The organism is Vallitalea guaymasensis (genome assembly GCF_018141425.1).
GTDB lineage: Bacteria > Bacillota > Clostridia > Lachnospirales > Vallitaleaceae > Vallitalea > Vallitalea guaymasensis.
Genome location: NZ_CP058561.1, coordinates 3,863,990 through 3,979,332, shown reverse-complemented (window position 1 = coordinate 3,979,332; position 115,343 = coordinate 3,863,990). Strand labels below are relative to the sequence as shown.

Annotated in this window: 88 protein-coding genes and 1 riboswitch (2 of these 89 running past the window's edge); of the genes, 14 read left to right on the top strand and 74 right to left on the bottom strand. The window is 30.8% G+C overall.

The features are described 5' to 3' along the window. On the bottom strand, window positions 1-1,380 hold the 5' portion of the coding sequence (locus HYG85_RS17025; RefSeq protein WP_212690660.1) for a methyl-accepting chemotaxis protein. It extends 108 nt beyond the left edge of the window; the window shows 1,380 of its 1,488 coding nt (coding positions 1-1,380); the start codon lies at window positions 1,378-1,380; the stop codon falls past the left edge of the window. Between the two features lie 477 nt (window positions 1,381-1,857). Here HYG85_RS17025 and HYG85_RS17020 point away from each other — a divergent pair, with 477 nt between their 5' ends. Together HYG85_RS17020 and HYG85_RS17015 are read left to right on the top strand one after the other, a co-directional pair. After that, a complete protein-coding gene (locus tag HYG85_RS17020; RefSeq protein WP_212690659.1) occupies window positions 1,858-2,481 on the top strand; it encodes a DUF4230 domain-containing protein in 624 nt (207 codons plus the stop codon). Window positions 2,482-2,517: 36 nt separating this feature from the next. After that, window positions 2,518-3,087: a DUF4230 domain-containing protein gene (locus HYG85_RS17015; RefSeq protein WP_212690658.1), complete on the top strand. Its 570-nt coding sequence runs from the start codon at window positions 2,518-2,520 to the stop codon at window positions 3,085-3,087. Window positions 3,088-3,181: 94 nt separating this feature from the next. Here HYG85_RS17015 and HYG85_RS17010 read toward each other — a convergent pair whose 3' ends face one another. Further along, window positions 3,182-3,682, bottom strand: coding sequence for a response regulator (locus HYG85_RS17010; RefSeq protein ID WP_113674236.1), 501 nt, complete (start codon window positions 3,680-3,682; stop codon window positions 3,182-3,184). A gap of 168 nt (window positions 3,683-3,850) precedes the next feature. Continuing rightward, window positions 3,851-5,254 (bottom strand): MocR-like pyridoxine biosynthesis transcription factor PdxR, encoded by a 1,404-nt coding sequence (pdxR, locus tag HYG85_RS17005; RefSeq protein WP_212690657.1) that lies wholly within the window; start codon window positions 5,252-5,254, stop codon window positions 3,851-3,853. A 115-nt stretch (window positions 5,255-5,369) separates the two neighbouring features. On the opposite strand from pdxR, the gene HYG85_RS17000 reads away from it, so the two are divergent. Beyond that, entirely contained in the window at window positions 5,370-6,161 is a 792-nt protein-coding gene (locus tag HYG85_RS17000) for an ECF transporter S component (protein WP_212690656.1), read from the top strand. Window positions 6,162-6,261: 100 nt separating this feature from the next. Here HYG85_RS17000 and HYG85_RS16995 read toward each other — a convergent pair whose 3' ends face one another. From HYG85_RS16995 to HYG85_RS16945, 11 genes are all read right to left on the bottom strand, one after another. Then, the gene (locus tag HYG85_RS16995) at window positions 6,262-6,594 is read right to left on the bottom strand and encodes a DUF6142 family protein (protein WP_212690655.1); all 333 of its coding nucleotides are present in this window, start codon (window positions 6,592-6,594) and stop codon (window positions 6,262-6,264) included. A gap of 45 nt (window positions 6,595-6,639) precedes the next feature. Then, the gene (locus HYG85_RS16990) at window positions 6,640-7,116 is read right to left on the bottom strand and encodes a VanZ family protein (protein ID WP_212690654.1); all 477 of its coding nucleotides are present in this window, start codon (window positions 7,114-7,116) and stop codon (window positions 6,640-6,642) included. A 152-nt stretch (window positions 7,117-7,268) separates the two neighbouring features. Beyond that, a complete protein-coding gene (locus tag HYG85_RS16985; RefSeq protein WP_212690653.1) occupies window positions 7,269-8,357 on the bottom strand; it encodes a GerAB/ArcD/ProY family transporter in 1,089 nt (362 codons plus the stop codon). Between the two features lie 24 nt (window positions 8,358-8,381). Further along, window positions 8,382-9,473, bottom strand: coding sequence for a GerAB/ArcD/ProY family transporter (locus HYG85_RS16980; RefSeq protein ID WP_212690652.1), 1,092 nt, complete (start codon window positions 9,471-9,473; stop codon window positions 8,382-8,384). Window positions 9,474-9,526: 53 nt separating this feature from the next. After that, on the bottom strand, window positions 9,527-9,739 hold the full coding sequence (locus HYG85_RS16975; protein ID WP_113674229.1) for a hypothetical protein: 213 nt from the start codon (window positions 9,737-9,739) through the stop codon (window positions 9,527-9,529). Between the two features lie 17 nt (window positions 9,740-9,756). Then, window positions 9,757-11,235, bottom strand: coding sequence for a spore germination protein (locus tag HYG85_RS16970; RefSeq protein ID WP_212690651.1), 1,479 nt, complete (start codon window positions 11,233-11,235; stop codon window positions 9,757-9,759). A gap of 26 nt (window positions 11,236-11,261) precedes the next feature. Further along, complete coding sequence (locus HYG85_RS16965; RefSeq protein ID WP_212690650.1) at window positions 11,262-12,440, bottom strand: Ger(x)C family spore germination protein; 1,179 nt, start codon at window positions 12,438-12,440, stop codon at window positions 11,262-11,264. Window positions 12,441-12,700: 260 nt separating this feature from the next. Next, window positions 12,701-14,539, bottom strand: coding sequence for an ABC transporter ATP-binding protein (locus HYG85_RS16960; protein WP_212690649.1), 1,839 nt, complete (start codon window positions 14,537-14,539; stop codon window positions 12,701-12,703). Further along, complete coding sequence (locus tag HYG85_RS16955) at window positions 14,533-16,332, bottom strand: ABC transporter ATP-binding protein (protein WP_212690648.1); 1,800 nt, start codon at window positions 16,330-16,332, stop codon at window positions 14,533-14,535. The genes HYG85_RS16960 and HYG85_RS16955 overlap by 7 nt, the downstream gene beginning before the upstream one ends. A 449-nt stretch (window positions 16,333-16,781) precedes the next feature. Then, on the bottom strand, window positions 16,782-17,510 hold the full coding sequence (locus HYG85_RS16950; RefSeq protein ID WP_212690647.1) for an Ig-like domain-containing protein: 729 nt from the start codon (window positions 17,508-17,510) through the stop codon (window positions 16,782-16,784). A 77-nt stretch (window positions 17,511-17,587) separates the two neighbouring features. Beyond that, entirely contained in the window at window positions 17,588-17,749 is a 162-nt protein-coding gene (locus HYG85_RS16945; protein ID WP_193774317.1) for a hypothetical protein, read from the bottom strand. A 188-nt stretch (window positions 17,750-17,937) separates the two neighbouring features. Between HYG85_RS16945 and HYG85_RS16940 the strand changes: the two genes are divergently transcribed. Further along, entirely contained in the window at window positions 17,938-18,555 is a 618-nt protein-coding gene (locus tag HYG85_RS16940; RefSeq protein ID WP_113671151.1) for a DUF4397 domain-containing protein, read from the top strand. 29 nt (window positions 18,556-18,584) lie between these two features. On the opposite strand, the gene HYG85_RS16935 is transcribed toward HYG85_RS16940, so the two are convergent. From HYG85_RS16935 to HYG85_RS16920, 4 genes are all read right to left on the bottom strand, one after another. Continuing rightward, window positions 18,585-19,877: a glycoside hydrolase family 18 protein gene (locus HYG85_RS16935; RefSeq protein WP_212690646.1), complete on the bottom strand. Its 1,293-nt coding sequence runs from the start codon at window positions 19,875-19,877 to the stop codon at window positions 18,585-18,587. 62 nt (window positions 19,878-19,939) lie between these two features. Next, window positions 19,940-20,986, bottom strand: a complete 1,047-nt coding sequence (hydE, locus tag HYG85_RS16930; protein ID WP_212690645.1) for a [FeFe] hydrogenase H-cluster radical SAM maturase HydE — start codon at window positions 20,984-20,986, stop codon at window positions 19,940-19,942. 16 nt (window positions 20,987-21,002) lie between these two features. After that, window positions 21,003-21,740, bottom strand: a complete 738-nt coding sequence (locus HYG85_RS16925; RefSeq protein ID WP_212690644.1) for a tRNA threonylcarbamoyladenosine dehydratase — start codon at window positions 21,738-21,740, stop codon at window positions 21,003-21,005. Between the two features lie 92 nt (window positions 21,741-21,832). Next, a complete protein-coding gene (locus HYG85_RS16920) occupies window positions 21,833-22,285 on the bottom strand; it encodes a hypothetical protein (RefSeq protein ID WP_113671155.1) in 453 nt (150 codons plus the stop codon). A gap of 658 nt (window positions 22,286-22,943) precedes the next feature. Here HYG85_RS16920 and HYG85_RS16915 point away from each other — a divergent pair. The 4 genes from HYG85_RS16915 to HYG85_RS16900 all read left to right on the top strand — a co-directional run bounded on the left by HYG85_RS16915 (window position 22,944) and on the right by HYG85_RS16900 (window position 28,718). Next, window positions 22,944-23,663, top strand: coding sequence for an ABC transporter ATP-binding protein (locus HYG85_RS16915; RefSeq protein WP_113671156.1), 720 nt, complete (start codon window positions 22,944-22,946; stop codon window positions 23,661-23,663). Window positions 23,664-23,670: 7 nt separating this feature from the next. Next, complete coding sequence (locus HYG85_RS16910; protein WP_212690643.1) at window positions 23,671-26,097, top strand: COG1361 S-layer family protein; 2,427 nt, start codon at window positions 23,671-23,673, stop codon at window positions 26,095-26,097. After that, window positions 26,090-27,529: an ABC transporter permease gene (locus HYG85_RS16905; protein WP_212690642.1), complete on the top strand. Its 1,440-nt coding sequence runs from the start codon at window positions 26,090-26,092 to the stop codon at window positions 27,527-27,529. The genes HYG85_RS16910 and HYG85_RS16905 overlap by 8 nt, the downstream gene beginning before the upstream one ends. Window positions 27,530-27,701: 172 nt before the next feature. Next, window positions 27,702-28,718, top strand: a complete 1,017-nt coding sequence (locus HYG85_RS16900; RefSeq protein ID WP_212690641.1) for a nucleoid-associated protein — start codon at window positions 27,702-27,704, stop codon at window positions 28,716-28,718. A gap of 249 nt (window positions 28,719-28,967) precedes the next feature. Here HYG85_RS16900 and HYG85_RS16895 read toward each other — a convergent pair whose 3' ends face one another. The 8 genes from HYG85_RS16895 to HYG85_RS16860 all read right to left on the bottom strand — a co-directional run bounded on the left by HYG85_RS16895 (window position 28,968) and on the right by HYG85_RS16860 (window position 39,160). Beyond that, window positions 28,968-32,264 carry a S41 family peptidase gene (locus tag HYG85_RS16895; protein ID WP_212690640.1) on the bottom strand — a complete coding sequence of 1,099 codons (3,297 nt, stop codon included), beginning with the start codon at window positions 32,262-32,264 and terminating at the stop codon, window positions 28,968-28,970. Between the two features lie 67 nt (window positions 32,265-32,331). Next, window positions 32,332-33,783 (bottom strand): M20/M25/M40 family metallo-hydrolase, encoded by a 1,452-nt coding sequence (locus HYG85_RS16890; protein ID WP_212690639.1) that lies wholly within the window; start codon window positions 33,781-33,783, stop codon window positions 32,332-32,334. Window positions 33,784-33,807: 24 nt separating this feature from the next. After that, window positions 33,808-34,467: a hypothetical protein gene (locus HYG85_RS16885; protein ID WP_212690638.1), complete on the bottom strand. Its 660-nt coding sequence runs from the start codon at window positions 34,465-34,467 to the stop codon at window positions 33,808-33,810. Between the two features lie 12 nt (window positions 34,468-34,479). Continuing rightward, entirely contained in the window at window positions 34,480-35,193 is a 714-nt protein-coding gene (locus HYG85_RS16880) for a DUF5058 family protein (RefSeq protein WP_212690637.1), read from the bottom strand. A gap of 162 nt (window positions 35,194-35,355) precedes the next feature. Then, complete coding sequence (locus tag HYG85_RS16875; RefSeq protein WP_212690636.1) at window positions 35,356-35,988, bottom strand: carbohydrate-binding family 9-like protein; 633 nt, start codon at window positions 35,986-35,988, stop codon at window positions 35,356-35,358. Between the two features lie 11 nt (window positions 35,989-35,999). Next, window positions 36,000-36,740, bottom strand: coding sequence for a glucosamine-6-phosphate deaminase (nagB, locus tag HYG85_RS16870; RefSeq protein WP_212693783.1), 741 nt, complete (start codon window positions 36,738-36,740; stop codon window positions 36,000-36,002). 4 nt (window positions 36,741-36,744) lie between these two features. Next, complete coding sequence (nagA, locus tag HYG85_RS16865) at window positions 36,745-37,893, bottom strand: N-acetylglucosamine-6-phosphate deacetylase (RefSeq protein WP_212690635.1); 1,149 nt, start codon at window positions 37,891-37,893, stop codon at window positions 36,745-36,747. 94 nt (window positions 37,894-37,987) lie between these two features. Next, the gene (locus HYG85_RS16860) at window positions 37,988-39,160 is read right to left on the bottom strand and encodes an ROK family transcriptional regulator (protein ID WP_212690634.1); all 1,173 of its coding nucleotides are present in this window, start codon (window positions 39,158-39,160) and stop codon (window positions 37,988-37,990) included. Between the two features lie 258 nt (window positions 39,161-39,418). Here HYG85_RS16860 and HYG85_RS16855 point away from each other — a divergent pair, with 258 nt between their 5' ends. Next, window positions 39,419-40,882, top strand: coding sequence for a DUF4474 domain-containing protein (locus HYG85_RS16855; protein ID WP_212690633.1), 1,464 nt, complete (start codon window positions 39,419-39,421; stop codon window positions 40,880-40,882). Continuing rightward, window positions 40,875-41,414, top strand: a complete 540-nt coding sequence (locus HYG85_RS16850) for a DUF5104 domain-containing protein (RefSeq protein WP_244971217.1) — start codon at window positions 40,875-40,877, stop codon at window positions 41,412-41,414. The genes HYG85_RS16855 and HYG85_RS16850 overlap by 8 nt, the downstream gene beginning before the upstream one ends. 213 nt (window positions 41,415-41,627) lie before the next feature. Here the strand turns inward: HYG85_RS16850 and HYG85_RS16845 are convergent, their stop codons facing one another. The 32 genes from HYG85_RS16845 to HYG85_RS16690 form a co-directional block, all read right to left on the bottom strand. Beyond that, window positions 41,628-42,380 (bottom strand): thioesterase II family protein, encoded by a 753-nt coding sequence (locus HYG85_RS16845; RefSeq protein WP_113671175.1) that lies wholly within the window; start codon window positions 42,378-42,380, stop codon window positions 41,628-41,630. Window positions 42,381-42,386: 6 nt separating this feature from the next. Continuing rightward, window positions 42,387-42,785, bottom strand: coding sequence for a PaaI family thioesterase (locus HYG85_RS16840; protein WP_244971216.1), 399 nt, complete (start codon window positions 42,783-42,785; stop codon window positions 42,387-42,389). Window positions 42,786-42,788: 3 nt separating this feature from the next. Next, complete coding sequence (gene menC / locus HYG85_RS16835; RefSeq protein ID WP_212690632.1) at window positions 42,789-43,898, bottom strand: o-succinylbenzoate synthase; 1,110 nt, start codon at window positions 43,896-43,898, stop codon at window positions 42,789-42,791. Next, window positions 43,879-45,309 (bottom strand): o-succinylbenzoate--CoA ligase, encoded by a 1,431-nt coding sequence (menE, locus tag HYG85_RS16830; protein WP_212690631.1) that lies wholly within the window; start codon window positions 45,307-45,309, stop codon window positions 43,879-43,881. The genes menC and menE overlap by 20 nt, the downstream gene beginning before the upstream one ends. An 11-nt stretch (window positions 45,310-45,320) precedes the next feature. Continuing rightward, on the bottom strand, window positions 45,321-46,163 hold the full coding sequence (gene menB / locus HYG85_RS16825; RefSeq protein ID WP_113674059.1) for a 1,4-dihydroxy-2-naphthoyl-CoA synthase: 843 nt from the start codon (window positions 46,161-46,163) through the stop codon (window positions 45,321-45,323). Window positions 46,164-46,255: 92 nt separating this feature from the next. Beyond that, entirely contained in the window at window positions 46,256-47,062 is an 807-nt protein-coding gene (gene menH / locus HYG85_RS16820; protein ID WP_212690630.1) for a 2-succinyl-6-hydroxy-2,4-cyclohexadiene-1-carboxylate synthase, read from the bottom strand. A gap of 8 nt (window positions 47,063-47,070) precedes the next feature. Beyond that, on the bottom strand, window positions 47,071-48,732 hold the full coding sequence (gene menD / locus HYG85_RS16815; protein ID WP_212690629.1) for a 2-succinyl-5-enolpyruvyl-6-hydroxy-3-cyclohexene-1-carboxylic-acid synthase: 1,662 nt from the start codon (window positions 48,730-48,732) through the stop codon (window positions 47,071-47,073). Between the two features lie 11 nt (window positions 48,733-48,743). Further along, complete coding sequence (locus tag HYG85_RS16810) at window positions 48,744-49,883, bottom strand: isochorismate synthase (RefSeq protein ID WP_212690628.1); 1,140 nt, start codon at window positions 49,881-49,883, stop codon at window positions 48,744-48,746. A 25-nt stretch (window positions 49,884-49,908) separates the two neighbouring features. After that, entirely contained in the window at window positions 49,909-50,925 is a 1,017-nt protein-coding gene (gene aroF, locus HYG85_RS16805) for a 3-deoxy-7-phosphoheptulonate synthase (protein ID WP_212690627.1), read from the bottom strand. A 200-nt stretch (window positions 50,926-51,125) separates the two neighbouring features. Continuing rightward, complete coding sequence (locus HYG85_RS16800; RefSeq protein ID WP_212690626.1) at window positions 51,126-52,253, bottom strand: saccharopine dehydrogenase NADP-binding domain-containing protein; 1,128 nt, start codon at window positions 52,251-52,253, stop codon at window positions 51,126-51,128. Beyond that, complete coding sequence (locus HYG85_RS16795; RefSeq protein ID WP_212690625.1) at window positions 52,234-60,051, bottom strand: non-ribosomal peptide synthetase; 7,818 nt, start codon at window positions 60,049-60,051, stop codon at window positions 52,234-52,236. The genes HYG85_RS16800 and HYG85_RS16795 overlap by 20 nt, the downstream gene beginning before the upstream one ends. A 17-nt stretch (window positions 60,052-60,068) precedes the next feature. Then, a complete protein-coding gene (locus HYG85_RS16790; protein ID WP_212690624.1) occupies window positions 60,069-61,655 on the bottom strand; it encodes a (2,3-dihydroxybenzoyl)adenylate synthase in 1,587 nt (528 codons plus the stop codon). After that, complete coding sequence (locus tag HYG85_RS16785; protein WP_212690623.1) at window positions 61,652-62,683, bottom strand: methyltransferase; 1,032 nt, start codon at window positions 62,681-62,683, stop codon at window positions 61,652-61,654. The genes HYG85_RS16790 and HYG85_RS16785 overlap by 4 nt, the downstream gene beginning before the upstream one ends. A gap of 22 nt (window positions 62,684-62,705) precedes the next feature. Beyond that, on the bottom strand, window positions 62,706-67,013 hold the full coding sequence (locus tag HYG85_RS16780) for a non-ribosomal peptide synthetase (RefSeq protein WP_212690622.1): 4,308 nt from the start codon (window positions 67,011-67,013) through the stop codon (window positions 62,706-62,708). Window positions 67,014-67,027: 14 nt separating this feature from the next. Further along, entirely contained in the window at window positions 67,028-67,729 is a 702-nt protein-coding gene (locus HYG85_RS16775) for a VOC family protein (protein ID WP_212690621.1), read from the bottom strand. A 2-nt stretch (window positions 67,730-67,731) separates the two neighbouring features. Beyond that, window positions 67,732-69,900: a Gfo/Idh/MocA family oxidoreductase gene (locus tag HYG85_RS16770; protein ID WP_212690620.1), complete on the bottom strand. Its 2,169-nt coding sequence runs from the start codon at window positions 69,898-69,900 to the stop codon at window positions 67,732-67,734. A gap of 28 nt (window positions 69,901-69,928) precedes the next feature. Continuing rightward, window positions 69,929-70,531 carry an MptD family putative ECF transporter S component gene (locus HYG85_RS16765; RefSeq protein WP_212690619.1) on the bottom strand — a complete coding sequence of 201 codons (603 nt, stop codon included), beginning with the start codon at window positions 70,529-70,531 and terminating at the stop codon, window positions 69,929-69,931. After that, window positions 70,528-72,021, bottom strand: coding sequence for an ABC transporter ATP-binding protein (locus HYG85_RS16760; protein ID WP_212690618.1), 1,494 nt, complete (start codon window positions 72,019-72,021; stop codon window positions 70,528-70,530). Before HYG85_RS16760 ends, HYG85_RS16765 begins: the two co-directional genes overlap by 4 nt. Before the next feature lie 31 nt (window positions 72,022-72,052). Then, window positions 72,053-72,778 carry an energy-coupling factor transporter transmembrane component T gene (locus HYG85_RS16755; protein WP_212690617.1) on the bottom strand — a complete coding sequence of 242 codons (726 nt, stop codon included), beginning with the start codon at window positions 72,776-72,778 and terminating at the stop codon, window positions 72,053-72,055. A gap of 16 nt (window positions 72,779-72,794) precedes the next feature. Continuing rightward, window positions 72,795-74,543, bottom strand: coding sequence for an ABC transporter ATP-binding protein (locus HYG85_RS16750; RefSeq protein ID WP_212690616.1), 1,749 nt, complete (start codon window positions 74,541-74,543; stop codon window positions 72,795-72,797). Continuing rightward, window positions 74,536-76,338 (bottom strand): ABC transporter ATP-binding protein, encoded by a 1,803-nt coding sequence (locus HYG85_RS16745; RefSeq protein ID WP_212690615.1) that lies wholly within the window; start codon window positions 76,336-76,338, stop codon window positions 74,536-74,538. The genes HYG85_RS16750 and HYG85_RS16745 overlap by 8 nt, the downstream gene beginning before the upstream one ends. A 345-nt stretch (window positions 76,339-76,683) precedes the next feature. Further along, the gene (locus HYG85_RS16740) at window positions 76,684-78,813 is read right to left on the bottom strand and encodes a neutral/alkaline non-lysosomal ceramidase N-terminal domain-containing protein (RefSeq protein WP_212690614.1); all 2,130 of its coding nucleotides are present in this window, start codon (window positions 78,811-78,813) and stop codon (window positions 76,684-76,686) included. Window positions 78,814-79,083: 270 nt separating this feature from the next. After that, window positions 79,084-80,613 (bottom strand): xanthine/uracil/vitamin C permease, encoded by a 1,530-nt coding sequence (locus HYG85_RS16735; protein WP_212690613.1) that lies wholly within the window; start codon window positions 80,611-80,613, stop codon window positions 79,084-79,086. A 45-nt stretch (window positions 80,614-80,658) separates the two neighbouring features. Next, entirely contained in the window at window positions 80,659-82,026 is a 1,368-nt protein-coding gene (locus tag HYG85_RS16730) for a monomethylamine:corrinoid methyltransferase (RefSeq protein ID WP_212690612.1), read from the bottom strand. Between the two features lie 45 nt (window positions 82,027-82,071). Then, window positions 82,072-83,811 carry an adenine deaminase gene (gene ade, locus HYG85_RS16725; RefSeq protein ID WP_212690611.1) on the bottom strand — a complete coding sequence of 580 codons (1,740 nt, stop codon included), beginning with the start codon at window positions 83,809-83,811 and terminating at the stop codon, window positions 82,072-82,074. 268 nt (window positions 83,812-84,079) lie between these two features. Then, window positions 84,080-84,181: riboswitch (purine riboswitch) on the bottom strand. A gap of 216 nt (window positions 84,182-84,397) precedes the next feature. Next, window positions 84,398-84,928, bottom strand: coding sequence for a GNAT family N-acetyltransferase (locus HYG85_RS16720; protein WP_212690610.1), 531 nt, complete (start codon window positions 84,926-84,928; stop codon window positions 84,398-84,400). A gap of 156 nt (window positions 84,929-85,084) precedes the next feature. Then, entirely contained in the window at window positions 85,085-85,621 is a 537-nt protein-coding gene (locus HYG85_RS16715) for a 2-oxoacid:acceptor oxidoreductase family protein (protein WP_212690609.1), read from the bottom strand. A 2-nt stretch (window positions 85,622-85,623) separates the two neighbouring features. Next, window positions 85,624-86,361 (bottom strand): thiamine pyrophosphate-dependent enzyme, encoded by a 738-nt coding sequence (locus HYG85_RS16710; RefSeq protein ID WP_193774598.1) that lies wholly within the window; start codon window positions 86,359-86,361, stop codon window positions 85,624-85,626. Window positions 86,362-86,363: 2 nt separating this feature from the next. Beyond that, the gene (locus HYG85_RS16705; protein ID WP_244971215.1) at window positions 86,364-87,428 is read right to left on the bottom strand and encodes a 3-methyl-2-oxobutanoate dehydrogenase subunit VorB; all 1,065 of its coding nucleotides are present in this window, start codon (window positions 87,426-87,428) and stop codon (window positions 86,364-86,366) included. 26 nt (window positions 87,429-87,454) lie between these two features. Next, entirely contained in the window at window positions 87,455-87,661 is a 207-nt protein-coding gene (locus HYG85_RS16700) for a 4Fe-4S dicluster domain-containing protein (protein WP_212690608.1), read from the bottom strand. A 151-nt stretch (window positions 87,662-87,812) separates the two neighbouring features. Beyond that, window positions 87,813-88,481, bottom strand: coding sequence for a P-loop NTPase family protein (locus HYG85_RS16695; RefSeq protein WP_212690607.1), 669 nt, complete (start codon window positions 88,479-88,481; stop codon window positions 87,813-87,815). A gap of 532 nt (window positions 88,482-89,013) precedes the next feature. Then, window positions 89,014-90,081 (bottom strand): branched-chain amino acid aminotransferase, encoded by a 1,068-nt coding sequence (locus HYG85_RS16690; protein ID WP_212690606.1) that lies wholly within the window; start codon window positions 90,079-90,081, stop codon window positions 89,014-89,016. Between the two features lie 675 nt (window positions 90,082-90,756). Between HYG85_RS16690 and dinB the strand changes: the two genes are divergently transcribed. Then, window positions 90,757-91,944: a DNA polymerase IV gene (gene dinB, locus HYG85_RS16685; protein ID WP_212690605.1), complete on the top strand. Its 1,188-nt coding sequence runs from the start codon at window positions 90,757-90,759 to the stop codon at window positions 91,942-91,944. Window positions 91,945-92,172: 228 nt separating this feature from the next. Next, window positions 92,173-93,222, top strand: a complete 1,050-nt coding sequence (locus tag HYG85_RS16680) for a hypothetical protein (RefSeq protein WP_212690604.1) — start codon at window positions 92,173-92,175, stop codon at window positions 93,220-93,222. 17 nt (window positions 93,223-93,239) lie between these two features. On the opposite strand, the gene HYG85_RS16675 is transcribed toward HYG85_RS16680, so the two are convergent. From HYG85_RS16675 to HYG85_RS16640, 8 genes are all read right to left on the bottom strand, one after another. After that, window positions 93,240-94,724, bottom strand: coding sequence for a sensor histidine kinase (locus HYG85_RS16675; protein WP_212690603.1), 1,485 nt, complete (start codon window positions 94,722-94,724; stop codon window positions 93,240-93,242). Between the two features lie 18 nt (window positions 94,725-94,742). Then, complete coding sequence (locus tag HYG85_RS16670) at window positions 94,743-96,332, bottom strand: response regulator (RefSeq protein WP_212690602.1); 1,590 nt, start codon at window positions 96,330-96,332, stop codon at window positions 94,743-94,745. A gap of 3 nt (window positions 96,333-96,335) precedes the next feature. Continuing rightward, on the bottom strand, window positions 96,336-96,779 hold the full coding sequence (locus HYG85_RS16665; protein ID WP_212690601.1) for a histidine kinase: 444 nt from the start codon (window positions 96,777-96,779) through the stop codon (window positions 96,336-96,338). 204 nt (window positions 96,780-96,983) lie between these two features. Continuing rightward, window positions 96,984-98,150 carry a uroporphyrinogen decarboxylase family protein gene (locus HYG85_RS16660; protein ID WP_212690600.1) on the bottom strand — a complete coding sequence of 389 codons (1,167 nt, stop codon included), beginning with the start codon at window positions 98,148-98,150 and terminating at the stop codon, window positions 96,984-96,986. Window positions 98,151-98,168: 18 nt separating this feature from the next. Continuing rightward, the gene (locus HYG85_RS16655; RefSeq protein ID WP_212690599.1) at window positions 98,169-99,128 is read right to left on the bottom strand and encodes an ABC transporter permease; all 960 of its coding nucleotides are present in this window, start codon (window positions 99,126-99,128) and stop codon (window positions 98,169-98,171) included. 18 nt (window positions 99,129-99,146) lie between these two features. After that, window positions 99,147-100,589 (bottom strand): sugar ABC transporter ATP-binding protein, encoded by a 1,443-nt coding sequence (locus HYG85_RS16650; protein ID WP_212690598.1) that lies wholly within the window; start codon window positions 100,587-100,589, stop codon window positions 99,147-99,149. Between the two features lie 157 nt (window positions 100,590-100,746). Continuing rightward, window positions 100,747-101,751 (bottom strand): substrate-binding domain-containing protein, encoded by a 1,005-nt coding sequence (locus tag HYG85_RS16645; protein WP_212690597.1) that lies wholly within the window; start codon window positions 101,749-101,751, stop codon window positions 100,747-100,749. Between the two features lie 180 nt (window positions 101,752-101,931). Further along, window positions 101,932-102,804, bottom strand: a complete 873-nt coding sequence (locus tag HYG85_RS16640; RefSeq protein WP_212690596.1) for a helix-turn-helix transcriptional regulator — start codon at window positions 102,802-102,804, stop codon at window positions 101,932-101,934. Window positions 102,805-102,949: 145 nt separating this feature from the next. On the opposite strand from HYG85_RS16640, the gene HYG85_RS16635 reads away from it, so the two are divergent. Continuing rightward, window positions 102,950-104,350 (top strand): sulfatase, encoded by a 1,401-nt coding sequence (locus HYG85_RS16635; RefSeq protein ID WP_212690595.1) that lies wholly within the window; start codon window positions 102,950-102,952, stop codon window positions 104,348-104,350. Window positions 104,351-104,425: 75 nt separating this feature from the next. Here HYG85_RS16635 and HYG85_RS16630 read toward each other — a convergent pair whose 3' ends face one another. The 7 genes from HYG85_RS16630 to HYG85_RS16600 form a co-directional block, all read right to left on the bottom strand. Continuing rightward, window positions 104,426-104,959 carry a DUF2812 domain-containing protein gene (locus HYG85_RS16630; protein WP_212690594.1) on the bottom strand — a complete coding sequence of 178 codons (534 nt, stop codon included), beginning with the start codon at window positions 104,957-104,959 and terminating at the stop codon, window positions 104,426-104,428. Further along, window positions 104,952-105,287 (bottom strand): PadR family transcriptional regulator, encoded by a 336-nt coding sequence (locus tag HYG85_RS16625; RefSeq protein WP_244971214.1) that lies wholly within the window; start codon window positions 105,285-105,287, stop codon window positions 104,952-104,954. Before HYG85_RS16625 ends, HYG85_RS16630 begins: the two co-directional genes overlap by 8 nt. Before the next feature lie 89 nt (window positions 105,288-105,376). After that, window positions 105,377-107,089 (bottom strand): sensor histidine kinase, encoded by a 1,713-nt coding sequence (locus HYG85_RS16620; RefSeq protein WP_212690593.1) that lies wholly within the window; start codon window positions 107,087-107,089, stop codon window positions 105,377-105,379. After that, on the bottom strand, window positions 107,090-107,767 hold the full coding sequence (locus HYG85_RS16615) for a response regulator transcription factor (protein WP_212690592.1): 678 nt from the start codon (window positions 107,765-107,767) through the stop codon (window positions 107,090-107,092). It lies immediately after the preceding gene. A gap of 8 nt (window positions 107,768-107,775) precedes the next feature. Then, the gene (locus tag HYG85_RS16610) at window positions 107,776-109,584 is read right to left on the bottom strand and encodes a hypothetical protein (protein WP_212690591.1); all 1,809 of its coding nucleotides are present in this window, start codon (window positions 109,582-109,584) and stop codon (window positions 107,776-107,778) included. Window positions 109,585-109,623: 39 nt separating this feature from the next. Then, on the bottom strand, window positions 109,624-111,549 hold the full coding sequence (locus tag HYG85_RS16605) for an ABC transporter ATP-binding protein/permease (RefSeq protein WP_212690590.1): 1,926 nt from the start codon (window positions 111,547-111,549) through the stop codon (window positions 109,624-109,626). A 261-nt stretch (window positions 111,550-111,810) separates the two neighbouring features. Continuing rightward, the gene (locus tag HYG85_RS16600) at window positions 111,811-112,647 is read right to left on the bottom strand and encodes a MerR family transcriptional regulator (RefSeq protein WP_212690589.1); all 837 of its coding nucleotides are present in this window, start codon (window positions 112,645-112,647) and stop codon (window positions 111,811-111,813) included. 113 nt (window positions 112,648-112,760) lie between these two features. On the opposite strand from HYG85_RS16600, the gene HYG85_RS16595 reads away from it, so the two are divergent. Next, window positions 112,761-114,113 carry an MATE family efflux transporter gene (locus HYG85_RS16595; protein WP_212690588.1) on the top strand — a complete coding sequence of 451 codons (1,353 nt, stop codon included), beginning with the start codon at window positions 112,761-112,763 and terminating at the stop codon, window positions 114,111-114,113. A gap of 1,009 nt (window positions 114,114-115,122) precedes the next feature. Here HYG85_RS16595 and HYG85_RS16590 read toward each other — a convergent pair. After that, window positions 115,123-115,343, bottom strand: the 3' portion of a protein-coding gene (locus HYG85_RS16590; RefSeq protein WP_212690587.1) for a hypothetical protein. The gene runs 214 nt beyond the window's last position; only the last 221 of its 435 coding nucleotides appear in the window; its start codon lies beyond the right edge, outside the window; the stop codon is at window positions 115,123-115,125.

The window sequence follows — 115,343 nt, the reverse complement described above, 5'->3', positions numbered from 1 at the left end:
GCTGCTATAATTTTCTTGTGTGATAGCTGACAAGTTATTAGCTGAACCCACTATATTCCTGTTTTCCTCTACAATCGTAGATATTTTTGAGGACAGCAAATCAATTTTTTTCGTATTATCTATCATATTAGTTTTAATTTTACCAAAAACATTTTTTGTATCTTCAACAAGTTTGTTTTGTTCCTCACTTATTTTATTAAGCTTTTCATATGCACTCAGAGATTTATTGGTTTGCTCTTGTAATTCTGAAATGATTAATGTAATATCATTGACGGATTGCGAAGACTGTTCTGCCAAATGTCTTATCTCATCTGCAACGACTGCAAAACCTTTACCTGCTTCCCCAACTCTCGCAGCCTCTATTGCAGCGTTTAGAGCCAATAGATTAGTTTGGTCCTCAATACTCTTAATGGTCTCTATGATATCTACAATATTATCCGACTTTTCTTTCAGTTCTTGCATGATATCAAATGTTCTAGAATTATTTTCATTGGAAACATTATTATTATCATACAAAGTTTCAACTATCTCCATACCGTTTCCAATTACATTTTCTATTTCTTTTGATGTATGACTAATGGATAGGGATGTATCAGAAGCTTCATTTATCAACTCTTGAATATTATTAGTTGATTCTAGCTGTTTTTCTGTATATTCAGCACCTTCTCTAGCCCCTTCTTTTATCTGTTCTACTGATTGTTCTATATCTTTGGACATTATATTCATATCTTCCATAATAGTATTAAGTTCGTTAGAATGATTATAGATAACTTTGCTAGTATCTATTAATCTATTCATCATCTGGTCTTGCTCTTCTCTAGACTTTTCAAGATTACTGATCATCTTTCTATTTCTATTCATCATATTATGTAATATCTTGGCTCCCATATAGCAGGAAGCAGAAAATATCAACAGTACAAGAACCAAATAGATATAAACGGATTTATCAACATTTGATAAGTTATCATTATCTAATAATCCTACTATTTTAAAAATAGTTACACCTATATTGAAACTGCCAGTTATTACTATTGCCTTATAACGTCCTAGGAAAACCAGTAAAACTAAAACTGGAAACATACCAGAGAAAACAACTATACTTTCACTAGTACCAAATATAACAGACCAACATATAATCATTGGTATCAAGGTTATATAGATTGTGCTCCTAGTATTAATACTTTTTTTATTCAATATAAGGGTAATAACAACTGATGCAACAAGAAGAAAACTTAAAGAAATAACTAGAATTAATGAGCGATTCCCCATTTTAACACCTATGACCATTTGCAGTATCATCAGCAAGAACATAATACTTATCATTATGTTATAATATCTATATCTCTTTTGCTCATGACTTATTTTAATATTTCCCTCCATTTAATCCCACCTTCCCTTTCTTACGTACATTATATTACATAATTTGTCTTTTTACAATGTTTTATCCCTTTAATGTCACGGCAAACTCACCATAATTCATCTTAATCAAAGGAATAATTATACAAATTGTATATAATACCATTATTTTAATACATTATATATAATTGTACATTATTATAAAATAATATTTTATTTTTATTCTTTTATATGATATAATGTATTATAATGCAACACAATGCATTACATTACACCATATATATAATTCTATTTTATTTTTTTTCGTAGAATTAATGTTAGGAGGTGTTCAAATTGCTATTTATCTTACATATCTAGCTAAATCTCTCGTACTATTTTTCTTAAATCATAGCTATAATTAACCATTCTCTCAAGAAAACTATCATAATGCTATTCATAATTAACTCAGATAAAACTTAATAAAGTTAACAAGATCAATAAAATAATCAAGGGGGAAATTAAATGCCTACAAAAAGCACAAAAAAACAAGCTAAAAAAGCTAAAAACAAATTCTCTATTAAATATTTGTTAGCTGCAGTTATTCCAATATTGGTTATTGCAGGAATAATAATTCACTTAAATTATGACTATATAAAAATGAAAAATGATTTAGATAATGTTAACAAAGCAGTTAAGATTGGTGAACTAAGGACCAAAGAATATTACTATCAGGAACTACTCCGTATTGAAGATGTAAGAAACTATATATTTGGATTTAACTCAAAAGAAAAACTAGCAATAGTCTTTGAAGGTATTATAAAAGCAGGTTACAAGACTGATAATATTGAAATGAAAATCAAAAAAAATAAAAGTGATGTCATTGTTAAATTGGATGACCCACAAATATTATCAAATACTATAGTTTCAGAAAATGCCGTATTAGACGAAAAAGGCTTATTTGCAGATATCAGTAATGACATGATACAAGAAGAATATAAAGAAGTTAAGGAAGATACTGAGAAAAGAGTTAGAGAAGGATTGTTAAAAGATGCCAAAATAAATGGTGAAAAAATCTTAACAAAAATAGTAAAAGGAGCAAATCCAAATATTCAAAAAGTAGAGTTTGTATATAGTGAAGTTGATTAACAAAGCTATTAATAATCATTAAGGAAGGTGTAAAACATGAAATCCATTATAACTAAAATAGTGAGTGTTGTAATACTATGTATTTTGATTTTCATAGGCATAAAACATCTGCATTTCAATTTGTTCGATAAAATATTTAGTCATAAAACAATTATCTCCACAGAATTATTATCAGAAGAAATAAGAGATATCGCAGAGTTATGTTCAATGAAATATTATTATAAGGATCTAGTTGTTCATGGAAAGCCAAAACCTCATACAGGAGATTACTATATGGCAACAATAGAAGGAGAGCTAACTGCAGGGATTAATCTTGACAATCTTGATATTAAACGAAAAGATGATATAGTAACTATTAAATTGGAGCATGCTTATTTTATTGACGATAGTGATTACAAACGTAAGGTTCACGAAGAAGATAAAAGCGGTTGGGGAACCAAAATAGATTATAATAAGAAGAAAAAATGGGAAATTGATAGGATTAATAAAATCAAAAAAAGAATATCCAATACTTTCTTAGTGAAGGCAGATGAAAATATACAGGATATCATAAAAAATTTATTTATCAACTATGATCTATCTGAAATCAAATTTGAGTATTATTAATTAATTGTTGGATATAAGAATACCCAATATGTTATTATAACCAAACATTCAAATATCCCCAGGTTAGGGGATATTTGATTTAAAAATCATTAACTTATTTATTAGATGCTTTTTGTCTAATGATTTGACCGCAATATGGGCAAAAAGTAATACTTTGGTTAAAATCACTTAGGTTACTTGCACAATGAGGACAATATTTTATATGTGCAGATATTTCATCTTTTCCAACAAAATGTATAATATCTTCTTCTTCCCCAACTCTTTTAAGACTATCTTTTAAAGTAAACATGGATAATGGAGTGTGTAGAATTCCATCAACACTATCTTCGATTTTATCATGTCTGATTGAATTGCTGGATGATAACAAACATTTACTATCAGGTATAGTAGATTTAATATCTTTGATTAATTTATCTCCACGAGTTTTCCTCATAATATAATTAACAATAACAATATTAGGCTCAAACTGCTCTGCTTCGTATAATGCATCAAATTCATCTGCAAGTTCAACATCATAACCTAGATTGTTTAACATATCTTTCATTATTAAACTTTCAAATCTAGAATCATTTACAAGTAGTGCTCTTTTTCTCACATCAATCAGCTCCTGTTTGATTTAAAAATATAACAATAAAACTTATTTTATAAGCAAAAACTACTTATTATATTAATTCTATCATCAATACTCACATACTTATAGTATATCACATACAGCTTATTTTTATTATAAAAAAATGCCTTGGTCAATAAAAATTTATTTTCATTAGAAACAAATTTTACTAAGAGATTCAACAGCTTTTTCAATATTATCAATCTCTATTCCTTTATATGATAAAATCAATATGGGACTTTTTTGAATTTTTTTTACTATAGTATATTCTGAAATACCAGATATCAAAATTTCCCTATCCAATGCTTTTTCTATTATTTCCTGTTCAGATAATTTTGTATCAACATTTATCAGCATATGCAACCCTGAATCCATTCCGCCAATCTGAACTTTATCTCCCATATAGTTTTTTATTGCTTGAATCAATATTTGATTTTTTTTGGTATAATTTTTTTTAAGTCTCCTGATATGTTTCTCAAACATGCCTTCTTTCATAAAAAGTGCTAAAGCCAACTGTTCTGTCTTGGAAGTTGTCTGTGTATATCTGTTTTTACTCTCATTATATAGGTTGATTAACTTTCTTGGTAAAATCATGTAACTTATTCTTATAGAAGGAACCAGCACTGTAGAGAATGAACCCAAATATATGACATTTCCATCTTTATCAAAACTCTGCATTGAAGGTATGGGCTTTCCATAGTATCTTAACTCGCTGTTATAATCATCTTCAATTATATAACCATCATTCTCACTTGCCCACTTCAATAGTTTTATTCTCTGGTCAACAGACATGACCGTTCCAGTAGGAAATTGATGTGAAGGACTTACGTAGCATAATTTTGAATTAGAATTTTTTAGCACTTTCAGATCGATTCCATCGTCTTTTATAGGTATAGGTATTATATCAAAACTGTTATGCATAAATATATTTTTGGCTCTATTGAATCCAGGATCTTCAAAAGCACATTCATCAATATGAATTTTTTTCATTAATGTACTAAGTATGTTCAATAAGTATTGAACACCTCCACCTATGATAACTCTGCTGGCATCCGCTGTTACACCTCTTGATCTTCTAACATATTTTACAATCTCCTGCCTTAGTTCCATCTCACCTTGCACATCTGTAGATTTATATAGTTTTTGGTAATCATAATTAAGAATACGATTCATATATTTTCGCCATAAATTAAAATCAAAGTTCATTTCTTCAACATACTCGTTTTTAAGATCATATTTAACCATTTTTTTAACTTTTTGTTCTGCAACGTATTCTGTTTCATTTTTCTTACTGTTTACATAAGTTTTATCAAATGCACTTGCATAATATCCTTTTTGGGGCAAACTATACAAATACCCTTCCACAAGTAATTGCTGATAGGCATTTTCAATAGTTGTTTTACTTATATCAAGACTCCCTGATAGCTGTCTAATTGAGGGTAATTTTTCATTTTGAATAATGTTTTCTCCTATTATCTCGTTTCTTATGTATTCATATAATTGAACATATAATGGTTTATCTAAAGTCACATCCAGATTTGGTACCAAATCAATCATATTTTCACCCTTTCCAAAAACTGTCCCTTTCGTTTCAAGCAAAACTGTCACTTTTAAAATACACACTTATATTATATAGTATATATAAATTTTGAAAAAAGGCAAGGTGACACTGATGAAAAATACATATTTTGAATCTAGCGACATTAAAAAAATTACTTATACAGGATTAATGACTGCCCTTGTATTACTAGCAACTTTGGTTATAAAAGTTCCAGTTCCTTTTACAAATGGTTATATTCATCTTGGCGATAGTATGATTTTTATTGCAGCTATTCTACTAGGATGGAAATATGGTGCTTTCGCTGCTGGAGTAGGTTCTGCACTAGCAGATGTAATTGGAGGATATGCACATTGGGCTATTCCCACTTTGATTATAAAAGCTTTGATGGGAGCAATTGTAGGAATATGTGTAAGCGAAAAATTCAGAAAGAAAATGTACATTTATTTAAGTATTGTTTTCGCTGGTGGATTTGCCATATTCAATGTTATACTTAGAAATATTCTTTCTAGTAAAATATCTCTAGAAACCAATGCACTAAATAACAATCTACTAGATGAACTCGAATTGGATTCTGTTGAGGAATTGATAAGTCTAACCAATAGAGTTGAAACACAGCTTCTTATAATAACAATACTGATTCCGTTAATTATTTTAGGTCTATCTTTACTGGTAGCTAAATTGAATAATATAAAATTCAAGCCTGCATATACTTTTGGTTTTGTTATAGCTGGAACTTTTATGGTTTTTGGTTATTATATAGCTTCATATATAATGACTGGCAATTATATTGTTCCTATATTCTCATTACCTTGGAATATGGTACAGTTTATAATGGGTCTTATTATAGCTAATCTTATAGTTGCAGGATTAAATAAAAGCAAATTGTCAATCCCATTAAAATAGATAAAAAAGGACTGTCGGATAATATATTAAAGTTAAATATATTATTCTACAGCCCCTTTTTTATGTTATAGAAGTTTCATTTGTTATATGTAAGTAAAAATTATCCTCCAAAACCGTATATAATCACCAATACATGAAATATCATCATTACAAGATTTATACCTATGCCTATATGAGCAAAAGTTTTGAATGTATCTTTTGATAGTTCTCCAATCACTCCATATATAATTCCAACTATACATACAATAAATCCTATTATCTCAACAAGCCCTATAGTTAAAGTAATACTATCTGTACTTCTATCCCCAAAAGCAGATATTCCTACTGCACTTAGAAATAATATCAAAGATGTGATCCCTAATGCAAAAGAAGCTATTCCATGTCCAGACTGTTTTTTATTATTTAATCGTAATGTAATCTTCTTATCTTCCATATTCTCCCTATCCTTTATTTATTGAAACCCTTTTTCTCTAAATATTTAGTTTTTCTTATCTTTCAAATATTTTATGCCATAATATATATAATAACAGATCCTAAAAATCAAATACCCAATGAACCCACCAAGAGTATTGAGTATAATATCATCCACGTCAAAACTTCCAACTGCATAGTGATATTGCAGTACTTCTACTGCCAAACTTACAAATCCGCTAATTAATATCATTAATATAAAAAATCTTGTTCGTCTAAATAATATAGGCACAAAAAATCCTAAAGGCATAAATGCAAGTATATTACCAAAAATATTAGTCATGATGGCATTGGTTCCACTATATTTTAAATAGTTTTTGATTGTCCTGAATGGTTCTAAGTTATACCCTTTCAAGCCAGTAATCCTACCATATCTAGCATCTAAAAATAATACATTGATTAGTATTATTAAATATATAATAAAAAGAATAAAACTAATTATTCTAAACATTTTTCTGAATTCATTTGAATGAATAGTACTCATTATAACCCCCTGATTTACGTCAAATTGATTTGTCATTCAAATTTTATTATACCATATACATTATCTTTAAACTAGGTTATTTTACCTTTATTTAGCTACTTTTATAATATATCAATAAAAATCATAAATTATAATATTCAAAATGAAATTTATTATTTCTTTTCTATGAACCTACATTTAATTTCTACTGCTATAAGTGTGATAATTGGAATTATTATCTGCATAAGTATAGCCATATAGTTGTAATAATATATGTGAAAATTCAACTCCATAATATTTGATACCGTAGTAAGAGATACAACAAGGGTTATTATACTAAGAGGTGTAACAATAAACTTATAATCCTCAAGTTTCAATAAAACGGCAACTCCTTTACAACCAGCTAACAAATAAATAGCTATTTTAACAAAACCGCTCATTATAAAAATAATAGCTATTATAGCCTCAATCCTTTGCAATATATCACCAATATTGATCCTACTTACCGCTGAATAAATAGGAAAATAGCTACTAGAATAAGCGTACTTCCCTAAACACAGATAAGCACTAACGTGAGTACAAAATAAAACGAATCCTCCTAACAGCAATCCATAAATAAATACTTTATATATACTTTTTGATTTACTTATGCTTTTAGTACTAAATATAAGGATCAATGTAATTACTTCAGCAAATGGAAAAGTTATCATTTCCATAGCTCCCTTTGCTATTGGCTGAATACCATCAGCAAGGACTGGAGTCAAATTGAACGCTTCAACCATAGTCAACATTAAGGGGATAGTTAATAATATAATTGGATAGATAATTCTTACAGAAAATTCTGACCATCTACCCATTACTTCTAATCCATATTTTAAACCAATAATAACTAATAATATAACTCCAATAGCAATTATTGATTTTGGAGTATTAATCAGTCCTACTACATTTGTAAATAAAATGAACGTACTTAATACCAAGGCTCCCACATAAAAGCAATATAGAACATATAATATACTTATGACATTTCCTATAATCTTTCCAAAAACTGTAATAAGAATTTCATATAAGTTCTTACCAGGATATCTAACCAAAATTCTACAATATACTACTACAATAAGACATGTTATCCCTATAGCTATCAGTATTGATATCCATATATCTGAATTGGGGTCTGTAATAGGATTTATAACAAATGACTCTGATAACATTAATAAAATAATCATACTTATACCTTGACGGTTTGAAATTACTTCTTTCACAGGAAATCACCATTTCTATAATCATTATTTGCTTTTTGACAACCTTGATTTTATCTCAATAATAATAAATATTACTAAAGGTAATATAATCTGTACAATTAAAGCTACATATCTAAAATTCTTAAGCTCTGTTACCATATCCAGCATACTTTGATATGTTGTAAGTGAAATTACTAATAAAAGCAAACTTACTGGAGTCACAATGAACTTATAATCTTTTAATTTAAGTATATTAACTATGCCATTGCAACAAGCTAATAGACAAGCGCTGATTTTTATAAATCCACCAATCATGAAAGTAACAGCTATAATTATTTCAATCCTCTGCAAAACATCCCTAATATTAATTCTACTAACGGCTGAGTATATTGGAAAATAGCTGCTTTCATAAGCAAAAGGTCCAATAGCAAGATAAGCTCCTATTACAATAGCGCTAATAAGAAAGCCTCCTAATAGTAAACCATATATAAAAGTTTTATATATATTATTGCCACCTTTAAACATTTTACTATTAAAAATTAATACAAAAATGACTAGCTCCGCATATGGAAAAGTAATTATTGAGAATGTACCATCCAATACAGGTCCTATACCATCCCCTAGAATAGGTTTAAGATTATTGACATCTACCATATTAAGCATTAATAACGTTACGATTATAATAATTGGAAAAACTATTTTTGCAAAAAAAGCTGACCAACGTCCTAATACTTCTAAACCTTCTTTGACACCATAAATAATAATTATTATTACTGCAGAAGACACCACGCTTAGAGGTGTGAACTCTAATCCTACAACACCTATAAATAAGCTAAAATTTTTTAATACCAAAGCTCCCAGGTAAAATGAGTAAAGTGTAAAGATGAGATTTATTATGGAACCGATAATTCTCCCAAAAACACTAATATTTATTTCATATAAATTCTTATCCGGAAATTTAGATAGTACTCTACTATACATTGAAACGATTAAGACAGCTATAGCAAGACCTAATAATATCGCAATCCATATATCTCTTCTGGCTTCACTAGCTGAAGATAGTACCAACGAGCTACTAGACATAAATAAAATTATTAAACATATGCCTTGTTTATTAGACATCACCGTTTTATCCATAACCTCACCACTTTACCATTTCCCTTTATAAATGCAATGTAAACATTATAGAGTTATATAATTTTTTCAATTATTGTATTCAAGCCTTTTGATATTTTAGGTATTTCAACACCAATACTATATAAAAACATAAGCACAAAAGCTGCTGCAAAAAACAAAGTATATATTGTAAGTTCCTTTTTATCTTTATTTTTTTTTAGTGGCACTATCTCTGTAATTCCAATTACAGCGAAAATAACAACTACTATTAAACCTTTTAGATACATACCTTCACCTGTTTCTATTAATTTTTGGCTATATTTTTCTTCCTATTTCTTTTTTTAGAAATTAATTTGCCTCTCATATCCATATACCACCACGGCGCCCTAATATATGCATCTTTCATGTTTATTGCATCTTCCATTGAATCAACATTCAACATATATGGTATACCAAAGCTTCTAATAGAGAATAAATGAAGACTTAAGAATATTACTCCAAAAATATATCCATATAAACCTAATATTGAAGCTAAAAACAAGAAAATTATTCTAATGAAAATGGTTGAATTGGCCATCTTAGGCAACAAGAAATTAGCTATTCCCGTTATACCGATCACGATTATCATAGGCTGGCTGACCAATCTAGCTTGTACTGCTGCTTCACCAACTACAAGAGCACCTACGATACTTATAGCCGAACCACTATATTTAGATATCCTAATACCTGATTCCCTTATCAATTCAAATACAATAATCATTATAAAAGCTTCTAAAAACGACGGGAAAGGTATACCTTGCCTAGCTTCAAATATACTTAATATTAACGGGGTAGGTATTAATTCTTGGTGATAGTTAGTCAGTGCAATATAAATAGCTGGAACACTAGTAGTAAGAAAAAATGCTAAATATCGAAGCATTCTATTAAATGTAGCAAAATAATATTGCTGATAATAATCTTCATCCACTTGAAAGTATTCAATAAAAACAAATGGTGTAGTAATTACAGAAGGTGACCCATTACATATAATAGCTACTCTTCCTTCAAGTAATTTGCCACATACAGTATCAGGTTTCTCTGTTGAGAATAATGTCTTAAATAATGATATTGGTTCATCAGTTATGAATTCTTCAATATAACCAGTATCCAATATACCGTCTATATCAATCTTATCCAATCTTCTCTCTACTTCTTTCACAATCTCATCTTTAGCAATCTCCTCTATATAACAGATGCATACTTTTGTTTTAGTTATATTTCCAATCTCTCTAAATTTGACTTTTAAATGTTGAGATACAATTCTCCTTCTGATCAAAGAAATATTCGTATATATAACTTCATTAAAACCTTCCCTTGGTCCTTTGATTATAGTCTCTGATATTGGCTCATTAATAGACCTTGAAGACCAGTCAAGAGTGTTTAATATAGCACCTTTTGCAAAACCATCAATAAATAATATACTTTTTCCTATATATAGATTTTCAACAAGAGTTGTAAAATCACTTGATTTCTCTACTTCGTTGATACTTACTATCTTGTTAACAACATAATCCATAAATTCTGTACTATTTTCATGTCTTTTTATATCTGCACTCATTATAGGCTTAAATATATTATCAGACATTACTTCATCATTAACCATGCTCTTAACATAAATCAGGCAAAACTTTTTTTTACTTCCTTCATTCTGAAACAATCGATAAACGATGCTATCATCATCCTTGAATTCTTTCTTAAACAAATCAATATTATAAGTTAAACTTTTGTTAAATATTTTATTCATATATAAGGCTCCTTAGCTTTATAAGTCTAGTATTTATCAATTTCTATTGAGTGAGATGATAATGCTGACCTCTCAATTTGCACATTTATATCTGTGGTTATTTTTAAAGTCTGAAAAATATTATCCCAATCTTTTTCAACCTTTTTCCATGTTTTGTTTTTTTGTCTTTTAATTAAATCTCCAAATCCGAATATATCTGAATTATAATCTTTTTGAACGTGAGTAATTAATTCCGTTATACCTTCTTCAATATCTTTCTCAGCATTCATCTCTATATCACTTCTATCCTTTTCATCTAGAATATCTATTTGGTGACTCAACTCATTTATGGCTACTTTGCAATCAACTGCAATATTAACTCCAAGGGACTCTCCATTTACTACTGGAGTTACTTTTGTTTCATTAGACAATATTTCCAGTGAAATATGCCCTAGTTGATCTTCAAAGTAATATTCTATGGATAAGGGTTGATTCTTGATTTCATTGTCAATAAAAAGATAATACAATGTTTCATCTTCTGATAATTTTCCTACCATTTTTGATGCTTTAAAAACAGCAGTTCCACCTACAATGTGTATTAAATTCCCATCCACATGTTCCTTATCCATTCTAATTAAAGGAATAGCTGGTTCAAAACCTTTTTTGGTCATTTTATCTATTATATTCCATACTGTAGAAGATTCAAATGTACCTATTTTATTTTGATTTTTTAATGTATCGTTTAATCTCATACTAGCTACATCAGTAGCGTCATCTTTGAACATTTCTCCTGCATCACAATTATCTGTTATGAGTACATGTACATCTGGTCTATATTCTGCATCTCTCATTGTGTAGTCTAATATTTCAGTTATGCCTTCCCTTGCTAACTCTTCACTGATTATTAATATTTTTGTATGAGCTAGATATACTTGTTTACCATTCTTTTCAATTATTTTTCTGATGGCTCTATATAACGTATCTCCTTCATCCTTTAAAACCCTGCTTTTTAACTGACCTTGTTCACTTTCTATACCAACTATTTCATATGTAACAAGGAATTGAGTCTCAGATAATTTATCTACTTCCTCAGAAGGAGTGATATGGGAATCTACTCCAAGCCCTAACACTATCTCTACCTCATCTATTTCTCTATAATCCCAACAGCCAACTAATAGGATACATGTAATAAAATATACTGCCACAAAACAAATTTTTTTCCTCAAAATTATATCCTCCTATTGTTAAACTATAATACTTAGACTTAATAAATATTATCCCATAATATGTATTTATTATTCTGATAATGAAATTTAATCCATAATTCAATTATTGCTCTCCTTAACACCATAAGGTAACGAGCCTTAATAATTTCAATATGAATGAATAACTCATATAAAAAAAGCCCTTATATTATCACTGTTCATGATAAACAAAGGCTCAATATATGTTTTGTCAACTTTCAAAATATTAATATAAGATTTACTTACCTCTTATACCATTTTGCCTGTGTATTATATAATCTAGCATACTCACCATTTTTTTCTATTAATTCTTTGTGATTACCTACTTCTATAATCTTACCATCTTTAAAAACTAATATTCTCTCTGCTAATGCAGCTAAACTTATTCTATGAGTTACAATAAAAACAGTTTTATCCTCTGCCATTTTCATATATTTTTTAAATATTTCTGTTTCAGCAAGTGGATCTAAGTTACTTGTAGGTTCATCAAGTACAAGAAAATCTTTATCTTTAAAATATGCTTTAGCAATAGAAATTTTTTGCCATTCTCCTCCTGATAGCTCTCCCCCTCCTATATCCTTACCAAGAATATTATTATACTCTTTTGTAAAACCAGAAAACTTAATAGCTTCTATTGCTTTTTCGTCATCTGATATTCTAGTAGCATCTCCCATTTTAACGTTATCCAGTACAGTAAATGTATAATATTTGGCAGGTGTTTGAGATACTATTGAAGTTTCATTATAGTAGTTATTAATATTACATCCACTAAGTGGTTTACTATTTATATATATTTCGCCTTTTGATGGTGATAATATTCCTGTAAGTAATTTTACAAACGTTGATTTTCCAGCACCATTTTCTCCTACTAAAGCAATTGTTTCGCCCTTATTTATTTTAATATTCACATCTTTCAACACGTATCTTTTAGTATTCGGGTAACGATAAGATATATTGTCAATACTTATTTCGTGTATTTCTTCTATAGTTTCACCAATGGCTTTTTCTGATTCTATATCTATTAATTCAAAAAACTGTGAGCAGTCAAGTTTTTTAGTTAAAATAGTACCGATGTTATTAAATAATGAAGTTGTATCTACCAGCAATACATTTATTAAAGCCATAACACATCCAAACTCGCCTATTGAAATGTCGCCACGAGCAAGTAATGTTATTGCAAATATACTACCAAAGATGCCTACTAAACTATTTAGTGTAATATTAAATAAATTAATTAGCTGGTTTTTAAGTTGAATTGACATTTCTTTTTTAGAATATAATTCAACTGCGTCATGCCATTTATTGTATAGGAAATTTGTGATTCTAAGGGTTTTTACTTCTTTTACAGCGTTTTTTAATAATAAGTCTTGATAGTATTCTGCTTTTCTATAGTGGATTGTATTATCTCTATTAACTTTAAATATTCTTTCTGCAACCTTCATTTGTGTAAATATCAATGGTATTGGAACAAATAATATAATAAAACACAGCCAAGGACTAAAAACACAAAGTGTTATTGATATGATTACTATACTTATTATTTTAGCAATTACATTATAAAAAGGTAGTAATACACTCATTTGTAAATTGCTATTACCCCACCCCTTTGGTTTACCTACATAATTCAAGGTTCTATTAATCATATCATTAATAGCAGGAACTTCCATTAGTTCTATTGATAGATTAGATAATTTGGTATATATTTTTTTATTTAAATGGCATTGGAGCCAGTTAGATTGTACTACATCTAATCTTTCGGCTGTTTCACCTGTTACTTGAGTTGATCGTTTTAAAAAATCAGTTATATATATAATTAAATAATATCCAAGTAACGCTAAGACTATATTTATTATGCTGCTTTTGTTGATACTATAATTATCTATTAAATCTAAAAGTATTTTCCATAGATAAGCTGATAGTGGCGTTAAAAAGCTCACAAGTATTAAAAATGACATAAATAAATTACATGCAGCAAATGAAGATGAAAACATATATTTAAATAATCTGAAGATATCCTTATAACTTCCTTTTAGTACTTTATTATTTAACTGTTCTTCTATTTTATTAGTTTTATCTAACATATATTCTCCTCCTTATACCAGCTGCGTTGAGAATTAAACATGTCATAATATATACCCATATGAGTCATTAACTCATCATGGCTACCTTCTTCTTCTATTTTACCATCTTTTAGCACAAATATCTTATCAGTTATTTTAGTAGATGCTAATCTATGAGTAATAAAGATGGAGGTTTTATCTTTTATAATATTAGAAAATTCTTCATATAACTTAGCTTCAGCCATTGGATCAAGTTGGGACGTAGGTTCATCAAGAAGTATACATGGTTTGTTACCCATAAAAGCTCGAGCTAGTGCTATACGCTGCCACTGACCTCCTGATAAATCAACCCCCTCAGTAAAATCACGATTCAATTGTGAATCATAACTATTAGGAAGTTTATATAAAAATTGGGTTACCCCCGCACTTTCAGCAGCTTCACATATCATTTTATAATTATCAATATTATCAATACTTCCTACAGCAATGTTTTCTTTTAATGATAAAGAGTATTTATAAAAATCTTGGAATATCGGTGCAAATATATTACATCTAGCTTCTTCAGAATAATCATCAAGTAGTATATTATTAAGTAATATATGTCCACTAGTTGGTTCAAATAATCCTAGTAATAATTTTATTAGAGTTGTTTTACCTTCGCCGTTAGCACCAACTAAAGATATCTTTTTACCTTTTGGAATTTTAAATGATACACCATTTAATATGTATTTATCTGTTCCTGGATATTTAAAATATACATCACTAAATTCTATTTCTATCTCTTTTGGTACTATATTTATACTACCACTTTTAGTGTTCTCGAATTCATAGAACTTATAGTAAAAATTAATATATCTCATCTGCCTTACACTTGATAAAATAGGTACTATTAAGCCTGAATATAATCCTTTTAACCCAAGAATCTGCCCTGATAATGCAATAAATAATCCTATACTTGTGTTAGGATTATTAGTAAGTAGCATATACAGTTGAATTAATAGGTTTATAACAATAGTAATATCAATAATCAGATTATATATAAGATTGTCTTTCCAATATTTTTTATACTCTTTTTCAAACTCTTTATTCCTTTTTATTATTCTTTGTTCATAGATATCTATTAAATAATTAAAAGAGTTAAATATTCTCTGCTCTCTTATATAATTCCTGCTCTTTAAATATTCTGCAAGAATATCATTTATTCTATCTTTTTTCCAGTATTTTTCTATTACATTGTAAAAGTCATATCGTTTAATATATTGTAAAAACAGATATGGAAAGAATGGTAATAATAGCACTAATGGTACCCACCAAGCTTGTTTGGCTGTAAATACAATAAAACCAACTAAAGATATTGAACTTGTAAGAAAATATACAACATACATAGGAAATAGTAAGCGTACTGAATTATCAAAATCATTAAATGTCCTATCAATGATTTCCACTGTCTTTTCATCTTCAAAATACTCATATTTTATTTTGGATGCTTTTTCTAGTAATTCTCCTCTTACTTTTGTTCTAATGACTAGTTGAAATTTTTGACTGTAATATCCATAACTAAGATCAGATAAAAATTGTTTTAGTAGAGCTATTATAGCAAAAGCTATAAATAATGGTATAAGGCTTTTTATCTCGAAATTATTAAATTTTGCTGATAATAAGGCTCTATTTATAATTTCTTTATCAATATAAATTCCAACAGGTGCTAATAATCCTGCTATAATTGCCAATATAAACACTTTGTACAAGAGTAATTTGCAATACTTTTTTCCAAACCCAAATAAAAGCTTATACGCTTTAAATATTTCTCTCACTTAAATCCCCCCCTATATACTTGAATTTAATAAATATATGACTAGCAACATTTTTGTTACTGTTTTTAGAGTATATTCATGTAATTTTTTTATATTTTAACGTATTATATCATGCTTTTATATTTAATCAACATGGACTAAACCGTTTTTTTTTGTATCATTTAGATATTTTAATAAATAACAGTATTTTTTATGATGATTTTTATAATATCGTTGCTTATGAAATCTTTTATGATTTGTAGGAAAATAGAAATTTCCTACCAGACAAGAAAAGCTAAAAAATATTTTCAAAATATTTTTTAGCTTTTTGTAACACCGATGTAGACAAGTACATATACTAAATTAGGACAACATATATTAGACTTAATTGCTAATCAATTACTCAGGCAAGTAGAACTTGTCAGTAAAATCCTCCTCAGAATTATAAGTAAGGTACAGAAATCTGTACCTTACTTATTTATATACAATTCTATAGCACAATAATGATTTATGACATCATAATCCATTAATCTATAATTTTGATATTTAACCTCGTATTCTATAATAGAATCATCGTCTAATCTATAATCTCCCAAATCTATCTCTGTCCTGAACTTAGTCTCTCTCTCAACTTGAACTTCTTTTTCAGGTACAAATTCACTAGTTTCTTCTGCATCTTCGTCAAACCAAATAGTTGGTTTTTTTTCTACTGGTACGATACCCACATCATAGTTGACTAGATATTTTAGTGTACCTGCTATCCTTAATTTTGATGTTTTATTAAAATCATTTTTGATGAGTTTTTTATCATGTATAACTACATATAACATGATATTTTTTATTTCTACAATCTCATCCTCATAATTCTCTATTTTAAGTCTATCCTCAAACTGTAGAAATTTGGATATCTTAGTGCTGACCTCTTGTTCTTCTACATCTATCTTTATAGTTGAATATTTTTCTCCTACTCCACAAATATAAACTTTTATAACAAATTCTTCAGTTCCAACAAAACTACTATTAGGTATATAAGACCAATAACCATTGGTTGTCAATTCTATTTTTCCACTCTCGGGTTCTTTTTCTAATGTACAGCGTATATGATCTCTTGATAAATTTTTTCCAACAATTCTACCTTCAATTCTAGTACCTTGCCCCATCGATAAATTACAATTATATATTTTAACCTTTTTATCCAACCTATCACCTCTCCTAGCACTTTATATATTATATGCTTATGAAGAATATAAGTTGTTGATAAACTTACGTAATTTAACTAATCAATTAATTGATTTCTAACATTAAGTAGTATAGAACCAAAAATTATTGATATTATACCAATAGCAATCCCTGTAACTATTGAAATAATCCCTAGACATATACCAACTTTTCCTGCTCCACTTACTTTCTTGTATAATTTATCACTGTATTCAATCATCATAATTTCTCCTTTCGTTGGTTAATACTATTATTTGTAATTATAACACTTATATAATATATATTTCAACTTATTTAAATATATGGATTGATCCTATATTAAATAGGAATATTATTTTATTAATCCCTGTAACCCTTTGTCCTAAATACTCATATATTGTACTAAGTTAATTATTAGGTGGTGACTTTGTGCGCGATAAGAAAACATCATATATCAGACTTCTTCATGCGTCTCCAAAAGCTCCAGCAGTGGATGTTTATGCCAACGGTGACAATATTCTAGCAGACGACCTATCATATGGAGAATTTACTCCATATCTTCCAGTTATGCCTGGAACTTATACCATTGATATTTATCCTGCTGATAATTCAGATACGCCGATTCTTACTAAAGAATTAGTTTTACCTGAAAAGACAATAGCTACAATAGCTGCTATTGGAGAATTACCAGAACTAGAATTATTCATAGTAGAAGACCCAAAAGAACCTTTACAACCAAATACCAGCAAAATAAGATTTGTACATCTTTCCCCAGATGCTCCAGCTGTTGATGTTATAGAGCCGAATGGGTCAATACTATTTAAAGATGTAAGCTATAAAGATATAACTGATTATTTGAGTATAACCCCCGACACTTATACAGTAGAAATAGCACCTACTGGTACGGATAATTCAGTTTTGTTTGTACCTAATATTAGATTACTTCCAGATGCCTTTTACTCATTATACGCAATCGGTCTAGTTGAGGGAGATCCTTATTTACAATTATTGATACCATTAGATGGAAATTCTTATATCGAGACATAGAAAAAGTGTGCGTCATAGCACACTTTTTATTATATTACCTTATTAACAATAAAGTTATCTTCAACCAACTCCCAATTCTGTGGAGCTGCTCTAGCTAAAACCCAATAAAAGAAACCTCTTAAATCCAACTCTTTAACCAAATCAAATTTTGCTTGTAGACTTCTAGCATCTTCAAACCATACCTCGTGTTCTTTGCCTTCTTCATCTATATATCTAAAAAATGGTGACTGGGATTCTTCATCAAATTGAATCTGCCTGTTGTATTTCCTAGCTAACTCTACTCCATCTTTGAAACCAATAGATTTTGCGAACTTACCTCCTTCAACAAAAGGTAGTGTCCAATCATAGCCATATAAAGGTATTCCCATCATAATCTTTTCACTAGGAACATGGGACAAAGCGTATTCAACCACTCTTCTGACTTCATTTATTGGAGAAACTGCTCTAGGTGGTCCCCCTGACCATCCCCACTCGTATGTCATAATAAAAATAAAGTCAACTATTTTACCTATTTCTCTATAATCATGTCCTTCGTATAATATTCCTACCTGGTCATCACTAATCTTAGGTGCCAAAGCAACTGATAGAGTATATCTTTCATCTTCTTCCTTTAACCGTTTCTTGGCTTTCTTCAAGAAATCAATGTATGCTTTACGATTTTCTGCTCCAAGGTATTCAAAATCAAAATCAATTCCTAGATACCCTTTTTCTTTCATAATAGCTATAGCTTCATCTAATAATCTATCTTGTGCTTCCTCATCATTAAGCAGGGCTGTTGCATTTTCAATACTGAATCCACCCTCATCAATATTTGTTATTACCATGAGAGGTGCTACCCTTTTACTATAAGCAGCATTAATTACTGGTTCATCACCTATTGGTGGAGTTAAGGATCCATCAGCATTAGCTTTATAGCTAAATATATTAACATATGTTAAATTATCTCCTACCTCTTCTACATATGAAGCTGAATCTTCACCTGTTATATCTAGATCAACATAAGCTGCTACATCTACAATAGGTTTTGGTCCACTAGGTATAAATATTCTTGTACCAACTTGTAAATCCATTGGGTCCATATAATCATTGGCTCTTTGAATCAAATACACTGGTACATTAAATTTTTCACTAATAGAATATAAACTATCACCGGGTCTAACTGTATAGAATTTTCCCATTGTAGGGATTAATAATGTCTGCCCAACAACAAGATTAGCAGGATTTTCTAACTGATTTATTTCAATTATATCGCTAACAGGTATATTATATGTCCTTGCAATAGTAAAGAGTGATTCTCCAGGACTCACGACATGTATTTGCATATAATCTTTCCTTTTTTGCTCTTATTAAATTATATTCAATACAATTTCAAAAGTTAATCTTTTTATTTATTTTGTAAAGATATATGGTCACCTCTGGACATATCCACTTCATATCCTGCCATCTTGATTCTATTTTCAATACAGTTCCTACACTGTGCCGCTTCATCACCTGTACATATCTTACCATCATACAATGCATATTTATCTCTTACACTGGTTGGAGATAAATTAGGCATTACAACATTAGCACCTGCTTTTAACCCTTGTTCTCTTCCTTTATTATTGATGGAACCAAGTGCAGTTGTGGCTGGCAATAAAACCTCTGGCAGTAAAAGTCTTATTAATGAAAGAAGTATACATGTCTTTTCCACCGTCCCTGCCTTTTCATCTGCAAGTGGTGTATCTGATTGAGGTATAAATGGTCCTATACCTACCATATGTGGTTGTAATTTTTTCAAGAAAGTAAGGTCCTGAACAAAATCTTCGTTGGTCTGATTAGGTAATCCAATCATGAAACCTGCTCCAATTTGATATCCTATATCTTTTAGATCATGTAGACATTTAATTCTATTATCATAGCTCATATCAGGGTGTAAACTGTCATAGAGTTCTCTAGAATTAGTCTCATGTCTTAAAAGATATCTGTCCGCTCCTGCATCAAAATATTTTTTATAGGATTCATAGCTTTTTTCTCCAATTGATAATGTAACAGCAACATCCTCAAAAGATGCTTTTATAGAGGAAACTATATCTACAATTTTATCATCTGTATAATAAGCATCTTCTCCTCCTTGAAGAACATAAGTCCTATAACCTAATCTATATCCTTCCTTACAGCAATCAAGTATTTCTTCTTTACTTAATCTATACCTACTTGCATCTTTATTATCTCTTCTGATTCCACAATATCTGCAATTGTTTTTGCAGTAATTAGTGAATTCAATCAATCCTCGCATATATACTTTATCATTATAAATATGTAATCTTGTTTCATTAGCTTTCATATGTAAGTACTTCTTAGATTCTTCATCCATATTATTAAGTAATAGTAATAATTCATCAGAAGACAAATTATTACTATCATATAGTTTATCAATTAATCTTTTCATGGCAATCTCCTTTATGCTAGAAATTAAGTAAATCTTTCACTACCTCTGAAGCTATAATCAATCCCACAACCGAGGGAACAAATGCAACACTCCCTGGTGTCTGTCTTTTTATTTTTGCTGATTCATATTCTTCACTATCAGTTTTATCATCATCAACTAATATAGGTTTTAATGGCTTTTCTTTTGAATAAACCACCTTAAGACTGTCAATATCCCTGTTTCTCAACTCTTTCCTCATTACCTTAGCTAATGGACATACTGACGTTTCATATATATCTGCAACCTCAAACATGGCAGGGTTGAGTTTGTTACCTGCTCCCATGCTACTAATAATCGGTATATTTCTCTTCTTACATCGTTCTATCAAATCAAGTTTTGATGAAACCATATCTATAGCATCTACTACATAAGAATAATCATCTGATAATAATCTGTCTGCACTATGAGAATTATATAATTCTCTGTAGGTAATAACTTTTGCTTCATTATTAATATCTAAAATCCTATCCTTCATCACATCTACTTTAGCTTGTCCTACAGTCCTAGTGGTTGCATGTAATTGCCTATTTATATTAGAGACACATATATCATCGTCATCTATTAGAATCAATTCTCCTATTCCACTTCTTGCTAATCCCTCTATTACATATGTTCCTACTCCACCAACTCCAAAAACAGCTACTTTACTGTTTTTTAACTTTTGTAAACCATCTTTGCCAATCAACATTTCTGTTCTTGAAAATGCATGTGACATTTTAACACCTCTAGTCTAAGTAGTCTTATTCTATACATCTATCTTGTTATCGTAATTTTAACTTAAATATATATAAAAATCAATTAATATATTTATCCACTCTTCAGGTCATAACCTTTATCAATATAGATATAATCCATTATATCCCAATAGTTTTTCTCTGATAAATATAGTTCATCAAAATCATATTTACAATGTATACCCGTTTTTTCCAAGTCAATCACTATATCCTCATAAGAGAAATAAAAAGTTTTTTCACATACTTTATATTTGGCATAATCACTAATATCTATAGCGTAGTTATCACATAACCAATCAATAATCTTAAAGAAATAGCTTTTAACTAGGGTTTCTCTAGTTTTTATTAAACCATATATAATGTTGATATTATCATTCTTAAGCATATATTTTAGATACTTAGGTTTCAAATCACGGATATCTTCAGTTTTATAGAATAGTTTAATTTCAAATAATTCTGTCTCTAATAAAGCTACTATAGGTTTAGCGTCCAAATATTTATCAGTACATAAAGTTACCTTTCCCATTATTTCACCCTTCCTTAATATAATAAATCCCCTGTTCTTTTCTCCTAGAAACAATTGCTTGACTAGGCAATTATCTTACTTAAGTAATTGGCTGTATATATTAATTATATCATATATAATCATAAAAAAATTGAAATATAATGTTACTTTTTGATTCTCCTCAATAATTATTTTTAAGGTGTTAATTACCTTACCTCCATACGACATAAACCGTATATAAATTATTAATTTTTCATTAATTTATTTAAATGCCAAAAATGTGTCAAACGTCGAAATCCACATCATATAGTATACCGCATTACACTCAGCACCAATATATAGTGGTAAAAATTGTTAATTTTATTTAACATTTTGTTTTATTAATAAATAGTCTGTTTTTTTATGTATAGTAATATTATATAAAAAGTGCTATACTTTTTTATGATTAGTCTTAAGGGAAAATAAAGGGATAAATGGCTAAATTATACATATTATGTTATTTATCTTATTTATTATTTAGGTTCTTCTTTAGGCAGTAAAGATTACCATACCATTATTAAACTAATGACCTGCTTGTTTTTGAGTTAATTAAGTTTTTAAAAAATGTAAAGAAACTGATTAATAGGGTTATATAAGCTCAAAAACTACTAACAACATAATGTAAGAAAGGAGGAGTATAATGAGTGATCTAATTGAAATCAAAAACCTAAGAAAAGTATATCGAATGGGTAATGAACGTGTTGTCGCCCTTGACAATATCAGCCTGGGTATTAAGAAAGGCGAATGCTGTTGTATATTAGGAACTTCAGGTTCTGGAAAATCTACTCTGCTTAACATGATTGCTGGTCTTGAAAAACCTACTAAAGGACAAATCAAGATTAAAGGTAGTCGAATTGAAAAAATGAATGAAAAACAAGTTACAAAGTTCCGTCAAAAAAATGTAGGTTTTGTTTTTCAATCTTACAATTTATTACCTAACTTAACAGCCCTTGAAAATGTGGCTATGCCTATGATATTTGGTGGTGTACCTAAGAAAAAAAGGGAAAAAGAGGCTAAGCGAATGCTTACAGCCGTAGGTCTAGGTGATAGACTTCATCATAAACCTTCACAAATGAGTGGAGGTCAGCAACAGAGAGTAAGTATTGCAAGAGCTTTTGTAGGAACACCTGAGATAGTATTTGCCGATGAGCCTACAGGAAATCTAGATACCAAGACAACTATGGAAGTCATGGAACTGATTACGAATATTGCTAAGGAAAATAATCAAACACTTATAATCGTAACCCACGACGTAGAAACTTCCGTATATGCAAACCGTGTTATTCATGTACGTGATGGACTTATAGAATCGATAGATAGTATTGATAAAAATGAAATAGAAAGTAAACAGGAGGCTTAATGAAAAAATGAAGAAATTTTTAGTATATATGTGTGCGCTTGTGATTAGCTTGAATGTGATGGGGGTTGATGTATCTGCCGCTGATACACCGGTAATAAAAAATGACATCTTAGTACAATCATTTTCTACAGGTGGTAAAACAATTAGTGAAGGAACAGAATTTGACTTAAATGTTACTTTTTCTGGTAGTATTCCTGGAACAGCAACTGACAAAAAAATTCAAATTGACCCAGGTAGTTTTGTAGTTAGAAATCAAGGGTTAATAATAAATTACCAAAATAATATTAATATTCCTATGAAGTGCTCAGGAACTAACAATACAATTACTTTAACTTGTAGTTATACCGACAGTGGTACAACATATCAGTCAATTAATAAGATCACAGTTGACATGGTAAAATACAGCGACAGCGGTTCATCATCACCAACAGACACTAGCAAATACACTCCAGAATTAGTAATAGAAAATCAAGAAATACCTACTGCTAATGCTGGTTCAGATATTGATTTAGCTCTAAAATTAAAGAATGCTGGTACATACACAGCTAAAAATATTACAGTTGAACTTATACCACCAACTGATAAAGATTTTAGTTATGAAACAAATACAATTAGTTTAATTGATAAAATACAGCAATTAAAGAAAACTGAAACTGCTGAATTAAACTATTCTTTCTTAGTTAAAGATTCAACACCTGCTAAGACATATAGTTGTCAATTAAAGTATACATACTTCAACTTATATGGTGACAAAGTAGAAAAAACACAAGACATATATATAAAAGTAAGAAAAGGTTTCCCTTCTGTTGATTTAAGATTATCAGAAGTAACTAACGATCCTGAAATAATCAAAGCAGGACAAAAAGTTCAACTTAGCTTCTTAGTTAACAATAATTATGGTTTATCTACTGTTAGCGCACTAGATGTTACATTAGAAGGATTAGGTAAAGGATTTACAATCGTTGATGGTGTTAACGGTCGTAGAATCAGTAACTTACGTCCTGATGCAAAAGGAGAAACAGTAACTTTTGACCTTTTCGCATCATCAGATTTGAAAAAAGGAAGTTATCCAATAACAGTAAATCTTAAATATAAAGACAGTTCTAATGCTGAAAAAGAAGTTAAAAAAGAAATCTATTTAATGGTAGACAGTGGAAATACTGATATTGCTATTAGAAATATCAAAGCTCCAACAGGTCAAATAAATGCGAGTCAACCATTCAACGTATCTTTTGATATTGTTAATACTGGTGAAGTAAAAGCAGAAGACCTTATTGTTACAGTAAAAGGTGACGAAGAAATTGTACCAATGTCACAAAACATACAAGTAATCAATGAAATGGAAGTCGGAGCAACTAAACAACTAACATACAAATTCCAACCAACTGAAGAAGCAAAAACTAAAACTCATTTACTTAACATTGAAATAAAAGGTAAAGATGAAGATGCATTTACAACTATCAATCAATATGTAGGTGTTTATGTAAAAGCTAAGAAAGAAAATGCTGATGGAACTACAAGTAAGCCAATCATTATTGTAGATAACTTTACTATTGTTTCAGAGTCAACTCAATCTGAGATAACTAATGCAGGTGAGAATTTTGACCTTACACTATATTTCAAAAATACACATGACAGTAAAAAAGTACAAAACATAAAGGTATCTTTGGGTGCTGAAGAAAATTCAGATACAGATAAAGCAAAAGCAGGTAGCGTATTTACTCCAGTTGAATCAAGTAGTACTTTCTTTATTAAAGAAATTGCTCCTGGTCAATCAATTGAAAAGCAATTAAAAATATTTACAATACCATTTGCTGCATCAAAGGTACATAACCTAAAACTTGATATTTACTATGAATATGAAAGCGATGAAAAATTACTTACTGAAACAATTAAAGATGCTATTCCTGTAACTGTAATTCAACCGTCCAGTTTTATTACTAGTGACATTAAAATACCAGAAACAATGATTGTGGGTAATCAAACAGACCTAGAATTTGATATAAGTAATACTGGTAGAACTTCACTTGATAATTTTACTGTCAGAGTAGAAGGATTCAGTAGTACTAATAGCAGGAATTATATAGGTAATCTAGAGACTGGTAGAAGTACTTATTACAGTAATGAAATATGGGTTGATGAAGAAGGCGAAATTACTGGTGCTTTAATTTTCACTTATACAAAACCAGATGGTAAAGAAGAAGAAGTAAGAAAAGAGTTCAAGACAGTAGGTCAAGCAATGGATTTCGGTCCATCAGAAGGAGATATGGGCATGGACATGGGAGAATTTGATAAAATGCCTGGTCAAGAAAAGAAATCAAATAAGACATTAATTATTATTATATCTTCTGTAGCCGCTGTAGCAGTAATAGTAACTATTATTATAGTAAGAAGAAAAATTAAGAAAAAGAAGGAAATGAACTTCGATGAATAAAATAGATTTAATAAGAATGGGACTTAAGAATTTATTTAGAAGAAAACTTAGAACCTTTCTTACTACTCTAGGTATTATAATAGGTACTATATCCATTGTGTTGATGGTCTCCCTTGGTTTGGGGATGCAGAAAAATATGGAAAAACAGATGAGTCAGTGGGGAAGTATAGACATCGTAGAAGTATACCCTGCAGGTGGCGGTGGTAACGAATACTATGGCGGTGGTATGGTTGTAATGGACGCTTATCCATCAAATGATAGTAATGCTAAAAATAAAAAGCAAAAAATTGAAAATAGTGATCTTGCAATAATTGAACAAATTGATGGTGTAGAAGCTGTTACTCCTATTATAGAACATACTGTAGTCATGAAGTCAAAAAAATTAATAAATAATTATGTTGAGATTAAAGGTATGACTCTAGAATTTATGGATAAATATGGATTAGAGCTTGGTGAAGGGCGTATGCTAACTGCTGAAGATACTAAATCATTTATTATTGGATATGAGCTATTATATAGATTCTATAATCCAAATAATCGTGAAGATAGGTGGCAATCTATGTTTGATCCAGAAACTGGAGAAAGAAAACCTCCTACTTTCAAACCATTAGAAAGCAAAATAACTATGAGTTTTGACAGGAATTATGGACGTGATGACAGATATAGTCGTTATGGTAATGAAGAAGAACAAAAACCAGTAAGACCAATGACTGTTAAAGCCGTAGGACAGTTATCAGAACACGCGGGTTGGCAAAAAAACGAGTGTGCTTATATGGAAATAAACCAATTAACTGAATTAAAAGATAAATATGATAAGATGACTGGTTATCGTGATACTGATGGTAGAAGACCTAAAAAAGATGGATACGAAAAGGTGTTAGTATATGTACCAAAACGTAAAAATCTTGAAAAAGTTCAAGAAGAAATTCAAAAACTAGGCTTTACTGCTAGAAGTGACGCCAATGCATTCAAACAGCAAGAATCCATGAGTAATACTATCAAAATGGTTTTCGGAGCTATTGGAGGTATCTCATTATTAGTTGCAGCTATTGGTATCACTAATACAATGGTTATGGCAATATATGAGAGAAGAAAAGAAATTGGTGTAATGAAAGTTATTGGATCATCCATAAAAGATATTAAAAAATTATTCCTCTTTGAATCAGCTACTATAGGTTTATTAGGTGGGATACTAGGAATATCAATAAGCATTGGTATATCCATTCTACTCAATAATATGCAAAATACTGCATTGTTGAATTTCTTACATATTTATGAAACAGGTGAAGCTAATCCAGATATTTTTATAATGCCTTCTTGGCTAATTGTATCTGCTATGGCTTTCACATCATTGATTGGTCTTATATCAGGTTATCTACCTGCACGTAAGGCAATGAAACTTAGTGCACTTGAAGCTATTAAGACAGAATAAAAAATATATTAAAGTAAGAACTTATAAGTCAATGGATATTCATATATTCATTGACTTATTTTTATTATATATTATAATTAAATATCTAAGAATGTTCATTACTGCATGTGAAAATATTATACTTCATGTGTTTAAAATAGTACTTCTCAATAAGAAAAACAAAGGAGATATTATGTATAGTATAGAAGAAATTAATATATCAAATATGATTGTACATATACTTGATACTAATCTAAGCGTTCCAGTGATTTCTATGGATGAAATGGAAAGTAATTATGAAATAAAAGAATTTTTTGCAAATCATATAGTAAAAACTCTTAATGATGACAGTATAAAAAACTGTGAATTCAACACAGATTATAATATGGTATATACATATGTTAAAGAATTTGCATCAGCAGAAGATAAATTCATTGATATGTCAATTAATATAGCTAATCAGTTGTTCTCTATTATGTCTTCTAATCTTGATATACCTTCAGCAGATTTGGCTATAATCAATTTTTCATGTAGAAGTAATAGATATTTGGCATTATTAAAACTAAATTATACTAATTCATTTATTCATTATACAGAGGTAGAAAATGAGTCTAATATCAATAGTATCATAAGACATAGGACTACACTTCCTAATATGGGACAAAAGATTAACGAAGCAGTAATTATAGATTTATCCAATTTAGACTTAAAAGTACTTGAAAAGAAATATGAGATAGATGGAAACAAAGAATATTATTTATCCATGCATTTATTAAGATGTAAGACTACCCTATCTTCAAAAGAACAATATAACATTGTCAAAAAAGCAACTGATTCAATCAGCAAGAAGTATTTTGATGAAGATGTTGAAAAGAAAATGGAAATCAAACAAGAACTATATAATAATATTGAAGAAACAGGAGAAATCAATCTGGATAAATTTGCGGATGATGTATTTAAGAATAATATAGAAGTAAAAAAAGAGTTTATTGAGAATCTAGAGAAAAAAGGGCTTGAAGAACCAGTAGTTACCCTTTCTGAAAAAACTATTACTCGTTCATTTGAGAAGCAAAGGATTAAAACCGATAATGGTATTGAATTAAAGATTCCTATGGAATTATATAATGATCCTAATAATATTGAATTTGTGACTAATCCTGATGGAAAGATATCTATATTAATTAAGAATGTTAATAAAATTATTCAATAGTGATGGCGAATAGTGTAGCTCACAGTCGTTCCAATAGTATAGGGGAATATTACGTCAGCCAGTTAAACGTCCGTGTTTAAAAGGCTGAGTTCGCCGTCCATGGCTCACTGCTTCATATTCCCCTATACTATTTACACTCTTTATAAATACCGCAGATATTAATTCAATTAAAGTGACTGATTTAGTAAATAATGCTAAAGACTAAGGCTCTACTAGAATTCTAGTAGAGCCTTTATTTACTCATTAAATTTAGTTTTGTTCGGCTTTTATTACTTTTAGGAAGTCTTCTAACTCAGTTCCTTCAACAATTATATCTGGTGTAATTCCTACATCATTGATGTTTTCTTCTAGGATATTCCAGTAGAAGCTTACTAGGTATAGTACGAATTCGCCGTTATTGTCTACGTATATTTGCTGTCCTACACCTTTTCCGTAAGTTGTTTTTCCTAATATCTGTACATTGCCTAAGAACTTTTTAAGCCCTAGTGCTAGTAATTCAGATGCACTTGCGGAATCATTATCAACTAATATTTTGATTGATTTGAATGGAACTCTATAATAGTCGGATTCAATATTAGATGTTTTACCGTCTCTATCTACCAAATAGCATGGTGAACAATCTGGTAATAGAACATCTAGCATTTCAGTAGCAGCGGATATAAGTCCTCCACCATTACCTCTTAAATCGATTATTAGTGTCTTTTTATAAGGTTTTTCTATTCCTTCGATATAATTTATGAACTTGCTGCTGGTTTGGTTTAAAAAGCTGCTTACTTTGATATATTCTGTAGAATCATCAATTTGTTTGTAGGTTACTTCTTCTTCACTTTCTCCTTCTTCATTTTTCTCTACTTTATAGAAGAATGTGAATTTATCATCATCTTGTTTAATACTTTCAATATAGTCATTAATATCATCTAGTGTAGCATTATCGTTTTTCATGAACTCCTTAGTCAAACTTGTCACATCTGTATTATTTAGATATAAATAGTTATCAAGTACAAATTCACCAACCTTAACAGAAATAGGCTTCTCACTCTCTTCGATTGCCATATCAAGTATTAGTTTGTATATGTTATATTCTTTATCTATTTTGTTTGAATATATCCTAGCTACATTGTATTTACCTACTAAGGTATAATATAAGCCCATATCAAAATATAGAGCAGAATCTGCTATTATTTCTTCTTTACATCGTAATGCTTTTTTGTATGCTTTGATGGCTTCATCTCTGTTATCTAACATGAGATTGGATTTGCCTTTATAATAATAGATGTATCTTTGATCCTGTAAATCTTCATTCTCTAATTGCTCATTAGTATACTCCAATAATTCATCATATTTAGTCTCATTCAATAAGATAGCCATTTTATGAGATTTTGCTAGATTATTATTTTCATCAAGTAGTAGTGCTTCATTGACATATGATAACGCTTCTTCATTATCTTTTGAACCGATGAATGTTTTACTTGCTATGAGTAAATAATTAATATATCTATCTAAATCCTCTTCTGAGTCAAGTGTACTCCAGTCAATACGATATATACATTTTGATGCTGATTCGTAATCTGCTTGTTCATTATATATCTCAGCTAGTAGAAAATATACACCATTACTATCTTCATTCAAACGTTGCTCTAAAAACATTTCCAATTGTTCTAATGCTTCTTCTTGTTTGCCTTGCATATAATAAGCATATGCTTTTTGTCCGTAAGCATAGATAGCTTTACTGTGTAATTTTAATGCTATATCAGAATATTTGATCGCTTGTTCATATTTTTCTTCTTCCATAGCTTTTTTTGCCTTCTCTAAGTAAGTAGTGGCTTGTTGTAATTTTTTAAGAGACTCAAAAATGCTATTAGGTATTACAAGCTTATTAGTCAGATTGAACTTATTAACCATTTCTAATTTGAATTCTCTTGTTATTTCATTATCCACATCATACTCTTTATGCTCTATTACAACTTTTTCAATCTTGTAGTTTGATTTATTGATATATATGGAATAATCAAATGTATCCAAGTCATAAAAGTCACTAGTCCAAAAATGCAACCAGTAGTTATCTTCAAATTTATCAAACTGTCTACTGAAAGAACTTTTTCCTTGTAGTATGTATTGTTTACTATCTTCAGTAAGTTTTAGTTTACTGCTCAAGTCACAACCATTATCAATAAAATTATATATATCAAAAAGATCTTTTTCTGTAGCTTCTTCTAGTTCATCATGCTGCACAAATCTCCAAGGGCTATTATCTTCTGAAATATATATCAGTTTATCATCAGCCCATTCACTGTAATAATGATTAGTAGGCTTGTTGTCTTCGCTTTTTGATTTCAGATTATATTTCTCACTGATGATTTTGTTCACTAGGTCTATACTATAATCAAGATTATATGTATTAACTACCTCTTCATCTTTTCTATCATCTACTATTGATACTTTCATATCATATCTTTTCAGATTGTTCATGACTTTTGTAGTTTTTGTTAATATGTCTTTTATCTTATTGTAGTCTTTATCAAATCCTGGATAAATCATGTTTTCGTTAGAACCATCTAAATCAATTTTCCATAACTGATCATTGAATGTATCATCGATATTTTCATAAGTCAACAGGTAGATAGAATCTTCTAAGCATGATAGTTGAATCACTTCGTATGCTTGAAATATTTTTTCTTTTTCTTCTCCATTCAATGGTACTCTAACCACTTCATCATAACTATTTAGATATATTATATAGTCTTTTGTTACGTCAAATTCGTAGGCTTCTACTGTATCTTGGATAAGTTCTGCTTTATTCCCTTTATCTAGAGATATTTTATATATGCCTGCTTGCTTGTTATCATTATATCCATTAGCCATTATATAAATATAATCATCCATAATTGTGAATTTTGAATTATATTTGGTGTCCAACTTCTTAGATATATCTGTATATGCTATTTTATCTTCTGTAATAATCATTTTTTGTAATCCATCATTTGATAAAATATATACTTCATCTTTATAAACTGTAAATGATATAATCTGTTTGTCAGTAATACTTCTTGCATCACTGCCATCTACTTTGACACTCCAAAAACTTGTATCATTGTATTCATTGTCTTTCAAGAAATATATTATATCTTCTACAACCAATAGATTATAAATATCCTCTGTCTCGTATAAAAGAGTTGGTTTATTATCATTGTTGGTGTCAATTTTATATATTCCAGATTTGTTCTCCTCATCATCTGCATAATTTATGTACCCATATATAACTCCATCCAATATATTAAGACCATAGATATTATTATCTGTTATCTTCTTTGTTACTCCTGAATCTAGGGTATATTTATATAAAGCATAATTATTATCACGTTCTACACAAGTATAGATTGCTCCATTTTCATAAGCCAATCTACTATAATTAATTGCATTCATACTTGTATTACCAAGTCTCCCCACAGGTGAGACAGTAGTATTTTCTTCTGCGTTAATTGAAAAACCAAGTAAAAATATTAGTAAAATACTAGTAACTATTGATGTACACACTTTTTTCTTCATCTTTTTTCTAGTCCCCTTATAATTAATTTTATACGTTGATATTAGCAAATATTGGGAGTATTGTCAATTAAGACTCTTTTAATAGGTAATAGAAGAATTCCAAACATTTATTAACGTTATCCACTGATAAATTTTCATTAGTACCATGTATCTTACCTAACTCATCGTTATGTAGTTTATAAGGTGAGAATCTATAGATGTTGTTGCACACTGGTTCATATTTTCTGGCATCAGTTCCAGCTAGTACTATATAAGGTGCCACTATAACGTCTTTATACACTCTGTTAGTTATATTTTCAATCTTTTTGAACCCTTCTGTTTTGGAACTTGATATCATTGAAGGATCTTCCATTCTGAGAGGTTGTATTTTAATTGGTATATCCTTATTAACTTGTTCTATATGATTAACCAAATCCTCTCCTGTTTCTCCTGGAAGTACTCTAAAATTACAGGTTACAGATGCTTTTTGTGGTAAAACATTAGGCTCCATACTCCCTTCTGCCATAGTTACTGCTGTTGTAGTTCTTAATAATGCATTCCCTGATTGCATTTTAGAGAACACTCTCACGAATAGAGGTCTAAATAACCATAGGTTAGATAATATAATTCTATTTAGAAGTTTCATTTCAGGTCCTATTTTAAGAAGAAATTCTTCAACAGGTTTTGTAAGTTTTAATTTACATTGTTTTGTTTCTAGATTATTGATTACCTGTCCAATCAAACCTAATGAAGTATGTTTTGGAGGCATGGATGCATGACCACCGTTACCTTCAATCTCTATCTTAATATTGCAATATCCCTTTTCTCCAATTCCTATTAAAGCAATAGGTTTAGCAATTTCTTTTATTGCACCTTCTGTGACACAACCACCTTCATCAAGTACATAATCAAATTCGATGCCTTGTCCTTTTAGATATTCTACTATCTTAACAGCACCTTGTTTTCCTCCTACTTCTTCATCGTGTCCAAATCCAAAGTATACATCTCTATCAGGCACAAAACCTTCCTTTAATAATAGTTCAGCCGCTTCTAATACAGCTATCATATGAACTTTTGTATCAATAGTACCCCTCCCCCAGATAATGTCATCTACAATGGCTCCACTGAAAGGTTCCTGTTTCCAGTCTTTTTCTGTTCCCTCTTCAATAGGAACAACATCCATATGTGCAGTAATGATTATAGGCTTTTTATTATTTTTGTTCTTTCCGTTCCAATGGTAGAGCAAACTATATTCATTGATTATTTTTCTATCTATGTTTTTATGTACGAGAGGAAACATTTCTTCAATTAAACTATGATATCTTTTGAACTGTTCCCAGTCTGTTATTGAATAGTCACTGTTGGAAATTGTTTTTATTTGAACTGACTTGGCTAATTTATTGGCACAAGCCATTCTATCATATTTTACATTACTATCTTGTTCACTAACATGAATATCTACATTTTTAAATCTTATAGTACGAACTGTAATAATGATTAGTAATAAAATGATAATTGCCAAAACCAAATATAAATACACAGTCATTTCCTCCTTTTATGTTTTTTATACCTCTTTGACAAATTTTTTGTTGTACATAATTCTTGCAGATATAACTGAAATCACACCCATTACTGGTATCATAACACCTTCAGCACCTGCTGGAACATTGAATATGGCAAATACTAGAACAACTATGGCTAGAGGTGTAACAGCTAATTTCCATTGTTTTTGAATCCAATATGCTCCAAGAGCTCCGAACAATGCAGGTAAAATATTGTCAAAAGCAGGTTTTAGAACAGCTGAATTAAGCACTGGTTCTAGAGGTACTACTGCAAGCATCCCCACGAATACCACAATGACAGTTACTATGGCAGATACGGCTATTGAGATTCCTGCAATGACTTCTCCCTCTTCTGTCTGTGGTTTTACACCTACGTTTTCCATACACATAAGGGCACATGGTATTTTCAGGTTAGTTACATTCCCTGTAACAAAAGCCAAGTAAGACCCACTAGTACCTAACATAGGTGTATATGTAGCAAATTCAGCTGCACACATAGGTATATATATCATACAAACCATACCTATCCCTTTTAGTAGGTTTATGACTGGTGGGAATATATTATATTTCATGCATATAACAGTTGGTATCAAGATAATCATAATCAACACACTGATTCCTGTTATTCTTCCGATTCTATGTACTCTATCATTATAATTCATAACGTATCCTCCTTATAGAATTCCTGTATATACTACAGCTAATATCATACCGCATAACATACTTACAGCTAATGAGAAATTATTGATCCAATCCAGTTTGAATTTGTTGCCTATGAATGTTAATAAGGTCATTATGATACCACTGCTGAGTAATACTAATAATGCAACGCCTCCTTCAACTATTGGAGGTCCTATAAAGACAGATAGCATACCAAAAAATAATGCGTTTATTAATATAGCTAACCAATTAGAATCCTTTTTCTGTATATTCTTCATTTTATTTTGATACCACTTTAAACCGATAATACAAAATAATAATCCCCATATAATTCCTATACTCATTATCCACATGGAGTTACCAAAAACCAAAGAAGTATACCCTTCAGCTCCAAGCTTAGCAACTCCCATGCTCTTAGCTCCAATATCTGCAGATATGAGTTCATAAGGTGCAGAACCAACTATTGATAACCGCATCCACGAGAAAGGGATTCCTAGAACAGGTGCAATTGCAATTAATGAGATGATAATCGGAATTGACGGAACGATTGAAAAGATTGCACTTGATTTTACAGCACTCATCATCTTTTCCTTTGACATTCCTATAGCGATTCCACGCTTCCAAGATATGACTAAGAATACAACACATTGAATTAATACAAATAAGATAAGAACAGCTGCTAAAATGAATATTATGTTACTATTAGCAATTTCCATATAATCTTTCATTGTCTTCCCCCTAATGTAGTTTTTATGTATCTCTTTTAAAAATATAAAAAGGCGGATATTTATACCATATCCACCTTTTATTATACCATTAATTAACATTTTATACAATGAATCTGCAATTTTAGCACCTTTATATTATTTGCAAGTAAAAAGAGAACACAATTAACTAATAATCAATTTCCCAAACTGGTCAGGTACATGAAAATTAGGATATTCGAAATCTATGTTATTCCATGCAGCATACTGTGGCTCGGTTAAACCTCCACATCTATAGAAATTACCATACCAGCATCCCTTATCGTAACTAATCTCCTTACCGCTCATTTCTTCTAATACTTCTATTGGCAGTATTATTGATAGTTCCCATGCTTTATCATCACTTGATTCTTCTTTTGTTATAGTTTTGATTGAAGAAATTATAGTAATCCTATCTCGTTGTTCCTTGGTACAAAAGACTTTTTCGCCTTTTTCACTTTTGTAGCTTAGATGAAGTACACCACAGCAATTCATTTCCATATTGTAGTATCCTCCACCTAGATTATCTTCTGGAGTAACAAAAAATTCAAAACAACTGTCTAGGTAAACATCTCCATTTAATTTTGTTTCTTTACTGTAACTATGAATATCTTCGCATAAAGCTTTTATCTCAATACATCTATTATGTATGACAGTTTTAACATGTGTAGCTTGTTTCAGTCCACTTTCATACCATGGGTAATTATCAATAGTTAATTCATCTACCTTATCCCAATCAATGTCTTTATCATTAATAATCTTAACATTATATTGATTCATAGCTTCTCCTTTTAATTTACTTTATCTTCTATATATTTTGCTGCTTCTTTGTCAAGTATAACTATGACATGAGGATGCAATTGTAAAATCGAAGCAGGTACGTTAGGAGAAATTTCTCCAAATAACATTTTTTCTATGATCTTAGCTTTTGCTTCACCATTTGCTAGAAGGACTATTTTCTTAGACTGCATAATAGTTTTCATACCCATGCTAATAGCCTCTTTTGGTACTTCTTCAATTGAATCAAAGAATCTTGAATTGGCTTTTATTGTTTCATCATCAAGAGTCACTTTATGTGTACCTGACTCAAATGTTACATCAGGCTCATTGAAACCAATATGTCCATTTGTTCCAATACCTAATACTTGTAAATCAATTCCGCCAGAATTATAAATGTTTTTATCATACTCGTAACACTCTGTTTCTATATCTTTCGCTTTTCCATTAGGGATATTAATATTTTCTTCATCAATATTTACATGATTGAAAAGGTTGTCTTTCATATAATAATAATAGCTTTGGTCGTTAGTTTTATCTATAGGATAATATTCATCAAGATTGAAGGTCTTAACCCCGCTAAAATCAACTTCATCTTCTTGGTACATCTTGACTAACTCTCTATACATACCAACTGGAGTTCCTCCTGTTGCTAATCCCAATATGCTGTTTGGTTTTAGATTAACTTGAGAAGCTACTAGTGTTGCAGCTTTCTTGCTCATTTCTTCATATGTACCTGTAACAATTATTCTCATACCTCTAATTTGATTTTTCATATAATGTCTTCCCTTTCCCAATTGTATAGTATATATCTAGTTTGTCATTAACAATGGCAATATCAGCGTCTTTACCGATATCCAAAGTACCTTTTCTGTCTTCCACACCAATATATTTTGCTTGATTGATAGTTGCTGATTCTATAACTTTCTCCAATGAGTAATCTGAGTGTTTTGTAAAATTATAGATAGCTTTATTTAATTTTAATGAACTACCTGCAATGGTACCATCAGTTAACATGCATTTTCCCTTTTGTAAAAATACTTTTTGTCCCCCAAGGCTATATTCACCGTCGCTAAGTCCTGCTCCCATGATGGCATCTGTTATCAACAATACTTTGTCCATGCCTTTGACACGAGCTATCAGATTGAATAATGCTGGATTAACATGTATAGTATCTGCAATTATTTCACATCTTATGTCAGAATTCATAACCGCTCCAACTACACCTGGATTCCTGTGATGAAGACCTGTCATAGCATTGAAGAAGTGGGTACAAGAGCATACTCCTGCTTCTATTCCTGCCATTGCTGCATCATATGAAGCTGCTGAATGTCCCATGGAAAATCTAATACCATAGTCTTTTGTATATTTTTCTATAAATTCAAGAGAACCTTTTACTTCTGGAGCAATAGTAATTATTTTAATAATGTCTTCATAACCTTTTATTACTTCTCCATCCGGCTCTTTTATGAACTCTTCTGATTGAGCTCCCTTATATTTCTCACTGATGAAAGGTCCTTCTAGATGTGTACCTAATACTTCTGCACCATATGTCTTTTCTTCCATAAGATTCTTAATAGTACCAAGTGCTTTCCTTATAGTAGGAACGTCCATTGTCATAGTTGTTGGTAAAAATGATGTTACCCCATTTTCAGGTATACTCTTACTTATAGTCCTTAATGTATCAATATCACCGTCCATGGTATCATGTCCTTTATAGCCATGTATATGTACATCAATAAATCCTGGAACAATATAGTTGCCTTTTGCATCAATCTTATCATCAATGGTTTCATCATCTAATTGACTTTCATCAATAATCTTATTTATTGTATCATCAAATAAAATTACTTTATTACTTACAAACTTTCCATCAATCAATATTTTTCCATTATGGATACATTTCATGTAATCACCCTTTCTTGTATGTTATTATAGCTTTGCCCTTTGCTTTAATAAGTTAATTTTTATGTTGAATATAACATTAATGTCATATTGTTCTCTAATTCAAAATATCTTCTATAGTTTGTTCCATAGCTATTTTAACTGCTCCCACCAAACTGGAATCTTTTGCTTTTGCAATATCAACTGATGTATGGAAAGGAACTAAGTTAGATACCACTTCATTGATCCTAATTAAAATTGATTCATCCAAGTTAGGTATATCTCCACCAATAACAACATTTTCTATATCTAATAGAGATGTGATATTGGCTATGGTTATTCCTAAGTATTTAGATACTTTGTCCATAAGATTCTGGCAATATTCATCTTTTTGTTTCAGCGCTTGTGCAAATTTATTTATTGATATATTATCCATATTGCCATCGCATAATTTATATAATTTACTATCGGTTATATTTTTGAAATCTTTTTTTATAATTTTTATGATACCTGTTTTGGAAGCAACTTCCTCAATGTTAACGTACTTTCCATCCACATGTATATTAGGAACTGTGAATCCTATTTCACCTGCTCCGTTTCTATCTCCTTCGTATAGTCTCCCATTAATAATAAGTCCTGCACCAATCCCTACATCCACACTTATATATAAATGATTATTGATATCCATCAGCCCTGTGATGATTCTCTCTCCTATGATAGCCAGGTTGATGTCATTCTTAATTATTATTTTGGAGTCAAATACTTTATCTATGGCATTAGTTAATTTTTGTAGTTTTATTTGATTAACTTTTTCAGATAATATATTAGGAAATGCTCCATTGCTGATAATTCCTGGATAGGAAATCCCTATACAATATATATCTGATTTATCTATATTATTATTATGTATAAAATCCTCAATAAAAGTTATACAATCTATATCATCAGGGTGATTATATTCAATATCCAAGGTGTATTTTATATTACATAACAAATCACCTAGAGCAATCTTGAATCGTCTTTTTGATATATCTATACCTAGGACGTATTTATGGTCCTTATTGAAATTAACTAGAATAGACTTTTTACCTAATTCATTATCGCCTTTTCCTTCTTCAATAAGAATGCCATACTCGATTAATTCATTAGTATTTTTTGATATGGTTGGTTTACTTACTTCAAGTACCTTAGCTAAATCGGCTCTTGAAGCAGCTCCATTCTCCATTAAATACTTAACTATCGCCTTCTGATTATTCTTTTTCACCATAGATTGATTGCCTGCTCTAGTCATAAATAATCTCCTTGTTATATATAGTTAGTAAAGTTTATTTACTTATTATTATAATACTAATTTATGCCCAATTTGTCAATATGATAATTGATCATTAACTATAATTACCACAAAAATTACTCCATTCATCACTAACTACATACCTATAATATGTTATTAATTATGCATTCTATCCTTTAAATCATGTCGTTCGTCAGGATTTGTTGAAATTTTTTTAATTATGTGTATATAATGTTTTAAAAATGAAAGGAGCTAATTATGGGAAACACAAAATATAATTTAAAGGATTTATCCAAAAAAGAAGATGACATAATAAAAATAGCTGAAAGAGCAGACTATATATTTAATAAATTCAAAATAATTAGCAATTCTATTGACACCGACATTGTTAGAAGAGATAATATAAATAATGAGCTTAATTCTTTACTGAATGAATTTCAAAATCTTATTGAACATACTTACAACACAAGTAAGATTATTAATGAAGCAATAACTGAATATAGTCATGGTGAGAAGCAAATACAAAATCTTCTGAATGGATTATTAGAAATAAACACTGACTCAGTTGGTACAGGAACAAAACACTCCAAGGAAGATGCTATATCTGGTTTCAGTATTTTACATAAATGGTTTAAAGATATTTGCAATCAATTAACAAGCAGCATAAAACATTTAAAAGATTTCTTTGATAATAACGGTATTCGTATTATCAATCAACCTACTTTTAAATGGCTTGGCCATAGCATAGACGATTATGAATCATACTTTGTAGATAGAATTAAACAAATACAACAATATATTAGCGAAAAAGGAATAAACATTGATGTAACAGGTATAGTGGATAAAGCTACTTTTCAAGCTCTACGTATGATTGGGTTTGATGACCTAAAAGATAATGGTCTAATTACGAATTCTATTGATGCTCTAAGCCTCAATATATACGACTACTTTAATGATCTTCCAGCTTTCTTTGATGATTATACCGTCAAACCTCCAGATTGGATATTGACTAAGGTAGAGAATGCAGTTAGTGTATTAGACCATATTCCTGATGTTACTAGGGAAACAGTATATTTTTTCAAAGATACTTATCCATATTCAATACCTTATCAAGCTTTTACTTACGCTACACAGAATGGGTGGTTTCCAGAAGCCTTTGATTTAGCAGGGTTTGAAAGAAAAGATGGGATATACCATGCTAAACAGGATGCATTATTACAAAGTCAAAAATATGTAGGATATAATGCTATCTATGACTATGTTTTTGATTGTGCTACAAGTATGGATACAAAAATTTTTGATTTCACCTGTGATAATAATAATGAAAAATATAGATTATGGTTTTGGAAAGGTGATTATCTTAACCTTGGTGCAGGTGCTGAAGTAGGAATATATTATGGTGGTGGACCTCATTGGTTAATAGATAAAGATTTGGCCCTACCTATGACTTTGTCACTAGAAGATAGTGATAATAATGAAATTTTTGATTGGGACCCTGAAGAAAATAACTGGTGGATAACTGGATTCAATCCTGATATTCAAAATATAAAAGCTAATGATCTTACGGTTAAAGCAACAATAAATTTTTCAGATAATCCAGAGATGTGGAAAAGTTTTTATGATATATATCAAGATAATTCTATGTGGACATTTTATGAAGACTCTATGCGAGCAGAATGTAAATGGGAAGCAAAACCATTAGAAAGGAGAAAAAATGATTAATAAAAATAAATTACTGTTATTTACAATAATCACACTACTTACTTTAGCCTTATCCTCCTGTAGTCTTTTTTATAAAACATACTCCAGAGATGATGCTAAAATATCCGAGACACGTTTTGATGAAATTATAGAAGCCTTAAATAATAAAGATTCAGAGACATTAAAAGCTATGTTCTCTTCAAATGCATTAAAAGAAGCTGATAATATTGATGAGGATATAGAATATTTGATGGATTTTTATAAAGGTGAAATAATATCAATAGAAAGTGCTAGAGAAGGTTCTGATTCCAAAGATGGAGACGATAGAGAAATTGACCTAAAAACCCTCAACTTTGTCAGCACTGATGAGGATGAATATATAGTGTTTTACATTGACAATTTAACTGATACCAAGGACCCTGACAATGTTGGACTGGATATGCTACAAATAATTAAACAATCCGATCGAAAAACTCAGTTTGATTGGGGAGGAGATAAAACATACTGTAAAGGAATTTATCGCCCACCTACTACAGAAACTACCACTGATTAGACATTAAAATCAATAAGATAAGAAAGAGACTGTATCATTCACGATTACAGCCTCTTTCCTAATATTAGTTTGCCATTATTTCCAACTCAACAAAATGGTGGATAAAACTTAAAAATATATTGAAAATCAAGGTAATCATTTTTATTCCAAGTGATTACCTTGATTTTATATGTTAGATTTATTGCACTTTCTAGTTCCCTTCTTTATAAATATTCATATTAGCAATACATTATTAACCACTTCATCATAATACTCTTTTCCCAAATCATGCAAAAAGAAATGACTTCCTTGGAATTCTTTTATTACAAACATATCAGTTGTAACCAGTCCCCATCTTTCCATTAGTTTCTTATTAGCATCAAAATCCTCTCTTCCTGCATGAGCTATAATAGGAATGTCAACTACTTCATCTTTGTAAGCTAAGGATTCATTTAACTTATAATCATTTTTTATGGCAGGTATTATAACTTTCAGTATTTCCTCATTTTCCAAAATCTCTGAAGGTGTTCCGTTGTTTCTTTTCAATTCCTTTACTAATTCATCATCTTCCATGTAGGTCTGATACCTGTCTTTTATATCATCTACAGGTGCATGTCTACCCGCAACAATCAAGGAAGAAGGCTTATTATTATACTTATTCTGTAATATGTAGGCAGTTTTAAAAGCTATCATTGCTCCCATACTATGCCCATATAGTGTATAATCTTGTCCGCAGGATACTTCATTTATGGCCTTAGCTACTTCTGGAATCAAATCTTCGTAGTTGGAGATATAATCTTCAGTCATTCTTGTTGCCTTACCTGGTAATTCAATAGATAATATATCTATATCAGTATCATACATCATCCAAGGTCTATACGTAGAAGCACTTCCTCCTGCATGATGAAAACAAAATACTTTGTGTTTTTTCTTATCTTTCAAGGATTCCATATCTTTGAATGGAAACCATTTCTTATACCTTTCCATAATTACCTATTTCTCCCCTTTCTCCAGTTTGATACTATATAACTCCATTATAGCATTAGTCACATTTACTATGGATATCAATTTATTTTTTTCATCTTTTATTTCAATAGTCCATAGATGGGTTCGTTTACCTCTATGAATCAGTCTTCCTATCCCCTGTAAAAAGCCACCTATTTTTTTAGGTCTAAGATGATTAGCAGTTATGTTTTGACCTACAGCCATGTAGTCTTCATCAAGAATATTCTTTGAGCCCAACCCAGCCAATGTCTCAGCAAAAGTAATTGTCAATCCCCCATGAACTATACCATAACTCTGATCATAAAAATCAGTAATATCTATTCTTGCTTCAATATAATCATCTTTCAGCACTACATTCTTCATATCCATGACCTGTAAAATATTCAAAAGCTATACCTCCTTCTTATTGTAATACGTAGTATATTTCTTAAGTCTATCCATACTCACTTCATAACCGAAACTAATACTGCTGCTTAAATCATAATAACTCTTGTGAAATTCAAGTGGTGGAGATATCAGATCTTCACTAAAATATCTAGATGTTGAAGATATATCACCTTCCATACAATTATCCTGCAAAAAAGCAAGATTAACTTGTATCATCTTTCCTATGCTGCTTTCAACCATGCTTCCCATCCAGAAGTGTATGCCCTTAGCTCTGCATATCTTGATTGCTTCTTTTGTATAATATATCCCCCCTAATCTTGAACATTTTATATTGAGCATTTTAATTGCCTTTAGTGAAATAGCTTTTTTTAGACCTTTTGTATTCATAATGCTTTCATCTAGACATATGGGAGTTATCAACTGTTTTTGTAACCAAGCAAGTTCTTTCATTTTTTTGTACCCAATTGGTTCTTCTATACAAATAAAGTTCATGGAATCATAAATCTTAAGTTCTTTTATATCATCTATAGTAAAACTTCTATTGGCATCTAATAGAAATCTTAGCTCAGGAAAATCATGTACAATTTTAATTATCTTAGGAAGACTGGTTTTCGGTTTTATCTTTAGTTTGAATCTCTCATATCCTTCATTAGAGTATTTTTTGATATTATAATATAATGCTTTATATTCCATGTCACCAAGTGCTATGCCACCTTTTATCTTTTCCTTCAAGACCTCTCTATCAAATAGATAATCCATTGCCTTTATATTATTTGTTCTGCAAAATAAGTCTATTAATGCAGCTTCTATAGCTGCTATAGTCATAGGATACTTATTATCAATGATTTCGTGAATTTCCAAAGGGTCATCTATTTGGAGGTTCAATAATCTATCTATGTAATCATTTTCTAGGATATGTAATGAACTATCGATGGTTTCATCTGTATAAAAGGGTTTATTAAAAGCCACAACCTCTCCATATCCATGATTTCCATTGTAATCCGTTATTTTTATTACAATAGTTTCCCTTTTATTAAGACTTGATTTGGATGAAGTGAATATAAACTTTATATCAAGATGGATTTTAAAAAGCTCAACTCTCTTTATCTTCATATTCACAACTCCTCAAAGCTTTTTTCATTATTTTCCCTGTGGAATTTTTAGGTAGACTCTCTCTAAAAATTATCTCTTTTGGGATTTTATAATTGGCTAACTGTGATTTCAGGTATTCTATTATATTATCCTCGGATAATACTGTGACAATATAGAGTACTGGTACATAACCCCATTTGGAATCTCTTTTTGATATGACAGCGCACTCATTTACATGAGGATTATTATATAAGATATTTTCTATTTCTTTGGGATATATGTTTTCACCTCCAGAAATAATTAAGTTGGATCTTCTATCAAGTATATATAAAAATCCATCATCATCAAAATAGCCAATATCTCCAGTACAAAAATATCCTGATAATCCATCCTTATTTAAATATCCTTTCATAAGCATAGATGATTTTATGGTTATTTCTCCTGCTGGGTAACCATCTTTTGTATGTTCCAAAAATTTATCAGTATTTATCTTAATATCTACATGTTCCATTGGTTTTCCTACTGATTTTAATTTATCTAAGTTATCCAGTACATTAAAATTAACTACTTGACTAGTGGTCTCAGTCATACCATAACTTTTGTAGATAGAAACATTCAATTTTACAGATTTGTTGATTAAATCATCTTCTATGAATTCTCCTCCTAAAAGCATGACTCTAAGATTATGTTTTTCTATCCTATCTATTATCCTTCTTAACATAGTGGGTACCATAGATACCATATTAACCTTATTATTGTTTATTAGATATATGACCTTATCTTCGTCGAATTTTTCTAAAATGGTTATAGCTGTACCATTATACAGACTTCTAAGTAATACCATCAATCCTCCCACATGAAACATAGGAAGAACTAAGAGCCAATTATCATCTGGACAGTATCCTAATGATTTTTTTGAAGCTTGTACATGACTTGTTATCTGATTTATTGTTATGGGAACGGACTTGAACCTGCCAGTTGTAGCACTGGTATTCATTATAAATAGTACTTTGTCACTCTCATAATTTTCATCTTTATACTTGTTCATATTACCATCAATATGAACATTGGTAATATCTGATTCATAAGGCTCAGTAATCTGTGTACCGAATACCTCTTTGAATGAAATGTATCTATTGTCACTTGAAAAGATCACTGATATATCCAGCTCATCAATTTGTTCCTTTATCTCCTTGTTTTTTAACATAGAATTTAGAAGTAGGGTCTCTACTTCTAAATTCATCAAGGCTAATAACATCATTGCAAATTCCACTGAATTGTTAGATATGATTGCAACTCTATTATTATCTCCTATATATTTTTTTAATTTTATGGTTAGCTTATTTGTCTCTGTATACACTTGTCTATAGGTAAGTGAATTAATGAATTTTTTGTCTGGCATAGTTTGACTATGCTTATATAGCTGGTTCATAATTATCACCATCAAGGGAATTTATAAAATTTATCGAACTCTGGTTCTCTCTTTTCTTTGAAAGCATCCCTGCCTTCTTTACCTTCTTCACTAGTATAGAACAATAGTGTTGCATCGCCTGCTAATTGCTGTAACCCTGCTATACCATCAGTATCAGCATTAAATGAAGATTTTAAGAACCTTAAGGCAGTAGGTGAGTGCTGCAATATTTCTTTTGCCCATTTTACAGTTTCATCTTCTAATTGATCAAATGGTACCACTGTATTTACAAGACCCATTTCCAAAGCTTCCTTAGCAGTGTATTGTCTGCACAGATACCATATCTCTCTTGCTTTCTTATGACCAACTATTCTAGCAAGATAACCTGCACCATATCCTCCATCAAAGGAGCCGACTTTTGGTCCTGTTTGTCCAAATTTAGCATTCTCTGAAGCTATGGTCAAATCGCAAACTATATGAAGAACATGTCCTCCTCCAATAGCAAAACCATTTACCATTGCGATTACTGGCTTTGGTATAATCCTTATTAGATGTTGCAAGTCTAGAACATTCAATCTTGGAATTTGGTCATCTCCCACGTAACCTCCGTTACCTCTAACCTTCTGGTCACCACCTGAACAAAATGCTTCTTTTTCTTCACCTTCACCATGATTAGCTCCAGTTAGCACAATAACTCCAATGCTGCTGTCTTCTCTAGCTATTGTAAATGCATCTATTAATTCCATTACAGTTTTGGGTCTAAACGCATTTCTCACGTGAGGTCTATTTATTGTAATCTTAGCAATCCCCTCATGAGTTTCGTATATGACATCTTCATAATTTCTTGTTCCTTTTATCCAATTAATCTTATCCATGTAATACCTCCGTTATTTATATTTATATATTTAATATGATTGATGATTCCTTATAAAATTCTAAATAATATGTTAAATACCATTATGAATTTTCATTCACTATGAGATAGTCTAATCTCATTTAATAACTTATTGATTGACTGAGTTTTTTCCATATGAACATTATGTCCGCTGGACTTAACTCTAACATGTTTTATATTTCTTATCAGCTTAGTAAGTTCCTCTCCTATAGATGTATATTTTTTATCTATTTCACCACTTATATATGTTACACCTATATTCAGTTTATATAATTCATTTCTAAGGCAGTTAACTCTACCTTGACTAAAACCTATAAGTGAGTTGGATAACCCAATTATATTATTGCTGAGTCTAATCTTCTTTATAGTATTTCTTGCATCTTCACCTAACATCTTTTGAGTTTTGAATATCAATATATTACTCCAATAGGATTCAAACCACTCTATTCCATTATGTCTTATCTCTTCAGCTAACCTACAATCATTATAATAACGTTTATCACGTATTGATTGGTCTTCTATACCATAAGAAGATGATTCTAAGATAAGATGGCTTAACTCTTCTTGATATTCAAGAGCATATGCTAAAGCCATTCTTCCTCCCATTGAATAACCATAAAATATATACTTTGTATCAGTTATAGACTTAACTATATAGTTAATTGCCTTTATTAAATATTTCACATTATAGTATTTCATATCCTTAGGCGACTGGGTTTTCCCATGTCCTATGAGATCTATAAAAATTCTTTTATATCCTGTACAATCCAAATACCTGAAAGTACTCATATTTTCTGAGTAACCATGTAAAAACACTATAGGTATTCCATCACCTTCAACTTCTACATTGTAATTAATATCTTTATATTTTATCTTCATAGCTTTACCTAACATTTTTCCGTAATCATTTTATGTATTCTTTTACTCTCTTGTGAATCTATCATGACTTCTAATAAGTTGACACCTTTTGATTCAATAGCTTTCTTGAAGCTTATCTCAAAATCTTCATAATCATTAATCAATCTGTAATTGATATTATATAAGGTAGCAAGTCCACTGAAATCAATACCATGTTTAGTTAAAAACAAGTATTCAAAATTCCTTTCCTGACTCTGTGGAAGATATCTAAATATTCCACCGCCCCCGTTATTGATTAATACAATAACAATATCAGCACCTTCCATCTGAGAAACTAACAAACCATTCAAATCGTGATAGAAGGACAAATCACCTATAAGCAAAACTGTATTATCAGCAACCTGTGCAACACCTAATGCAGATGAAACTATGCCGTCAATTCCATTAGCTCCTCTATTACAAAGTATCTTTATATTTTTCTTGTACTTATCTCTGAAATAGCTGTCTACATTGCGAATTGACATACTATTGGCAACAAAGAATCTAGTATCTTCCTTCATGGATTTTTCCATCGTCTTTATTATGTTACCTTCAACTATAGCTTCTTCTTTAACAACATCATCTATGTTCTTGGTGTATTTTGATTGAAGGTTAATCCATTTATCAAGATAACCACAATCCTTTAGCTCATAATTGATTGAGTTACAAAAACTTTGTTCCCCAGCTACAATATAATCTGTAATAGAAAGAGTTGAACTGACATAGTTAAAATCTGGTGCAACCTTGATATATCTAACATTATCATTATATCTAATGAATTTATTCAAGGGTTTTGATACAAAAATGTCCCCAAAATGAATTATATAATCTACTTGTAATTCTGAATATATCTCTTCATTCTTTAATATTGAATCATATGTATATATTATATTTTTGCTTAACCTACTTCTAAAATTGGAAATAGGGTCAGCTAATATTGGAACCTTAAGTTTTTCTGATAAAGCTATTACTTCATCAAAATAATTTTGATTGATATCAACACCACATATGATGATACCTGATTGGTACTTAGAAAAATCTACGTCCAAGTTATAATCATTACCATTATATGATTCAAAAAAATTATAAGTATGCTTTCTTCTGCCTAGAGTAAAATCAAGTTTATCAAATTCTGGAACTAAAGGATCTCGCAATGGTACATTGATATGTACTACTCCCTTAGGTAGAGCCATAGCCATACTGTAACTTCTGTCTATCACTGTCCTTGCATATCTGTAATATAGTTCATCATCTTTTGGTAATGCCAGTTCTTCATAATGTTTAACAAAATTATTATATATATTGTTTTGATTTATTGATTGAGGTGCACCAACATTCCTTAGTTCATGGGGTCTATCTGACGTAAGTACTATAAGCGGTATCTTGGAAGCTGTTGCTTCTGTAACAGCTGGCAAATAATTACAAGCAGCAGTACCGGAAGTACACACTAATATTACTGGTTCACCTAGTTCTTTTGCTATTCCTAGAGCGAAGAATCCAGCTGAACGTTCATCAATATTGATATATGTCTTAAAATCCCCTTCCATGAAAATCATGGATAAGGGTGTTGACCTAGACCCTGGACTAATTACTACATGTTTTATTCCTAATAAATATAATTCATCAATTAATGCTCCTATATAGTTAGTCATAATTTATCTCCTTACAAACACTCTAAAATAGTTTTAAGTTTACCTTCCGTTTCTATATATTCTTTTTCACAATCTGAATTCTTGACTATACCACAACCTGCATATCCATAGAGCTTATCATCTTCAATCATTCCTGACCTTATTCCAACCACGAATACGCCATTACCAGATTCATCTATCAAACCTATAGGCGAAGCATACATACCCCTTTCATGGGTTTCGTGTTTTCTTATTATTTCAAGAGCAATATCTCTTGGAGTGCCTCCTAATGCAGGAGTTGGATGTAATCTGTCTCTCCATGTGATAATATCATCAGTGCTATCTGTCAAAAGTTCAGTATGTAGATGATAAAGATTTTTTGCTTCCAGAAGTTTTCTTTTGGAAACATATGTATTGTTACCGTATTTCTCTAAGGTCTTTTTGATTGTTGATACTACCAAATCATGTTCATGGGAATTCTTTTCATCTTTTAAAAATTCTTCTCTGTTCTTAGAATCATTTTTCTTATCCTTAAGGAGAGTTCCTGCTACAGCATGACTGATTATTTTGTTTTTCTTTTTTTCTAGCAATATTTCTGGTGTAGCTCCTAGAAAGCACTTGTTTCCCTTGGAATAAGCAAAAATAAAGTTCCCTGAATTATTATCAATCAATCTTTTAATTATGCATTCTTCTCTTGGTCTCTTGGATAAATCAACGATAACCTCTCTTGATAGAACCACCTTGTTAATTTTCTTTGTCAGTATTTTATCGTAGCTAATGTTAAATAGCTCTTTCCAGTCATCATAATCTGTATTAGTAAGAGTATAATTATAATACTCTTCGTCCATTGTATTATCACAAAACTTCCTATCTATACCTTGATAATATAGTGTCTGTTTATTATCCTTTATCTTCAAATAATAGGAAAAAGCAATATTTTCGGACTTGAAGTCATTCCATATACTGTCTTTCACATTATCAAAAAATGTTTTTGTAGAAAAAATATATTTGTATCCATCAAAGCTTTCGTTGTGTTTGAAAGTCTTCAACCTCTTGGCACCCATTATTATTTCTTTTTCGTTTGGGTTATAAAACAAGAATTTTTCTTCATCTTGGAAATCATTCCAAAAAGAGAATATATTATTAAGATTCAACGATTTCTCTTTATACATACAATAACCTCTCTTATACAATTAATTAAGCAATATCTCTTCCTACAGCTTTTGCTAATACTCTTAGTTCCTTAACTAGTTTTTTATAACAAAATGGTGTCAATGTCTGTTGTCCATCTGATACTGCATTCTCTGGATCTTCGCAAACTTCTATTATTAGTCCATCCGCTCCTACAGCTATTGCTGCTTTTGAAAGAGATGATACCATCCAGTCTCTTCCACAAGCGTGACTTGGGTCAACAATTATTGGCAGATGACTTAATCTTTTAATAGCTACCACAGCACTTAGATCCAAAGTATTTCTAGTGTAAGTTTCAAATGTTCTTATTCCTCTTTCGCATAGGATTACTTTATCATTACCATTTGCCATTATATATTCAGCAGATAATAGAAATTCTTCTATGGTAGCAGACAAACCTCTCTTAAGCAAAATTGGTTTATTGATTTTACCTAATTCTTTTAGAAGGGCATAGTTCTGCATATTTCTTGCACCTACCTGTATAATATCTGCATATTCAACAAACTGATCCATATAATCCGCTGACATTATTTCTGTAACTATTGGTAATCCTGTTTTCCTACTAGCTTCTTTTAGATATTCTAAGCCAGCAGTTCCTAATCCTTGAAAAGTATATGGAGATGTCCTTGGTTTAAAAGCTCCCCCACGTAAAAACGAAGCCCCATCCCTTTTAACTTTTTTCGCTATATCTTCTATCTGTTGTTGGCTCTCTACAGAACAAGGTCCTGCAATCAATGCTATATTTTTTCCTCCTATAGTTTTTCCTTTGATATTATAGACAGAATCCTCTGAATGAAATAATCTATTTGCTTTTTTATAAGGATCTTTGATCTCTATATACTTATTGACTATATCTATTGATTCAATACTATATGGGTCAATTTTATGAGTATCGCCACTTAATATGAGAACCTTAGAATCTAGTCCATTAACTTTATGTGCTTGTACATTCTTATTGTCCAGTATTTCTAATAATCTATTAATATCTTTATCTTCCGATTGAGATTTTAGTACTATTATCATAATCCCTCCTATTCTCTTTTCTCATTTATTTTATTTGTGATTATTTTTGTTTTTAATTATTTATTTCTATATTGTCTTAATAATATTACAAATTACTACATTAAATTATATAATACTATATTATTTTTATTTTCAATCTTATTTTATTATAATTGATAATGATTGTCAATATCTTTTACCAAATAAAAAAATATAATACATTATATAATTTCTCCTTCTTCATATTCTTTTATTGTTTCATAGAACATAATTCCTTTGTTATTCATTTTGTCTATAAAACTGTCCACAGAGATGATATCTGTAACATAATAAATACCATGCTCATTTGGTTCAGTATCCATTATTATTTCAATTACATTAGCACCTACAATGCCTGATATATCATTTCCAGCTCCTTGGTATAGCATTTTCCCCTCTATTTCTATTTCACTATTATCTTTTATCCCTTCACAGGTCATATAAATCATGGTAAAGTCCCTTAGACTACTATCTCCTACAAACTGCCCTGTCATATTTTTTGCTAATACATCTTTACCTAGTCTTTTGCTGTCTTTTATTATTAACATAGCATTCTCAATGTCCTCTTTGTTATAGAAAGTATTATAAAAATATGCTTCATCTATATTATTGTTCTGGCACATTTTCTCGAATTCTACATTAATAATAGGATAACAATATCTGCTCCCTGCTGGTTCTGGGAGGCTGCACTCTTGTATTTTATTGTTGTCCACACTAGTAATGCATCCTCTATCTATATATTTCATCCCTTTACCAACTTTATTCAGGATTCCGCATATGTAATCATATGCGGAACTGAAAGATAGTTTCCCTTGAGTAGTAAAATAGAATTTCAGGCTATTTACAAGGTCAAAATATTTTTTGATGATATACTTAGGATATATCTCTGTTAATCCTGGGTAGACTCCACAAGCTATAATGAATAATAACTTCTTGGATCTTATTATGTCCTCTTTAGTTTTTAATAACTCATAGAGCTTCTCTCCACCTGAAACATCTACATAATGTACCCCTCGTTCAATACATGCTAATGCAACTTTTTCTAATATAATTTCACTAGGACCTGAGCAATTCAAAACCATACTGCATCTACTGCAAAATTCTTCAAGCTGTACTTTGTTATTAATATCAACTTGTACATATTCTTTTATGGAATCAGAAACGTCAAACATCGTTTCTAATTTGTTCTTGTCTCTAGACCCTAGAAGTAATTTATAATCTGTATGTTCCATAAGCGTCTTAGCTGCTTTTTTTCCTACACTGCCTGTTGCTCCTAAAATACCTATAGTATTATATTTCTCCTTCTTCATACTCTTCATCATCCTTGCTTAATTCCTCATCAATAAAATCTCCTAATGATTTTATTGTAGGATTATCAAAAATATCTTTTAAAGCTATATTGATTTTTTTCTCTTTAAAAACATTTATTACTTGAATGGCTAATAATGAATCTCCTCCTAGTTCAAAGAAATTATCATCTATGCCTATCTCATCATATTTTAGAATATTACACCATATAAGAGCGATTTCTTTTTCTGTATCATTCGTAGGATATCTCTTTTCACCTATCAAAGTCATATTAGATTTTTCGTTCATCTCTTTTATCTTAGCCCTATCTATTTTTCCATTATTGGATAAGGGGAATCTATCTAGTACAACAAATTTCTTAGGCATCATATAATCAGTAAGCTTATGACTTAATAATTCTTTTATCCTTTCTTGGTTAAAAGAATAATAAGTGTCTTTGGCTTCTGCTATGAAGAAATTATCCATATTGTACACTCTCTTATAACTGCTGTCTTTTAATAATTCTATCCATCTGGATGCTGATAAAAATGGTAGTTTGCTCTCTTTACGTTCATCCGTAAGGCCTTCATATCCATCTTCAAAGAAAGCTGTTGTATTAAGAATCAATTTATTATTTTCCGTTGGCTCAACAAATAATAGATATCCTCCCGGTTCTATCATATCGTTAAGGTATTCTACTGTCTTTCCTATATTATCTGATCTATGAAGGCAATTGTCTGCAATTATGATATGGTATCTTTCATCTTCATAACCTTGCTCCATAGCTGATTTATTCATATTGAATAATTTGTATTCTATGCTTATATCTCCTAGACTCTCTTTTTTCTTGTTCAAGAAAAAGTTTGATTCATCTGAATAAGTATATTCTACATTGGTTCCTAAGCCTTCTACCAAGTCTTTTGTGATATTAGAAGCTCTGCTTCCAATTTCCAGTACTTTGACTTTCTTATCTTCTGAATGTATTTTTAACAACTTATCAAATACATGCAACATAAGCTTTTTATTATACTCTGTGGTTAGATTATATTTATTAAGATATTCTGGTGTTAGAAATACCTCTTTTTCCTCTAACAATAACTCTAAAGGTTCTATCTTACCTCTTAATATCAAATTATAAGTCTTAATATCTCGTCTGATTTTATTGATTATGTCCAATGCTTTTGCATATACATCTTCGTGTGACTTTATGTATCCAGCATTAGGCTTTATAGGAATTTTAACTAATATCATGCTATCACAATAATATCTATTATCTTTTATTTTGATAATGTTTTCATCTATTAACATGTCCAGCCAACTGTTAATAAGTGTTCTGTATCTAGCTATATAACCTGCTTTTTCCATTATTTCATCTATGGTATATTCCTTGAAAGCTTCATCAAATATACCTGCCTCAAAAAAAGCTCTGCATATACCATAAATGCTGGCATAATCAGTAAACTTACGAAATTCATCTAATATCTTATGATAATCTGGTGTCTTAATATTACTGTCTATAGTAGTTATATACTCACTTAACTCATTCCAATGATATAGAGTATCTACAGATTCCACTTTCACTTCATCATATATCTTCTTTTCATCTTCTATGATTATATTAGCTATCAAGTATCCTACACCTAAGTCTTTAGTATCCATAAGAGTTACAACACTATCTGCAATACCATCTATACTACTAATTGCTGATTCAACCTCTCCTAATTCAACACGATAACCATTTATCTTGACCTGCAAGTCTTCTCTTCCAAGAAACTCTATATTTCCATCAGGGAAGTATCTTGCCATATCACCTGTATAATATAACCGTTCACCTTTTTCAGAATGATATATGAATCTTTCTCTTGTTTTATCTTCGTCATTCCAGTATCCTCTTGCAAGACCTTCTCCAGCAATATATAATCTACCTTCGACCCAGTTAGGACAATCCTCCATCAGTTCATTCAAGATATGGTATCTCTGATTGGTAAGGGGCTTCCCATAAGGTATGCTTTTCCACTTATCATTGATATCTTCCACTATAAATATATTTGACCAGATAGAGGCTTCTGTCGCTCCTCCTAGACCTGCTACGACAGCATTTTCAAATGCAGCTTTTATTTTATCTGGCAGATTAAGAGGTATCCAGTCTCCACTTAACAATACTAACCTTAGATCAGTATTATCTATAAGCTTATTATCATAGTCATATTCAATAAGCATCTGCATGAATGCAGGAACAGTATTCCATACGGTTATATTCTTTTCATCTAATAGGTCAATCCAATAATCAGGTTCTTTTGCTTTTGTACTTTCAGGTATGACAATGGCTCCTCCACAGGATAACATTCCAAATATATCATATACCGATAAATCAAAATTAAGGTTTGACAATGCTATTGTTCTATCATTATGATCTATATTAAAACGCTTATTGATATCTAAAATGGTGTTAACTGCACCTTTATGATCTATGACAACTCCTTTTGGTACTCCAGTTGAACCAGATGTATATATTACATAAGCTGAATCATCAGGTTTTGTCCCATCTACATAATCATCTATGGTTTTATCAGATATCAAAACTTCGTCAACAGACAGCTTAATTGCTCCTTCTATATCTAACTCATTATATAGAACAGATTGGGTCAAAATAATATTTGTATCAGCTTCTTTTAATATCACTCTCATTCTGTCTACTGAATTACTGGAATCTATAGGTAGATAAGCAGCTTTTGCCATCATTACACCTAGAACCGCTGGAATTTGTTCCCAACCCTTGTTCATGACTACAGCAATCAGGCTCTTATCATCAATGTTTTTTACTTCGATATATTTTTTTATTTCATATGCATACAAAAATACTTCCTTATATGTTAGTGTTCTATCATTATTGATGACAGCTATATAATCAGGATTTTCCTTGACTTGCTTTAAAAACAAGCTTATCAATGTTTCAGAAGCCATAGGAGCTTTTGTATTATTTGCTTCTATTCTTGACTGGTCTAAAATACTAATCAGGTTCCAAGTATTATTTGTCCACATATCTTTATTGACTGCCAAATCAGTTAATAATTTTTCATAGGCTGACATTATTTCATTAACCAATCCATCAGGAAAAATCTTATCAATTACATCCCAGAAAAGATATAGATTACCATCCTTTTCTGCTACTTGATGATCCAACCATACCTGTGGTGTCTCTGACATGTTATATTTTATCTTTGGGAAATCATTACTTGCCTGATCCCCATCCAGACTTATCCCTAGACCACTTGTAAATACTATTGGCATAATAGGTGACGAATTATCCTTGGACCCAAGCTTACTGTATTCTCTCTGAACTTCAACTCCACAAAAATATGGGTGGTCAAGATTTTGCCATAATTTCTTTTGTACATTTTTACATCTTTCCAAGAATGTTGCTCCATTTTTTCTGTCTACCGACAACATAACAAGAGAAGTAAAGTCCCCGATTATATCATTTATCCTATCATGAACAGGTAATCTATTAAATCTGGTCAAGTTTATTGTAAAATCTTGTGTCTTGCTGAACCTTCCTATCACTTCTGAAAATGCAGTCAATAAAATGGCTGAAGGTGTAATATTTTCTTTTTTCCCTATAGATTTAAGTCTATTCCACCTATCACTGACTAATATGGATTCATAATGATTGAATCTAGCTGTTTGAAGAGAATCCGGACTATTTTCAATAGGTAATTCTGGTGCAGGAGGCATACTCTTAATTTCATTCAACCAATAATTTTTATCATTCTCATATAAGGATGTTTCTTTTATTTTCTGTAGAGCCAATACATAATCTCTAAAGGAAAGGTGTATTTCTGGCAGTTTATAATCTATATCTGAATATAAATTTTTCATTTGTTCCATGAATAATGAAATACTCCATCCATCAAATATAATATTATCAAAGTTCATATGTAATCTTATCTTATCATCGTAATAAGTTGCCCTAATGTCAAACAAAGGCCATTTATCTATTGATAGAGTAGTGTGAGAAATCTCTTCTCTTATCTCATCCAACTTTCCCTTTATATTAGAAATACCTCTTAAATCTGTAGTTTTGATATGATAATCAGGTACTTTTTCAAGTATTACCTGTTTATGTTCTTCTGGCAGGATAACAGCTCTTAACATATCATGGTAACCTATTAATACATTCAAGGCATTCTCTAATTTTTGTATATCAATTGTACTTCCTTCTAATTCATAATAATAATGAGTAGATACATCTCCCAGAGTATACAGACCACTACGTCCTATCAGATAAGCCTGTTGTATTTCTGTTAATGGGAATGGTTCATATTTCATCTTATCATTTATTTCAATGTATTTTGCCAATTCTTTATTTTCTTGGTAAGCTTCTTCTATATCATTATTAGCTAAAACCTTTTCTATATGGAGTATTTGTTTTTCAAAAACTGGCTTTGTAAATATTTCTTCTAATGATAATCTTACATTCAGTTTCTCAGAAACTAATGCACTTAATCTAGTTGCGAGAAGTGAATCTCCTCCTAAAGCAAAATAGTTGTCCAAGGTACTTATCCTATCTACTTGCAGTATTTCACTCCATATCTTGGCTAAAGAAATCTCTAATGGTGTTTTTGGTGATATACACTCCTTAACGTCTTCTTCTATATTCATCTCGGTCAAACTCTTGATATCAACTTTTCCATTAGATGTTATAGGCATTTCTTGGATAATGTTGAATGAAGTAGGTACCATATAGTGTGGTAGTTTATTTTCCAAGTAATCTGATAGTTTCTTAGTATCTAATGTCAAATCCTTATTTTCTAATACTAAGAAAGATACCAGATATTTACCATTTAAGTTGTTTACAGGTATTACAACACTATCTTTTATGTTATGAAATCTATTTATAGCTATTTCAATCTCTGTTAATTCAATACGGTGACCTCTTATCTTAACTTGAAAATCTTCTCTTCCAAGAAATTCTATATTACCATCTGATAGATAACGTCCTAAGTCACCTGTCTTGTACCAACGTTCACCCTCCCACATAACAAAACTGTTTTTTGTCAACTGTTGCTCATTAACATACCCTCTTGCTACTCCATCTCCACCAATCCATAATTCTCCAGGCACATAGTCTGGACAATCTCTTCCTTGTTTGTCAGCAACTCTGAATTTCTGATTGGTCAATGGCTTACCATAAGGTATGGACTTCCACTCATCAGGTATAGGTAAAGTTACTTCATAATGATTAGACCATATGGAAGCTTCTGTAGCACCACCTAGACCAACCATAGATGAATTAGAAGCAATCTCTTTTAATTTCTTGGGTAAATGAAGACCAATCCAATCTCCTGAAAGTAAAGCTAATCTAAGAGTTGGCATACTGATGTGTTTACTCTCTGCCATCACTAACAGCATATCTAACAGTGCTGGAACAGAATTCCAAAGAGTTATATTATACTTGTTTATTAATCTAACCCATTCATCAGCATCTCTATAGGATTCTTCTCTAATCAATACTACAGTTCCACCAACATTTAGTAAGCCGAATATATCAAATACAGATAAATCAAATGCCACTGAAGAAACACTTAATATTTTATCGTTTTCTTCTATGTGATACCTGTTTATAATATCTGTTATAGTATTTAAAGCATTGAAATGAGTTATCTCAATACCTTTTGGCTCGCCAGTTGAACCAGAAGTAAATATTATATATGCCAGATTACTACCATCTATTTCATTAATCTGGGAAATTGGCAGTCTTTCTTCTTTTTTTCCTTCTTCTATATTTAATATCTTGATTGATGAATCTAGATACTTGCTTTCCTCTAACTTCTTATTAATCATCAGATATTTTACGTTCGCTTTTTTATACATTACATTTTGTCTAACTATAGGCTGGTCGGCAGCAACTGGAACATAGTGTGCTCCAATAGATACAATTGCCATTATAGCAATAATCTGGTCTACTCCCCGCTCCATTGTCATTCCTACTGCCATCTTTTCTTTTACGCCTTGCTTCCTAAGATAATTAGCGACTTTCAACGTATCATCAAGTAATTCTCCATATGTATATTGTTTACCATTTGTATCTATTACTCCTATTTTATCTGGCTTCATTGAAGCATACTTAAAGAATGAAGTATGCAGGTTATTTTCTAATTGTAAAGCATTCTTTTTATTTATTTCTTCTCTTATCTTAATCTGTTTTTCAGGAACTAAGTGGGGTATGCCATTCCATATATCATCATCAGCCCCTAATTGTTCCAGCAGTAAAGTGAACCTGTTAAACATATCATCCAGCATACCCTTAGGGAACAGTTCTTCCACAGAATCCCATATAAGTAAAACACCATCTTCATAATTAAAAATCTGTAGATCAATCCACACTTGGGGAGTTTGAGATATCATATATGTTATTTCACCAAAAACATCTCTGAACTCATTATTTATAAGTGGCTCACCTAAGTTACAGGAAAATACTACTGGTGCAAAATTTTTCTGCTCTTTATGTAATTTCGCTAAATCACGTTGAATTTCAACTCCTGAGTAAGCAGAATATTTCATGTTATTATGGAATTGTTCTTGTATCTTTTTAGCTGATGAAACAAAGGATTCTTCATTAGTAAAATCCATTTGCATAAGTAGCAGATTCGTGAAGTCCGCTACTACATTCTCTAATTCTTTATCTAAACAATCTCTATTAAAAAGAGGAATATTCATCAAGAACTGTTCATTACTGCTCCATCTTTTAATTATCTTTGAATAAGCTGTTAAAAATATCATTGCAGGGGTTAATCCATATCCTGCAGACTTTCTCCTTATCCCTTCCCAATGAGATTTATTCAAAAAGTATTCGTGCCTTTTGAATTTGACATCTTCTATCTCTTCTGTTTTTTTCGCTAAAGGTAGAGAAGGTGGTCCCTGTAATGTATCTAATATACTATCCCAATATTTTTTTGCTTCGTTCTTCATTACTAATTGATTTTTTTCAAACTTCTTTAGATATCTACCGAAACTCCAGTTTTTTGGAGCTTTTGGCATCTGGTTTCTATTGTAGATGGCTACTAGGTCTCTTAATATTATCTGGAAGCTCTGAACATCTGCAACAAGTAAATCAATATCAAAATGAATTCTTGTATTATAATCTGGCAATATGCTTATTTCCATACCTGTTACTTTACCATTTTCAATATCCAAAAGTCTGTGTGCCATTCTTTTTCGTATCTTTTCGAGTTCAAGTGATATAATATCTTCTGTCATATCTTTTAGATCATGTATTACTATTTCTCTTTTTTCTGGATTACTTATTATTTTTTGTTTACCATTACTAGTATATTTAACTCTAAGCATAGGATGATGTGATATCAATGTATTCCATGCATCTTCTAATTTCTCTGGTATCACATTTTTTCCATCTATCTCAAGATATCCATGACAACCTACACCACCTAATATCTGATGTTTTTCCCTTCCTATCCAATAAGCGTATTGTACATCTGTAAGAGAAAATTCTTCCTCGTCATCTATATATTGTATAGTCTCAATTTTTTCTTTCGTTTCATTTAATTGATTCTTACTATCTATACTAATTTTATTCTTATTAATTGATTCATACCATTTATCCAGATAGGGCTTTGATATAAGATCCACAAATGTTATTCTTATACCTTTTCTACGCCATACATTGGCTAATCTCATTATTTGCAATGAACTTAGTCCCAGCTCCAATAAATTTTGAGAAGCAGAGAAATCTATAGGTTCACCTAACATCTTATTAATATCTTCTTTTATATTTTCATAACTATATATAATATCATTCATAACTTACCTCCTTAATATTATTCCAGCATCTTCTTTAGTGTTACTTTATCCACTTTACCAACATTAGTTCGAGGTAAAAAATCAATTACTTTTATCTTATCGGGCATTCTATATGCAGCTACTCCTTCATTCCTCAAGAATTCATTTATATCTGTAAAGTTTATATCATAATCATCTGTAGTTATAAAGGCACAAATAGCTTGTCCTAGGTTTTTATCAGGCATAGGAACTACTGCCACATCTTTGATGTCTTTATATTTCCTTAGATGGTCCTCAAGCTCTGCCGGAACAATCTTCTCTCCTGCTCTATTGATAATCTCTATAATACGTCCTCCCAGCTGTATGTTGCCTTCTTCAGTGAATCTTGCTCTATCACCTGTACGGAAAAAGCCATCATCCGTAAATGCCTTTTCATTCAATTCTGGCGAATTATAGTATCCAGTAAATGTATATGGTCCTTTTTCAAGTAATTCCCCATACTCACCATCTTCTACTTCTTCTCCATTCTCATCAACTATTTTCACCTCATCACCCTGTGAAATGGGGCTTCCTTGGCAAGTAAATGCAATTTCTACAGGGTCATCAAGAGAAGTAAAGCAGGTTAAGCCTTCACCTAATCCATATCCCTGCTGAATCTTGCACCCCATCGTCTCTGATAATCTTTCTGCGGTATCATATTCTATTTTGGTGGCACCTACTATTACTAACTTGATACTTGAAAAATCTGCGCTCTCTCCCCACATGACAGCATCTAACCATACTTCTCCTATGGCTGGTACTAATGCCATTACTGTTACCTGCTCCCTTTCTATCATAGGAAATACTTCATCTGGGCTTGAGGTTTTACAAAGTACTACTTTTCCTCCTGATAATAGAGTACCTAATACCCCTGGACTGCAAAATGGAAAATCATGTGCTATTGGTAAAAAAGCAAGATAAACACTTGTCTCATCTAATCCACATCTAACAGCACTGGCTTTAGCATTATACATATATGCTGAATGAATCTTGGGTATTAGTTTGGGCTTTCCTGTTGTTGTTCCTCCTGATAATAAGAATAGTGCAGTTTTTTTATAGGAAGGTTCATCTTCAATATCAGAAGGTTCTATGAACAAATCATTAAGGTTGATGTAATCTCCTGCTTGTCCGTCTGTTATAATCAATTTTAAACAAGGATATTTCTTACTCATTTTTTCTGCCATAACTGAATAATCAAATCCTAAGAAATCAGTAGGTATGATATAAGCTACAGGCTTAGCAATATTAAAGACTCCATTAAGTTCTGATTCCCTATGGGCTGGCAATGAAAAAACAGGTCTTGCACCTATACGAAATAGTGCGAAGCATGTTATAACGAAAGCAATTGAATTAGGTAGTTGAACCACAACATTATCCCCTTTTCCTATTCCTGTTTTATAGAATCCTGCTGCTAATTCATAGACTTTCTGATTCAATTCCCTATAGGTTATTCTTTTGTCTTCTTCAACTAATGCTATCTTATCACCATATTTTTCTGTCCAGTTTTCAAGATGCTCTCCCATTGTAAAAGGTTCATAATACCCCTGTTTTTCATATGTATCATAAATATCATTAAAATTCATCATAATACCCCTTCCTCATAACAATCTTTCTGGAATTCCAAAATGTATTCAAAATCGGCTAATCCATATATCTTATTGAGTACTAATCCACTCTCTTGGCAGATATCAACCAACTCATTTTCAGTTCTCTCTTTTCCTCCACACATTGACCATATATGCAGGTCACTCATATACAAATATAGATTCTTCTTCTCAATCTTTTCTGGAATTATCTTTTCAATTATAAGTAGTCTTGAATGTTCATCCATATTGTTTTTTACATTTTTCAATATATTAATGGCATCTTCGTCTTCCCAATCATGAATGATTCTAGATAGAATGAATATATCTCCTTGTATATTTAATTCTACAAAGAAGTCACCAGAAACAAATCTGCATCTATTGGAAAGACTATGGCTACCAACGTTTTCTTCAGCTTCTTTTCTTACATGCTCCAGGTCAATTATTGTCCCTGAACTATTATGATAAGATAATAAAAATTTACTTATGATATCTCCTGCTCCTCCTCCAATATCAACAATCTTCAATTTATCATCTTTATTATATTGTTGTTCCAAGTATGGACTTAGATTCATGTTCCTACTTGAACTTCTCATCATCAAATTAAAATTATCAAATTTACCATCATCTAAAGCTTGGGCATCAAAAAATTCATTTTTACTCACTAATTTGAATGGGTATATATTTTTTGATAATGCCTCATACATATATGACCAACATGTCATACACTCTCTACCGTTGAATAAAACAAATCCTTTTAATGATTTTTCGTCATATTCGGATAACTTTTGACCTAATCTAGAAAGACTTAATAATTCATCTTCTTCATTAATAAAACTATTAGCTACTAGAGGTCTAATCAACCTATATGTCTTATCTCTTGATATGTTTATTTTCTCACTCAAATCATTAATACTCATATCTTCATTATATAAATAATCAAATATATTAAGTTCACATGAAATATACATCAAATAAGCAGTGTAATAGCCTTGTATCTTAGATATAATGATATTTTCTTCTAATTCCATAATAGTCTCCTTTTTAGTTTGTTTATGACAAAGGTTCTGTAACTAACTTAGCTAAATGAGGTACGTTCTTCTCATCTTCTATACAACTAATATGATCTCCATCTATTTTAGTGACTTCAAATTCTCCTAAACAGAATTGTTTCCAAAAATCCAAAGACCTCTCACTAGAATTAGCTAGATACTGGAAATCTTCACGAGCTAATAAAAATCTTACATCACCCATATAGATTGAAGGTTCAAATTGTGCTGCTTTGAAGCTTTGACAATAAATATTAAACATACCCATTGCCATATTCACAGGTACATTCTCCCCTGTTATCTTATGCATTGCCTCTACATAATCCCTGAATCTTTCTTCTTTTGTCAATGTACTTAGCTTTCTAAATAAATTACTGACTTTCGTGATTTTGTCATCCCCATCCAAATTACACAAAGCATTTTTTGGAATATTATCCCTATGCTTTTCAAATAATCTTTTGAATGTATAATCCAGTTCATCTATAGTAATCTCATCATAGACCTGTGGCAGGGTAATATAAAAATTAGTTATGAATATTGATTCTAAAAACAGTTCGTCTTTTATATCAGCTTGTACTGGATGACTGTCAATTAAGACCAAATCAACAATATTTACATTATTTTCAGCCAAGCGTTTAGCCACTTCCACCGCTATTAAACCACCTAGGCAATATCCAATAATCTGTACATCATTATTGTCATATTCCATAATTCTTTCAACATAATCATCAGCAATATTTTCTATGAGTTCCTCTGGGTTTATTGAAGAATATTTATCTGCATCTTTAACTGCGATTCCTATAACAGTACCTATATCTTCCTTCACAAGATGCTTTATAAGATATCTGAAACAGTTCATAGTTCCAAGTCCAGCATGTAAAATAATTCTAAGAGGTCCATTTTCATTTTTGCTATACTCAATGATTGAAGCATTACTAGAATCATTGGATGAATCATCTATTTGTTCTTCACCAGTTCCTTGTTGTCTAACGAATTTGGCAAGGGAATCAATACTTGGATAATTCAACAATTGACGTAGTAGAGCATCATAAGGTATATCTTTGTTAATGGCTAATAGTTCTTCGTGTAAAATACCAGCAGCTTGTGCCATTATGAGAGAATCGGCTCCATAGTCATAAAAATCATCTTCCTTACCTATCTCCACTACTTCTAAGACACTTTCCATAATTGTTTTTAGTTTTAATTCCAATTGGTCAAATACTTCTTCCTTATTCTCTTTATCATCATGAGATACATTTTGCATTTTGATACTAAGCAGTTTTTTACGGTCAACCTTCCCATTTTGAGTTAAAGGGAAAATAGATAATATTGAAATAGAAGTTGGTATCATATACTCAGGTATATATGAAGCTAAGTATTCTTTTAACTCATCTTCTGTGACTTTCGGTGATTTTTGATTATCGTCCAGCATGACAAATCCATATAATTGATTTTTGTTCTCTGTACCAACTATTACAACCGCTGATTTAACCTTCTCATGTCTATTCAAAGCCGATTCAATTTCTCCTAATTCAATTCTATGTCCTCTAATCTTGACTTGAGCATCTTTTCGTCCTAAGAATTCAATTTCTCCGCCAGGAAGGTATCTACCATAATCGCCAGTACGATATATTTTATCTTTTTCATGTATTATGAAACTATTGGCAGTTATCTCTTTCTGCCCTAGGTATCCTTTTGATAAACCTTGTCCCATGATTCCTAGTTCTCCTTCAACTAATACAGGACAATCTCTTAGCATAGAATCAAAAACTTTAAATTGTTGGTTAGCTAGAGGTCTGCCATATGGTATACTTTTATAAGATTTATCACTATCGTCATATACGTGGTATATTGACCATATGGAAGCTTCTGTAGCACCACCCATACATATGATATCTGCATTAGGCATTTTATTTTTAATTCTATCTGGTAGATTTACACCGATCCAATCTCCAGATAAAAATATTTTTTCCATAGAATCGAGGCTATAATTAGATACTTCCAAGTAATTAACCAGCATCTCCATAATCGCAGGAACAGTATTCCACATAGTTATATTATTTTCTGATATTAATGAGTACCAATAAGAAGGATCATTTAATTTACTATCCATAGGATATATTATCTTTCCTCCAACACTTAATAACCCGAAAATATCATAAACAGATAAATCAAAGCTAAGTTTTGATATTCCTATAATAGAATCATCGCTGGTAACCTTGAATCTATCATTTATATCATTTATAGTATTCAGGGCAGCTTTATGACTGATAGTAACACCTTTTGGCACACCTGTAGAGCCAGAAGTAAATATAATGTATGCTGTGTTATTTGAATCACCTGTAAATCTATTAAACTCTTCATTCCTAGGTTCTAATTTATCAACTTCAATAACTTTATAGTTATCATCTATTTTTATACTTGACGATGACGTCATAAGTACAATGTCAGAAGATGATTGTTCAATTATTGATTCAATCCTTGATACAGGTTGTTTATTGGATATTGGTACATAGATACCTCCAATATTCAATATCCCTAGGACACTTGCTACTTGATAAATGGATTTTTCCATTACTATAGCTATCTTGTCCTGTGGTTTACAACCTGCGTCTAATAGATAAGCTGATATAGTATCGCTTAATCTTATTAACTCTCTATAGGTTATTGAATTATTTCCATCTTTGACAGCTATATTATCCGGTGTTAATTCTGCTTGTTCAAATATTTGCTGGTGCAGTAATTTATCTGGCAAAATCTTGGATGTATCATTAACAATTTTTCTTTCGTTTTGCTGCCATAATGGAAGTTTCACAATATCTTTTTCATTCCAGGTTTCTTTCATTTCTATTAATCTATTCAATAATTCTTCAAAAGAATTAAACATATCCTTAATCATGTTTTGGGGGAATATCTTATCCCTCACATCCCAATTTATTCTAAGCCCATTCTCATCATCCATAGCTTGACAATCAATGAATACCTGTGGCGTTTGTGAAATACCATTTTCATTAACCTCTATTTTGGATGAAGCTACATTAGTGGATTCACTTCCTATGGCACTAGTAAAAATGATGGGCATCAGTTCTTTATTGCTATGTCTCCTTGCTAATTCTCTAATTACTTCTACTCCTGAAAATAATTTGTGGTCTAAGTCATCGAATAAACGTTTTTGAATGTCCTTTGCGTATTCTATAAATGTCTTGATGTCATTAAGGTTAATTTCCAATAAGTTGATAGTTGTAAAATCACCAACAATATCATTGACTTGTGGGTGTATAGGCATTCTATTCAACAATGTAAGATTAAGACAGAATCTACTTTCCGTACTCCATCTTTCTATTATGAGTGCAAATGCAGTTAAAACAGTTGCTGTAGGTGTCAATCCTTTTTTCTTTACAAAGTCTTTTAATATATTCCATTTATCTTGTTTTATATGTAAAGTATGTCTCTCGAACTTTACTTTTTCATTTTTCTCATTAACCAATATTGGTAATTTAGGTGCTGAAGGTAGAGTATCTACTCTTTGCATCCAATAATTTTTATCTTCAATATACTGTTTTGATTTTTTTAGCTTGTCGGCAGCTAATATATAATCTCTGAATGTGAGCTCTAATTTAGGAAGTTCTTCATCTATATTCCTATTCAATATATCAAATTCATTCAACAACAATCTAATGCTTGTCCAATCTGCTATTATGAATTCAATAGAGAAATGCATTATGTATTTATTGTTAGTCTTAGTAAGTTGTATATCGAATAATGGCCATTTCTCAATATCGTATACCCTATTACCCATGTTTTGCCGTATTTCATTCATTTTTTCTGTAAGCACACTTTCATCTTGTCCACTATAATCGTTATAGATTATTTCAAAATCATCTACTTCTTTCTGAATGTATTGATTACCACTTTTATCAAATTTCACACGTAACATATCATGCCGTTCAATCAATCTATTCCATATTTCTTCTGTCTTCTTCGGTTCTAATTGATCATATTCCAATTCCAGATATATATGGCATGCCACTCCACCATATTCAAAACTATCACTACGTCCTAACAGATATGCAGATTGTATATCAGTACAAGGAAAGGGCTCATACCTTGACTTTATGTCAGGAACTATTTTTATGGTCTCATTTTCTGTTAGTATATCTATTATCTTTTCCTTATTCTCTTTTAACATATTTAATTCATCTTTGCTGATACTGCCCTTTGGAGCTTTGAAGTGTAATTTATCATCTTCCATCCAAAGAGAAATACCTTTTACATATAAATCTTCTAAAAACTTTTCTATACTTATTTCCATATATATTCCTCCTGTTAATCTAACGAAACTATTTTTGCTCCATGCAATCTATTACCATCCAATTTATTCTTAATCCCTTTAATTCCTATTTCAATTATGTTCGTATGTTCAGAAGGCACTAATATTATTTTCTTATCATCACCAGTCAACAATTCTAATTTATCTCTGTTTTTATCATTAACTCCAACTTTGACCCATTCAATTTCTTTTGCACCATTTTTGTGCTTAACTTTTTTAATGGTATTCTTTATGTGATAATCGGAAGTTATAAAAGGTAATTCAACTGGGTCTGTAACAAAATATCCGAATTTTAATTTTTGTCCGTCTGGCTGTGTTCTATGACCTTTAATAACTCTTGATACTGAAATATTCTTATTTTTTACGTGATTTCTAATATTACCTATATTTTCTAAGGATGCTGCTTCATTATCACTTTTCAAGTTAAAATCGCACCAGCCTTCATTTGATCTACACCAATATTTCCAGCGTCTTTTTGCACTGCTTCCATAAAAAACACCAAAAACTGATGCAGCGTAATAAGCTATATCAGGCATTAAAAAAAGTTCAATGACAGGTCCATTCTCAAAATATATGAATGCATTACTTGCCCGCTCTGGATCAGCTCCCCAGCAAACAGTAAATCCTAATTCTTTAAAGTCATTTACAGCTTTTTGTAAATCTGTGACTTTGCATTGTAATTGATTAATTTTTAACATATTTACTCCTTTTTAACTATAAATAGATTTTGACCAAAATGTTTTAGAACATTATCATCATTCGGCAAAACATCTTCAATCAGAAAATTATTTTCCTCTAAGATGCTTCTCCACTGTTTAACAGTCAAGAATGTTGTTTTCGTATTATTTCTATCATCATTTGGTGATTCCATCATGAATACTTGTGATATGAGCATTTCAACAAATTCTTTTGTTGGTTCTATTATCAATAAGTAACCGCCTTTTCTCATGGTTCTTTGGAAGTTATTAAGTGTGTATTTCATATTACGAACATTGTTGAGAACACCATTGGCTATTATAATATCCTTACTTCCAATATTGATTCCTTGTTCTTTTAAATCAGTATCTATATCAATAACTTGATAATCCATATTGCAATAACTGCTGAAATATTTTTTTGCATTAGAAATAAAATAATTAGATATATCAGTGAATTGATAGAAGAAACTATTATTATTCCTTTTACTCATTTCCTCAAGTACTACCTTGGAAGTTGCTCCCGTTCCTGCTCCTACTTCCAAAATATTAATAGTATCTTTCTTACCATCCATAATTTCCATTACTTTTTTTGCTATTTTCCCATTTAGATATTTGGCTATTATTGTTTCACTATATAATGCATCAGCATAATCCATACGGCCTTTGGGAAATAATAAAAAAGTCGGATTCATCTCATCATTCAGAAACTGGGCAAGATTATTTGCATTGCTTTCAAAATAATCTACAACCAGTTTAGGGCATATTTTATTACTTGATATATAATTAACATTTTTCCAATAATTTTCCATATCATTCTTGGTTATTCTATTATTCCTATAGATGAATTCATTGTTAATTACATCAACATATTTTTTATCATGCAATACTCTTAACCATCTTTTTATCACCTTATTATATTTTGGTGACATCTTGATCAGAGTTAGTATATCTTCTTCTGTATAATGAACATTGGGCAATAAAGCGTTGTATGACTGTAATGTATACAACATAGATATTATAGATGCTTCATCCAAGCTGTCTATGTAATTGATAATATCCTTTTCTGTGACTCTATTCGTAGATTCACTATCCGTATTTTCAAATATGTATGGGTCAACCCATTCATTGCTACTTTGGTGGTTTAACTCTGGATACCCTAATTCTTTTGTTAACTGCTGCCATTGTTTTGCATATAGAATCATTTGCTGCATATTACACAAATCATATTTCTTTTCTGATTCACCCAAAATCATGCTTCTCATTTCCTGTATATCTTCTGCTATGGCTTTTGGCCATAACTCAGATAGTATCACATCATATGAAGGAGTTTTTTCATCTCCAATAATATGAGTGCTTTCATTCAAAAGCTCCCTAGGATATTTTGTAAACCTATCCTTTGGTTCTATATCCAGAGTAGGCAATTTCAGAATGGGCTGCCATATAACAGGACCATGAGTATCAGTAAGTGTTAATCTCCCACCTTGAACGTCTATGGAGAATCTATGGAATTCTCTTATGTAGCTATCTGGCTCATTTACATTAAGTTCATTATTTGCCTTTAATAGAAAAGGTATTTTACCTATGGTTCCTGATATTATCTGATATATACCTAATCCTTTGGTGCAACAAACAACTTTTATAGGACTTATGCTTGGTAATAGTTTAGATAGGATATGTACCATTGGAAAAAGAACTCTTGTGGAGCATTGTATCTCTATATACTGGGGTTTCTGTATTTTAAAGAGTTCTTTTGTACAATCCATGTATTTTTTCACAGAAGGAAGATTTGCATACAAATCTCCAACTTTGAAAAATACATTATGTTCTTTAGCAGTTTTCATGCACTTTGCTATATTCTTATGGCAAACAGGGTGTTCAAGAATTACATTTATTTTTCTCTGTAGAAATTCTATTGCTAAATCAACACCTTGACCACCCATGATTTCAGATTTTACAACAATACATGCTAAGTCAATATCACTAGGAATCTCTTTTATATCTGTATATAAATCAACTCCATAATACTTGGCACATTCTTTTGATTTCTCACTACCATTAGATAAAATACCAATCAACTTTACTTCATCTTTTATAAGTTGTAATGCTTCCAAATAAAATTGTCCGAATCCTACTCCACACACTATTGTTTTTATTACTTTTGTCTGGTGCATATTGACTCCTTCCTATTTTAGATAATTGTTATGCAATACCTGCTTTTAGAAAATGCTTATGTAACATCTTTCTTCCCCATAGACAACCTAATACAGATGTGATTATTGTTAAGATACTTAATATTATCATTAATTCTGGGGTCATTATCTCTATGCATTTTTGTGCGACTGGTAAAGATTGACTGCCTTTTTTAGCATATAACTCAATATATTCTTCCTGCATATATATGAAAGGATAATATTCACCAAGTGCCAATCCTAACATATAAGATGCATATCCTAAGGCAATAGATATGAATTTTTTTCTACCTAGAACGTTATAGATTATCTCTCCAATTATTCCGCCTGCCAATGTAGTTATAAACATACTGCCGCCAGGTGCCATATTAAAAAGCACAAGTCCTAATAGTGCACTGCTAATTATAAATATCCCTCTCATAGGTGCTTTCGTTATCATCAACATAAAAATCAATCCACCAATTGTTGATAGGATCAATGGCAATACAATCAATATAGGTGGGAAAAATCCTATTGTACAAGCTATAGCTCCAAACACTACTATGAGTAGAGCATTAAATATCCCTATTGTTATTAGATCTTTTACTTTACTGTTCTTTTGGGTATTATTCATGCTAAATTCTCCTTTTTATAATTATTTTTTTCTTTATTTATATTAAAATAATTGATTGTTTTATCATCATTGAATTTTAATACCGTATTGAATGTAAGATTAGCAAATTCTTCATCATGGGTAATCACAAAGATACATCTATTATTATTCGATATTTTCCTTATTGCACTACTGACTTGTTTCATGTTAGCAGCATCTAATCCACTTGTAGGTTCATCAAAAAATAGTAACCTAGAATCTTTCATACAAGCCATGGCTATAGCTAATCTTTGTTTTTGACCGCCAGAAAGAGAGGCTGGATGTCTTTCAATATATTTTTCCAGATTAAAATAACTAAGATATTCTTTTGCTTTGTCCCTTATCTCTTTAGAATCTGGCAATCCAATAATCATTTCCTCCAGGACACTAGGAGCAAACAGTTGGTAATCTACGTCCTGCATGACATAAGTTGAATTCTTGATTCGTACACGTTTTGATGCTTTCTTTGCATCTATATATATTTCACCTTTATTAGGTTTTTCAAGTCCCATCAATACTTTTAATAAAGTACTTTTACCAACTCCATTTTTCCCAAGTATACCTATTACGTCTCCACCATATGAATCAAATGAAACATTGTCAAAGATATACTTTCCTCCTCTATATCTAAAAGATAAATTATCAACTTTCAATAGAGGATTAGCTCTGATTGATTTGGAGTTTCTATCGTATTTTATTAACTCTATAGGACTTATATATAATTGTCTCAGATCTTTTTTATCAAGCCAAAGGGAGGATTTTTTTACAAAATCTTTTCCATCTATTATTTCTTTTATACCCCCATTTTCCATATACACAACTCTATCCGCCAGGTCTTTTAGATAATTGAGTCTATGCTCTGATATTATGATTGTGTGACCCTTTTCTTTTAATTTTCTTAGTACTTCACCTAGTTGTTTTGTTCCCTCAGAATCCAGATTAGAGGACGGTTCATCCAACACATATATCAACGCTCCAAGAGTATATACAGAAGCAACAGCAATCTTTTGTTTTTCTCCGCTGGATAAGTTTAAAAGCTGTTTATCTATTAGTTTATTAAGCTTAAGGTCTTCAACAGATTTTATTATATTCTCTTGAATGATTTCAGAATCAATTCCATAATTCTCACTTGAAAATGGAATTTCAGTCTTTACATGTAGAGTAAAAAATTGTGAACGGGGGTCTTGAAAGACAGACCCTACCTCACGTGAAATCTCTCTTATTCCATCTTTGCTTAAATCATAGTTCTTGACCTTAGCTTTCCCCCTAAATTCTCCATTATAGAAATTAGGAATTAATCCATTGACACATCTTGTTAAAGTAGTTTTTCCACACCCGCTTTTTCCTGTAAGTACAATAAATTCTCCTTTTTTTATAGAAAGATTAATATCTGATAATGCTTGTTCATCGCTTCCTTCGTATTTAAAATATAAATGTCTGTAGTCAATAACTGTCTGGTTCTTTTCCAACATAATATACTCCTTAATAATTCATTATTATCAATCACAATAATATATAATTCTTGTCAATAAAAATAATTAAAACCGCTATACATATAAAAGCAATACAATAACACCCGTCAACAAGTTGAAATCTCACTTTTGTGGTGCAAGTTCTATTATTATCAAGGTCTAATCCCTTGCAAAGTGTAGCCGCTGACAACTCGTCAGCTATTTTTGCACTTCTTATTAATAAAGGCATCATAAAATTTTCAATCATTTTCATTGGGTGCATTATAAATCCTATAAAAGAAGTATTTAACCCTCTCATTTTAAGACTGATCCTGACCAGACTTATTTCTTCTGTAATTGTAGGTGCATATCTATACACCACAGCTAGTGGAATAATAAATGTCTTAGGTATTTTCATATGTTCTAGAGCAGTTATCATCTCATTCATATAGTTCTTATTGAACATGATGAAACAAACTATATATATAGGTATTACATGCAGCAGCAAAATAATTATCATTGATATAACCATACTTATAGAATAGGTTGGTATAAGGGTTAAAGCTCTTCTAGCAATAATTAATATATTATAAGCCACAAAAAAATGGATGGCTTTTTTCTTCATCTTCTGACTAAACATCAATATGTCTAAAATAAGAAACAATACATATACCATAGCCAGTTGAAAAAGCATACAACTTAATACAGATACCACTATAACCAAAAATATTAATACACGAGGATCGGGTTTTGATGTTTTAAAGTCCATTCTATTCATTGTATCTATCCTTCATCTATACTATACTCCATCCTTCAGCTTTCTCACGTATGGATAAGAAATTCTTATAGATACCTTCCTCATCCAATAACTTGTCATGACTTCCTTTTTGTACTATTTCGCCATTATCTACAACTAATATCTGATCTGCATTTTGGATAGTAGCTAGTCTGTGTGCTATTGTTATCATGGTTTTCCCTTCTACAAGTGAACTTATCGCCCTCTGAATCTCATATTCATTTTCAGGATCGACACTTGCAGTAGCTTCATCTAAGATTACTATAGGAGCATCTTTCAATATGGCCCTAGCAATAGAAATCCTTTGTTTCTCTCCACCTGATAATGTTGAACCGGCATCCCCTATAATTGTGTCATATTTATCTGGTAGACTCATGATAAAATCATGGCATCTAGCTTTTTTAGCTGCTTTTATGATATCTTTTTTACCTGCACTAGGATTACCGAACTTAATATTGTTATAGATTGTATCGTGGAACAAATATACATTTTGAAACACCATACTGATGTTTTTCAATAGACTTTCACACTTCATATCCTTGATATTTTGTCCACCTATGGTTATTATCCCCTTGTTTACATCATAGAATCTAGCTATCAAATTACATATTGTTGTTTTACCGCTGCCAGAAGCTCCTATAATTGCTGTAGTGGATTTTTGAGGGATATGAAAAGATACATTCTTCAATATCTCATTCTTGTCATATGCAAAGATCACATTGTCAAACTCTATATCATATGAGGATAATTCTTTGTTTACACCGTCTTCATCAATATACTCGGCATGATTTATTTTATCCAATTTATCCATTGTCTCATCTATTATTTCCAATACGTGTGTGGCATTATTGATACCTTCAACATTACCAAAAATAACAAAGGAGAACATTACCATCATAAGCATTGTTGGCATATCCATTGTTCCATTATTAGCCATTAATGCAGCCACACAAACTATAGCTATAGATGCTATTTTAAGAGATATTACATGAAAACTATTATATACAGTGAATTCCTTTTCTATCTTTATATTGATATCTTTACTCTTTTTATAAGCATCTTCTATCCCTTTTCTTGATACACCTTCTTGTTTGAAAGCTTTTACAATGGGAATTCCTCTTATATACTCAATTGTAGCTGCAATCATTGATTCTTGAGCAAATTGGTGTTCTGGTGCATTTTTATCACTTTTATTGCCTAACAATTTTAAGAAAAAAGCTGATAACAAAACTCCAGCAAGACATATCAAACCAATCTCGATCTTGTAAAATAACATGCACAATATCATTGTAAAAACACAAATATATCCATTAACCACAGTATCTATCATTTTCATTCCATACATCTCTACAAATGAAAGATCGGTTGTAACTGATGCTGCTATTTCTCCAGCATTATGGGTATCAAAGAATCCTAATGATACTCTTTTCAATATATTACCTATCTCGATTCTTTGATCTGCAGTAACTTCATAACCAACACTTTCCTGAGATTTTGCTTTTAGATAAGAAAACAAGAACCTACCTAATAAAGCAATAATCATGAAACCTAGTAGATACAGAACATAATCAGTAGTTAGTTTTTTTGTCCCATTCATATCTTCAATAACAAGATTTAATCCAATGGCAGTTCCCATGATAGGCATTGCAATGAATAATGAATTGAAGAAAGAATATACAAATCCTCTATATATACGTTTTTTTCTATTTCCTGTCCATCTAATTATTCTTTTTATTGATCTAAACACTTAATTGCACCTCACTATCATTTGATTTACTACTGCTTGCAGCCCAATGTTTACTTCCAATATGGGCATCCCACATATTTTTGTACATACTTGATTTATGCAATAGGTCTTCATGGGTACCTATTTCTTTGATTTTACCATTATCAAGAATAACAATATTATCTGCATTCTTAATGGTTGATAGTCTATGAGCAATAACCAAAAGTGTTTTACCTTTTGTTAGTTCCGCTATTGATTTTTGTATTTTGTCTTCATTTTCTGGATCAGTGAAAGCTGTAGCTTCATCAAGAATAATAATTGGGGAATTTTTAAGTATTGCTCTAGCTATAGCTATTCTCTGTTTTTCACCACCTGAAAGTTTTCCTCCTGCTTCTCCAGCAGTAGTATCATATTTGTTATCAAGTTTTTCAATGAATTCATGACAACAAGCTGCTTTTGATGCTCGAATTACCTCTTCATCAGATGCACTAATGTTTCCTAATCTAATATTTTCCATTAAAGAGCAGTTGAACAGGAAATTATCCTGTGTCACATAGCTTATTGAATCCATCAACTGATCTATTGGGATATCTTTAATATCAACTCCGCCTATTTTTATTTCTCCTTTGGTTACATCCCAGAATCTTACAAGCATTCTTGCTATTGTGGATTTCCCACTTCCAGAAGCTCCTACAAAAGCTGTAAATTGACCCTCTCGTAGATTAAGATTAATATCTGTCAATGCACTTTTGTTCTCAACATCAGCTTTTTCATCATCATTATAAGAAAAAGATACATTATTGAACTCAATATTATAGGAATTCAATTTTATTTCTTTTGAAGCATTTGGTAATTCATCTATACCCACATATTCATAGGTGTCTCTCAAAGCAAATTGTATAGCTTTCAAATCATTTACAAGTATAGTAAAGTTAGTAAGTGCGCCAACTATTCCAAGTGACAGTAATAAGCACATTGTCAATTCAGCTGGACCTAGCGAACCTTTTATATATAAATACAAACCAATAGGTAATGTTCCAAGTAGAGATGTTGGTAATGCAGAACTGGCGAAATTAATTAACTTCCAAGTACTTCGAAACCAATCCAATGTATAATCTTTGAATTCTTTTACTGCTGATTCAAATTTTTCATATGATTTTGCTGATTGATTGAAGGCTTTTATTACTTGAATTCCTTCTATATACTCTACAATTACACCATTGACATAATTACTTGATTCCATGTAATCATCGTATTTTTCATTATATGTTTTCATGACTATTCCATAAGCGATACCTCCAATGAAAACAGAAATCAATGATGCCAATGCCATTCTCCAATCAATGATTATGAGATATATTAATACACATATGGATAATACAAGATTGGAAAGGCTCTCTGGAATCATATGTGCCAATGGAAGTTCTATAGTTTCAACTCTATCAACGATAGTATTTTTTATTTTTCCTGCTGATTCATTGAGAACTACTCCTAATGGTACTTTCATTAACTTATCACATATAGATAGCCTGATACTCTCCAATATCCTATAAGCAGATATGTGTGATAAAACTGTAGAGAATCCATGAAATGCAACCTTTACTACATATCCTGCTAATCCAATTCCCGACCAGAATATTATGTTATCCACTGTTTGAGCTCCATCAAAGAATAATATGAAAATACGATAAACTGCCATATAAGGAACTATTCCTCCAAATACACTTATGATGGCAAATAATACCGAAACTACTAATTTTACTTTGCATTCTTTTGCATAAAATGAAACGATACTTAACCAATTTTTTTTCTTCATTCATATCCCTCTATCTTTTATTTGTTTAGATAACTTGTGTCTAATCTATAGATTGTAAACAAAGGTGTAATAGTTTTTATAATATATCTAATTGAATCTTTACGTAAATACCTCCTTAATTTGTGAATATTATTTTTCGAAAATGAAAATTTTGATATAGCAGTTATTTGTTTAATTAATTAGAATATATCATAACCAGTATAATCCAATTGATAATGATAGTCAATATTAATTTTAAGAATTGAATTAAATTTTCATTAAATTAACAAAAAGCCTTTATTAATGAATTAAATATATTACATAAAAAAAAGATGTTGAAATATCAACATCTTATATATTCTATTATTAATTTATTTGAAATTCACTTGATAATCCATCAAAATGTATGATATCACCTGTCCATCCATTTTTATATGCACCATGGTGAAGAATTCTGTATGTTCCTGGCAAAGTATCGTTAGGTATTGTCCATTCTACTTTTGCTAGAGAACTACCCCATACTGGATCTTTTCTTATCCATCTGTATTTAGTCTCCCAATCCCAATCATTAGCGATTGTTACCCATTGATTATCAACTCGTTTTTGTACTTCTAGATAAGTTGATTGAGTTTTTAGATCATTCTTGGGATGACCAGTCCAGAAGGAAACAGATACATCATCACCAATGTTGTAAGAAGAGTTTACGTCTTCTTCAACTTCTCCAAAATCCTTACCTATAGGAACATTATCCAGTACAACTCCTGTTTGAAAACACATTTGTTCGTCTTTCAAATCTCTAGGTGTAGGACCTGGTTCAGTTGCTACATTATTCTTCATGTCATTAGTTATTTTGTGGAATTCTTGTAAATAGCTTGGTAATGTCCATTTTCCAAAATGAGTGGACGCTCCTTCGTAATGCTGTACATCATATTCTTCCTGGGTAGCTACGTAACCACTATAGGCATTGGAGAGTCCTGCTAAAACAACGGTATGGTCTATATTAGAATCTTTGTCCATAGTCTGCTTGACTATTCTTTTTAGCCTTCTACCAGACATAGAGGTGAATTCAGCTGGAACTGCCACTAAGATTAATTGACCTATTTTCATAATCTGTATAGGCAATATTTCTGGAGTCCAAGGATAAGGTTCTCCTTTTCCAGTGGCAAAAAGTATTGGTTTTGGATAGTGCTGTTCCCATAGTTCTGGATATTTCAATCCATTGACAGTATTGATTTCCGGAATTATATTCAAAAAATGTTGAGCAGTCTTTACTAGGTTGCATCCCTCATCTATTGGATAATCATCTGCAGTCATTCCCTCATGGAACATATCTATATTACTAGGACCATCCTCTGCTCCACAAGCAAATGAATATCCTATAGCAGCATCATAGGTCAACTTATGGTCTGATTCTGTTATTTCATTTGGCAGTTCGCTATTGCACTTATAACTAGTATACTCTGGAGCTACACTTATGTTGGAAAAATCTATGTATTTATGTCTATAATCAATGTTACCACTTACAATAGTATTTGCAGAATTACTTAGTTCAAGTCCCTTCAAGTATTGCTGTTCTCCTGCAAATTTCGTACTTTCAAAATCATTATCTCCATATCCTAGTTCTCCGCCATGAATATTCGGAGATACATCACCACAATCACTTTGGGCAAATGCAGCTACAAATGTTTTATCTGCCATATAATCAGTACCCATAGTTTTTTCATATAGATATGATGCATATCCTTTATTATCACTGGATATATAATGATTTGTATTACCCATAGATGTTGGATGTATTGGGAACCAATTTATTATTCCCAATAAGTCTCCATTACTGTTTTTGAAATTAAGCATTACCATGTCCCTATCAATATCATCTGTAAAAATATTTCTCTCATCTTCATCATTGTTATTATAGGCTACAATAGACCTATTGATACTTGTCCCATTAAGAGTAGAAGAATTAATCTCAATATAACCTGTTTCAAGGTTATTATGAGCTCTTACTATAGAATTATATACACCATCTACTATACAGTCATAATTTTCTTCAATGTAACCATATGCTGAAATATTATATAAAGCATAATGAGAATGACCTGCTGGACCACAATGAGTATGAGTAGCACTTAACATAACGTTTTCATCTCTATATAAATCACCATATGTCTCCTGCAATTTCCTCATTACGCCCTGTTTGACTCCCTGAAAAAGTTGTCCCAAATCTGCACTAACAAACACAGTTCTCTTATTATCGGTGTTATCAGCAACTATAAATGCCCTTGACCGAAGTCTAAGATGAATCCCTTCTGTTATTTGTTCATTGCTGGCATAACCCATCATTACTACTTCTGCGGCTGGTCCTGTGATATCGTAAATACCTGTCCCAACATAAAAGTTTGCATTGTCTTGTGCATATGTAACATTACGTGTAGGTATTGCAAGCAAGGATATAGCGCATAATAGGCATAAAAACTTTCTGAATCCTCTTAACATATAAATCTCCTCCTTGTCCTAGTAATATAATATATTCATATATATTGTTCTTTATGAATATACCTTATATTCAAGGAGTTAATAAAATATGACTTATTTCAGTTTATAATTCCATAAATATATCTATCAATTCCACTTACCTTAAAAAGCAAATGTATCCTAGTGATTTATTACATAATAAAAAGACTTGGAGATTTTATTCCCAAGTCTTCTTATGTTAATCATAGTCATTTATGTGATTGTTGTAATCCTTTATGTAATTGTTGATTATTAAATATAGTCATAGTCATCAGGCACAGTGAAACTACCTTTAAATAGATTGAGTACAATACATATGATACCCATTATTAGGTAACCGTAGAAATAAGGGTTCAAGCTTATTCCCAAGGATGGTGAATGAATAAAACCAACGAGAGCCAATGCAGCTGCCACCAATCCAACATAACCCGCTTTATCCAAGCGTTTATCAATTATAAAAGCAGTGATAGCCGCCCATAACATACCAGTCAAAATAGCTCCATATTTTAGTTCTGTTACTCCTGCCCACATTACCCCTTCATTAGTCAGAGCCGAAGCAATCTCTGGTGTAACCTCATAAATACCTTGGGAGGATAACGCTAATGTTACCTCAGTATATATGTAATCAGCAATATGTGGTATGAATGCAACAACAACTGCTGCACCATGTCTGAATGGTCTAGCTTCTCTAAATGCCTGTACGATAATAGTTATTGAACACCAAACAAATGTGATTGCTGCAATTACAGGAGGCATTATAGAATTAATGAATGCATAAGCTCCAAAGATACCAGCAGCTCCTAATATCAGTCCAGATATCCAAGAATATCCAGAACCTGCTTTACCTTTTTTTAGTCCAGGATGACCAAGCCATACAGTGTTAGGAACAACGCCACCAAAAATAGCTGATAACATAGTCATTGAACCATCAGCAATCTGAGCTTCACGGACATTATATTTATCACCTGCGGCTATTGCAGATTCAACATTATCCATTGTCTCTATGAAGTTATATATTTGAATAGGTATAATAACTGCAAGGTATGGTCCTATAAGCTTCATACCATTTATAACCGCCTTTACTCCATCTACAGGATTAGTAAGCGTAAATCCAAAACCACTTACATCCGGTTTTACACGACCTAATACAATAGCATAGAGTATACCTCCGACAACAGCTACAAGTAACGCAGGTATCTTTTTAGGAAATACATATCCACCAATTAATCCAATGATGGCAATTATCAATACAGGCATTCCAAGGATTGGATCAGCATATACATCATAGAATCCTTTGTTGATCATCCATACTAGCGCAATACCACCAACTGTTCCAAGTAAAGCCGCACGTGGCAAGAACTTTCTTAGCCATGGTCCAACAAAACTACCTAAAGCTTCAATTACTCCTCCTAAAAATGTTGCCGCAACTGCTACCATCCATACTTTTTCTGGATCACCGATAGCATAGTTAAGGGGTGCGATAACTCCCCATAAGTAAACAAACATTGCTGGAGTAGATACTCCTGAAGGAAGTGCTGTTACATCTGATCGTCCTTCATTTTTTGCCAGTCTGTTAGCCATCCATGCATAATAGAAACCTGAACCCATAAGTCCAATGGACATACCTGGAATGACTCTTCCAAATACTAGATACTCAGGCCATTCAAATACGTATAGCAACACACCGATTACAATGATGTAGTTAACTATATTGCCAGCTAAAGTATAGGCAATACCACCAATGTCACCACTTCTAAATAAAGGTAATTTTCTCTCTTTCACTTTGTAGTCTCCTTTTCATGTTATTGTAATGACTTTATAGAAAAATTAAATATTAAATCCCATTTCATTTAATTCTTTCTTGACTTCTTCATACATGTTGACCCATTCTTCTACTGGTTCAATTTTTTCCATATCATATGCTTCGTTAAATGGTTTACCTGGATTTCCACCTTCTAAACTAAATACATGCTCATATTTATCTAATAATTTTAATACTATTTCATTGGCTGTTTCACGAGTTAATCTATTATCTACAACAGCACGTCCTACTTCACCCATCAATCGCACTTCTAAACCAGTACCATGAGGAACTAATCCATCAGCAGCACCAACACCTTCTAGATGACCTCCAGAAACAGTTGCTGTAATAGCATTAGCTGCTACCTCATATAATAATTCTTTTGTTAAGGCTCCACTTTTTGGATATATGTCACAGAATATAATATTTGGTGCATGATTTGCATAAGCTTGACAAGCCATACTATGTACATACATACTTCCACGAGTTGAAGTTGCAACATGTCTTAAGTCAATTGGATGGCAAAGATGGTAATCAGCTCTACATAAGATATTAGCTGCCATAATAGATGCAATCATCAAGAGAGCTGAACCTGCTGCATCTCCACCTAATCCACCAACCATTGTACAAGTAAGTCCTGCATTTCTCATACCATAATCTATACTGCTTGCAGTACGAACCATATTATCTCTATCAATAACCAATTCATTAAGCATAACTGTCAAGTGACTATCACATGGTCTTAAACGGTCAGAACCTACAGCCGCCAAATCACCTATTTCTGAAACTGCACTTTCTGCTGCTAACATACCCATTCCTGGACGACCAACTTCTCTTGTAGCGCTACGTAATAAATCTAATTCTCTTCTAACTGCCAAGAGTTCGGAAGCTTCGTGTTTTCTTACAGGATAACCATCTACTGTAGTTAATGAACCACATGTGATAAGATCAACAACCTCTTCCTTCGCCCAGCTTTTTACTGTTGGCTTGAAAATATCTTCTGGAGTTGGACATCCTGGATTTCCAGCCCAAACTAGTGGATATCTTGTATCTTCTGGTTTTCTTGCATATAATGTTACAGCATCTTTTCCTTCTCCCATTAGAATCTCTTGTTTAGCATTTTTCAATGCTTCATCTATTTCTTCTTCAGTAAGATATATTCGTCTACCTTCTGACAAGTAATATACACCAATTTCTGAAATCAGTTCTTTCGCTGCTTTAAATGTATTTTCAATAAGAGTATCATCTGTTGGAATAATCGTATTACTATCAAATTTTAAATCATATTTTGAAACTAACTCCATTGTCTTGATTACTATGTACTCTACATCCCATTGTTCTTTTTCAATCTTTTCACCATTGTGTGCTCTCTCTAATAGTTCTAAATAATGCATATCATTACTCCTTTTTATTTAGTTATAGTTTTTATGTATAAAATATTATTCTTCCACGTAAATATCGATAAAATCGAAGGTTGAAAAATCAAATAAACCTTTTTCACAAACTTTGATTTCAGGTATTACTACAAGTGACATGAAGGAAAGTGTCAATAATGGATTAATATCAACTTTTGGTGCAATTATCTTTATCATCTTATTAAGCTTTCCCAAATCTTTTATTACTGTTTCAGAGTCCCTAGTAGTGATTAATCCACAGATTTCAAGATTCAACTTAGCCAGTACTTCATTATCATTTACAACAACGATACCACCCTGCATCTCTTCTATAGCTTCAATCGCCTTCATTATATCCTTGTCGTTAGTTCCAACAACAATTAGATTATGAGAGTCGTGAGAAATAGTAGTTGCTATTGCTCCTGATTCCAGCTTTAGACCTTTTAGTATACCTTTGCCTATGTTGCCAGTTTTCCTGTGTCTTTCAATTACTAGAATTTTTTGCTGATCTTTTTCTATATCTGGTTGAAAGTGTCCTTGAGCATTGGTTGTGACCTTTTCAATAGATTTCTTAGTTACTACTCCATTGTTGATTACTTCTATGACATTAGCTTTCTGATGATCTTTCATATCAATAATCAAATCTTCTTTTTTTATTTCAGGTATATTTATGGAAGCTATCAGTTTCTCTGGTTTTTTACATATATTTGTTGAAACTTCATCTATCAGCTTTTTATCTTTTACTACTAATTTTCCATTTTTATATACATCAATAATGTTAAGGCCCTGAATATTATCTACTATTGAAAAATCTGCAATATACCCTGGAGCTATTGCTCCTTTTTCATGGAGTTTATAACATTGGCAAGTATTATAAGTTGCCATTGATATAGCTATAATTGGATCAAGACCTGACTTGATTGCTAGTTTTACATTATAATTGACTCCACCAATAGTCACTAGCTCGTCAAGATGTTTATCATCTGTTGCAAAACATAATAACCTATGGTTTCTCTCATTGACACTTGGTATAATATTAGGTAGATCTTTACATACTGAACCATATCTAACCAAAGTGTGGATTCCTCTTCTGTTTCTTTCTATTAAATCTTCAGCTGTCGTGGATTCATGGTCAGTTTTAATTCCTGCTGTTGCATAAGCATTCAACTTATTGATATCAAATCCTGCACAGTGACCGTCGATAATACGATTTTTGTTTTTAGCGTCTTCCAATTTTTCTATCATGTCCTCATTGCAAGATACTACCGCTGGAAAATCCATAACTTCTGCAAGCCCTAGAACACTCTCTTCTTCATATAGTGGTTTTAGGTCTTTAGCCTTTAGAATTGCACCACCCCTCTCAACACTAGTGGCTGGGACACATGAAGGAAGCATTATATTGACATCTAATGGCACATGTTTAGCCATATCCATCATGTATTTTATTCCATCAACTCCACTTACGTTAGCTATTTCATGAGGATCAGCAATAATAGTCGTTACTCCAAAAGGCAATATTGCATTAGAGTATTGAATTGGCGTAACCATAGAGGATTCTATGTGCAAGTGTCCATCTACAAAGCCTGGAATGATGGTTTTACCAATTCCATCGACTTCTAATTCACCTTTCCCTTTGTATTCACCTATTCCAACAAAATATCCATCTTTGATTGCTATATCTGATATATATGTATCTAGATTAAATACATCTACGATATTGACATTATTAATTACTAAATCCGCTTTTACTTCTTTTGTTGCTGCTTTTATTCTATCTACAAGCATTACACAAGACTCCTTATGACGATTATATATAATTTTATTTGGTTTTTTGAAGTTTCATATTAAGTAGTCTGGTATGTATTTTAAAATAGAAAGTAAGGATTTTTCCTTGAACATATAAAAAAAGACTTTCTATTAGAAAGTCTCTTGATTCATAGTAGATATGCATTGCATAAATTTCAGTAAGACCAAAAAAACATCAGTTGGTTTATGAGTAACTGATTCCTTTAATCTATAAAGCACCTATTTATAAATAATAAATTGGCACTAACTAATTATACTATAAAATCGTAGTCCTGTATTTTACGGTTACAGGGTAGAGACTTTCTCACCATATTAGAGAATTTATACGAAACAATTAATTTTTATTATAAAATATACTCAAGCCAGTTAAGATAACTAGTTTGAGTTTTCATTTGATTGTTGAATAATTTATCTATGATATAGATTGTAGAATATTGTATCACAATATTATATTTTGTCAAGATAGTAATAATCCACAAGAATAATTTTTCAGTTGGGTCGTGTAATTTTATCAGCTGTCAACTACATAATAATCATGTTCAGCATTCCCGTTGGTTTTTTATATTTATTTTACAAATTCTTCTTTCAGTAATCCCATTACTATGATATCATGATAATTTCCTTCTCTATAAAGTTCTTTACGTAAAACTCCTTCTGTTATGAATCCACATTTTTCATAACATCTCATTGCTCTTTTGTTGAATGAATATACATTTAATTTTATTTTGTTAATATTCATCTCGTTGAAGATAAATCTTATAAGTACATTCATTGCATCAGTTCCGTATCCTTTATTCCAATACTCTTTGTTTCCAATGAATATGCCTATTTCCACGTTACTGTTTTTCCAATCAACTTGATTTATTCCACAACCGCCAATATATATATTATCTTCAAGAGTTTCAATAGCAAAATTATATGTGTCTTTCAATGCAGTATTACTTTCAAACCACTTTTCTTCATCTTGCAACGTATAGGGAAATGGTATTCCTGGATTAAGGTTCTTTTTAACTTCCTTGTCATTAATATAGTTTTGTGCTGCTTCCACATCCGATTTTTTATATTCTCTTAACCTGATTTTTTTTCCTTCATACATTATTATTACCCCTCTCTTTTTTGAATTCAGCTTATTTATGAAGTATTTATCTCCATATTGCTATATATAAATTATATACATGTACTAGAATAATGTCAATTTGCAGTTAACTATTGTATTGAAAAAAGGAGCTTTTTCAAGCTCCTTTATAATTTATTACTTAACACATTCAGCTCCACGTTCCATGGCTTTTATATTAATTGGAATAAGATGTTCTTTTGATTTTCCTAATACTTTCTTGAGTGCTTCAATAACTGAATCTATACTTACAACTTTGGTTAGTTCCAAATAAGCACCAAGCATTACCATATTAGCTATTCTTGTGTTACCAAGTTCAACTGCAATCTCATTAGCTTTGATATAATATACATTTATATCATCTCTAGTTGCTTTTATATCTATCAGAGAACTATTAATTAATAGATTACCGCCTTCCTTGACACTATTTTCAAATTTTATCAATGATGGTTTGTTTAACATCAATCCTGCTGTAGCTTTGGTTACTATAGGTGATGCAACTGGTTTGTCTGATACAATTACATTACAGTTTGCTGTTCCGCCACGCATTTCTGGTCCATAGGATGGTAACCATGACACTTCTTTTTTTTCAGTCATTCCTGCATATGTTAGTATTTGACCAATAGACATAACACCTTGACCACCAAATCCAGCAATAATTAGTTGCTCAGTCATTGTTACTCCCCCTCCTTTTTAACACCCAAAGGATATACTGGAACCATGCTATCTTTAACCCATTCAAGTGCTTCAGAAGGTGACATTCCCCAATTGGTAGGGCAAGTTGATAACACCTCAATTAATGAAAATCCTTTGTTATTAACTTGATTCTCGAAAGCTTTCTTAATAGCTTTTTTAGCTTGTTTTATATGTTTCACGTCATGAACTGATACTCTTTCTATGTAATATGCTCCATCCAAAGTAGCCAACATTTCTGATACTTTTATAGGTAATCCTGCAAGTTTTGGATCTCTTCCATAAGGAGATGTAGTTGTTACTTGACCAACTAATGTTGTTGGTGCCATTTGTCCACCTGTCATTCCATATATTGCATTATTAACAAAAATTACAGTAATATTTTCATTTCTTGCTGCTGCATGAACAATCTCAGCTGCTCCGATGGATGCTAAATCTCCGTCACCTTGATATGTAAAAACTATGTTATCTGGTAAAACCCTTTTAATACCTGTTGCAACTGCAGGAGCACGACCATGAGCTGCTTCATGCATATCACAGCCAAAATATTTGTATGCAAAAACAGAACATCCTACAGGTGCTACACCTATAGCTTTATCTTGTATATTAAGGTCATCTATTGCTTCAGCAACTAAACGATGTATTATTCCATGAGTACAACCAGGGCAATAATGAAAAGGAGTTTCAGTTAGGGCCTTTGGTTTATCAAATACTACTTTCATTATTATACCTCCTTCACTATTTTTCTAATCTCTGCCATAATATCATCAGGAGTTGGTACCATACCACCTGTTCTGCCATAAAAATATACGTCTTTTTTTCCGTTCACTCCAAGTCTTATATCTTCTATCATTTGACCTTTACTCATTTCAACACTCATGAATGCTTTCACATGATCTTTGTCAGCGTATTCTCTAACAGGTTCATAAGGGAATGGCCATAATGTTATAGGTCTTATTAATCCTACATTGATTCCTTCTTCTTTTGCCATTTCTATTACACTTTTTACTATTCTTGCTGTTGTTCCATATGCAGTTATGATTATTTCTGCATCATCACAATTGTATTTTTCATATCTTACTTCTTTTTCCTCTATGAGTTTATATTTTTTATATGTCTTATCTACTTCTTTTTCAAGTTCAGCTGGGTCTATATATAATGAATTAATAATATTAGGTTTTCTAGTTCCATCGCAGCCTGTTGTAGCCCAATCTTTCGCAGGTAAATCTCTAGCAGGTGGTTTAACGAATTCAACTGGTTCCATCATTTGTCCAAGCATTCCGTCTCCAAGAATCATTACTGGATTCCTGTACATATCAGCTATATCAAATGCTTCCATTGTAAGACTAACCATCTCTTGTAAAGTTGATGGAGCATAAACGATTAGATTATAATCTCCATGTCCTCCACCTTTGACAGCTTGGAAGTAATCTGACTGAGCTGGTTGGATTCCTCCAAGACCTGGGCCCCCTCTTACTATGTTAACTATAACACATGGTAACCCTGCTCCTGCTATATATGAAATGCCCTCTTGTTTTAGACTTATTCCAGGACTTGATGATGATGTCATAACTCTTGCTCCTGCTCCTGCTGCTCCGTATACCATATTTATGGCTGAAACCTCGGATTCTGCTTGTAAAAAAACACCTCCGATTTTAGGTAATTTTTTAGCCATATATGCTGGAATTTCATTTTGTGGTGTTATAGGATAACCAAAAAAATATTTGCATCCAGCTTGTATTGCAGCTTCTGCTATGGCTTCATTACCCTTCATTAAAACCTTTTCCATTATTACTCCTCCATTCTATACTCTAATTATTTCTCTACTTTAATGACGACATCAGGACAAATGGTAGCACAAAATGCACAACCAATACATTGATCCATGTCTGTAACAGTGGCAGGATGATATCCTTTTGAATTAATCTTATCTTTTGATAAAACCACTATCTTTTTAGGACATACTGTGGTACATAACCCACATCCCTTACATAACTCCTCATTAAAAGTTACCTTTGCCATATGTAATCTCCTTTCACCTAAGGAAACACTTAAATATTAGTTCATCTTTTGTAAGTTTGGATAAAGTTATATTTAAATGCTCCTATAATTATTAATACTTCATAATCTAGCAAAATACTTTAGGAAGGTGATTAAGAATAATCACTCTATCCTAAAATTTGGGTTGCATAAATAAATCCATATAAAATAATTTGCCTTTATGTTTTTCTGGTAATTCTATAGATATATCTTTCTTTGCATTTATATAAGTTATGGGTATGCCTGTCATATCCGATACGTTGTCAATAATTTTCTGACCTTGTAATATAATATCTTCTGTTGTTTCGTAGGACAGATTAGTATTGTTTACTAGATCCGTTATCTTTAATCTTGATCTTAATTCCACTTGTTTCATAAGCCCTATGATATCTTCTTCATTATTAGTAAAAGGTCTTCTTGTGTTAATTACAAAATACATTTTATAATCACAAGAATCAAAATAACTTTTGAATTGACCAAGGCTGGTTGCCCCGTCTTCGTCGCCTCCTACATCAAAGAAAACATTAGTATTTTCCATACTAAAAACACTATAGATAGATGCCGGTAAAGATGGTATATCCAGATTCGTTGTTGCAAAATTAGGGGTTATCACCTTAATATTTTTCTCTTCCAATAAAGGTTTAACTTCTGCAGAACGAAAAAAAGGATTAACCACATCAACATCTACAAGTACCGTTTTCTTTCCTTGTTCAGCAGATCTTAGAGCTGAATTGATTGCCATTTCAGTCTTACCGCTGCCAAAATTCCCTGTAAAAATAGAAATATTTAATCCCTTTACCATATTACGCTCCTTTGCTATAGTTTATTTCATTATGTCCTTGTCAGAAACACATTTAGATATTAAGTATAACTATAGGTTTTCAATAAATAGTTTGTTATTTATACCATTTATACTTATATAATAACATATCAAAACTAATTTTCCAATAAAAAATGAGAATTAAGTCGTAAATACGCAACAATTTTTCATTATCATTTTTGTGCACTTTTACCAATTAGCAAATATGTTGTATCAGTCCACCACTCAAATACATTAATGTGGTAAATCGAAAAATATTCCCTATATTGATACTACTTTAATTAATAATAACATTAATAAATATAACAAACAAGATTTCTAGCAAACTTATTCCATGAATTTAGTTAATAAAGAAAATTATCAAAAGATAATCATTATATAAATCCATCATATGTAATTGATTAATAATATTTAATCTTAATATTATTATTTTGACAGTAATTGACAACCATAAAAAAAGAAGGTTATATTAAAACCCTCTTTTTTATAGTTAATTCTTATCTTATTATACTAATTATTTTATTTCTTTTGCCCATCCATAAGTATCTTCTACATGACCTGTTTGGATGCCAGTGATTGTATCATAAATCTTTTGGGATACTTCACCTATTTTTCCATCATTTATACTGATTACTCTACCATCGTAGTTAAGTTCTCCAATTGGTGAGATAACTGCAGCTGTTCCAGTTCCGAAAGCTTCTTCAAGTTTTCCTTCTTCAGCAGCAGCATAAATCTCTTCTATTGAGAGTTTTCTTTCTGAAACAGGTATATTCCAAGATTTTAATAATTCAATAACAGAATCTCTAGTAACACCTGCTAATATACTACCTTCAAGGGATGGTGTAATAACTTCTCCATCAATTTTGAAGAATACGTTCATAGTTCCTACTTCTTCAACATATTTTCTTTCTACTCCATCAAGCCATAATACTTGAGAATATCCTCTTTCTTTAGCTTTCATTTGAGCTTTGATACTAGCTGCATAGTTTCCGCCTGTCTTAGCGAAACCAATACCACCTTTTACTGCACGAACATACTCAGTTTCAACCCATATTTTTACAGGATTAATTCCTTCTTTGTAATAAGCACCAACTGGACATAGTATAACCATGAACATATAAGAATTGGATGCTCTTACACCTAAGAAAGGATCAGTAGCTATGATAAAAGGTCTAATATATAGAGATGTTCCTTTTGGAGTTGGAATCCAGTCTTTTTCTACTTTTATTAGATCGTTGATAGCTTGAAACATATCGTCTTCGTCTATCTGTGGAATACATAGTCTTTCATTAGTTACATTAGTTCTGTGAATGTTTTTTTCAGGTCTGAATAAAAGCACTCTGTCATCTTCAGTTTTGTATGCTTTCATTCCTTCAAACATTTCTTGTCCATAATGAAAAACCATAGCGGAAGGATCTAGGGAGATTGGTTGATATGGTACGATTCTTGGGTCATGCCATCCTTTTCCTTCAGTATAATCCATGATAAACATATGATCAGTAAATTTTGTTCCGAATCCAAGATTATTGAAATCTGGTTTTTGCTTTAGGTCTTTGGTCAATTCATATTTAATATTTAGCATTTGAATGCCCCCTTCTTAATATAAGGAAAATTTTTTCCTATAATTTCATACTTAAGTTTTAATAACTTGAATATATTCTGTCTTATTTTTAATAATATCATAAAACTATAAAAAATGTCTTGTTACTAATGTATTTTTAATTTATAAATGTGTTTAATTCGAAACACTTAACATAAGTAAGTTAAAGCTTAAGTAAATTCATATTTTGCAAATTATTTAAAGTATATTATATACTCATTGATAGGCAAATGCAATATAATATCAATTATAGATTTTATTTATACAGGTAGGTCAGAAAAAAGTGTTTTGTTCGGACGTGGTGTTTGCAAAATAGTATATGTATATGTTTCGCCAGCTACTTGCTCGTCCTGAGCAAAAAGCTGGGTTCGGCGTCCTGCCTCACTACTTCACATATACATATACTATTTTGCTTGAAGTAACCTTCAATAGGATTACAAAAAACTTTTTCTTCTACTGTGAACTACTTTTGGCTATTTCAAAGTTAATATTTGAATGTAATAGAAGAAAAAAAGATTTCTAGTTCCGATAATTTATATCCACAAATACAAAAATATATTCATTCCAATCCATTTTTATGGTATCATTATAAAAGAACACACATTCGGGTTTGTAATCAATTTACAATTATATACCCATATAGTAAGAGGGATAATTATGAGAACAATACTTCATATTGATATGAATTCTTTTTTTGCTTCTTGTGAGCAGGCTAATGATCCAAGATTGAAGGATGGACCTTTAATTGTGGGGGGAGATCCGCAGAAGAGACGTGGTATTGTATTAGCTGCTAGTTATGATGCTAAAGCTTATGGGGTTAAAACGGCTATGCCTATTTGGCAGGCTGTGAAGTTATGTCCCGAGGCTACTGTTGTGAGGCCGACTCATAATCTTTATAGTAATATATCAAGAGAAATAATGGGTATCTTTGATGAGTATACTCCTCTGAAACAGCAACTTTCAATTGATGAGGCTTTTTTGGACATGACTGGGACAGAGAATCTTTTTGGTTCGCCCCATGAGGTGGCTATAACTATTCAAAACCGATTATTAGGTGAATTAGATATACCTTGTTCGGTAGGAATATCATCAAATAAATTGCTAGCTAAGATGGCATCTGATTATAAGAAGCCTCTGGGTATTACAGAGATTTATCCAAAGGATGTGGAAGAGAAGTTATGGGATTTACCAGTGGGAGAATTATATGGTGTTGGTAAGAAGACTACTGTAGCACTTAATAAAATGGATATATCTACGATTGGGGATTTAGCTAGATGTCCAATGAGTGTATTGGAGACGATTGTGGGTAACAAGTATGCTGTGGAAATCCATAATTCTGCGAATGGTATTGGTAGTGATATCATCAATCCTAATGTAAAGAATGATATGAAAAGCATTAGTAATGAGATTACTTTTTCTTTGGATGTAAGTAATTTGGATGAACTTAAAAAGGAAGCTTTGCTATTAGCAGATTCAGTTAGTTGGAGACTTCGAAAGCACATTTCAAAGGGTAAAACCATATCGATTAAAATAAAGTATAATGATTTTAATGTCATAACTAGAAGTATAACTATTGATGAACCTACGGATGTAACTGATACAATTTATAGTATGGCATGTAATCTGCTAGACCATATACCATTAGATAAACCAGTAAGATTACTAGGTGTCGGTATAGGGAATTTTGGCAACCAAGATTATAGGCAGTTATCTCTTTTTGAAAACGAGAAAAATACAGTAAAAAAAGAGCAAGTTGATAAATTAGTAGATGAGCTTCGTGGCCGTTTTGGTTACAATTCTGTTAAAAGAGCTTCTTTGATAAATAGTAAATATAAACCAAAATAGTTAGTAATTTTTTCCATATTATAATGTCAAATGTTTTATATGTGTATTTTTAAATTGTATTTTTCTATTATTAAAAAAACTATTGACAATTCACTAGCCTTTTTATACAATATTATTAGATACTATAATAAAGTGTGATGTATTTTTCTAAAATAATATAATAAACTAGAACTTAATGTTGAACATTGACATAAATAATACAGTTATATGGAAAGGTGGATTTTGAACATGAAGTCAAAAATATTACCAATGCAATACCCTGCAATAGCCACGTGGACTTGGCAAGCAGGCATTTTTTCTATATTGCAGGCAAATTGCAATAATGTAGATTGGATCTATAGTAATTACATACAGCTTGTTGCCAACTCTTTCAGCAATACATGCAACTTAGATTTTATACCTCGTGGTGATGATAGTTTTTTTACCTGTCCTTTATTATATACCCAATTGATTAAACGCAAATTAATTAAATCCTTCTGTAACGATTACCTGGAATTTATAAAGAAATGCATTGATCAAGACAACTATATTTATATGGTTGTTGAACAAGGGTGTTTTCTGGATTATGATTCACTGCCTCATGATATCCTTATATTTGGATATGATGATTCTGAGGAGGTTGTTCATGTTGCTGATTTTACCTTCAAGAATAAGTATTCTTTTGAAAAAGTGCCCTATGAATCATTAATCAAATCTATTGATATGATTAGTGAAAAAAAGGATTTTGTATTTGATTTCAAAGGTGGTGTTTTATTACTAAGTTATGACAAATCAGCAGAGTATACTTTTGACACCAAGCTTGTTAGAGATTCTTTTATAGAATATCTTGAATGTGTGGAAACCACTGATAGATTTAGGTCATATAGAATGCCTTGGCGTGGTGAAACTTATGGCTTAGAAGTATATGATACGGTTATGGATTTTTTATGGGATATACATAGGCATAAAAAAGAGTTTGATTATAGGTCACTTCACAATATTTATAGCCACAAAGTTTTAATGGTTAAAAGACTTAAGTATATGCAGGAAAACTCCTATATCCGTCAAGCAGAAAATATTATTGTAGAATATACAAACCTTAAAGAACAAATGTTGGTCTTAGTCAATAAATTCCTTAGGTGTATGGTAAGAAATAATGCAAATACCCTTCCCGAAATCATAGATTCACTTTTAAAGATAAAAAATTATGAAAAAGAATTAATTACTGCTATTATTCCTAAATTAGTAGTCAAGCAAAGTGATAGAATTTTTATAGATAAGCGAGCACAGCTTCGATAATTATTTTATTTCATAACTTATAATGATTCCTTAGGAATTTTTATGGTAGTACTTGTACCCTTAGCTATCCCGCTTTCTATAGATACAATATTTTCACCAAAATATAATACCAGCCTTTTTACAACATTACATACGCCCATACCTTTTGTATAATTTTTATTTAGTATTATTTCATCTTCATATTTTAATAGAGATTCTGCTTGTTCCTGTGTCATACCTATTCCATCGTCTTTTATCAATATATTGATATGGTCTGACTCATCTTTTATTTCTACAGTTAGATGTCCTTTTCCTTCTTTCTGTTCCAAGCCATGAATCATTGCATTTTCAACAAAAGGCTGTAATATCATACTGGGTACCATAAAATCTTTGACACTTTCATCCATATGAATATTATATTGAATCTTATTACCAAACCTGATCATTTGAATATAAATATAGTTTTTTATTATGTTGAATTCATCTTCAAGGGTTACGATATCATTAATTTTTTTTAGATTATATCTCAGTAGTTCACTTAAACTTTCTAACATCATCTTCGTTTGCTTGGCATCTTCAATATCTGCTAAAGTTCCAATTGAGTTAAGTGTGTTAAAAAGGAAGTGGGGATTAATCTGAGATTGCAAGTAATTCAATTGGGACTGTTTTAATGAATTGGCCATTTCCAGATTCTTTATTTCTTCTTGTTGTAATTTTTTTTGCATGACCGCCTTTTCGTTTATCAGTTCCATTTGTTTTCTTAATTTAACCATCATGTAATTAAAACAATCAATTAAGGTCTGTAATTCTCCACGTCCTCTTATTTTGACCTCAGTGGTATCATAATTTCCTTTTGCTACTTTTTTGAGTTGTATTACCAATTGATGTATTGGCTTGGATAATTGCTGGGAAAATAAGTATGCTATTGTGAAACAAACGATTGTAATAATTAATGTATATAAAAACGTCTGCCCTTCCTTATCAAGTATTACCCCTTTTAAATTAGAATAAATTGAACTGACTACATTTAATTTCAATGTAATAATTGATTGTAATTCTTCCTGTATATAACTTTTGAGTCTTTCCAGCTCAGATAATAATTCATCAATATATATTTGCTCCATTTGAACATCATGATTTCTTATTATAGCATCACTTCTGGAACTAAAAGTAGCTATCATATTTTTCGCATCATAATATTTGTAATAGATCTCATTGTCAGTTGTTCGTTCCATATGATCTTCTATCTTTTTGATGACATTTTTCAATTTGTGATTATATTTTTCCAGATAGTCATGGTCTCCACTTAATGTATAATTATCAATATGTGAATAGAGTTCATCTATCTCAACATACAAATTATGGACTTGAGATAAATCCGTTAAGTGCATGTTAAAACTGAAGTAATTATTTTTCAAACTACTTAGAGATGTGAAATTAATGGCTAACATGACTAATATAATTCCTAGAGAATATAAGGTTAATATTTTCCTAAAAGTTAGTTTATTGTTATTTCTTTTCATTTCATATCACCTAACCTATTATCTTTTATGTCTATATTCTTTTGGACTCATGCCTATATTTTTTTTAAATATCCGGCAAAAATAATTGGAGTCTTCATATCCTACACGTTTAGATATTTCTTTTATCTTGAGTTTTGTATTTTTCAGTAATTCTTTTGAGGATTCTAAACGAAGTCCTATAATATAATCAATAAAATTCACATTGAATTTATCTTTGAACAGCTTACTGACATACTGAGGAGATAATTCAACCAGATCTGCAACTTGATTTAGTGAAATATCTTTCTTGAAATTAGTGTTTATATAATCATATATATCCTTAATAATTTGGGTTTCATCTTGTTTTTTCATTTCGTAGATTTTATCTAGTATATAATTTGTAATATTATATACCCATATTTTCACTTCATCAGATTCTTTAATCGATGATAAGGCAGATATGGTGCTAGTAAAATTAATCATATCATCTCTAACATTCAATTCAATCATTTTATGTTTGAGACTATAGATAAATTGGCATAAGTAATCTTTTAAAATATTGAGATTAAAGCAATTATGAAATATATTCTCTAATATCTGTTCACAGAGAAGTAAACATTCCTCTTTGGAACCTATTTTCAATTTTCCTGTTAATTCTTTTTCTAACTTGATTGGATATTGATACAATACTTGTCCTTTATAGGATTTTTCCATATCGCAATAGTGGTATATTGTGCTTTCTTTAATTGCCCTTTGCAATGATTCCCAGCTTTCCTGGTATGATTTTCCAAAGTTATTAGGATCCTTATAACAATTTCCAATCCCTAAGTATATATCTAATTTATCAATAATCCGTATTTTATATCTTAGATTGGCTGCTATAAGTTTAGATTCTTCTATTGTGTCTATATTGTTTTTTTCTTTTTGATATATAAAAAGAACTATTGTATTCCCAATAGGAGTTCCCAATATAAAAGAAGTCATGAACGGTAGATATCTTTTAACAGTATTAATGATTTTTTCTCTATTTCTTCTTTTCATTATGGAACTATTAATATGCTTCATATCATCATTCTGAAAGGATATCAACATAAAATATCCTTTATATATCTGATACTGTAAAACCTCCATATAATGATTTATCTCATTGGAATCAATAGTTCCTTCTATAAAAGCATTAACCAATTCTTTTTCAATGACAGGTATAATGGATTCTATTTTTTCTTCTAAACTTTTCTTTTGTATATCTCCTCTGGATTCTATACTTTCTAGGACTTTATTGATTTTATACACCGTATCATTTGTAACAATAGGCTTTAATAGATAATTGACAATACCAATCTCCATTGCTTTTTGAATATATTCAAAATAATCATAAGCCGTAAGTATAAGTATATTGATATCAGGCATCTTGGACAATATTTTCTGAGAAGCTTCTAATCCGTCCATCCCCGGCATTTTTATATCCATTATCACAATATCAGGGTTGAATTTTTCACATAATGTAATGGCTTGTTTCCCACTCTCTGCTTCACCTACTACCTCAAGATTATTAAAATTTTTGGAAATCAATGTTCTAAGAGCATATCTAGATAAAATTTCATCGTCTACAATCAATACTTTATACATAATCTATACCTCTTTGTCCAGCTTACATCTATAGCTTTTCATTTCTTCATTACTTTGTGATTCCACTAGAAGTGTAATCGTTTCATCAAACTCTACCGAAATATGATAGGTCGTATATTTATCTCTATCATTTTTATGCTCTTGTATAATCTTATCTACATAACTGATAACACTGAATCTATGTATTTGTATATCTTCACCTTCACCAGTTCCTAAAAATCGCAGATCACAAGTATTACCATGTTTCATTTTCATGATAAAAATATAATCCTGCAATATATTTATTTCTTTATTAAGGCTTACATATTCTTTATCATTGCCATAGTATTTAAGTATTCTATCTAATCTTTGTAATAGCTCCAATGTCCCATGAGCTTCTTCAACATAGCTCATTTCACATGCATTAATCAATATATGATGCGTAAATTCTAAAAACCTTTCTGTCAACATGGTTTCACCCCGCTAATATTTATATATATATATTGTATCAATGGTTATTATAAAATACAACGAACGGGAAAAAATATTAGGTTATTAACAAAAAATAGAACAAACTATAATTACATACAATTGTTCTATTCATTGTTAAAACGTATACATATACTATCAACATATTCTATTTATTTTATGATACTAATAATTTTAGTTCAATTAATACTTACCATATTCTTGTAATGTTTCCCACATAGCCATGAAATTTTCTGGTGGTACATCACCTTGTACATTATGTACCGCAGCAAATACAAATCCTCCGTCTTTTGCTAAATCATCTATTCGTTTCTTGACTTCCTCCCTAACTTGTTCAGGTGTTCCAAAAGGCAGTACTTGTTGAGTATCGACTCCACCACCCCAAAAAGTGATATCTTTTCCAAATTCTCTTTTCAACACTTTGGTATCCATATCACTAGCGTTGACTTGTACTGGATTCAATATATCAACCCCTTCATCTATTAAATATGGAATAAGAGGTTTACACGCACCACATGTATGATAAAAAATATAGACTTTATTCTTAGCCTTTTTCTTTATGAAATCAAATAACTTCTTGTGATATGGATGTACTAATCTTTTATACATATCTACTGAACAAAGCAAACTATTCTGTGTAGCCAAATCATCAGCCTCAGATACTATCAATACGTTCTCGCCAACTTCGTCTAATGCTCTCTCCCAATACTGCATTTTTAATTCTGTAATTTTATTCATTAGAGCATGAGCATATTTTTCGTTTATAGCCATATCCACAAAGAATTTTTCATAGCCTGACATCCAAAGTGCAGTTTCCCATATACCAGCATATTGTCTACCTAAGATGTAGGCTTTTTTATCTTCAAAAACATATCTATCTGCTTTTTCCTTCATGTTCTTGAATCTACCTTCATCTATTGGATCAGGCCAAGGGAAATTCTCAATATCTGTGATGGAATTTGCATCAGTTAGAGAACCTTTTACCATATCATAGTATAAGCCTTGTTTTATAGGCATTTTCCACTCAATTCCCCATTCATCTACTCTCTTATAATACTTACCATCTATTACAGGTGACTTGTATAATCCAATTTTATTTGGAGGTAACGGGTCAACACAACGCACATCCACCTTCAGTCTTTTATTCATATCTTCATCTATTCTTGCAAGCTGTTGCATTTCATCCAATATATCTATATCTTTGTGAGGCATTTTCAGATAATCTCTCAAATTGGAATAACATACCTTATTCATTCCTGTTAAAACACTTCCACCAATATCAAAAGGAATTCTATCTGGTTCTTTATGTTCCAACGTCCTTTTTATTCTTTCAAAACTCGTATATGACATAGTATAACCTCCTCATTGTTATTTATCTTTTTTTCGTTCTTTTCTCACTTTCCCAGCTTGGTCAATGAGTACTGCTATAAGTAATGTTGCACCGATGACAAATGTCTGCCAATAAACATCAACTCCAAGTAAAGTAAGAGCATTAGTTATGAGAGCCATTAGAACAGCACCAAAAAATGCACCGACTACTGTTCCTTCACCACCACTTAAACTGGCTCCACCGATTATTACAGCCGTTATAACCCTTAGTTCCAATCCTGTACCAGCTGTTACAGACGCAGCTCCTAATCTGGATGCCATTACTATTCCTGCAAACCCAGCTAATAAACCAGTTAAGGAATAATTCAATATCTTCATCTTACTTGCTTTGATTCCTGATAATATTGCTGCTTTTTCATTTCCACCTATATAATAGTTTTGTCTAAAAAATCTAGATTTACGAAGCAAGATATCTCCTATTATTACAAGAATGATTGCGTACCATATTGGTGCCTGTATACCTAATAATTTACTTTGTCCTATAGCTTTGAAGGTTCTACCTAACCCAGTAATGTTTTGTCCTTTTGTCAAGATTAGTGTCAGTCCTCTAAATAAACTTAAACTAGCTAATGTTGTAACAAAAGGGTTAATGCCTATCTTAGAAATTATAAATCCATTAAAACACCCTATTGCCCCTCCAATAATAAGACCTATTAGTACTGCTAAAACAACAGGTACACCTGCTCTTATGGTTAATGCTACAACAGCACCTACAAATCCTACAACAGAACCAACTGACATATCAAAGCCACCACTAACCATTAGATTAGCCATTGCTACCGCAATTATAGTTTCCAGTGACAAGCCCAGCATAAGAGCCAATATATTACCTGTACTCAAAAAATAAGGTGACGCAAAACTCATGACTATAAAAATAACAAATACTATAGAAAAAATCATGAATTCTCTCATTTTTGTTATTCTCTTTATGACTTCCATAAACTCACTCCTTCAAATTTATTTATCTACTCCTGTAGCCAATGCTATTACATTTTCTTCATCTGCTTCTTCTTTAGATAATTCGCCTACGATATGACCTTCTTTCATAACAATTATCCTATCACTAATGCCTAATACTTCTGGCAAGTCAGAAGAAATAACTATGACCGCTGTTCCTTTACTAGCTAATTCTCTTAGTAATTCATATATTTCACTTTTTGCTCCAACGTCAACACCTCTTGTAGGTTCATCTACAATCAACACTTTTGGATGGATACCGAACCACATCCCCAAAAGAACTTTTTGTTGATTACCTCCTGATAGATTAGATACATTACGGTCTGCACTAGGTGTTACAACACCAAACTCTTTTATGTACCCCTCTACAGATCTATTGACTTTATTATCCTTGATAAAGATTCCTGAAGTAAAATCATCTAATTTATTGGATATAAAATTAGATTTGATTGAAAAATCCAGATATAGTCCCTGTGTTTTTCTATCTTCTGTTAGATAACTGATTTTATGTTTTATGGCATCACTTGGTGATTTAATCTTCAATTTTTTTCCTTCCAGATAAATCTCACCGCTATCAATTGGTTCAGCACCGAATATTCCTCTTCCTACTTCAGTACGGCCAGCTCCAACCAAACCAGCAAATCCAACAATCTCACCTTGTCTTACTGAAAAATTGATATTATGGTATGAATCTTTTTTCGAAATATCTTTAACCTCAAATATGGTATCTCCAATTTTTGGGTTTTCTTTTCTCTCTCCATACATATTGACAATTTCTCTACCTACCATATTCCTTATTAAGAAATCCTCATCTATGTCTTTTACATCGGCATCACAGATGTACTTTCCATCCCTTAATATGGTTACTGAATCAGCTATTTCAAATATTTCATGAAGATGATGGGAAATGTATATGAATGAAATTCCTTTCTTCTTCAGCATACGTATATTATCAAATAATCTTTTTACTTCTATTTCCGTTAGTGAAGAAGTAGGTTCATCTAAAATCAATATCTTGGGATTAAAAGAAATAGCTTTCAATATTTCAACGACCTGCTGGTTAGCTATAGATAAGTTTTTTACTAACATCATTGGATCTATATAATCAATGTTGAATAGTTTTAACATCTCTTTAGTTTTTTGTATAAGATCCTGTTTCTTGATTATGTTCAACTTACCCACAGGTTGACGATTAGCAAAGATATTTTCTGCAACACTTAAATTAGGTACTAAACTCAATTCCTGATATACTACACTGATTCCTTTTGAATTGGCATCATGAGCAGACTCAAAGTGGACTCTTTCACCTTCTATTAGAATCTCACCTTCATCTGGCTTGTGAATACCACCTAACGTAAGCATCAAAGTACTTTTTCCAGCTCCATTTTCACCTACCAAAGCATGAACTTCGCCTTTTTTAATCTTCAAATCTACTTGCTCCAAAGCTCTGACTCCTGGAAAATCTTTAACGATTCCCTTGGTTTCTAAAATATATTTAAGCAATATTTCACCAACTTTCTATTTATATGGGGCTGTCATTCAAAATGTATTTTGAGACAGCCCCAATGGCATATTATATATAAAACTGTTAATTAGTGTATTACCTCATAAAATATTTATAGTTCTCTTTGTCTACAATAACAACTCCAGTATCAACCATTGTTGGTACACCAAGTACTCCTGCAGCATTATTGTCACTAGTGATTTCTACATTACTATTATTTAAATTGAATAATAGTTGAGTTGCATAGTAAGGCATTAATGCTGTTTGTTGAGCTACAGATGCTGTAATAACACCTTCCTCAATTGCTTCTAATACTTCGTTACCTCTATCCATAGCAATTATTTTAACTTTTCCTTGTAGACCTGCTTCTCTAACAGCTGTTGCCGCTCCAGAACCACCAGCTGCCTCTACGCATGCGATACCTGCCAGATCAGGATATTTTTGTAATAATGTTGCTGCTGCTTGAGCTGCCACTACTGGGTCAGATTGTGTATCTGCTATCTGAACCACCTCAATATCTGAATATTGTTCAAATGCTCTCTTATAACCTTCAACACGTTCTTCCAGATTGGATTGACCTGGTTTAGTCATAATAGCAATCTTACCCTTTTTGCCTATTTCTTCTGCTAAGTAATTTCCTCCAGTCATACCAGCATTTATATTACCTGTTCCAACAAATGCTAATCTTTTTGAATCTGGAAGATCCGCATCAACTGTAACAACTGGTATACCTTCTTCAATGGCTTTATCAACTATTGAATTCAAAGATGGTTCAAAACCAACAACAACAATACCATTAGGTTTCTTGGATATAGCTTGTTCAAAAGCCGCCACCATAGCATTCATGTCATATTCAGCAGGTCCAACATATTCTGTCCTTACACCTAATTCTTCTCCTGCTTTTTTCATACCCATCTTATGGTCATAAAAATAATCTAAATTACCTAATGCTGAAACTTCAATATACAATTGATCTTCATAACTTTTTTGTTCTTCATTTGAAGCTACATTTGTACCTGATTCTTCTTTTTTTTCTTCTTTACAACCAGTAAAAGATAATACCATAGCAATGACTAAGAGTACAGTTATAATTTTCTTCATAAAAAATTCCCCCTTGGAATAGTATTTTTTATTACATAAAGAATTATATAATAATAACTATAGTATTTGAGGGATTTATTTTTAATAAACATAGTATATTTTTAATCTAATAATTTTTTGCTACTTAATCTTCATGAAAGTATTTTAAAAAAATGCTATAAATGTGAAATATGCTATTTTTTAGATAAGTGCATTTTTTCCATGCAATCTATATAAGGATGGTGGATACCCTCTCTTCTCTTTATACTGTTTGGAGAAACTATAGGGATCACTATATCCTAATAATTGTGATATTTCCTTGATAGTGTATTCTGTCTTCATGAGAAGGCGTTCTGCTTGCTCAAGACGCATATTAATCATATAGGCTTTTGGATATAGTCCATATTCTGCTTTAAACAGCTTTCTAAAATAATTCTTGCTAAGCCCTGCTATATGACATAGTTCATCAAGTGGTATGTGTCTGTGAATATTAAGCTGTATATATTCTACCGTTTTCCTTAATCTCTTATCTATATTTCTGGGGGTCTGTAATGACATGATATTCTCAGCTAATTCATATAATATCTGTTCTAGAATGGACATAGCAATCTTCTTGCCATATGATTTAGTAGGGTTATGATAATTGTTAATTAAAACTGTCAGGTAATTATGCAATATACTATGATTATCTGGAATTGAAAAACCAAAAGGTTCTTTTACCTCTATAGGCTCATTAGTATTGTTATTGATCATATTAAACCTCATGAGTATCATATGAGGTAAATCCTGTTTATTAAGAGTTCTGCTATGGCGATATCCTGTAGAGAAAAAATATATTTTACCTGTTTTCATTACATCTTTGTAATTATCTAGTCCATAATTGTAACTCCCTGAACCTCTTCTCACATAAGCAAGATGGAAGTCTGGATTGACCCTATTATTGAAATCCCAATCTATAGGAAGCCTAAAATCATTACATGCATTTATCTGCATATGATAATCATTCATATATTCATCTAGCATATTATTCAATAACCTACTTAAATTTTTATAATCACTATTACTTTTTGACATCCTATATCACCTTTTAACATGTTAATCAATGTATTATAATGCTATAATTGCACTACTTATATTTATAATATCCAGATAAAAAAGGTATTACTTTTTACCATTGTTTCCTATATCTATTATACTAATAATAAGGAGTGAATTCAATATGACAACAACAAGTAAACCTAATATAATCTTTATACTCATTGATGATATGGGCTATAAAGATCTAAGCTGTTATGAAAGCACATTCTATGAAACACCGTTTATTGATTCATTGGCTCACGAAGGAATGTTATTTACTGATGGTTATGCATCTTGCCCCGTATGTTCACCTTCTAGAGCTAGTATCATGTCAGGTAAATACCCAGCTAACATTGGTGTAACCGATTGGATCGATCATAGTAAAAAGTGTCATCCCGCTCATGGTATTTTAGTTGATGCACCATACATCGACCACTTGCCTCTCGAGGAAATCAGTATTGCTAAAGCTCTAAGCAATCAAAGCTATCAAACTTGGCATGTTGGTAAATGGCATCTTGGCAAAGAATCTTATTACCCTGAAAAACATGGATTTCAAGTCAATATTGGTGGTTGTCATTACGGCAATCCCTATAATGGTTATTTCAGCCCTTATGACATCCCTACACTTGAGAATGGTCCAGAAGGTGAGTATCTTACAGATCGACTAACTGATGAAACTATAAAACTAATTAAAAATAGAGATACCTCTAGTCCCTTTTATCTTAATCTTTGCTATTATGCAGTTCATACACCTATACAAGCAAAGGAGAATCAAATACATAAATACGAACAAAAAAGGATAGCATTAGGTATAGATAAGGAAAAGGAGTTAATAGTTGGAGAACATTTTCCTTGCTATCATAAAAGAGATGAACATGTAACAAGAAGAATAATTCAAGGAGATGCCAGTTATGCTGCTATGATAGAAAATCTTGATTGGAATGTTGGCCGTTTATTGTCTACTCTAAAAGAGACAGGCATCGATGAAGATACTTTAATCATTTTCACATCAGATAATGGTGGTCTATCTACAGCTGAAGGTTCACCTACATGTAATGCTCCACTAAACGAAGGTAAAGGATGGATGTATGAAGGTGGTGTAAGAGTACCTTTATTGGTAAGATGGCCTAATGTCATATCACCTGGAACTGTATGCAATGAACCTGTTACCAGTCCTGATTTCTACCCTACACTATTAGAAGCTTCCAACAGTCCACTGATGCCAGAGCAACATCAAGATGGTGTTAGTATCTTACCACTTCTAGAAGGTAGAGATAAAATTGAACGTGAAGCTCTTTACTGGCATTATCCACATTACGGCAATCAAGGCGGAACCCCTGGTTCTTCAATTAGGATGGGTAACTATAAATTAATTGAGTTTTTCGAAACTGGTAAATGTGAATTATATGACTTAACTAAAGATGTAAGCGAAGAACATAATCTAATAGATGAATTACCTGAAAAGGTATCTTTATTGAAAGACAAACTGGAAAAATGGAGATTCAAAATGGAAGCTAAGATTCCAGCAGCTTATAAAGATTAATATACTAAAATGAGGCTGTGGTATAATACATTTTTTATTGGCTACAAGTTTGTATTATCCATCAGCCTTATCCAGTTATTCATGTAGATTCATGTGTTTTTGTATACTATTCATTTTCAAATACGTCTTTACACCATGTATAATCACAAATATTATCAGCATTACATATAATCCACTAACAATTTTTAAGAAAGCACCACCATCCAATGCCATATTAATAAAATTAATGGAAGTACTGATTAGTAAAGGTGATAAAGCTAGATATAGATAAAAAACACGTTTAAAGTGCTTTAATTTACTATCCAAATCAGTAAAAAGTTCAAAAGGACCTTTGTCTTTTTCCTTTCTCAGATATACCCATCTTCCCCATGATGCTACATTCTCTATGTCTGTATCAGCTAGGAAATCCAAGTAATTTCTACTTTCATGATTGCTTGTCATATTTTCCAGTAATTCAATTCTATAAGTATAAGTATTAGGTTCCCCAATTGTGAATATATAAAATAAAAGACAATATCGAAGAAAATGGTATCCTTTACTTTCCATTTCATTAAGCCATTTTTCTTCTTTTTCATAATCGATAAAATACCTAAAAGCTAACTTAGTCATTATTATTACCTCCTAAAATGTCTTCACCCAATTTGGTTAGATGTTGTAAACGTAGTAATTCTTGATTAGCTATATGTAAGCCTTGTTCTGTTATTACGTATTCTTTTTTCTTACGGCTAGTACCTTCTTGGTGATATATTTTTATCCAGCCTTTTTTTAGCAAAGTATTGATAGCACCATAGAGGGTACCACTACCTAATTGAACACTTCCATTACTGATTTCACTAATATGCTGCATAATACCATAACCATGAAGAGGCGTTTTTAATGTTAGTAAAATATAGAATACAGCTTCAGTTAGAGCCATTCTTTCATTACTTTCTGGCACGATGATACCTCCATATATATCTAATAATTTTATGTCGTCTGACGACATATCGTTCGATGACATAATTATATCAGTTGCCGACATATTAGTCAAGAACATTTTTCTTTAAAATCAATAATAAAAATAACACCTTTTGAAGTATTTCCAATTGAATATTTTAATCCATGTCTATCTAGAATTATTTTAACTATTCCAAGCCCCAGTCCATTCCCTTTAACATTTTTATTTCTTGCTTTATCTACTCTATAAAACTCATCAAAAACATGCTTGAGATCATTTTCTGGTATATGAACACCTGTGTTTTCTATGGAAAGCAAATAATGTTTTTCTTGTTCAATCAATCTAATGAATATTTGATTGCATTCTGGGGAATATTTGATTGCATTGCTCAATAGATTTTGAATGACTTTTCTCATCGCTTCTTCATCAACTGTAATAAATACATCATCTAATAGATCTAGTTCTATATCTTGTTTCTTTTGTTTACTAAGGTATATTATATTATTTAATGTTTTATAAATTAATCTTGTTAAGTCAATTTTTTCTAACGATAGATTATATGACTTTGATTGGAACTTTGTTAGTTCAAGCATTTCATTTAATGAATTACTTATCTGGTCCACGCTATCTATTGTATAATCAATATATTGTTCCTTACTATACATTCCATCTTTTATGGCTTTTAGATATCCTTTAATAACTGTCAATGGTGTTTTCAAGTCATGGGATATATTCATCAATAAATTCTTTTGATGTTGTTCAATCTCCAATCTTTCTTCATATTCTGTTTTTAATTTATTATTCATATTCTCTAATGATACAATCTTATTTTCAAGATTCCTGGATATATCATTCAAAGCTTCCCCTAGTTCTTGCAATTCATCTTTTGAATGTAAATGTACTTTATTATCAAAATCCTGAACAGCTATAGCTTGAGCACATTTTTTCATCTTCAATATAGGATTGATTATACTCCTTGAATAATTTAATATAATTAATGTAACTAGAATAATAGTGAATAAAATAATATATCTATTAAAATCATTAAGTATCAATATAATCTCTTGATACTGTTCAAGAGATATTGAAGCAATTAAATAACCATCATTTATTTTTTTAATTCCTAATAGATAGTCATTTTTGTTGTCATTAATTTTTTTCAAACCATCAGTTAGTTCTTTATTATTAAACAAATAATTACTTATGATAGTTTGATGATCAAAACTGATATGATTATTATTCGTATATTTAATAATCTCTCCATGAATACTAGTTATATCAGTTTTATTCTGAATAGGTATATCTATAAAATCTTCCGAAATTATTTGACTGCTCACAGCTATGGAATCACTTTCTTGTTTGTCCGCAACCACAAGAGAGCTGATATAGTATTTATCATCACCATTAATTCTAAAAAGAGTTGCCTTAACCTGACTACCTATTTCAAATATGGAATCAATATTACCTACCATAAGATACACTGTCATAATTTCATTATTATCTGTCTTTATAGTAATAGAATCTTCATTAAATAAATTTCCTGATTTGGGCATTAACTTATTATCCAAGTAAGCTACTAATATATTATCTTTAGTTAATTCGTTCACTAGTTCATCATTGATATTATCTTTGTTTATTTCTATTTCCAACTGATTTATTTTTTTATTCAATATATCTCCTTGATATTTTTGATAATAGAACTTGAAAAAGAAATTTTGAAAAATGAATTGGCAGAAGAATACTAAACCGAAAATACATATATTTATTAATAATAATTTATTTCTTAATCTATTTCTTTTCATCTAGTCCTCCTCAAAAGAATAACCTACTGAAAAAACAGTTTTAATCAGATATGCCTTATGCTGCAAATTCTTTCTTAATTTTCTTATTTGGGTATCCACTACTCTGTCACTTCCAAAGTAATCATATCCCCATATTTTATTAAGCAACTCTTCTCTTGACACCACTCGTTCTTTATTATTAACTAGATATTTTAATATATTGAACTGTTTTGGCTCTAATATTATGTGTTCCCCATCAACGAATACTTTTCTTTTGTTATAATCTATTATAAGTCCTTGTATATTAATGATTTGTTCAGTATTTTCAATTGTATTAGTATTAACTCTTTCCAAGAGGATTTTAGCTTTCATAAGAAGTATATCAGGATTAAAAGGCTTAGTTATATAGTCATCAATTTTATAAGAATATCCTTTTATTTGGTCTTCATCATCACCTCTAGCTGTCACCATGATAATAGGCACATTGGACATCTTTCTAATACGGCTTGCTATTTCAAAACCATCTATTCCCGGTAACATGACATCCAAAATAACCAAATCAAAAGAATCGGAATTGAAAGCTATATAGCCTTCAATTCCATCATCTTTTAATAATGCATCAAACTTCTCCCTAATAAAATAATCTTTCATTAATGAGCCAATTCTATAATCATCTTCTATTATTAACACTTTATACATATTCTCACCTATTTATCTTCTAAATAATACATACCATCTTTTTCAATGAATTTTGCATCATATATTTGTACTTGCTTTGTCTGAACTGATAATCTATCATTATCAATATCGACTTCTTTTTTAGGAATCATTACATAAATTTGTTCCATTACGAAGTCATCAGGTACGTTACTTAGCATTTCTTGTTCTTTATCTGATTCATTACCTTCTATTACTTTTTCGTTCATTAGATTTAATTGCTCAAAATCTGGTGATTCACTTAATACTTGAGCACTTTTTAATAATATTCTACCATTTCCTAAACGTATTTCTTTTGACATACTATTGATTGTAACTTTCTTATTTTTATATTCATATTGAATTGATTCTTTATCAAAGGCTACACTTTGATTTTCAGTATATTTACTATGTACAGGTATTACAATTTTAATATAATCATTGCTTTGTAGTTTATTTGAAATATCTTCGACTCTAGCTTTTATATTTTTATTATATTCTTCAAATTCATTGGTTATATTCGTAGTTAACTCTTTATTTCCTTCATTTTCCATGACACCGTATTTATCTAATAAATATTTGACAGGATTATTATAATCCAAGTCATTCTCAATACCCAAATCATAAATTAGCCCATACGCTGTTGAACCTATAATATAGTATTCTAAATTTTCATTAGTTCCTGAATTAGTTAAATCAATATCTTTAATTAATAATTTCACAGCATTTTTATTAACATCCTCAACTGTTTTATTGCCTTCTAATATAGCTAATGCTTTATATTCTGCAATTCTTGCTTCACCTTCTATTTTATCAAAACCACTCTTTGCTTTATTGTCTCCATTTTGTTCTAAATATTTCTTGTAAAAATAATTAGCCTTTTTAATATTACTTATTTTTTCTTGCTCGTCAGAAGTAAATAAAGCTTGGTTATAAAAATAAATCATTTGATTTCTATATATACGAGATTGATATTCTATTGGATATTTTACTGCTCTAGTACCCATTACTTCTTCCATTGTTATTATATTCTTGTCTTTTGCTTTTTGTAGCACAAGATGAACAGCTTCATGTACAATAAATTTTAAGATTGAAGTTTTCATGGAGTCATGATTAGGTGATACACCTATCATATCATCAACCCTTACGATATAAGTTGGTTCATTATTGAACTCAACAATATTATAGCTCTGTACAAGAATACTTTTATCTTTAAAGGTATCTGTGGAGTATTCTATTAGTTCATCTTTTTCACCATATTTTTTGTCCTGACTATTGATTAAGTAAGCTGTATGTAGAGCATTGCTTATTAAAAGAATTTGAATCTTCTTCATATCAAACTTTGAATCAATTAGATGAGCATTATCAATTAGAATTTCTTTTGTTTCTCTACAAAGCTGTGGAAATACTTCTCTTAATTTGTCCTTTTGTTCTTTTGTAATAATAATTTCATAACCATCTTCTTCTAAATCCGTTGATGTTTCTGAAGTATTAGAATCAAATAATACCTTTGCCCCTTCTGGAACAGGAACACCTTCTGGTAACAATATTGTATTTCCTGTCACTCCATCAACTTGCACCTTTTCTGCTCCTTCAGGAATTTCCATACCCTCTCCCAGAAGAACAACTTTCCCATTAAAAGAATTGTCATTTTGGGCATCCTCGATATCTTCTTTATCTTGTATATCTTTTTCACTACTATCCACCTTAGATTTGGAAGTTTGATTACTTGATTGTGATTTGTTTTCTTTCTTTATTTGACAACCGATTAGGTTAATCATCAGTATACTAATTAATAATACTACAAAAATTCTTTTCATTATATACATCTCCTTCATTTATTATGGGTTCTCTTTATATTAATTTCTTCTAAGCAACTCAATAGGTGATAATTTTGATGCTTTTACTGCTGGTATGATACTAGATGCTAAACTCACAACTATACCAACGGTTAAAGCAATAACCAATGTAAATATGTTAGGATTATAGATTGGATAATTCATATACTTCATTGCCATTGGGTTGATTACCAAAAACATTACTATCGACAATATAACTCCTGCAGTTGAAGCTAATGTTCCTAATAATAATCCTTCTGTAACAAATATCTTCTTAATATCTTTTTTTGTTCCACCAATTGATATAAGCAAACCTATTTCTCTTTGTCTTTCAAGTACACTTATAAATAATATGATACCTATCATTAAAGCTGAAATAAACAGTATTAAAAGTGCTGCCCCTAAAATGATAAGGTTAAAATTCTTAAATACTTTTGTTAATCCTTTTAATACATCTTCTGGTCTTGTGATGTCATATGATTTAACATAAGAATTATATATTTCCTCTATATTTCCTTTATCCTTTAAATAAACACTCATTTTATTTGTTGGTATATCTTCATTCTTACCTAGAAATCTGGAACGTCTTACAATTGTCTTTTGGGTTTCATAGGGTAAATATGCATAATCTTCACCAATTAGGGTCTTTTGAGTTATGCCTACTATGTTAAGAGATTGTTTATCCCAACGTGAGGGATAATTATTCAAATCATCTACTGCCAAGAATTTTGCTTCTATTTTCTTGCCTATCAGGTTCTCGATATTACCATTATCAGCCAACTTCATTGCAATGTTATAGGATAAAGCTATTTCTTTTTTATTATCCTCAGGTAATCTTCCATGAAATATTTCTGGTGTAGTATAATCTTTTTGATACTCTTTTTGAATGATTGATTTCACTTTAAAAGTTATTTCTTCTTTATTATCAAGTTCATGTTTGGCGTTTAAGACATATTCATCTTGTAATAATCTGATTTTTTTATTTTTCTTTAATGCAAAATAATCTTCGCTTGTTAAAGCATCTTTTTTAATAAATGTAAGCTTTTTATTATCAATAATACGTTTATTGGCGTATTCCGAATAGCTTTTAATACCATTGCTTATACCAAATGCTATTGCTAAACTACATATACCTATTATCAAACTCACTGATACAAGTAAATACCTCCATTTTCTTTCTACCAGTCTTTTCCATGATAATCTAAAAGCTGCTTTAATATCAAAACTACGTTTTTGGACTATTGATTTTTCATTGTTCTGTACAAACTTTTGTTTGATTTCATCTTTTATTACTTGACCATCTTTTAATTCAACTATTCTTGTTGAATAATCTTTTACTTCATAATCATGGGTTACAACGATTACAAGTTTGCCAGAATCAGCAATATCTTTTAATATATTTAACATTTCAATTGATGTTTTGCTGTCAAGTGCACCTGTTGGTTCATCAGCAATAATTATATCTGGATTCTTGACTAAAGCTCTTGCTATGGATACTCTTTGTTTTTGTCCTCCTGATAATTCACTAGGCTTATGATTAAGATGTTCATAAAGTCCAATGTTAGTAAGTATTGATTTTGCTCTTCTTCGTTTTTCTTTACTGTCAACAGCATTCATAGATAACCCAAGTTCAACATTTTCAAGTACAGTCAAATGCTCCATCAATTGAAAATCTTGAAAGACAAAACCTATCTTATCCTTTCTGCAATCTGCCAGTTTCAGGTCTGAAAAGCTTGCCATATCTTCATTATCAATGAAAACAGAACCTGCTGTGGGCTTATCAAGACCAGCAATAATATTTAACAGTGTAGATTTACCTGATCCAGATTTTCCAAGTATACATACAAATTCACCTGCTCCAAACTCAAGATTAATATCCTTCAAAGCTGTAAGAGGTTTTTGCTTTTCAGGATTATAAATCTTCGTAATACCTCTTATTTTAATCATTTTATCACTCCTATTAGTTAATTTTATCTAGGTCAAATTTTTATTTTTTATTTTTATAAGGTGATTATACATATTCAATATCTATTTATTATCTAGAAAATGTGTTTTTTTTGTTAACATTACTGTTAATAAATGAACTTTTTTCCTGTTATCATTAAATAATTGGTATTAAAAAAACCTTATATCCCTTTATTTGAAAAGGTTTATAAGGTCTTGTTTTTTACAAGTGTCAAAAAAATTCAATCCTCTAAAGAAATAAGATTAGATAATTGGTACTTTTATTTCAATTAAAAACTCATCTGGATTATTTATAATAAATTCATCTATTATTGTAGTAATTACTATATCACCTCTTATATTTATTCTGTTATCACTAATGAACTCTACGATTCTTTTAAATAAATCTCCTTCTGATTTATGAGAACCTTTGTGATAGGCAACTAAACATTTTCCTAATGGATATTTTTCAACATTTTCATCTTCCATAAAATTTTTATCTATAGGTAATAAGATTTTTTCAGCGAATTCCATCTCCTCTTGATTTGTTCTATTCAGAAAATCATAATTATAAATCAATAGAATATCTTTATTATGCCCTATCTCTGAATACTTAGGATATCTCTTGGTGAGTTCACCTAATTTTTTCTCAAATTCAAACCAATCATTTGCTGTTTTACATTCTCCAATTACACCATATATATCCTCACACTCTTTTATCTCTATATTACTGCCATTGATTTTATATAAGTTCCTTTTATCTTCAATACCTTGTATGATTATTTCCATGTTCTTTAGTATTGCTTGTTTTCTTCTTATTTCTTCTTTGAATATATCTTTTTTGCTTTTTAATATATTTAATGATTCATCTATATCTGTAATTTCCTTGAACTCCTTCATTTCTTTTAATGAAAACCCAATCATTCTGAAAAATTTTATGCAATCCACATCCATGAATTGCTCTATACTATAATATCTATATCCATTTGTTTTATCTATTATCTCTGGTGATAACAATCCTAATTTATCATAATATCTCAGTGTTTGGGCATCAATATCTTTTATTTTGGCTACTTCTCCAATTCTATATTTTTTCTTCATATTATCACTCCTACTCACATTTAATTTATTTTTTGCATAACTAACCATTGACCTTATAGTAATAATAAGGTTTATACTATAGCTTGTCAATAAACGCTAAAGGAGAATTACATATGAATAAAGATTTTACTAAAATTGATTTAAAAAATTATTTAAAGTTTGTTTTTCCTACTATTATTTCCATGGTATTCATATCCATATATACTATGACTGATGGTATTTTTGTGTCTAATAGGTTAGGAAGTACTGCTCTAGCCGCTCTTAACATAACTATACCTGCCTTCAACTTTATATTCGGTAGTATCTTTATGGTTGTTATTGGAGCATCAGCAATTATTGGAATCAATCTTGGAGCAGAGGATATAGAAAAAGCCAATAAAAACTTTAGCAGCATGATATATGTACTAGTTTTTATTTGCTTCTTTTATCTGTTCATAGGGATTTTCTTTACAAACCAAATAGTAAAACTATTAGGCGCTAAAGGAGATATGATTCCTTATGCAAAGGATTACTTATTTATCCTGTTTGTAGGGTCTTTTTGTTTTGTTGGAAAACTGTTTACTGAGGTTTTTCTTAGAATAGAAGGAAAATTCAATTTGTCTTTGGCTGCAACTATAGCTGGTGGACTGGTAAATATTTTATTTGATTATATTTTTATCTATTCTTTGGATATGGGCATTAAGGGGGCAGCATATGGAACTATACTTGGTGCTTTTATTAACGGGTTAGTTGGTATTATTTATTTTGCTTTCAAATCTTCTAAAATCCGCTTTGGTTTAACTAAGATTGATTTTGGTTTTATTAGAGAATCTTTAGTCAATGGTTCATCTGAAATGGTTTCAAGTATTTCCGCTGGAATTACTACTTTCATTTTCAATATGGTTCTATTGAATCTGGTTGGTGAGTTGGGTGTTTCAAGTATATCCATCATACTATATATTAACTTCTTGCTATCTTCAATCTTTATTGGCATAGCTACAGGAATTCAACCTCTGATAAGTTATAATTTTGGTGCTAATCTTATTGAAAACATTAATAAGTTACTAAAAATATCTGTTATCATCATAGGTACTATAAGTGCTTTTTCTTTCATCGTATGCAATATTTTTAGATATCAGCTTATTTCACTATTTGAAACTAAGAATGCAGAATTGATTAAGATGACTGCTGAAGCCTTTAAGATATTTAGTTTTACATTTTTTATTAATGGGTTCAATATTCTTGGTTCAGGATTTTTTACAGCTTTGAATAATGGTAAATATTCGGCTATTATTTCTTTTAGCAGGTCCATCATATTTAAGATAGTATTAGTTTTGACTCTTCCTTATCTTATGGGATTAAAAGGAGTATGGCTTGCAACACCTTTATCCGAGTGTTTATGTCTTTGTTTGACTGTTTATTTTTATAAGAAAGTTAGAAGGCTGGAGATGAAAAACGACTGTTCTATAGAATTAGAGGTAAATTAATTTGTGATAATACAGTTCATCTCACCAAATAGATACAACCTATGGTGAGATGATAAATAATTAGTCTCTTTCTAAATATAATCGGAAATGATATATTCTTTTTATTTTTTTACTATTGGTGCACAAATAGCTAATATTAATCTATTCATTAAAATTAATAATGCTAATATAAATATACATATTACTAAATGGTCAGATATCCACTTGTCAAATGTGATTAATAATACTACAAAAATTATAATCAGTGGTATATTTACAAAAATCGGTTCTCCTATTTTAGTTCCACATACATTACACCTTTGAGGAAATCTTGGGTCCATTTTAAATTTTGTTATAAATGAAATTTCGCAGTTGCAGTCTGGGCATTTATATTTCTTTATTATAATCAACTCCTGTTAATCAAATTATATCTTATTTCTATTAATCTGTTAGAGTGAATTCATCAATTGATTTTGTTTTAACTATAGTTTTTCATGATAAATCATTTACTCCTTTTTAACTAAAGGAACAAATAATGTTGATACTACTTTTAACTTTAAAAAATCCAAATATACTCTGGATGTCGATTAAGTAATTTAAGAAATATATATAAATATATTATATAAACTAATATTGCCCAACCACACATTTCCAGACCAAATATATGTTTTTTTCTATTAAAATCTAAGTACTTTTTTGCACTATATCTATATCCTCCAATTGTAAAAATCATACACGATGCTTTAAACGGGAAAAGAAACCCAATGTTAATATCATCATAGTAAATTAATATTGAGAACAAATATGCACTCAAAAATGATATAAATGTACATCTTACTCTTCTATGGTTAAATTTTTTTTCATTAAACATTATTGCAATACCTCGTTATCAATTTCAATTCAAAATATAGCTGTTTATTATACTTTTAATCATAAGAAATATTAACAATCCATTTATTACCAATAATCATGCATAGATAACCTTCCTATGTCATTATTCATTATATTATCAGATAACAATAATTAACTCTTAAAAATTACTTAATATAAATGAAGTCGTTATTTTAATTTGTTCCATATAACTTAACTCATTCCATTTTTCTAATTGATAAAAATCATTTTTTAGATTTTCATATAGCTGTGTAAAATCAAAGAATGCAATGTAGTAATCTTCATATCGTACTAATTTATCATCATACTCGTTAAGTTTATCTCCCATCTCTTCTATAAGTTTTTTATTATCATCATTAT

Coding starts and splice junctions, on each gene's coding strand:
- HYG85_RS17020 (WP_212690659.1), top strand. CDS start 1,858: ATGCCTACAAAAAGCACAAAAAAACAAGCTAAAAAAGCTAAAAACAAA.
- HYG85_RS17015 (WP_212690658.1), top strand. CDS start 2,518: ATGAAATCCATTATAACTAAAATAGTGAGTGTTGTAATACTATGTATT.
- pdxR (WP_212690657.1), bottom strand. CDS start 5,254: ATGATTGATTTGGTACCAAATCTGGATGTGACTTTAGATAAACCATTA.
- HYG85_RS17000 (WP_212690656.1), top strand. CDS start 5,370: ATGAAAAATACATATTTTGAATCTAGCGACATTAAAAAAATTACTTAT.
- HYG85_RS16995 (WP_212690655.1), bottom strand. CDS start 6,594: ATGGAAGATAAGAAGATTACATTACGATTAAATAATAAAAAACAGTCT.
- HYG85_RS16990 (WP_212690654.1), bottom strand. CDS start 7,116: ATGAGTACTATTCATTCAAATGAATTCAGAAAAATGTTTAGAATAATT.
- HYG85_RS16980 (WP_212690652.1), bottom strand. CDS start 9,473: ATGGATAAAACGGTGATGTCTAATAAACAAGGCATATGTTTAATAATT.
- HYG85_RS16975 (WP_113674229.1), bottom strand. CDS start 9,739: ATGTATCTAAAAGGTTTAATAGTAGTTGTTATTTTCGCTGTAATTGGA.
- HYG85_RS16970 (WP_212690651.1), bottom strand. CDS start 11,235: ATGAATAAAATATTTAACAAAAGTTTAACTTATAATATTGATTTGTTT.
- HYG85_RS16960 (WP_212690649.1), bottom strand. CDS start 14,539: ATGTTAGATAAAACTAATAAAATAGAAGAACAGTTAAATAATAAAGTA.
- HYG85_RS16945 (WP_193774317.1), bottom strand. CDS start 17,749: ATGATTGAATACAGTGATAAATTATACAAGAAAGTAAGTGGAGCAGGA.
- HYG85_RS16935 (WP_212690646.1), bottom strand. CDS start 19,877: ATGCAAATACATGTCGTGAGTCCTGGAGAATCACTCTTTACTATTGCA.
- hydE (WP_212690645.1), bottom strand. CDS start 20,986: ATGAAAAGATTAATTGATAAACTATATGATAGTAATAATTTGTCTTCT.
- HYG85_RS16925 (WP_212690644.1), bottom strand. CDS start 21,740: ATGTCACATGCATTTTCAAGAACAGAAATGTTGATTGGCAAAGATGGT.
- HYG85_RS16920 (WP_113671155.1), bottom strand. CDS start 22,285: ATGGGAAAGGTAACTTTATGTACTGATAAATATTTGGACGCTAAACCT.
- HYG85_RS16915 (WP_113671156.1), top strand. CDS start 22,944: ATGAGTGATCTAATTGAAATCAAAAACCTAAGAAAAGTATATCGAATG.
- HYG85_RS16910 (WP_212690643.1), top strand. CDS start 23,671: ATGAAGAAATTTTTAGTATATATGTGTGCGCTTGTGATTAGCTTGAAT.
- HYG85_RS16905 (WP_212690642.1), top strand. CDS start 26,090: ATGAATAAAATAGATTTAATAAGAATGGGACTTAAGAATTTATTTAGA.
- HYG85_RS16900 (WP_212690641.1), top strand. CDS start 27,702: ATGTATAGTATAGAAGAAATTAATATATCAAATATGATTGTACATATA.
- HYG85_RS16895 (WP_212690640.1), bottom strand. CDS start 32,264: ATGAAGAAAAAAGTGTGTACATCAATAGTTACTAGTATTTTACTAATA.
- HYG85_RS16885 (WP_212690638.1), bottom strand. CDS start 34,467: ATGAATTATAATGATAGAGTACATAGAATCGGAAGAATAACAGGAATC.
- HYG85_RS16880 (WP_212690637.1), bottom strand. CDS start 35,193: ATGAAAGATTATATGGAAATTGCTAATAGTAACATAATATTCATTTTA.
- HYG85_RS16875 (WP_212690636.1), bottom strand. CDS start 35,988: ATGAATCAATATAATGTTAAGATTATTAATGATAAAGACATTGATTGG.
- nagB (WP_212693783.1), bottom strand. CDS start 36,740: ATGAGAATAATTGTTACAGGTACATATGAAGAAATGAGCAAGAAAGCT.
- nagA (WP_212690635.1), bottom strand. CDS start 37,893: ATGAAATGTATCCATAATGGAAAAATATTGATTGATGGAAAGTTTGTA.
- HYG85_RS16860 (WP_212690634.1), bottom strand. CDS start 39,160: ATGACTAGAGCAGGCAATCAATCTATGGTGAAAAAGAATAATCAGAAG.
- HYG85_RS16855 (WP_212690633.1), top strand. CDS start 39,419: ATGGGAAACACAAAATATAATTTAAAGGATTTATCCAAAAAAGAAGAT.
- HYG85_RS16850 (WP_244971217.1), top strand. CDS start 40,875: ATGATTAATAAAAATAAATTACTGTTATTTACAATAATCACACTACTT.
- HYG85_RS16845 (WP_113671175.1), bottom strand. CDS start 42,380: ATGGAAAGGTATAAGAAATGGTTTCCATTCAAAGATATGGAATCCTTG.
- menC (WP_212690632.1), bottom strand. CDS start 43,898: ATGAAGATAAAGAGAGTTGAGCTTTTTAAAATCCATCTTGATATAAAG.
- menE (WP_212690631.1), bottom strand. CDS start 45,309: ATGAACCAGCTATATAAGCATAGTCAAACTATGCCAGACAAAAAATTC.
- menB (WP_113674059.1), bottom strand. CDS start 46,163: ATGGATAAGATTAATTGGATAAAAGGAACAAGAAATTATGAAGATGTC.
- menH (WP_212690630.1), bottom strand. CDS start 47,062: ATGAAGATAAAATATAAAGATATTAATTACAATGTAGAAGTTGAAGGT.
- menD (WP_212690629.1), bottom strand. CDS start 48,732: ATGACTAACTATATAGGAGCATTAATTGATGAATTATATTTATTAGGA.
- HYG85_RS16810 (WP_212690628.1), bottom strand. CDS start 49,883: ATGTATAAAGAGAAATCGTTGAATCTTAATAATATATTCTCTTTTTGG.
- aroF (WP_212690627.1), bottom strand. CDS start 50,925: ATGATAATAGTACTAAAATCTCAATCGGAAGATAAAGATATTAATAGA.
- HYG85_RS16800 (WP_212690626.1), bottom strand. CDS start 52,253: ATGAAGAAGGAGAAATATAATACTATAGGTATTTTAGGAGCAACAGGC.
- HYG85_RS16795 (WP_212690625.1), bottom strand. CDS start 60,051: ATGAATGATATTATATATAGTTATGAAAATATAAAAGAAGATATTAAT.
- HYG85_RS16790 (WP_212690624.1), bottom strand. CDS start 61,655: ATGATGAATTTTAATGATATTTATGATACATATGAAAAACAGGGGTAT.
- HYG85_RS16785 (WP_212690623.1), bottom strand. CDS start 62,683: ATGGAATTAGAAGAAAATATCATTATATCTAAGATACAAGGCTATTAC.
- HYG85_RS16780 (WP_212690622.1), bottom strand. CDS start 67,013: ATGGAAATAAGTATAGAAAAGTTTTTAGAAGATTTATATGTAAAAGGT.
- HYG85_RS16775 (WP_212690621.1), bottom strand. CDS start 67,729: ATGTTAAAAATTAATCAATTACAATGCAAAGTCACAGATTTACAAAAA.
- HYG85_RS16770 (WP_212690620.1), bottom strand. CDS start 69,900: ATGCACCAGACAAAAGTAATAAAAACAATAGTGTGTGGAGTAGGATTC.
- HYG85_RS16765 (WP_212690619.1), bottom strand. CDS start 70,531: ATGAATAATACCCAAAAGAACAGTAAAGTAAAAGATCTAATAACAATA.
- HYG85_RS16760 (WP_212690618.1), bottom strand. CDS start 72,021: ATGTTGGAAAAGAACCAGACAGTTATTGACTACAGACATTTATATTTT.
- HYG85_RS16755 (WP_212690617.1), bottom strand. CDS start 72,778: ATGAATAGAATGGACTTTAAAACATCAAAACCCGATCCTCGTGTATTA.
- HYG85_RS16745 (WP_212690615.1), bottom strand. CDS start 76,338: ATGAAGAAAAAAAATTGGTTAAGTATCGTTTCATTTTATGCAAAAGAA.
- HYG85_RS16740 (WP_212690614.1), bottom strand. CDS start 78,813: ATGTTAAGAGGATTCAGAAAGTTTTTATGCCTATTATGCGCTATATCC.
- HYG85_RS16730 (WP_212690612.1), bottom strand. CDS start 82,026: ATGCATTATTTAGAACTATTAGAGAGAGCACACAATGGTGAAAAGATT.
- ade (WP_212690611.1), bottom strand. CDS start 83,811: ATGCTTGTAGATAGAATAAAAGCAGCAACAAAAGAAGTAAAAGCGGAT.
- HYG85_RS16720 (WP_212690610.1), bottom strand. CDS start 84,928: ATGTATGAAGGAAAAAAAATCAGGTTAAGAGAATATAAAAAATCGGAT.
- HYG85_RS16715 (WP_212690609.1), bottom strand. CDS start 85,621: ATGACTGAGCAACTAATTATTGCTGGATTTGGTGGTCAAGGTGTTATG.
- HYG85_RS16710 (WP_193774598.1), bottom strand. CDS start 86,361: ATGAAAGTAGTATTTGATAAACCAAAGGCCCTAACTGAAACTCCTTTT.
- HYG85_RS16705 (WP_244971215.1), bottom strand. CDS start 87,428: ATGGAAAAGGTTTTAATGAAGGGTAATGAAGCCATAGCAGAAGCTGCA.
- HYG85_RS16700 (WP_212690608.1), bottom strand. CDS start 87,661: ATGGCAAAGGTAACTTTTAATGAGGAGTTATGTAAGGGATGTGGGTTA.
- HYG85_RS16695 (WP_212690607.1), bottom strand. CDS start 88,481: ATGGTAAAGGGATTAAATATTTCTATTTTTACAGGGAATTTTGGCAGC.
- HYG85_RS16690 (WP_212690606.1), bottom strand. CDS start 90,081: ATGCTAAATATTAAATATGAATTGACCAAAGACCTAAAGCAAAAACCA.
- dinB (WP_212690605.1), top strand. CDS start 90,757: ATGAGAACAATACTTCATATTGATATGAATTCTTTTTTTGCTTCTTGT.
- HYG85_RS16680 (WP_212690604.1), top strand. CDS start 92,173: ATGAAGTCAAAAATATTACCAATGCAATACCCTGCAATAGCCACGTGG.
- HYG85_RS16675 (WP_212690603.1), bottom strand. CDS start 94,724: ATGAAAAGAAATAACAATAAACTAACTTTTAGGAAAATATTAACCTTA.
- HYG85_RS16670 (WP_212690602.1), bottom strand. CDS start 96,332: ATGTATAAAGTATTGATTGTAGACGATGAAATTTTATCTAGATATGCT.
- HYG85_RS16660 (WP_212690600.1), bottom strand. CDS start 98,150: ATGTCATATACGAGTTTTGAAAGAATAAAAAGGACGTTGGAACATAAA.
- HYG85_RS16655 (WP_212690599.1), bottom strand. CDS start 99,128: ATGGAAGTCATAAAGAGAATAACAAAAATGAGAGAATTCATGATTTTT.
- HYG85_RS16645 (WP_212690597.1), bottom strand. CDS start 101,751: ATGAAGAAAATTATAACTGTACTCTTAGTCATTGCTATGGTATTATCT.
- HYG85_RS16640 (WP_212690596.1), bottom strand. CDS start 102,804: ATGTCAAAAAGTAATAGTGATTATAAAAATTTAAGTAGGTTATTGAAT.
- HYG85_RS16635 (WP_212690595.1), top strand. CDS start 102,950: ATGACAACAACAAGTAAACCTAATATAATCTTTATACTCATTGATGAT.
- HYG85_RS16630 (WP_212690594.1), bottom strand. CDS start 104,959: ATGACTAAGTTAGCTTTTAGGTATTTTATCGATTATGAAAAAGAAGAA.
- HYG85_RS16620 (WP_212690593.1), bottom strand. CDS start 107,089: ATGAAAAGAAATAGATTAAGAAATAAATTATTATTAATAAATATATGT.
- HYG85_RS16615 (WP_212690592.1), bottom strand. CDS start 107,767: ATGTATAAAGTGTTAATAATAGAAGATGATTATAGAATTGGCTCATTA.
- HYG85_RS16610 (WP_212690591.1), bottom strand. CDS start 109,584: ATGAAAAGAATTTTTGTAGTATTATTAATTAGTATACTGATGATTAAC.
- HYG85_RS16605 (WP_212690590.1), bottom strand. CDS start 111,549: ATGATTAAAATAAGAGGTATTACGAAGATTTATAATCCTGAAAAGCAA.
- HYG85_RS16600 (WP_212690589.1), bottom strand. CDS start 112,647: ATGAAGAAAAAATATAGAATTGGAGAAGTAGCCAAAATAAAAGATATT.
- HYG85_RS16595 (WP_212690588.1), top strand. CDS start 112,761: ATGAATAAAGATTTTACTAAAATTGATTTAAAAAATTATTTAAAGTTT.